Raw genomic sequence first — 111,810 nt, 5'->3', positions numbered from 1 at the left:
TACGTCCTGGCGTCGTCGTGCCCGAGGTCGGTGACGAGCCGGCGCAGGTCGGCCATCGCGAGCCGGGTGGAGCCGACGTTGACCCCGCGTAACAGGGCGACGTACCGGGTCATGGCTTCTCCTCGGGTGCGCGGTCGACCCGCTCAGCGTAGGTCGGTCGGCCTCGACCCGCCGGGACCTACCAGGCCCGTTTCGTAGGCGACGATGACCAGTTGCGCCCGGTCGCGCGCCGCCAGCTTCGTCAGCAACCGCCCGACGTGCGTCTTGACCGTCGCCGGGCTGAGACTGAGGTGCGCGGCCAACTCCGCGTTGGACAGACCGCGGGCGATCAGCGCGAGCACCTCCCGTTCCCGATCGGTCACCCCGTCAAGGTGTCGGGGCAGCGGACGGGCCGGCTCCGGCCGGCGGGCGAACTCGTCGATCAGCCGGCGGGTCACCGTCGGCGCGAGCAGCCCCTCGCCGGCGGCGACCACCCGGATCCCGGCCAGCAGGTCCGCTGGCGGGGTGTCCTTGAGCAGGAACCCGCTGGCTCCGGCGCGCAGCGCCCCGTAGACGTACTCGTCCAGGTCGAACGTCGTCAGGATGATGACCCGGGTGCCGGCTGTCGCCGGGTCGACGCAGATTCGCCGGGTCGCCTCGATGCCGTCCATCTCCGGCATCCGTACGTCCATCAGCACCACATCCGGCCGGTGTTGTGCGGTCAACGCGACGGCCTCCACGCCGGTGCCCGCCTCGCCGACAGTGGTGAAGTCCGGAGTCAGATCGACCAGCAGTCGGAAGCTGCCGCGCAGCAGCGCCTGGTCGTCGGCGATCAGCACCCGGATCACGCGGCCATCCGGTAGGGCAGGTTGGCCGTCACCGCGAAGCCGCCGTCGGAGCGTGGTCCGGCGTGGAACTCCCCACCGTGCAACGCCACCCGTTCCCGCATGCCGATCAGCCCGTGCCCCTCCCCGGCGTTCGACACGGGGCGCCGGCCGTCGTCGGTCACCTCCACCCGCACCTCCCTGGGCGTGACGGTCACTGTTGCCCGGCAGGTGGCCGGCGCCGCGTGCTTCACCACGTTGGTCACCGCCTCCTGCACGATGCGATACACCGCGAGGCCCACCGACTCGGGCACCACGCCTTCCGGTTCCTCCCGCCGTACGTCGAGCTGAACGTCGACGCCGCCGATCGCCGCCTGCCGGGCGAGGACGGGCAACTCGTCCACCCCGGGCGTCGGGGCGTACAGGGTGCCCTCGCGCAGCACGCCGAGCACCCGGCGGACGTCGGTGAGCGCGTTCCGGCCGGTCTCCTCGATCACCCGCAGCGCGGCCCCGGCCTCACGCGGGTCCGCCTCGGCGACGTGGTTGGCGACGGCCGCCTTCACCACGATGAGACTCAACGTGTGCGCCACCACGTCGTGCAGCTCCCGGGCCACCCGCAGCCGCTCCTCGGTGGCGGCCTGGCGGATCAGGTGCTCGCCCTGGCGGGCGGCCAGGGCGCGGCGCTCCCGGATCAGCCAGCCGATCAGCCAGGCTGGCGCGATCATGACGGCGGCGTAGACGACCGCACCGGTCCGCGACCAGAGGTCACCTGCGGTCAGCACCAGGGCGACGCTCACCAGAGCGAGACAACCGGCGGCGCAGAGGATCGACCGGCGCGTGGCCGTCGACATGGCCACCGTGTAGAAGGACAGGCCGATGGCGAACGCCGGTGCGGCGGCGGCGAAGTTGGGGATCACCCCGGTGATCAGGGCCACGGTGGTGCTGCCGCTGATCACGACGGCGACTGTGATCGGCCACCGTCGCCGGACGGCCAACGGCAGCCCGAGAGCCATCCCGACGAGCACGGATACCCAGAGCGGCTCGCGTACGCCACCGTGCAGCGGCGACTCCAGCGCCGCGTACGGGCAGAGCAGCCCGCCGACCGCCACGGCCAACAGGGCATCCACGGTGTACAGATCAACCGGCCGCAGCCGCCGGGACAGCAGGAGAGCGGTCACCCGGTAGACGGTATCGGCCCACCACGGCGACCGCGTCCACCTGCGGGCCGTCATCCTCGGGAACGACGTCGGGTCGTCCACCGAGCCGTGGGTCCACCCGGAGGAGGGCCGGAAAGTGTCCGCGCTGGCACGACGCGCGGCACCTGCCGCAGCGGACACCGTGGCGGTCATGACCACACACACGGTGACCCTGACGGGGCTGCGCGCGGTGTACGGCACCGGGACCCGGCGGGTGACGGCGCTCGACGGCGTGACCACCAGCTTCGCGAGCGGCACGTTCACGGCGGTGATGGGCCCCTCAGGCTCAGGAAAGTCCACCCTGCTGCACTGCGCGGCGGGGCTGGACCGCCCGACCGAGGGGCTCGTCACGATCGACGGCACGCCCCTGAACGACCTCGGCGAGGACGCGCTGACCCGGCTGCGGCGCGACCGGATCGGTTTCGTGTTCCAGGCGTTCAACCTGGTGTCCACGCTGACCGCCGCGCAGAACGTCGAGCTGCCGATGCGCCTGGCCGGCCGCCGTCCACCGGCCCGGGACATCGCCGCCGCGCTCGACGCCGGGGGACTGGCCGACCGGGCCGGGCACCGGCCGAGTGAACTGTCCGGCGGTGAACAGCAGCGCGTCGCCGTGGCCCGCGCGTTGATCACCCGACCGGCGGTGGTCTTCGCCGACGAACCGACCGGGGCCCTGGACAGCGCGGCGTCCCGGCAGGTGCTCCAGCTGCTGCGCGCGCTCGTCGACGACCACGGGCAGACCGTCGTGATGGTGACCCACGACCCCGCCGCCGCCGCGTACGCCGATCGGGTTCTTCTGCTCGCCGACGGCCGCGTCGTCGACGAGCTGACCGGTGAGATCACCGCCGCCGCCGTCGCCGCGCGAATCGCCGAGCGGGAGACAGATCCGGTCGGTCCCTCCCGCCACGCGATGGAGACGGTCGCGGAGCCGTCATGCTGAACATCCGGCGGTCGGCCAGCGCGTTCGTGGCCGTCGCCATCGGGGTCGCGCTGGTCGCGGCGGCCACCCTGCTGCTCGCCTCCGGGCGCCCGCAGGTGCCGGACCGGCTGACGCAGGCGGCGGTGGTGGTGCAGAGCCCTGAGGCGGGTGCGCCGGCTGACTCGTTCGTGCCGAGCCGGCCCTGGTCGGCCAGCGTGGCGGCGGAACTCACCAGCAGGCTGGCCGGTCTGCCGGGCGTCGCGGCGGCGATGCCGGACCGGACCTTCTACGCCCAGCCGCTCGTCAACGGCCGCCCCGCGACCACCGATGCCCAGCGGGAGGACGCCCACCAGGGGCACGGCTGGTCCAGCACCCGGCTGGGCGGACTGCGCCGCACGGCCGGTGAGCCGCCCCGGAAGCCCGGCGAGGTGGTCGTCGACCGTGCGCTCGGGCTGCGTACCGGCGCGCCGGTCACCCTTCTCACGGCGGCGGGCCCGGAGCCGTACACCGTCAGTGGTCTGGTCGACGCGCCCGGCGTCTACGTCGCGGACGAGGTCGCCGCCGCGCTCGCGCCCGGCGTCCGGGCCATCGGGCTGGTGCTCGCGCCGGGCGCCGACCCGGAGCGGCTCGCCGTGGCGGCTCGCGGTGTCGTCGGCGGCGACGGACGGGTGCTGACCGGCGACGCGCGTGGCGCGCTGGAGCCTCGCAATGACGCCCGTACCCGCTGGATCGGCATGCAGGTGCTCACCGCCACGGCAGCCCTCGCCGGCTTCGTCACAGTGTTCGTAGTGGCCTCCACCTTCGCGTTCACCATCGCGCAGCGCCGCCGCGAGCTGGGCCTGCTGCGCGCCGTCGGCGCCACCCCACGCCAGGTCCGCCGCATGGTGTACGCCGAGGCGCTCGCCGTCGGCGCCGGCGCCGGGCTCGTCGGCCTACTGGTCGGCGCGGCGCTCGCTCCGGCGTTGGGTGGACTGCTGGTCGACGTCGGCTTCGAGCCGGCGACCTTCCAGGTCCGCTACGAACACTGGCCGGTCGCGGTCTCGCTCGCCGCCGGGCCGGTGATCGCGCTGCTGGCCGTCTGGTCGGCGTCGCGCCGAGCGGCGAGGGTGCGCCCCTTGGAGGCGTTGCGCGAGGCGGCGGTGGAACAGCGGCCGATCGGGCGGCTGCGCACCGCCACCGGCGCGCTGCTCGTCGCGGCGGGCGCCGCGCTCAGCCTCGGGACGGCGACCGCCGACGAAGCCCGGGACGCGGCGACGTACGCCCTCTACGCGGTGATGGCCCTGGTGGCCGGCGCCACCGTGCTCGCCCCGGCGGTGGTCGGGCCGGTGGTGCGGCTGCTGCGGTCTCCGGTGCGACGGCCGGGCGGCGCGATCGGGATGCTGGTCCGGGGCGGCGCGTTGACCGCGACCCGGCGGACCGCGTCCACAGCCGCGCCAGTGCTGCTCACGGTCGCGTTCGCGGTGCTGGTGTCCGGGATGGTGCGGACCACCACCGCCGCGTATGCGGCAGGTCGGACGGACAACGTGAACGCCGGCTGGGTCGTCGTGCCCGACCGGGCTCCCGGGCTGTCGGACCGGGCCGTCGCCGCGACCGGCGGCACCGCCCTCCTGCCGACCACCGTCTTCCGCACCGACCCCGGAACATCGCCGGAGAACCGGCCACTGACCGCGCTCGGCGTGGACCCGGTGGGCTTCGCCGCCGCGAACCGGGCACTCACCGTCGTCGCCGGCTCGCTCGACGACCTGCGCGGTGACGACACGGTGGTGGTCACCGCCTCGGCGAATCTGCTGCCGTCCGAGCCGTACGCCCTGGTCTTCGCCGACGGGGCGTTGCTGTCGCTGCGCATCGTCGCCGTGGTCAGCGACGACTCACTCCCCGGCGACCTGCTTGTGCCCCGGGCCGTGGTGCGAGCCCACGACCCGTCGGCGCTGACCTCCACGGTGTACGTCCGGGACCGGATAGATCCTCCCGCCGGCGCTCGGGTCATCGACGTCGCCACCTGGGCGGCCGAGGCAGACGCCGCCGAGGACCGCCTCGTCTGGCTGTTCACGCTGCTGCTGATCGGGGTGTCCGCCGGCTACGGGGCCATCGCGGTGGCAAACACGCTGCTGCTGGCCCCCGCCGGCCGGGCCGCCGACCTGCGGCTGATCCGGCTGGCCGGGGCGACCCGACGGCAGGTCCTCTGGTTGGTCACGGCCGAGTCCGCCCTGGTGGTGCTGATCGGCGCGGCGCTCGGCGGGAGCGTGGCGTTCGCCGGTCTGCTGAGCATCCGCGCCGGCCTCGCCGAGCAGGTCGGCGCGCCGGTGGACCTCGTCGTGCCGTGGTCGGTGGTCGGCGGCGTCGTGGGCCTCTGCCTACTGCTCGCGGTGATGGCGAGTGTGTTGCCGACGTGGCGGCTACTGCGCCACCGTCCCGCCCGGTCGCCGGTGGGCACCCTCGCCGGATGACCCGTCCCGTCCCGAGGGCCGCCGCGGTGGGCGCCGGGCCGCTACCGTTCACCGATGCGATCTGCGCGCCCGGTCGGGCTGCTCCTCTCCGCCGCCGCCGTGCTGCTCTGGGCGATCGGCATGACGGTGCTGCAACCGCTCACCGAACCGATCGGCCCCTGGTCGGAGCGGCTGCCGGGCAACAACGCCTACTGGGCGCGGGACGTGCGGTTCACGGCGATCGTCGCGGTCGTCCTCGGGCTGGTGCTGGCCGGCCGCGGGCGCCTGCGGTGGGCCGGGCCTGCGGTGCTGCTCGGTGGCCTCTGGGTCGCCGCCGACGTGACGATCGACCGGGCCGACCCGACCGGTACGGGGCCGACGGTGCTGCTCGCCGCCGGCGGCAGCGCGGTGCTCGGCGCGGCGGCGGCGGTCCTGCGGTGGCGGGAGCGCAGCGCACCCGGCGCGGGTACGGACCGGTGGGCGCTGACCGGCGCGGCCTGCGTGGCCGGGGTGCTGACGATGGTGGCCACCGGCATCGAGTCACCGACCGACCGGGAGCCCGAGCTGAACCCGGCGGCCTTCGCCACCGGCGTGCTGCTGGTCACCCTGACCATCGGCGCCGCACTGGCGGCGGCCCCGGCCCGGACCCGGGCCCGCTGCGTGCTGGCGGCCGGGCTCGGCGTGGCGGCCGTGGCCGGCGTCGGACTGATCCGGACGATCCCGCCCGGCCCGCGGGCCCTGCCGGAGCTGGCCCTCGGGGCGGTGCTGCTCACCGGGGTCACCCTGCTGGCGTGGGACTGGCCGGGTGGGCGGCCAGCGTGGCGGCGTCACGCGGTGGCCGCCGCCCTCGCCGCGCTCGTGGGCCCGACGGTGTTGCTGCTGGTCGTGGCCATCGTCATGATCGTGCTGCTGCCGATCGGCGCGATGTTCACGGCGCTGGCCGGCAACAGCCCGATCAACGCGGCCGACTCCGACGTGCTGTACTCGCTGATCGGGCTGCTCGCCGGGCTCGGGATGGGGCTGCTGCTGGCCTGGCCGCCCGCACTCGGCTACCGCCGCTGAACTCACTCCACGACCGGCAGCACGACCTCGTTGCGGCGCAGGAACCAGGGCTTCCACGGCGGGTCGAACCGGGCGTACCGGATGGCGCCGGTCGGTTGCAGCCCGGCCGCGGTGACCGACCGGCCGAGCATGGTGGCCCGCTGGCCGAACGCCTTCTCCGTCCACCGCCCGGAGAAGCGCATCGCCGCCGCGAGCTGCGCCGGGACCGCCCGGATCCGCACCCGGGGGTCCACCGGCTCGGGCAGGGTGGCGGCGGTGAAGCCGGCCGGCATGACGAACTGGACCAGATACGTGTCCGGCTGCTCGCCCTCCTCCTGGACCACCGGCGTGGTCATCGCGATCTTCTCCGTGCCGGTGGCCTCCTGCATGACCGGCGTGGTCATCCCGATCGGGTGCCGGGCCCGATTGGCACCCCCGATGTAGGCGGCCAGCGGCCGGAACGCCTCCATCGGGGCCCGGGTGAACGACGCCTGGATCTGCATCTCGGCCACCAGGTGGGCCGGGTACCGGCGCAGCTCGAAGCCGGGGTGTCGGGACACCACCCGGTACGGCTGCTGCTCGGTCATCACGCGCTCCCAGGATCTCCTGGGACAGACGCTACCGCCCGTCCGACCCCTGCTCGGCCGAAGTCGGCTCCTCCGCCCCGGGGGTGACCGCCCGCCCGGTCAGCCGCCAGTACTGCCGCTTGCGCTCGTCGCGCAGCACCACTCCGATCCGGCCCAGCTCCCGGCGCAGTTCCCGGGCGTCGTCGCGCCGATCCCGCTGGATCGCCCGTTCGCGGGCCCGCAGCAGGGCGTCCGCGCCGGCGGGCAGCCCGGGCAGGTCGGGCACCCAGAGCCGGTACGCCGACCGCTGCGGATCGCCGTCCGCCCACCCCCAGCCGTGCGTGCGGAACGCCGCGGCCAGGCGGGGGCCCGGCAGGTCGGTCGACTCCCGGACCAGCTCCGCGCGGTCCGCGTCGAGCAGCACCAAATCTCCGCTGTCGACGAAGACCACCCGGGTCTCGGCCCGCGTGACGTGCCGGTCCTCGCCGGCGCGGCGTAGCCGGACCCGCGCCGCGTCGACGGTGACGACCAGCCGTTCGGCGGTGCCCACCCCGGCGATGACCAGACCGGCCAGCGCGCCCACCGCTGCCGTGCCGACGATCGCCTGCTGCTCGGGCAGCCGGTCCAGCAGGTTGAACAGCCACTGCACGGGTGCCCAGGGCAGCCCGGCGACCCAGCCCGCCGCCAGCGCGAGCAGGCCGCCGGCGCCCGCGCCGAGCAGCGGGAAGCCGCCCCACAGCACGACCAGCTCGACCGGCCCGCCGGTGACGACGGTGCGCGGGCCGTAATCCTCACCGGCCATGCTCAGGACACCTCGCGGCGCAGCGTCCGGAACAGGCCGGCGGCCAGCGGGACGACCATCCAGACCAGCAGGGACACCGCTATCCGGCCCCACTGTTCGCCGGTGATGGCGTCGCTGCTGAACAGCGGTTCCATGGTCCGGCTGGTGTCCAGCCAGCCGGCCGGGCCGCGCAGGGGTCGCACCAGCTCGCCAAGCACACCCCAGAGGGTGGGCAGCAGCAGGTAACCGACGATGGCCAGCGGCGGGTTGAGCAGCAGCAGACCGAAGGCGGCACCCATCAGCACGCCGGTGACCTGGAAGATCGCCGCGTTCAGGAGCAGCGACGCGTCGATCTGCCAGGTGCCGGCGCCGCCGGTGGCGGACGCCACCAGCGTTCCGGCGGCGGCGACGGCCAGGCTGGCCAGCACCGAGGCGAGCGCGGCCAGCGCCACCGCGATCAGCTTCGCGGCCACGACCCGCTCCCGGCGGGGCACCAGGGCGTACGTGGTGAGTGCCGTCCGCTGGGACCACTCGCTGGTGATCGACAGGATGCCGAGCACCGGCAGGAGCACCCCGATCGGCAGCAGCGAGGGCGTGAAGAAGTTGACGAAGGTCTGCTCGGCGTCCTTGGCGTAGATCAGTTGGAGGGTGGCGATCGCGGCGGCGACCAGCCCGATGGTGATCAGCAGCCAGCGGCCGGCCCGGGTGTCGACGAGCTTGCGCAGCTCCACGGCGGTGAGCCGGAGCATCGACGGGCGGTGCGCCGGAGCGTGCTGCCGGGGCGTGACGGTGTTGGCGGCGGGCGCGGTGGTGGTGCTCATCGGACGGCCTCCTTGGTGGATTCGCCGGCGGTCAGGGTGAGGAAGAGCTGTTCCAGGCCACCGCCGCCGGCGGGGCGCAGCTCGGCGAGCGCGACGCCGGCGTCCGCGGCGGCCTGGCCGACCGCCTCGGCGTCGGCCTGCACCAGCAGCCCGTCGGCGCCGTCGGCGGCGGTCAGGCCGGCCGCGTCCAGCGCCCGGCGCAGCGCCGCGCCGTCGCGGGCCCGGACCAGCGTGCCGCCGCCGGTGAGCAGCTCGTCCTTGGTGCCCTGGGCCACGATCCGGCCGCCCCCGATAACCACCAGCCGGTCCGCGACCGCCTCCACCTCGCGCAGCAGGTGGGAGGAGAGCAGCACGGTGCCGCCCCGGTCGGCGAAGTCGCGCAGCAGGCCGCGCATCCAGAAGATCCCCTCCGGGTCCAGGCCGTTCGCCGGCTCGTCGAGGATCAACACCCGAGGGTCGCCGAGCAGCGCCTGTGCCAGGCCGAGCCGCTGGCGCATGCCCAACGAGTACGCCCGTACCCGACGCTTGGCGGCCACCGCGTTCAACCCGACCAGGTCGAGCTTCGCGGCGACCTCCCGCCGGTCCAACCCCATGGTGTACGCGGACAGCGTCAGCGCCTCGCGGCCGGTCCGCCCGGCGTGCTGGGCGGAGGCGTCCAGCAGCACCCCGACCTCCCGCCCCGGGTTGGGCAGCTCCCGGTAGGGGCGCCCGGAGACGGTGGCGCGGCCGGCGGTCGGTGCGGTGAGCCCGCAGATCATCCGCATGGTGGTGGACTTGCCGGCGCCGTTCGGGCCGAGGAAGCCGGTGACCGTGCCCGGCTCGCACTGGAACGACACGTCGTCCACCGCCGGGTGCGGCCCGTATCGCTTGGTGAGGTTCTCCACAGTGATCATGTCGTCGAGACTGCCCGCGCCGCCCGGCCATCCGCTGCGGCCACCGGTCGGCGCCGCACCGACCTTGGTCGACTCGAGGGTCTCGACTTTGGTAGCTGGTCGCGGCGGCGATCGGCTGCCTAGCATGGCCTCGTGACCAGCCTCGCCGTGCCGGAACACCCCTGGCTGCTGCCCGGGGCGCTGGCCGACGCGGCCAACCCGGACGCGGCGACCCGCCGGCCCCGCCGCACCACCCGGGACTGGGCGGTCGACACCCTGGCCTTCCTGTTCTCCCTGCTCTGGGTGCTGTTCGTCACCGCGGATGCCCTGTCGCCCGACCCGGCCGTCACGCCCCCGCTGCCGCACGACTGGATGATCGGCGCGGACGCGCTGCTCGGGCTGGCCTGCTGCGGGCTGCTCTGGCTGCGCCGGCGGTGGCCGCTCGGGCTGTTGGTGGCCACGACACCGCTGACGCTGTTCTCGATGGCCTCGGCCATCCCGTTGGTGATCCTCTACTTCACCGTCGTGGTGCACCGGCGCACCGCCGTCGCGGTGGCGATGACCGGCGTGGGACTGGTCACCAACATGGTCTTCAGTTGGCTGCGCCCGGACCCGGGCATGCCGTACTGGGCCACCGCGACGTGGGGCGTGGTGATCAGTTTCGCCGTGCTGGCCTGGGGGATGTTCGTACGGGCCCGGCGGCAGTTGATCGTGTCGCTGCGGGATCGGGCCGAGCGGGCCGAGGCGGAGCAGCAGCTGCGGGTCGCCCAGGCCCGGCACCTGGAGCGCACCCGGATCGCCCGGGAGATGCACGACGTGCTGGCCCACCGGATCTCGCTGCTCAGCCTGCACGCGGGTGCGCTGGAGTTCCGCCCGGACGCGCCCCCGGACGAGGTGGCCCGGGCGGCCGGGGTGATCCGGGGCAGCGCACATGCGGCCCTCCAGGACCTGCGCGAGGTGATCGGAGTGCTCCGGGCCGAGGGCGATGGCGATGCCCCGGAGCCCCCGCAGCCCACCCTCGCCGACCTGCCCGCCCTGATCGCCGAGTCGCGGGCGGCCGGGGTGCGGGTGAACGTCACCGACAGCGTCGGCGCGGCAAAGGACGTGCCGGTGGCGCTGGGGCGGGCCGCGTACCGGATCGTGCAGGAGGGGCTGACCAACGCCCGCAAGCACGCGGCCGGCGCGGCCGTCAGCGTGGATCTTGCCGGGGGGCCGGGCCCTGGGCTGACCGTGGCGATCAGCAACCGGTGGCCGGTGGGCACCCCGACCGGGGCGCAGCTACCGGGCGCCGGCACCGGCCTGGTCGGCATCACCGAGCGGGTCACCCTGGCCGGCGGCCGGTTGGCGTACGGCCGGGACGACGGGGGCGATTTCCGGTTGGCCGCCTGGCTGCCGTGGCCGGCGTGACCGGGCTGGCCGGCGAGACCGGGGCCGGTGCGGGCGCCACCCCGGTGCGGGTGCTGATCGTGGACGACGACGCCCTGGTCCGGGCCGGGCTCTCGATGATCCTCGGCGGCCTGCCGGACCTGACCGTGGTCGGCGAGGCGGCCGACGGCGGCGAGGTGCCGGCCGCGGTCGCCGCGTTCGCCCCGGACGTGGTGCTGATGGACATCCGGATGCCACGGGTGGACGGGCTGACCGCCACCGAGGCGTTGCGCGCCCAGCCGCACCCACCGGAGGTGCTGGTGCTGACCACCTTCGACGCCGACGAGCAGGTGCTGCGGGCGTTGCGCGCCGGGGCGGCCGGTTTCCTGCTCAAGGACACCCCGCCGGCGGACATCGTGCACGCGGTGCGTCGCGTGGCGGCCGGCGAGGCGACGCTCTCCCCGACGGTGACCCGGACGCTGATCGCCCACGTGACCGCCGCCGCGCCAGGCCTGGCCGGTCCCGACCCGCGCCGGGAGCGGGCGTTGCGGCTGCTCAGCGGGCTCAGCGAGCGGGAGCGGCAGGTGGCGGTCGCGCTGGGCCGGGGCTGCACCAACGCGGAGATCGCGGGGGAGTTGTTCATGAGCGTGGCGACGGTGAAGGCGTACGTCTCCCGGCTGCTGACCCGGCTCGACCTCAACAACCGGGTCCAGGTGGCCCTGCTGGTGCACGACGCCGGCCTGGTCTGAGCGAACCCCGTTAGGGGCACCGATTAGGGGCAAAGGGATTGAACTTTCGTCCGGTGTCGGCCGTACCACTGGCCGAGGATGTCGATGCGGCTGGTCCGCCGTATCGCTGCCGAGCTGCGGGAGGCCTGCCGTGCGAGTTGGTGAGCAGTCGACGGATCCCATCGATCAGGTACTGGGGGAGGTGCCGCTGCCGGCACCGCTGACCCCCGAGGATGTCCGGCTCGCGGTCCGGGCGGTGGTGGTGCACACCGCAGAGGAGTGGCCCACCGGGCCACTGTGCCGTAACGACGGCGCCTCCTACCCCTGCCGGTTGCACCGCTGGGGGCGGCGGGTGCTCGAGACACACGGGCTCAACGAGCGACAGATCGAGGCGTTGATCCGGCACGGCAACCCCTTCGTGCACGTGCCCTTCCCGTTCACCGCGACCGGGCCGTCCTCCGCCCGTCCCGCCGGCTACTCGGCCCAGGCCGCGCGTACCAACGGGCTGACGGCGCGACACCCGGCCGCGCGGGTCGTCCCACCCGGGGTACGACCCACCGCTCCCGGCCGGCCGGTGACTCCCCCCGTCACCGCGCCGCGCTGGCCCCGGGCGAGCTGAAGCGGCGCTACCCCTCGCCCGCCAGACCCGGGGCGACACGATGCCGGCCCGACGCGGAGGTTCCCCACCCGCGCCGGGCCGGCGTCGTGCTGTCCGAGCCTCAGTCGTTGCCGGCCCCGATCCCGCAGTCCGGCGCGGACCAGCTCGTCGTGTTCGAGCTGTTGTCGCTGTTGTTCTCCCGCCGCGAGTCGACGTGCACGTGGTCGTCGTGGTCGGGGTAGCCCGGCCCGTAGAGACCGCTGAAGCCGTTGTTGCGCGCGCCGCGGGCGACCTGGCACAGCGACGACGTCCGCGAGGTGACGTCGGCCGCGTTGCCGTACAGGTGCTGGCTGTCCGAGGCGCCGCCGACCTGGTTGTTGCAGCTCCGGCTGCGGAAGCCGCCCGAGACGTAGAGCGGCTTGTCGCCGAGGCCCTTGCGCAGCGCCTCCAGCTTCCACATGGTGCGCAGCGCGTTCTGCTTGGTCTGGCTCGCCGACAGCGGACCGCCGCTCCACCCGCTCCCGCCGCACCCGTTGTCCAGTTCGTTGTAGCTGAAGTGCGCGGGCGTGCAGTCGTTGTCCTGGAGCTGGTACAGCTTGGCGTAGGTCTGCGGCCCGGCGATCCCGTCGGCGCGCAGCCCGTACGCCTGTTGGAACCGCTTGACCGCCGCGGCGGTCTTCGGTCCGTAGATGCCGTCGTTCTCGACGATGTCCCGGGACCCGGCCCAACCGGCCACCCGGATCTGCAACTGGCGGACGTCGCTGCCCGAGCGGCCCTGGGACAGCGTGCGGTCCCAGGTGTAGCAGCCGTCGGCGTGCGCCGCGGGCGCGGCGACCACCGAGGCGATCGCGGCCCCGGGCAGCGCCAGGGCGAATGCGACGGCAGCTCGCTTCAAGGTGTTTACGCGCACAGAAGTCCTCCCGATAGGAGAGCGAATGGGGTGGCTTCAGGACATCGACCGAGACGTCCCGTGATTTCCACCCTCGCACTGATCAGTGCGGTTGGCGGCAATTAATGAGAATTGTCCTCACGATTGGCCTTGCCTGGGTATCGGCTGGGAATTCGACTGATTTGCGAAACAGCCATTCACTCCCGATCACCCCGCCAAAGGGCAACCACACCGAACGTCGCAATCAATCGCACCGAGGGTGATGTTCCTCGGCCATTGGCGGCCGGTAACGTCAGCCTCGGGCGGCGGACTGGCGGAGGTGCACGTGGCACGCGGTGGCGTCTTCTGTGTCGAGGGCCAGTGGCACCGAGACCTCAACGAGCGGGGTTCCGTGCTGCCCACCCTCGAGTTGCTGGAACGGCTCGGCAAGATCCGGTTCATCCACAAGGACGCGGCCACCCGCGACGAGCTCTTCTACTTCCTGGACCGCTGGCTGCTCAAGCAGTACGCCGACCACCGGGTCGCCTTCTTCGCCATGCACGGTGAGCCGAGCCGACTCTGCCTCACCGACTGGCAGTCCGTGGAGTTGAACGAGGTGGCCGAGTTGATGGCCGGCCGCTGCGAGGGGCGCCGGCTCTATTTCGGCAGTTGCTCGGTGCTGCGCGCCTCGGACGCGGTGCTGCGCGAGTTCCTCGAAGTCACCGGAGCCGCCCTGATCTGCGGTTTCACCCGGGAAGTCGACTGGGTCGAATCGGCCGCTTTCGAAACCGTGCTGCTCGACGTGCTGGCCAACGGTCAGCGGCACAATGCCGCCGAACTGCGGATGGGCTCGGCGCACTGGGCGCCGCTCGCCTCGTACCTCGGTTTCCGGGTGATCTACGCGAACGGCCGGGCCTGGCGTCCGGCCGGTCGGCCCCGGGTGCCGGCCCAGGCGGCGCACCGCGCGGCCCGGCCCAGCTGACCCGCCGTCGCCGCGTCGCGATCGCCCTGGTAGGAACGGATGATGGCGCCCAGCATCGCGAAGAACACCCGGGTCGACCGGGACACCCTGCTCGACTTCCTCCGGCCGCGACACCGCGTCGTGCTGATGACCACCCGGGCGGACGGCCGCCCGCAGTCCTCCCCGGTCTCCGCGGGCGTGGACGGCCAGGGCCGGCTGGTCGTCTCCACCTACCCGGAGCGGGCTAAGGTCACCAACATCCGCCGCGACCCGCGGGTCTCGGCCTGCGTGCTGTCCGACGACTGGAACGGGCCCTGGGTGCAGCTCGACGGCACCGCCGAGGTGCTGGACCTGCCGGAGGCGCTGGAGCCGCTGGTCGAGTACTTCCGCAGCATTTCCGGCGAGCACCCGGACTGGAACGACTACCGGGCGGCGATGGTGCGCCAGGGCAAGTCGCTGATCCGGGTCACCATCGACTCCTGGGGCCCGATCGCCACCGGCGGCTTCCCGGCCCGGCTCGCCGACTGACGGTTGGCGGGTGGTGTTCAGTACGCGGCGGTGAAGCGGGCGTTCTGGTGCCGCGGCTGCTCGATCTCGTCGACGATCGCCACCGCCAGGTCCTCGTATGTCAGCACCGAACGGCCCTGGTCGTCGGTGACCGGCTGGTCGGTGCCGGTGCGGTAGTGCCCGGTGCGCTCGCCGGGGTGGAACTCCAGCGGGGGCGGCGAGACGTACGTCCAGCTCACCCCATCGGCGGCGGTGCGGTAGTAGTCGAGGGCGTCGGCTTGGCCCAGCGCCGAGTCCCGATACTGCGCCGGGAAGTCCGGCTCGTCCACGATGCGGGTGCCACGTGGGGTGAGCAGGGTCGACCCGCCGCCCAGGTGGATGATCCGCGGCGCCGCCGGCATCCCGCGCAGCGTTGTCACCAGGTTCTCCGCCGCGTTCCGCCACAGCTCGCGTTCGCCGCCGCCGATGGCCACGACCAGCGCGTCCACGTCCGGTGCCAGCTCCCGCACGCTCCGCTCGCTGGTCGCGTCGCCGGTGACCGTCCGCACCCCGGCCGGCAGGTACGAGGTGGCCTCCGGGCGGCGGACGGCGGCGATCACCCGGTGCCCCCGGTCGACCGCCTCGGCGGTGATCCGCGACCCGGCGGTGCCGCCCGCGCCAAACACGACGATGGTGCTCACGATCGCCTCCCACCCGAACCTGGACCCGTCTTCAGGCTAGGGAGCGGCTGCCCGGGAGGTGCCGTAACGACGAACCCGGCCGTACGTTCGGGTGACTCGAAGGCTCGCATAGATCGAATACGGTGAGTCGCGCAAGATCCATTGAACCCAACGGGGGAGTCATGAAGCATCTCTCTGCCCGACGTCGGCTGCTCTCCTGGGCGGCGCCGGTCACGCTCGCGCTCACCGCTCTCGGACCCGCGTTCCCGGCGCACGCCGCCGCAGCCGGCACCCCGACTCCGGCCGTCGTCGGCCCGGTCGACAAGGACCTCAACGGCGACGGCGTACCCGACCTGGTGACCGTCGGCGGCACCGCCGGCCTTGGCTCCGGTGTCTGGACGGCGCGGGGCCGGGTCAACGCGACCACCGGCGCGGGCACCGGCCGCGTGAAGGTCCCGGCCGTGAACATCGGGGTGTACGGCAACGGGGTTTACGGCACAGACAACCCGCCGTCGGAGTTCGACGGCGCCCAGGTGATCACCGGCCGCTTTTTCGGCACTGCGAACCAGGACTTCCTCGCCTACTACCCGAGTGGCATCAACACCGGGGGCGGCAGCTTCATCGCGGGCGTCGGCGACGGCACGATGGTCAATCCCTATGGTGGCGGCGGCCAGGTGAGCCTCATGTCCGAATTCCTTGCCGACGAGTACGGTAACTTCCCGATCCAGCTCGTCAACGGGTACACGGCAGACGACGTGGACACCGCCATCCCGGACCTGATCGGCATCGTGGGCGACGAGACCAACGGATACCGCGTCAACTACTACCCGAACATCGGGGCACCCGGCCTCTACTTCCCCCGTCTGCCGCTCAACAACGCCACCCCGACCGGCGGCAGCGACTGGCAGAACTGGACCCTGGCCAGCACCGAGCTGGCGTCGGGGGCGGCGCTGGTGTTGCGTAACGCCACCAGCGGTGACCTCTACCTCTGGCAGGGCGTCACGATGACCGACAACGGCGACGGGACCGGCACGCTCGCCTACACCCAGTACCGGCTCGCCTCCGGCTGGAACACCGGCGTCGCGATCAGCGGCCTCACCGCCGCCGACTTGAACGCCGACGGCGTGGCCGACCTGTGGGCCGTGTTCCCGGACGGGACCGTGCGCGCGTACCTGATCTTGAAGCTGTCCGCGACCGGTACGGCGAAGGTGCGCGCGATCCAGGCGCAGCAGCTCGGCTGAGCCACGGTACCGGGGGCCCGTCGTGGCAGACGGGCCCCCGGTACCGGTCAGTCGACCAGGGCGGCGTAGACGAGCTGGCGCAGCTGGGAGCGCAGCGGGTACGTGCTCGACGGCATCAACTGGGTGAAGAGAAGCGCGGTGATCTCCTCGGCCGGGTCCACCCAGAACGCGGTGCTGGCCACCCCACCCCAGTAGTACTCGCCGACGCTGCTCGGCACCCGGCTGGGAATCGGGTCGTCGACGACCGCGAAGCCGAGGCCGAAGCCGATCCCGTCCAGGGTGGTCTCGGCGAAGCCGCCGGTGGACAGGGTGCCCAGGTCCTGACCCTCTGGCAGGTGGTTGCGGGTCATGAAGCGCACCGTGCGCGGCCCGAGCAGGCGTACCCCGTCCAGCTCGCCGCCGCGCAGCAGCAGCTGTGTGAAGCGGTGGTAGTCGGCGGCGCTGGAGATCAGGCCGCCGCCACCGGAGAACAGGGCGGGCTTGCGGTAGGCCAGCGAGCCGAGGCTGTCGTAGCGGACCGCCCGGCCGCTGCGCGGCTCGGGGACGTAGAGCGCGGCCAGGCGTTCGGCCTCGTCGCCCTCGACCCACCATCGGCTGTCGGTCATGCCCAGCGGGCCGAAGATCCGGTCGGCGAAGAACGCGTCGAGGCTCTGCCCGGACACCACCTCGACCAGTCGGCCGAGCACGTCGGTGGCGACCGAGTAGCCCCAGGCGGTGCCCGGCTGGAACAGCAGCGGCAGCTCGCCGAAGGCCGCGCAGGCGCCGGCCAGGTCGACGTCCGCCGGCGGGTACAGGTCGTAGCCGGCCGCCCGGTAGAGCCCGTCGACCACGGAGGTCTGCATGAAGCCGTACGTCAGACCGGCGGTGTGGGTGAGCAGGTGCCAGACCCGGATCGGCTCGATCGCCGGCACGGTGTACGGCTTGAGCGTCGACCCCTTCGAGTAGACCCGCAGGTCGGCGAACTCCGGCAGCCAGCGGCTGATCTCGTCGGTCAGCTCGAAGCGGCCCTCCTCCCACAGCATCATCGCCGCGACCGAGGTGACCGGCTTGGTCATCGAGTAGATCCGCCAGAGCGTGTCGGCCTCGACCGGAGCGCCCGACTCCCGGTCCCGCAGGCCGTACGTCGAGGAGTGCGCCACCTCGCCGCGGCGGGTGACCACCACCTGCCAGCCGGCCAGCCGGCCGTCGTCGACGTACCGGCCGAAGTGCTCGTCGATCCGGGCCAGCCGTGCCGGGTCGAAGCCGATCTGATCCGGGTCCTTGCTCCGCGCCACACTCACGCCGCCGAACCTACTAGCCGGTACGCCGGTACCGGAAGGGGCTGCCACCGACCGACCGGCCGGCTGTCGGCGGTCGGCACTAGCCTGGCCGAATGCCGGAGCTGACCGAGGACGTGACCTTCCGCCACGAGGACTGGTACGGCGAGGAGCTGACCGACCGGCACTTCGTGGGCTGCGAGTTCTTCCACGTGGATCTGACCGAGGCGGTGAGTCGCGGCGCGGTGTTCACCGGCTGCACGTTCGGCAACGTGCTGTTCAACGCCTCCCGGCACGTCGACTCCGCCTTCACCCGCTGCGTCTTCAAGCGGTGCAACTTCTTCGAGGTCGAGTTCACCGGCTGCAAGCTGGTCGGCAGCACCTTCGCCCAGTGCGACCTGCGCCCGTTGACGGTGGCCGGCGGCGACTGGTCGTTCGTCGCGCTGCCCGGCGCGGACCTGCGCGGCGTCCGTCTGACCGACGTGCGGATGCGCGAGGTCGACTTGACCGGCGCCAACCTCACCGGCGCCACCGTGACCGGCGTCGACCTCTCCGGCGCGCAGCTGCACAGCTCCCGGCTCGGCGACGCCGACCTGCGCGGCAGCGACCTGACCGCGCTGGACCCGACGGTCGTCGAGCGGGCCGGTGCCATCGTCGACGCCGAGCAGGCCGTGGTCATCGCGCAGGCGCTCGGCTTCCGGATCAGCTGACGCGAGGGCGGTCAGGATCGACCGGAGTCCCGGCCGGCTGCCCGATACCGTCCGGTTCCGGACTGGACACGCCCGCCCGTCCGGATCTAGCGTGTCGTCCACGCCGGATGCGAGCGCAAAACGGCCCACAGTGGACGGTGCGATCCGCGACGCTGGATGGCGGCCGGGCGGTGGAGGTGGAGGGGTCGGTGGCGGACGAAGACCGCACGCGGGCGGATTCGGGGGCCGGTGACGAGCCGTCCGACCGACCAGCGAGGCACCGGCCGCGCGCCGGCATCACCGGGCATGCCCGCAGCACACTGCGCCGACTCACCAGTGACCGGAAGCGGCGGCGCTGGGCGGTGCAGGGGCTCGCCGTGCTCGTCTGCCTGGTGGGGCTCGTCTTGTACCTCGGCACCCGGTCCGGCCCGGAGTCCGGCGACGATCAGGCGGGCCGCCCGGGCGGCGTGCCCGCCGGGGCCACCCGCCCCACCGGCTTCCCGGGCGCGGAGGGTCGCACCCTCGAGGCCGGGCCGGCGACGCCCAATCTGCGTCCTCGGCAGCGTCCGCCCTCGCCCGACCCGACGCCGTCGGTCAGCGCGCCGGCCCCGCCGCCGCCGTCCCCGTCAGCGCCGGTGCTGTCGGTGAGCCGGGCGGAGGTGCCCGCCGAGGTCGACCTCACCGCCGTGGGCACCCGGGACTGGATGCACTGGGGCCTGCACGGCGGCAAGTCGACGGTCCGTAAGCGCGCCGGCTCCGGAGAGATCATCGACGGGGGTGGCGCCGGCACCCGGGTCGGCTGGAACGGCAACCAGGAGGTTGTCAGCTGGCGGGACGGCACGTCGGAGCGTTCGGTGAGCGGCAGCCCGAACGGCGTCTACACCTGCGGCGCCGGCAACGGGTTCAGCCTCGCCGTCGCCGGCAGCGGCGAGCCGCGTGTCGTCCAGCTCTACGCCGGGACCTGGATGGCCCGGGGCCGGCTGGAGGCCCGGCTGTCCACCGGCGGCCCGGTCAGCACCGCGCGGCTGGAGGACCCGTACACCAGCCAGAGCGCCCAGTTCACCATCCGGTTCAAGCTGCCGAAGGGCGCCCGGCTGCTGCTGACCTGGACCGTCGAGAAGGCCTTCACCGAGCACTGCGGCAACGTCGGCCTCCAGGCCGTGGCGGTGCGCTGACCGGCGGCTGTCGCCACGGTGTTCGGGCTGCCCGCCACGGATGGCGGCAGTAGCCTGGGCGCGAGGGCCACCGATCCGTGAGGAGTGCCGATGACGTCCAGCGAGCAGGTGGTGGACAGCCCCAGTGGCTGGGTCGCCGAGCACATCCAGCGGTACGTCGAGACCGGCGGCGCCGAGGGGCACGAGTGGCGGCCCGGGGTCTACACGCTCCTGCTTACCACCCGGGGCCGGCACAGCGGCAAGCGGCGCCGCACCGCCCTGATCTACGGGCGGGACGGCGACGACCACCTGGTGGTCGGCTCGCAGGGCGGCGCCCCGAAGCACCCGGCCTGGGTCCTCAACCTGCTGGCCGAGTCGCAGGTCGAGGTGCAGGTCGGCCCGGAGACGTTCACCGCGCGGGCTCGCATCGCGACGCCCGAGGAGAAGCCGCGGATGTGGGCCACGATGACCGCCATCTGGCCGGCGTACGACGACTACCAGGCCCGGACCGACCGGGAGATCCCGGTGGTGGTGCTGGAACGGTTCTGACCTGGCGTCCGTCATGCCGCGCCGGACGGCGGGACAGGTTGTCCGTCGCACTCGGTTGATGGCGACGTAACTTTCTGCCGTCTCCGTCCCACCATCCAGTGTGGAGGCACCGCAGATGAGCAGCACTACCGCCCACCGTTTCCGTCCGGCCGTTTCGTCCGGTGCCGGTGAAGCCCCGGGGGAGGTGCTCCGCGACATCCCCCTGCCGCCATACGTGACGGGGGAGGACACCCAGTTCGCGGTGCGGGCGGTGGTGGTGCACGCGCCCCGCCGGTGGTCCGGCGGCATGGTCTGCCGTAACGACGCCAGCCCGCACCCGTGCCGGCTGCACCGCTGGGGCACCCGGGTGCTGGCGCTGCGCGGGCTGCGGGCCGCCGAGATCGCCGCGCTCATCGAGCGGGGTGACCCGACCGCGGTGGTTCCCCCACCGGACCGCCCGGCCTGATCCGGCCGGGGGCGCGGTGCGCCCCCCGGCCGTCGGTCAGCAGGTGATCGGCTTGACCCAGGAGCATTCCACGCCCTCCGGGGTCCGTGGCGTCTCCGGCACCGCCGGCGGTGCAATCCGTGCCGTGGCCGCGCCGTCCTCGCGGTAACCGGCCAACGCCACGGCGATCTGGTCCTCCAGCGGCTTCACGGACGCGGTGAGGTAGTTGTTCAGCAGGATGGAGAACGCCAGCAGCCGGCCGTCGGCGCTGGTGACATAGCCGGACAACCCGGAGACCCCGGTCAGGCTGCCGGTCTTGGCGTGCACGTTGCCCGCCGCCGGGGTGCCGGCCATCCGGCTGCGCAGCGTGCCGCCGACGAACCGGTCGGGTTGCCCGGCGATCGGCAGGGCCGCGTACCAGGTGGCGAACCAGGGTTCGGCCCGGACGGCGGCCAGCAGGTCGACGAACTCCGTGGCCGGAACGAGGTTGCGCCGGGACAGCCCGGAGCCGTCGCGCTGGCGCAGCGTGCCGGTGTCCATCCCGGTGTCGGCGACGTACTCGCTGATCGCGGTCAGCCCGGCCGACCAGGTGCCGGAGCCGGAGAGTACCCGGCCGATCTCCTTGGTCAACACCTCGGCGTGCCCGTTGTTGGAGAGCTTGAGGAACGGCGTCATCAGCTCACCCAGACTCATCGAGTCGTGCCGGGCCACCGGGTGCGCGGCCTCGGGGGTGGGCTGACCGAGCACGGTTCGACCGAGCACGCGGACGCCGTGCCGGTGCAGTGCCGCCCGGAACACGTCGGCCGCGTAGCCGGTGGGCTCCCAGACCGTCACCCAGTCGCTGGCCGGCTCGTCGCCGACCGCGATCTGCCCGCTCACCACGATGGTGTTGCCGCCGTGCTCGCGTTCGATCGAGATCGAGGTCTCACCACCGGCGACCGTCTCGGCGCGGTTGTCGATCCGGACGTACCCGGTGGGTGGGGTGGTGTTGACGACCGGCGGGGCGCCGGCCCGGTCAGCCGGGGCGGCGTGCACGATCACGGTGCCCGCGTCGTAGTCGGTGTCCGGCGCGACGGTCAGCGCGGAGACCTGGGCGGCGTAGTAGTAGGGCTCGTCGTCCCAGGTCCAGTCGGGGCCGAGCCGGGTGCGGTCGTACCGGGTGTCGTCGGCGATCAGGTTGCCGGTCACCACCCGGACACCGTCGGCCGCGACCTGTGCGGCGAGCGCGTCGTAGTCGGCCGCGAGCATGGTCGGGTCGCCGCCGCCCCGCAGGTAGAGGTTGCCCGAGAGCAGCCCGCCTCGGCGCTTGCCCGTGGTGCGTACGTCGGTGCCGAAGCGGTGCCCCGGGCCGAGCAGCTCCAGGGCGGCCGTGGAGGTCAGCAGCTTGGTGTTGGAGGCCGGGATCAGCCGCCGGTCCCCGTTGCGGTCGTAGAGGGTCTGCCCCGTGCCGGTGTCGACCACGACCACCGACGCCTGCGCGCCGGTCAGCCGCTGGTCGGCGAGGATCGTGTCGATGGCCGCGCGCAGGCGGGTCGTCGCGGGGGTGGGCGACTCGGCGGTGGCGACGGGCGCGCCGGCGGTGGCCGCGGTGGCGACCAGCGCGACCAGCGCGAGGAGCCGGGGAAAGAGACGGCGATGCATGCGCTGATGCTGCCACGAAGGTATTCGCCGGAGAAGGGTCTCGGGCGAAGGATATTGCCAAACCCCGTTACGTCGGTCGGCCGACCGACCTGTCGTGCCCGCCCCAGTAGTGTCGTTGCGCCCCCATGACCAGCGGTGCCACCAGCGCGGCGAGGGCCCCGCCGAGCAGCGGGAAGACGATGAACAGCCAGAGCTGCCGCAGTGCCACTCCGCCCTCGAAGACGGCCGGGCCGAAGGCGCGGGCCGGGTTGACGGCGGCGCCGTCCAGCGTCACGCCGACCAGCTGGGTCACGGCCAGGGCCAGCCCGATCGCCACGCCGGCGGTGCCCGGATTCTCGCTGCGACTGGTGACCACCAGGACGACCAGCACGAAGAGGAAGGTCAGCACGATCTCCAGCACGGCCGCGCCGCCCCGGTTGATGTTCGCGCCGTACCCGTTCGAGCCCAGCGCCCCGGTCTGGTCCACCACGTCGCCCCAGCGGGTCAGCGCCCAGAGCAGGAAGCCGGCCACGGTCGCGCCGGCGAACTGCGCGATCCAGTAGGCCACGGCACCGATCACCGAGATCTTCCCGGAGAGCAGCACACCGAGCGTCACCGCCGGGTTGACGTGGCTGCCGGAGAGCGGGCCGATCGTGTAGACCAGAGCCAGCATGACGAACCCGAAGGCCAGGGCGACGACCACCACCCCGCCCTGGACGCGCGCCGCGACGGCGCTGCCCACCCCGAAGAAGACCAGCAGAAACGTGCCGAGGAATTCGGCGGCCGCACGACGGGCATCTTCCATTTCGTCAGCGTAAGGACAATTCGGGCGACCCGGTGCTCGAATCATGGTCTGTGATCGGTGCGACGGCCAGGGCGGGCAGAGCCGCGCCGCGTTCGGCGTTGTACCTCGGGTGGACACCCATTCCGTCGACGTCGTGGTGATCGGGGCCGGCCAGGCCGGCCTGAGCGCCGGCTACCACCTGCGCCGCACCGGCTTCGCCCCGGGCAGCGGCTTCGTCATCCTCGACGGTGACGACGGCCCCGGCGGAGCCTGGCAGCACCGCTGGCCGACCCTGCTGCTGGACCGGGTGCACGGCATTCACGACCTGCCCGGGCGGTCCTTCCCGCCCGGCGACCCGCAGCGACCGGCGGCCGAGCAGGTCAGCGCCTACTTCGCGGGGTACGAGCGAGCCTTCGAACTGCCGGTCCGGCGGCCGGTGCGGGTCCGCGCGGTGCACTCCCGTCCGGACGGCCGGCTGGACGTACAAACCGACGGCGACCGGTGGACCACCCGCGCCCTGATCAACGCGACCGGCACCTGGACCCGGCCGTTCTGGCCGTACTACCCGGGTCGGTCCTCCTTCCGCGGCCGGCAACTGCACACCGCCGACTACCGGGGCCCGGACGAGTTCACCGGCCGCCGGGTGGTGGTGGTCGGCGGCGGCACCTCCGCGGTGCAGCTGCTCGCCGAGGTCTCCACCGTCGCGGCCGCCACCACCTGGGTGACCCGCCGGCCACCCCTGTTCCGCGACGAGGAGTTCGACACCGAGCTGGGCCGGGCCGCGGTGGCCCGGGTGGACGCGGCGGTACGGGCCGGGCGCCCACCGGGCAGCGTGGTGGGCGTGACCGGGCTGCCGGTCACCCCGGAGATACGACGGCTGCGCGAGCGAGGCGTCCTCGACCGGCTACCCGTCTTCGACCGGATCACGCCCGACGGGGTGGCCTGGGCGGACGGACGGTTCGTGCCAGCGGACATGATTCTCTGGTGCACCGGCTTTCGCGCCGCGCTCGACCACCTGGCCCCGCTGGGGCTGCGCGGGCCGGGCGGCGGTATCACGATGGACGGCACCCGCGTGGTCGCCGACGAGCGGATCCACCTGATCGGGTACGGCCCGTCGGCGAGCACGATCGGAGCGAACCGGGCCGGCCGCGCGGCGGTCAACGAGATCCGTGCGTTGCTCGCCCCGGCCCACGCTCTCGACTGATCCGCCTCTATTTGACGGATCGCCCGGCAGCGGGCAACGTAGGCGGTGACGGGGCCCGTCAGCTGCCCCGACGATGCGACGGCGACGACCGTTCGCCCCTCCTGTCGCCTCCCACGTGTGCTCGTACGCGGACCGATTGTCCGGTCTGTGCGGTAACCGACCGCGAGCCGAGAATCCACGAGGAGTTCCGCCAATGCTCACCATGACCGACAATGCCGTGCTCGTCATCCGTGACCTCGCCAACCAACAGGACGTCGGCGAGGACGGTGGGGTGCGTATCGCCGCCGACGCCGACGCCGGATCGCTCACCGTGGAACTGGTGCCCGAGCCGGTGCAGGGCGACCACGTGGTCGACAACCAGGGCGCCCGGATCTTCCTCGACGAGGACGCCGTCGAACTGCTCGGCGACGCCTCGGTGGACGCCACCGTCGACGACGAGGGCATCATCCAGTTCGGGTTCACCGAGAAGGCGTAGCAGGGCTCAGCCGGCACGGCGGGTCTCACCGCCGCGCGACTGCCGCGGCGACCGCCCCCGCTGCGGCGGTTCCGGCCCGGGATGCCACCCCGGGTCGGCGTCGGCGCGTGGATGCAGCAGCGCCGTCAGCACGTGCGCCAGGTGGTGCGACGTGCTCCAGGCCGCCCAGTTGGCGGCCGAGCCGGCGCCGGCGCCCCTGCGGGCCCGGCGCAGCAGCTCATGGTCACCCCAGGAGAAGGCCGCGCCGGTGCGCGGCCAGTGCGGCGCCGAGACCAACGTGCGGCACAGGTCAGCGAACCGGTCGTCGCCCCGCCCGCCCCGCCGGGACCAGCGGTAAACCCACCAACCGCCGTCGGCCGTGTATCGCACGGTGGGCAACCGGTCACCCGGTTCACCGGTGCCGGGTACGGCCGGGCCGACGCCGTAGTCGCCGTAGTCGACCCCGGCGTCGGCCAGCCGCTGCCAGAGCAGCCAATCCCAGCGGTCCAGCCGGACCGGCTCGTCGGTGGGCAGCCGGGACAGCGTCGGCGGCATCCCGCCGGCCGCCACCGTCACCGACCGCCAGGCGTGCCGACGGGCCCAGTCCAGCAGCCGGCGTACCCGCGGCTCGGCCAGCCGCACGTCCGCCGGGCAGCACACGTCGCCCGCGTCCACCAGCAGGTCGCACTCCTCCGGCGCCAGGCCGGTGAACCGCCAGATCCGCTCGACGGCGGCGGTGTCCTCGTCCGGCCCGGCCCGGTCCTGACCGGCCCGCAGCCGGACCAGCGCCCGCCGGGCGTACGCCCGGGCCGCCGTGCCGTGCGCGACCAGCCGCCGGTCGCTCTCCACGAGCCCGACCACGGGCACCAGCGGTACGCCCCAACGGGCCAGCTCCACGTCCGGCGCGTCGGGCAGGGTACTGACGTCGACGGCTGGCAGCAGCCCGACCGGCAGCCGGCGCAGAACGTCCATCGTGGTGCGGTCGACCGCGCCGACCTCCAGGATCGGGGCGAGCAGCGGGGCGGCCGCCGGGTCGAGATGGCTCAAGGCGTCCAGCTCGCCGCGACGGCTGGCGAGGATGGGGCGGTAGACCGGTTCCGCCGCCCGGCCCCCGTGGGCGGGCACCATACTTCAATCTAGCCAGGTATAGGCATATGTCCCAGCTCGTCGAGCCGGAATTCGGCTGTCCGGCTGTCGGCTCGGCGACTACGCTCGCCCGATGCTCGCGCCAGCTCACCGCTACCGGTCCGACGACGAGGACAGCGCCCGCTGGGCCGGCTTCCCGTTCCGGGACGGCGACATCGTGATCAGCACCCGATCCAAGAGTGGCACCACCTGGATGCAGATGATCTGCGCGCTGCTGGTGCTGGGCACCCCGGAGCTGCCGGCGCCGCTGACCGAGCTGTCACCGTGGCTGGACTGGCTGGTCGAGCCGCAGGACGCGGTGTACCGCCGGTTGGCCGCCCAGCCCCATCGGCGGTTCATCAAGACGCACACGCCGCTGGACGGTCTGCCGCTCGACCCCCGGGTGCACTACGTGGTGGTGGCCCGGCACCCGCTGGACATGGCGGTCTCCCTGTACCACCAGGCCGGCAACCTGAACCGGGTGCGGCTCAGCCAGCTGACCGGCCAGCCCGTCCCGGCGGGGCCGCCGCGAGCACGGACGCCGGTGGGGCAGTGGCTGTCGAGCTGGGTCGACCGGGAGGCGGACCCGCGCGCCGAGCTGGACTCGCTGCCCGGGGTGCTCCTGCACCTGAGCGACGCCTGGTCGCGCCGGCAGGAGCCGAACGTCGAGCTGGTGCACTACGACGACCTGCGGGCCGACCTGGGCGGCCAGATGCGCCGGCTCGCCGCCCGGTGGGGCCTCGCGGTGTCACCCGAGCGCTGGCCCGACCTGGTCGAGGCGGCGACCTTCGGCCGGATGCGGGAGCGCGCCGACCGGCTCGCACCGGACACGCTCGGTGTGCTGCGCGACCGCCGGGCCTTCTTCCGTCATGGCGGATCGGGACAGGGACGGGACCTGTTGGACGCGCCCGCGCTGGCCCGCTACCGGGCGCGAACGGCGGCGCTCGCGCCACCCGACCTGCTCACCTGGCTGCACCACGACGTCTGACCGGCCGGCGTGGCACGACGGAAGGGGTGCGCAGACGAGCGCACGGCGCCGCTTCGACCGTGGTCGGAACGTCGCCGCGCTCTGGCCGTCTCCCACCACCGCAGCCGTTCGGCGGTACGCCGGCAGGGACCTGGCTCGACCGGCCGCCCGCGCCGGTCAGACATGTCGATCCCCGGCCGGCGTGGATCCAAACCTGCCAACCGTGGGGAATTCCACCATCAGCGAGTCCCGGCGTGACGCGGCGCCGAACGGGGTATGAGCCCGACATGGAGCATTTCACGATCGCGACCGTCGCCGAGAAGAGCCCGGACTTCCGACGGGTGCTCTGGACCGGGCAGCACACCCAGCTGGTCATCATGACCATCCCGCCGGGCGGGGAGATCGGCGAGGAGGTGCACGAGGAGATCGACCAGATCCTGACCTTCGTCAGCGGCACCGGCGAGGCGCGGGTCGCCGGCGAGAAGCGGGAGGTCGTCGTCGGCGACCTGGTCGTGGTGCCGGCCGGCACCAGGCACAACTTCGTCAACACCGGGCCCAACCCGTTGGTGCTCTACACCGTCTACGGCCCGCCGGAGCACACCTGATTACGAAAGGCCAAGGTACCATGCCGCCGTGATTCGATGGTGTCTCTACCTGCGGCTCTCGGTGTCTGATGACGCCTCCACGTCGATCGCCCGGCAACGGGCCGACCTTGAGGCGCGGGCGGCCCGCGAGGGCGGCGAGGTCGTCGCCGTGCTCGTCGACGACGGACTCAGCGGCGGCCGACGGCGGGCGAGGGCCGAGCAGGCGCTCGCCATGCTCGCCGACGGGTCGGCCGACGTGCTCGCCGTGTGGGATCTCGCGCGGTGGACGCGGCAGGGCCTCGCGGGTCTGCCCGACCTGCTGCGCGTGCTCGACGAGCGGCCGGCGGCGCGGTTCATCGCAGACCGAGACAACCTCGACTCAGCCTCGCCGACCTGGGATCTGCACGTCGGGCTGCTCGCAGGCATCGCGAAAGCTGAGCGGGCGAACACTCAACGCCGCGTGACGTCGTCCATCGCTGCGCTCAGGCGCGCCGGGCGATGGGCGGGCGGTGTCGTGCCGTGGTGCTACCGGCCCGCGCCGAATCCGAACGGACCGGGCCGCGTGCTCGTCGTCGACCAGGCCGAGAAGGCGCTCGCGGTCGAGGTCGCCGACCGAATCCTCGCGGGCGAGTCCTACTGGCGACTCGCGCGTGAGTTGAACGCCCGGAGCGTGCCCGCGCCGCGCTCTGAGCGACGCCGTAACGCGCAGGCAGGGCGCGAGGGTGGCGACGTTGGGCAATGGACGGCGTCGGGCCTTAAAAACGTGCTCACGTCCGACACGCTGCTCGGTCGGCAGACGCACAAGGGCCGGCTGCTCGTCGGCGATGACGGCCTGCCGTTGCCTGTGTGGCCGGCGGCGCTCGACGCCGACCGATGGCACCGCCTGCGGGCGACGCTCAAACCTCGTGAGGCTCGGCCGCAGCGGCGGCGAGCGGCGCGGCTGCTTTCCGGTCTCGCGGCCTGCGGCGAGTGCGGCTCGCCTCTCTACGTCAAGGCGCACGCCTCGTCGCGGGGCGGCGCTCTCTACGAATGTGCCTCGCACTGGCGAGGGCGGGCCGACTGTCCCGGCGTGCGCATCGCGGCGGGCAGTCTTGAGGAATACGTCGCCGGGCGCGTGCTCGACCTCGTCGGCGACTGGCCGTTGACCCGCGCCGAGGAAGTCGTCGCCGACCAGGGCGGCGCAACTCTCGCCGAGGTCGAGCGGGCGATCAGAGCGACAACGGCCGACCTCGCCGAGGATGGGGCCGACGAGGCCGAGCTGCTCGGGCGACTCGCAGCGCTTAAGGCACGGCGCGCCGAGGTACGGGCACTGCCCGAGGTGCGCGAGGTGCGAGAGGTGCCGACGGGCCTTACCTACGGGCAGGCATTCAAGGCGGCCGAGGGCAACCTCGACGGGCAACGCGACCTGCTCGGCGGAATCATCCTCGGCGTGCGCGTGCACAAGGCGACCGGCAACAACGGCAAGTTTGACCCGCGCCGAGTCGAGATCGACGGCCCCGAGGGCGTCTTCGCCGACGAGGCGGCAGTGACTCGGCGTGACATATAGACAGGTCTGCGGGCGGGAGCTGCTTGCGCACGCACTCTGAGCGGGGCGTTTTCCGTCACGGCGTGCGACGGGCTACGCGATGACGAACGACCGCCAATCGAAGTGTGCGCGGCCGTCGTGCACGTAGGCGAGGTCGCGAGGGCAGACGCGCCGGGAGATACGGGCCTCATACCAGACGTCGCCCAGGCGGCGGCCGTGGTCGCTCGCGGTCGACCGGAGATAGACGCGCTCGGCGGTCACCAGCTCGACGCGCACGCGCACGGGCCGGCGCTCGGCGTCGAGCCAGTAGGCGAGGTCGCCTGCGGTGAGTTTTCGCACGTCGGAGACGCTACGCGCGACGATCTTGCGCCGAGCGGACGAGCGGGGATCGGTCGCGAGCGCCGAACGGGACGAGCAGGCCGCGCAGGCGTGTAAACGCGCGATACGGCCTGCCCCTTGCGTGTGTCGCCTTACGCGTCGGGCGACGTCCGGGGCGGGCGCGCCCAGGCGAAGCGGGTCGCGGCCGAGTGCTCGCAGACGCGCGAGTGCACATGCGGCGGCACGTAGTCGGCCTCGGCGTCCGGGAGCGGCTCGCCGGGGTCGATCTTCCACATGCCGGCGGCGTCGAGACGCCCTGCGGCGGCGAACCACGCGACGTCGAGACGCGGCGCGGTGTCGGGCCGCGAGTACGCCCGAGGCGGCTCGTCGGGGGCGATCACGACGAGCGGTGCGCCGTGTAGGGCCTCGCCGATCGCGACGGCCCAGGACGGATACAGGCGGTCGAGGAATGCTCGCCACGCGGCGACGGTGGCGAACTCGGCGTGCGGGTCGACGACCGCCGAGGCGGCCTGCCGCGTGTAGGTCGCAGCCTCGGCCCCGCGCTCGACGCGTAGCCGGCGGTGCGCCTCGGCGCGGGCCTTGCGCGTGTCGACGTCGGCGGCCTGCGGGCGTCGCCTGCGGGCGGCGAGAGCGGCGGCGAGATCACTCATCGGTGGCGACCTCCCAGCCGAGTCGCAGGCGCGCGGCGGGCGTGAGGCCCAGACCCTCAAGCAGGCGGCCGACCGCCGAGTGATCGGCCGTCGAGGCGCGGCCCGCGTAGACGCGGGAGAGGGATTTCACGAGGGCGGCGACCGATACGAGGTCGGCGTCTGTCCACTGAGTTGACTCGCCCGAGCGCCAGAGATGCTGCCAGGTTGCCTGCTCGTCGGCGTCGAAGCACGCGCCCGGCGGCGGCGGGGGCGGGTCGAGGTCGTTCGCGGCGGGCAGGGTCACGGCCGGGCGGGCGTTGCCTGCGTCGCCTGGGCGATGGGCGCGGGAGAAGCGGCGCGACGGGTCTCGCGATGGTCCAGGCACGGCGGTCAATCCTAACTGTGTGTGACGAAGAGGGCCGAACAATCGGGCCGGTTGCCGGTTGACTGGACAGACGCCTCCCCAGCGGTCCGGCGACCTGCGGGTCGAGGGGGTAACCCCCCAGGGTCGAGTTGTTGACGGTCACGCAGAGTGAGCCGCGGCCTCACTGGGCGAGGTCGAGGCCCAGGTCGAGGGCGCGGCGAGAGGGCGAGCGGGTCGCGATGACCTGCTCGCCCTCGGTCGACGTGCGATCAGAGCGCCGCGAGCTGCTCGGTCCGTTCCTGCCGCACGCGGGCAAGCGACGCGTCGACGTGCGCGGCGATGACACGGTCGACGGCGACGGCGAAGCTCAGAGCCTCGGCCGGCGGCGAGTACAGCAGGCCGGACGCGTTGAGCACCTGCCGCGCAGGCATGTGGATGCCGTTCGCCGGGGACTTGCCCGGCTCGGCCGGATGCGCCGCGTTCCAAGCGTCGCGGCGTGCGAAGAACGCGTCGGCGCGGGCGCTGGCCTCGTCGCGGTCCAGCTCATGCACCGGGATGGAGCCCTCGACGACGCCGTTGACCCACCCCGACTCACGCAGCAGCTCGTGATACTCGCGCATCTCAGCGTCGGTGTGAGCGTGGGCCGCGTCGTCGTAATAGCGGTCGATACTCGCCTTGTCGTCGCCGACCTCAGCGTCGATGACGCGGTAACGGGCGAAGGCGGAAACGGCGTCGCCGCCCTCGATGACGGCGGTAGCGAACTCGGCCCACGCGGCATCGCGTCGGCCCTGCACGCGGGCCGGGAAGCCCTCGCGGCGCTCCTGCCACCAGGCAGCGACGGCGGCGGCGTGTCGAGCGGCCTCGGCCTCGGCCTTCTCCTGCTCGGCGGTCTCGAGGTCGGCGGCGACGCGGGCGGCCTCGTCGGCTGCGGCGCGAGCCTGGGCGGCGGTGATGGTCTTAGGCGGCATTGGGGTCTCCTTCAGGGGCGGTCATGGCCTGCGCGGGCGGCGAGGCCGAGGTGAGGTCAACCGGGGCGGGCGCGGCCGGCGCGGGGTGGCCGTTGTGGTCGACGCGCAGGGCGAGCAGCTCGCGGGTTTTCGCCGCGATGGCGTCCCGGGTAGCAGGATCAGGCATTGATGGGTGCCCCCTTCGGGTGGCGGATCAGTCGGCACGTGAAGCGCACGCCGCGCCAGCCATCGACGCTGCGCCGGAAATGGACGCGAAACGCCTCGGCGAGGTGGTCGCGCAGCGGGAGCAGGGCGGCCTCGAGGGCGTCGTCGTCGAGGGCGGCGGCGGCATGGTCTGCCGGCAGCACGGCGCGGATGTTGCGCAGGAATGCGTCGCGGGGCCGGCGGTAGTTGCCCTCGCCCTCGGCGCAGAGCGTGGCTACGGCGACGGCGAGCGTGTGGTCGGGGGCGGGGGCGGGCGAGGTCATCGCGTGGCCTCTTTCGGTCGAGCGGGCAGGGGCGGGGCGGGTTTAAACCGGGGCCGAGGGCGTGTGTGCGCGGAGGTCGCACGGGCACGCCCTCGGCCACGGGAGCACGGCCCGAGGGCGTGCTCTGGTCCCTCTCTGGTGACCGCCCAGCCCCAGAGAGGGAGCACACGCGAGAGGCCCGCAGCGGTGAGCTGAGGGCCTCTCACGGGTTGAGCAGCAGGCGTTATCCGGCCCGACGCGAGCGGGCACGGTCGAGCGGCAGCACCATCGCCCCCGACGTCGACGACCAGGCGGCCGACGAGGTCTTACGGGTGCGCTTCGCGAGGTACGCGTCGAGGTGCGGGCGCAACTCGTCGTAGGCGAGTTTCGCGACGCGGTCGAGTACGGCCTCGGCGAATGCTTCGGCCTGCTGCTCGGTCATGCTCATGCTGCGATTACCTCCGGTGAGTCGTGACGGGCAATGAGGTCGAGGGTCTGCCCGCGTCGGTCGGCCCATACCTGCGCGGCGACGCGGTCGAGCAACTCGTCGACGGCGGCGGCCGGCGCGGGCACGGTCCAGCAGCGGACGCCGCGAACCTTGCGCGGGTCGCCGAGCTGCTCGCGGGCGAGGGCGAAGAACGCGTGCTTTCCGAGGCGCTCTGCGGCGGGCGTCGCGGCGACGTAGCCGGCCCAGACCTGCGGCACCTCGTGCCGACCGGGCGAAAGCGCAGCGACGAACTCGCGAGCGGCGGCGTCGGCCTGCTCGACGGCGGCAGCCTTCGCAGCGTGGCGGGCGGCGATCGTGTCGGCCCGCTTCGCGTTCGCCTCGGCGGCACGCATCGTGGCGGGCCACATCACCTCGACGTCGTCGGGCTCGCCCTCGTCTTCCATCGCGCAGAGCACGTTGTCGACGATGTGCCCGACCCACTTTGCGACCTTGCGGCGCGGTCGGCCCGAGCAGCCGAACGCGGCGATGGCGCGAGCATCGGCCACGGCCTGAGCGAGCAGGCGCGACGCGGCCGGCGGGTCGGGCAGTGCGGCGAGCAGGTCGCAGACCAGTGCGAAGAACTCGGCGCGGCTGATCGGGTCGGCGTAGTGCGGTTCGTCAATGCGGCGCCGCGCGATCCGGGCCTGCCCGAGGTCGTCATCTTCGGCGAGGAAGAACGCGGGAAGGATCAGCGGCTCGACGAGGTACGTCGAGACGGCGTTAGCGTCGAGCTGCGCGGTCTCGCGACCGCCGAGCAGGTAGGAATAGCCCTCGTCGACGTACGGCCGTCGCGCGTAAAACTCGCGGGCGAGCGGCACAAGCTGCTCGGCGAGGTCGGCGACGGCCCGGCTTGGTGGTCGTGGTTCGTCGGCGGTCATGCGCGGCCCTCGTCGCCCAGGTCGGCGACGACCGCGCGCAGGCAGTGCAGCTCTTCGCGGCGACGCTTGTAGTGCGCCATAACGCGGTGGCTGCTCGTGCAGTAACGGCGTCGAGGGTTGGCGTCGTCGGGAATCGGCGTCTCGCAGTATCCGCAGCGGTGCACGGCGGCACCTCCTTGTGTGTTCGCTATCAGTGATTGGGCCGAAGAAAGGCGGGGCTGCTCAACTCGGGCTCGTCGGCAGAGCCGTACCGACGAGCCCGAGGAGCAAGGGCGAGAAAACTCTCCCCTCACTGTTCAGCAATACGGCCACACGGCCGGCGGCCTCAGTAATTCGGCCCGAAATCGTGTAGCGCCTCGGGGTGATTCGCCGCGATCCACTGCGCGGCCGAGTCGTTATCGCGGCGACCGGCAGTGCGCTTGCAGTAGCCGTCGGGCACGAATCCGTGCGCGGCCAGGCTGAAGACTGCAATGCCTTCGCCGTGCACCTCTGCGGCGAGGTCGTCGACATCGTGCGCCCAGTCGTCGACGGCGTGCCGCACCTCGACGCGCGGGCGGGCAGCGCGGCGGGCGACCGCCTCGCGCACGTGCTCGGGCACCTCGACGGGCGGACGGGCGTCACGCTCGCGATAGCGGCGCATGTCTTCGGTCTTCTGCGCACGACGGCACGCGGGATGAAAGCTCGGGCGGCGGCCTCGGCCTGAATAGGTGAGAGGCTCGCCGCAGAATGGGCAGGGCTCGGGCAGCAGAGTTTGCATGGCGGTCTCGATTCGGGGCGGCGGGCGCATCGCGCCCTTCACGACGGTGGTGCACCGCTCAGAGCGTTTCGGGCAGGCGCGCGGCCGGCGGGGCGGCGACGCCCAGGGCGAGGCCGAGGGGGCAGTTTTGACGAAATTACGTTCGGACCGTCACCTATATAGGTGTTGAAGAGAGAGAGAGAAGAAGAACTACAACACCTATATAGGGAGCGGTTGCAGCGTAATTTCGTCAAAAGTGCCCCCTGCTGCTCGGCCCTCGCCCGCGCCGCTCTCGGCGTCGCCCGCCCGCGCCCAGGTCGACGAGGTCGACGTCGAGCAGCTCGCCCGGCGTCGCCCGCAGACGCAAAAGAGCGCCTCGCACGGGCGACCCTTGCGGGCTGCTCGCGCGAGGCGCTCTTCGGTCATGCTCGGCCGCCCGCCGTCGCGGGCGTGGGTCTTGGTGGCTCCGAGTCGTCGGTCATCTCGGCGGGCTCCCTTGTTAGGCGGTCTCACAGGACAAGTCGGCCCAGCGGCCCCGAGGTGTTCACGCTGCGGCCGAGGAATCTTGCGAGCTGCTCGCCCAGGCGGCGAGGTCGTCGCGGGCGTAGAGATCGTGCGTGCCGCGCCTGCCGGTCGGCGTCGGCACGGCCCCGCGTCGCCGCTGCAAACGCTTCTGCGTCGCGGCGAGAGTCCACGGCAAGATGCCCTCGTCGATCGCCTCGCGCAGCGTCATGTCCGCGCTTTCGCGCGACGGGCTTGATAGGGCCTGAGCAGGCATGTCCGCGCAGACGCGGGGGTGAGCGTGGACATCGGCGGCGGTGGCGAGCGCCCGCGCCTCGGCGGTGGTCAAGTACGCGACCTGCGTCTCGGTCGCCTGCCCGCCGATCACAAGCTGCCACCGGCCGAGGTGCCGCGACGGTCTCGGCATCGCGGCCTCGGGCGTGAGCATCTTCCACGCGTTGACCGTGTAGCGGGCCAGCAGGCGGCAACCGAAATTCTCGCGGGCCTCGGGGCCGCCGATCGCCCGCGCCGTGAGCATCTGGGCGACCGCGAGCACGTTGACTTTCGCGCTGCGGCCCATGAATAAAAGATCGCCGAGGGCGGCGATAGCGGGCGACCGCTTCGGCTCGCCCTTGCCGCGCGCCTCGGCCCAGAAATTCGCGAGCTGCCCGATTGTCGCGTTCAGCTCCTCGCAGATGACGAGCACGCGCTCGCCGCAATCCCAATCGTCGGCCTCATGCATCGCCAGCGTGTTCCGCTCGTCGGCGAGCACGGCCAGGCGCACGAGGGCGGCGTGCATCTGCTCGGCCCGCGAGCAGTAGTCGACCCGGTCGAGGCCGAGCGCCCAGCGGTGCGACCCCTTGCGGTCGAGGATGACGACGCGCCCGCCTCGGGCGAGTACCTGCACGGCGAGCAGCTCGGCGAGCACGCTCTTTCCCGCGCCCGTTCCGGCCGACACGGCGATGTGAGGCGAGTCGTCGCGCAGGCTGATCGTGACGGGCTTGTCGCCCGCGCCCAGGCCGAGGAAAAACTCGTACTCGGCCAAGCGCGGGAGATGCGCGAGCACCTCGGCGAGACCGACGCGGGCCGGCGGACGCTTACGCACTGTCCACGTAGCAGTTACCCGCGGCCCGACCTGCTGCCAGGATTCGACGAGGTCAGAGACCGGAATCTTGCTCGCGATGATCGCGGCGACGAGTTGCCGTTGCTCCTTCGTGAGATACGGCGTCTCAGCGGTCAACTCGATACGCGGCCCGAGCACCTCGCCGGGGCGGCGGAACACGTCGAGGCGCGACGTCGCCGGGCGGGCGGCACGCTGCACTGCCCACGCGGCCCGCTGGGCACGCTCAGGCAGCCATCGCACGACCGGCTCAACGTGCTCGCCGTACCAGGCGCGTACGGCCGTCTCAGCCGGACTGAGCGGCTTTGCGAGGCGGGGCGTCAAGTTGCCGAGCGTCGCGTCGACGTGCAAGCGGACGCCGGTCTGTAGGCCGAGGGCGGGCGCGAGGGCGGCGAGCGTCGGCGTCACGTACTCGCGGTTGAATCGACGCGTAGTGATGCGGCGCCGCAATCGGTACGCGGCCACGGCGGCGGCGGTGCCGACGGCCGCGCCGGTCTGCTCGGGCTGGACGGCGGCGAGCACGGCGGCGACCGGCGCGCCCAGGCGCACGGCCTGCCGTTGCCAACCCGCCCAGCGGCCCGCGCCACGCGCCCGGTACGGGTAGCCCTCGCGACCGCTGAGCGGGCGACCGGCGACGTACCGATAGACCACACGCGGCACGGTGTGCTTGCGGCGTAGCCGGCGGATAGTGCGCTCCAACTCGGTCATGCGGTCACCTCGTCGGCGTCGCCGTGCATGAGGTGCGCGAGGGCGGCAGCCATACCGAGCACGGCGACCGGCAGACAGGCGACCGCCGTAGTGATCCACCAGGGAGCAGCCGAGATGCCGGCGGCGACGAGCAGGTGGTAGGCCACTTGCCCGGCCGCGCCGACGACGAGCGACCCGATACCGGACCACTTCGCGAACCTGCGAGCACGGGCCGGCGCGGTGCCCGACAGCCACGCTCGCAGCGAATAGGCCGCGTACACCTCAACGCCAATCGGCAGCGTGATCGCGGTGTTGATGCTGAATCCGTCGGCAATGCCCGGCAACGGGTGCACGACGCCAAACCCGGTGAGTCCGCCCAGGCCAACCCAGCCGGCCCAGATCGCCACGAACGCAGGCAGGCCGATCAACGCGAGAGGCCACACGGAAACCCGCCGGGCGCGGCGCGGCGTGGCCGAGGTGCTCGGGTGTCCGTCGGCGGCGACCTGCGGCGACGCCTCGACGGGCGGGGCGACCGGGGCCGGCGCGGGCACGGGCGGCGAGACCTGCTCGACCTCGGCGGGCACCTGGGCGGGTACGGGCGAGACCTGGGCGGGTACGGCGACGGACCCGGCAGACCCGACGGCGGGCACCTGGGCGTGCCCGGCAGACCCGGCGGGCGCGGGCGAGACCGGGGCGGGCACGTCGGCGGACTCGGCGAACTCCCACGGGTCCGGGACGACCTCGGCCTCGGCGGCCTCGGCGATCAGGGCCTCACGTAGGGCGGTCGCCTTCGGCGCGCCGACGCGCAGGGCCGACATGATCCGGTTACGCGAGGGGATCTCGCCGACCTGCTCGGCGAGGTCACGGGCGGCGGGCATGAGGTCGGCGAGCGGGCGGGCGGCAACGGGGGCGGTCATCGGATCTCCTTGGCGAGGGCGCGAACAGCGGCGGGGTTGAGGTCGTCACGACCGGCGGCACGGATGGCAGGGCCGACCTCGTCGGCGTGGCGGTCGACCAGGCGACGGGCGACGGCGAACGGCAGCAACATCACGGCCGGACCGCCGATCAGCACGGCGGCGAGCGCGTAAACGGCGGTCGGCGTCATCGGGTCACCTCGGCGAGCACGGCGGCGACGTCGGTGCGGGTCAGCTCGGCGCGGCGCGCCCAGGTCGACAACAGGGCGCGGGCCGTACGGCGGTCGAGGCGACCGAACGGGGCGAGGGCGGTCACAGCCGCACGGGCGAGGGCGCTCACGCGGCACCGCCCAGCGCCTCGGACCGGCAGCACCGACAGTTGTGCGCCAACTCGCCGAGGTGACGGGCGCAGCGCTCGGTGTCGCGGCTCGGCGGCAAAGCGGCCCCGCGACGCTCGGCGTACGGGTACGGCCTCGCCGAGGTGTTGGGGTTTTTGGGTTTGGGGAGAAATCGACGCCAGTCTCGCGCGCCAGCGCGGTGGTTCTTCTTGGATTGATCTTCGGATGAACTTCGGGCGACATCCTGCGTGTCACCCTCGCGGGCCGTGGTGTCACCCTCGCGGCGCGTGGTGTCACCCTCGCCGATGACGAGGCGGTAGACGCGGGTCGCGATGTTCGCGGCCTTGCGGATGACGAGGCGACCGACCTCGACGAGGCGGCGCAGCGCCCGTTGCACGGTCCGCTCAGAGCAGCCGACGTAGTCGGCGACGGTGGCGATGCTCGGCCACGCCTCGCCCTCGGCGTTGGCGTGCGCCACGATCGCGATCAGCACGAGTCGCTCGGTCGGCTTGAGGTCGTGCGACGCACGCAGGGCGTCCTTGACGGCGGCAGCGCCGCCCGCGTAACGGATGGAGTCGGACATGAGTGGGGCCTCCTCGGTCGAGGCTCCTGCGGCGTGTAACTAGATGCTGTGCGGGCCGCCGGAGCACGCCGACCAGGCCGTGCACCGGACCAAGGAGGAGGCGGACGCGGCCGAGGAGGCCGGCGAGGACGAGCCACCCACCGCGTGACGCGGCCGACGGCGGTCTGATCCGGGCCGATCGGGGTACCCGCGACGGGTGGAGCAGCAGCCGGCGATATCCGACTACGGATTCCTGTCCGACTCCCGCTCCGGCGCGCTGGTGAGCAAGCACGGGTCGATCGACTGGTGGTGTCCGCCCCGATTCGACGGCGCCTCCGTGTTCGGGCGGTTGCTCGACCCGCGCGCCGGGCACTTCCGGTTGGCGCCGGTGGGCGTGGGCGGGCAGGGATACCGGGTGGAGCGCTCGTACCGGCCGGACACGCTGGTGTTGCGCACGGTGCACCACACCCCTAACGGCAGCGTGGCGGTCACCGACGCGCTCGCCGCCGAGTTCGGCGCCCGTGCGCACGAACTCGGCCAGAACTCACCCGCCGTGCTGATCCGGGTGGTCGAGGGGCTGTCGGGGCGCGTCCGGATGGCGTTGGACTTCGCACCCCGTCCGGAGTACGGCCTGCTCACCCCGTACCTGCACGAGCAGCCGGACGGCACGGTCGTGGCCGGGGCGGGCCCGGTGACACTGTTGCTGCGCTCCGCGGAGCTGCCGCTACGGGCCGGCCGGGACCGGGTGACCCACGAGTTCGAGGTCTCCGCCGGCCAGGTGATCGGGGTGGACGTGGCGTACGGCGCCACGTACGGCGACCCGCCGGTCCGGCTGGACCCGGTGGCCGCGCTCGCCGACACGGTACGGGCGTGGGAGGCGTACCGGGACCCGCACCAGTATCCGGGCCGGTACCCCGAGCTGGTCCGGCCCAGCGCGACCGTGCTGACCGGTCTCACGTACTCCCGCAGTGGCGCGATCACCGCCGCGCTGACCACGTCCCTGCCGGAGCAGATCGGCGGTGACCGCAACTACGACTACCGCTTCGCCTGGCTGCGCGACTTCTCGATGACCATGCGGGCGCTCTGGGTGGCGGCCTGCCCCCACGAGGCGTCCCGCCTGTTCGCCTGGGTGTCCCGCTCGATCGGCCGGATCGGCGATGAGCCGGTGCCGGTGCTGTTCGGGCTGGAGGGGGAGCGTGACCTCACCGAGCACGACTGCCCGCAGCTGGCCGGCTACGCCGGCAGCCGGCCGGTCCGGATCGGCAACGACGCCTGGCGGCAGCGACAGCTGGACGTGCCGGGGGAGGTGATGTCGGCGGTCTGGCGGCTGCGCGACTACCTGGGCGGGACGTTCGACGGGGAGCTGCGGGAGATGGTGCTCGGGCTGACCGAGCAGGTGGCGAGCACCTGGCATCTGCCGGACCGGGGCATGTGGGAGGCCCGCGACGGGGACCAGCACTACCTCTCCTCGAAGGTGCTCTGCTGGATGACCATGGACCGGGCGGTGCGGCTCGCCGACCGGCTGGGCGAGCGGGCCGCCCCGGACCGCTGGGCCAGGATCCGCGACGAGATCCGCGACGAGGTGCTCCGGCGGGGCTGGAACGAGCGGATCGGCGCGTTCACCGGCGCGTTCGGCTCGGCCGAGCTGGACGCATCGGCGCTCTTCCTGCCGGTGGTGCACTTCCTGCCGGCCACTGATCGGCGGATGCGCTCCACCATCGAGGTGGTGGAGCGGGAGCTGGGCACCGACGACGGTTTGGTACGCCGCTGGTCGACCGACCCGGCCGGCTTCGTGCTCTGCTCGTTCTGGCTGGTGGAGTGCCTGATGCTGGCGGGCGAGCGGCGCCGGGCCGAGGAGCTGTTCGAGCGGGTGGTCGGGCAGGCCAACGACGTGGGCCTGTTCAGCGAGCAGATCGACCTGGTCACCGGTGCGCAGCTCGGCAACACCCCGCAGGCGCTGTCGCACATCGGCCTGATCAACGCGGCCTGGCGGCTGACCGATCCGTACAGCTTCTGACCGGTCGACCGCCCCGCCTTCCGGTGAATCCTGCAACAGACCTGCAAGCGCAAGGCATTGACGTTGATGCGTACGCGGTCCTAGCCTCGAAGATGCGGGAAAGCCCTTTCCCACGGCTTTGATCCCGCTTCACCCCGCTCCGGACACCGGGCATCCGACGGGGCGCACCGATCCCAGGTCATGGCGTCACGCCGTGCCGGCACGTCCCCGTACGGACGGCCGCGGGATCGCCACCACACTCGTCAAGGAGGACAGCTGTGCAGAAGAGACGACTCCCCGGCCGACGACCACTGCTGCTCGCGGTGGGCGCCGGCGCGACCGTGGCCGCCCTCGCGGCCGGCATGACCTCGGCCTTCGCGGCCACCGTCTTCACCGACGACTTCAACGACGGCAACACCACCGGGTGGTCCAAGTCCGGCGGCACCTGGACCGTCGACGGCTCGGGCGTGCTCAACCAGTCCAACGCCGGCAGCTCGCTGGCCCGGCAGTTCGCCGGCCAGACCAGCTGGACCGACTACTCGGTGCAGGCCCGGGTCCGGCCGGCCAGCTTCGGCTCGTCCAGCGCCCTGGTCGGGCTCGCGGCCCGGTCCAGCAGCAGCACCAAGATGTACCGGCTGGCCCTGCTCGGCTCCGGACGGGCCGAACTCCAGGCCGTCAACGGCAGCGCCATCACCTCGATCGGCTCCGCGTCGCTGGGCGTCGGCACCGGCAACTGGTACACCCTGCGCATCGAGGCCAGCGGCAGCACCATCCGCGGCTTCGTCAACGGCACCCAGATCGCCGCCGGCAGCAACAGCCTGGTCGGCGCCGGCCGGATCGGCCTGGTCACCGCGTACGCCAGCGGCGGCTTCGACGACGTGATCGTGGACGCGTCCGGCGGTGGCACCCCGCCCCCGACGACCCCGCCGCCCACCACGCCGGGCCCGACCAACCCGCCGCCCGCGGGCTGGCCGACGCCCACCGGGAACCAGAAGGTGGACGCGACGATCCCGGTCTCGGGCACCTTCGACGGCGGGCTCAGGCGCTACTACGGCATCGGCGACGGCGGCCAGAGCGAGAGCCAGGACCCGATGTTCGAGCTGGCCGCCGGTGCCACCCTGCGCAACGTCATCATCGGCGCGCCCGCCGGTGACGGCGTGCACTGCGAGGGCAACTGCACCCTGATCAACGTCTGGTGGGAGGACGTGGGCGAGGACGCGGCCACCTTCCGCGGTGGCACCACGTACACGGTCGACGGCGGCGGCGCCCGCTCGGCCAGCGACAAGGTCTTCCAGCACAACGGCTCCGGCACCGTCACCATCAGGAACTTCCGGGTGGAGAACGCCGGCAAGCTCTACCGGGCCTGCGGCAACTGCTCCACCTCGTACCAGCGGCACGTGGTGATCGACAACGTGATCGTCCGCGACACCGACGCGATCGCCGGCATCAACACCAACTGGGGCGACACCGCCCGGTTCAGCCGGATCACCATCGTCGGCGACCCGGACCGGGACACCTCGATCTGCGTCAAGTACCGGGGCGTGCCGAAGGGCAGCGAGCCCGTCCAGATCGGGGAGGGCGCCGACGGCGTCAACTGCCTCTACGCACCGTCCGACATCACCTACCAGTAGGCCGGCACCGCGGCACCCCGCGGACCGCACGGTCCGCGGGGGCGCCCGCCGGCTCAGGCCAGCACGGGTACGCCGGAGACGTCGACGGTCTCCGGATACTTCAGCCCGGCGCCGGTGTTGAGCACCACCACCCGCTCACCGGCCCGGATCCAACCGCCCGCGCGCAACTGTCGTGCCGCGGTTAGGCAGGCGGCCCCCTCCGGGCAGAGCAGCAGCCCCTCCCGGGTGGCGAAGGCCCGCAGGTCGGCCAGGATGTCCGCGTCGTCGACGGCGACGGCCGTGCCGGCGGAGTCCCGCAGCGCCGCCAGGATCAGCTCGTCTCCGAGCGGCGCCGGCACGGTGATGCCGAACGCGACGGTGTGGGCGCCGGCCCACGGCCGGGCCCGATCCTCGCCGGCGGCGAAGGCCCGCACGATCGGCGCGCAGCCGGTCGACTGCACCGCCACCAGCCGGGGCAGCTTGTCGCCGATCCAGCCCAGCTCGCGCAGCTCGTGCAACGCCTTGTGGATGCCGATCAGCCCGACACCGCCGCCCGTCGGGTAGATGATCACGTCGGGCGTCTGCCAGCCGAGCTGCTCGACGATCTCGTACCCCATCGTCTTCTTGCCCTCCAGCCGGTAGGGCTCGCGCAGCGTGCCGGCGTCGAAGATCGCCCCGGCGGACTCCGCGACCAACTCGGCCACCCGCCGGCCCGCGTCGCTGATCAGCCCGTCGATCAGGCGCAGGTCGGCGCCGGCCGCCACGCACTCACGCCGGCAGATGCTCGGCGCCGCCAACGGCATGACGATGGTGGCTCCCATCCCGGCCCGCGCCGCGTACGTCGCCCAGGCCGAGCCGGCGTTGCCGTTGGTGGGCATGGCGATTTGCTCGACGCCCAGCTCGCGGGCCCGGCTCACGCCGACCGCGGCGCCGCGCGCCTTGAACGAGCCGGTCGGGATCAGCCCCTCGTCCTTGACCATCAGGTCCTCGATGCCGATCTCGGCTCCGTACGCCGGGGCGCGCAGCAGTGGCGTCCAACCCTCGCCGAGCGTGGTGACGTGTCGAGGGTCGGCGACCGGCAGCAGCTCCCGGTAGCGCCACAGGTCGGCCGGGCGCAGCGGGAAGCGCTCCGGGGTGACCGCCTTCGCCACCGCCGCGAGGTCGTAGCGGGCCAGCAGCGGGGAGCCGCACTCGCACAGGTTCTGCAACTGGCCGGCGGCGTACTCCCGGCCGCAGCGCGGGCAGTCCAGGTGGGTCAGGTACACGTCGCTCCTCGCCGTCAGACCGCGTCGATGCTGAGCCAGCGCCCGCTGCGCTTCCCCGGCTCGTAGACCGAGTCCAGCCGCTTGGCGACCACGCCGGGCAGGCCCTGCTCACGCCCGGTGCGCAGGGCCTCGTCGCCGGCGCCGGGGAACCACGGCGGAGTCTGCCAGTGCGTACCGGTCAGCGCCAGCCCGTCGAGCAGTTCCCGGCGTTGCGCGTACGGCAGGTCCACGCTGCTCACGCCCTCCAGCCAGAGCAGGTCGACCAGGAGGTACTGGGCCCCCGCCGGGACCCTGCCGCCGCTGGACGCGCCTGCCGGGCGCACCCGGCCGGCGCCGTCGATGCGCACCAGCACACCGTCCAGCACCGCCTCGGTCGGGGCCAGCGCCTCGGCCAGCGCGCGCAGCCACGGGTATCCGCCGGTGATCTCCTCGTCGGTCTCCGAGAGCAGGCGCAGCCGCCCGCCGGAGACGTACGCCATCGCCCGAACCCCGTCCCAGCGCAGCTCGTAGCCCCACCCGGCGACGTCCCGGGGGAGCCCGGCGGCGGGCGTGGCGTGCATCGGGCGGACCAGCTCGGGCATCGGCGTCCAGCCGGGCGGGGCCGGGTCGGTACGCCGGACCATCCAGTCCCGGCCGCCGGTGGCGAAGAGCACGTACCGCCCGGCGGTCCGCTCCCCGGCGAGGGTCACGATCACCTCGTCGTCGCGCCACTTCTCCGAGCGGTAGGTGCCGCGGTCGTGGATGACCATCCGGCCGCCGCCGTACTCGCCGGCGGGGATCTCGCCGTGGAAGTCGAGGTACTCCATCGGGTGGTCCTCGGTGTGCACGGCGAGGTGGTTGTGGCCGGGGTCGCGGGGCAGGCCGCGCGGCACCGCCCAGGACGCCAGCACCCCCTCGTGCTCCAGGCGCAGGTCCCAGTGCAGGCTGCGGGCGTGGTGCTGCTGGATGACGAAGCGGGCGGCGCCGTCGCCGGGGCCGGCCGCCGTCGGGCTCCGCGCCGGCACCGGCTCGGGTGTGCGGGCCGCGTCCCGCCGGCGCCGGTACTCCTCCAGCCGGTCCGTCACACCCGCATTCTCCGGCAAACCGGACCGTCCCGCTGGACACCTGAGTGTCCGGTTCGCTCGCCGGCCGGGCGTCGGGCGGGTAGAACGGTCCATATGGACAACACGGACCAGCCCACCGTCCTGCTCCCCGGTGACGTGCGGATGCCCCTGCTCGGGTTCGGCACCTGGAAGGCCACCGGCCAGGCCGGTTACGACGCGGTGCTGGCCGCGCTCGACACCGGCTACCGGCACATCGACACCGCCACCCTGTACGGCAACGAGCGGGAGGTCGGCCGGGCGGTCCAGGAGAGCGGGATGCGCCGCGAGGACATCTTCATCACCACCAAGGTCCCGCCGGACCGGGTGGGCCGGGAGCGGGAGACGCTGGAGGCCAGTCTGGAGGCGCTCGGCGTCGACCAGGTGGATCTCTGGTTGATCCACTGGCCGCCGTCCGCCACCGACAGCATCCCGATGTGGCGGGAGTTGCTGGCCGCCCGGGACGAGAACCTGGCCCGGGCGGTGGGGGTCAGCAACTACAGCACGGCGGAGATGGACGAGCTGATCCAGTCGACCGAGGAGAATCCGGCGGTCAACCAGATCCGGTGGGGCCCGATGCTGTACGACCGGCAGCGGCACGCCGAGCACCGGGACCGGGGAGTGGTGCTGGAGGGGTACAGCGCGTTCAAGACCACCGACCTGAGCAATCCGGTACTCACCGGGATCGCCGGCGCGCACGGCGTCTCGCCGGCGCAGGTGGTGCTGCGCTGGCACATCGACCACGAGATCGTGGTGATCCCGAAGTCGGTGACCCCGGAGCGGATCAGCGCCAACTTCGACGTCTTCCACTTCTCGCTGACGGCGGAGGAGATGCGCGAGATCGACGCGCTCGGCAACGCCTGATTCTGCCAAATTCCTTCAGTGAACGGCGCGTGTGTGAAGGGTATCGACATCGACGCTCATGACGGTATAGCGTGCCCGTCATCACGTTCGTCGATGCGTTCGAACCCGCCGTCGCTGGAGGATCGCCATGGCCCGGTCACCATCCATCCGTCTGCGCCGCCGAGGGATGCTCGCCATCCCCGCCCTGGTGGCCGCCGCGCTGACCACCGTCGTCCGGCCCGCCCCGGCGAGCGCCGCGCCGAAGGCCGAGTGCCTGGCCGACCTGCTCGGGGGCTCCTGATGGCCACCGTTCCCTGGCTGGTCGACGTGCTGCGCGCCGCCGGGGTCCAGGTCGTCGTCGAGGGGGACTGGCTCAACCGGATGCGGCCCGGCTCCTTCGACCCGATCGGGGTGCTCTGGCACCACACGGCCTCGACCTCCAGCGCCAGCAACCCGCACCCGGCGCTCGGCATCTGCATCAACGGCCGGCCGGACCTGGCCGGCCCGCTCTGCCAGGCGCTGGTCGACTACAACGGGGTGTTCCACGTCATCTCGGCCGGCCGGTGCAACCATGCCGGGGTCAGCGGTGGCAGCGGACCGATCCCGTCGGGAGACGGCAACACGCTCATGATCGGGTGGGAGATCGACTACAACGGCGTCAACCAGGAGATGACCGCCGCGCAGTACAACGCGTCGATCGCCGCCACCGCCGCGGTGCTCACCCGGCTGGGCAGGGACAGCAGCTACGCCCGAGGGCACCGGGAGACCAGCACCAGCGGCAAGATCGACCCGTCCTTCATCGACCTGAACGTGATGCGGGCCGACGTGGCCGCCAGGATGGCCGGCGGCGGCACCGCGTGGTCCTCCACCGTGGACAACACCACCGCCGGCCGCTTCACCGCCAGCGCCAACTGGGGTGTGTCCTCGTACTCCGGCCAGCGGTACGGCGCCGACTACCGGTACGCGGATCCGGTCGCGGCCAGCGACGTCGCGTGGTACCGGTTCGCCGTCCCGGCCACCGCCAGTTACCGCGTCGAGGCCTGGTGGCCCGCGAACGCCGGCTACAACAGCGCCGCGCCGTACATCGTCGCCACCACCAACGGCAACCAGACGGTCCGCGTCGACCAGCGGATCACCGGCGGGCAGTGGCGTGTCCTCGGCACGTTCACCCTGCCGGCCGGTGACGCCAACCGGGTGGGCGTGAGCCGGTGGAGCAACGGCACCGGCCTGGTCATCGCCGACGCCGTCCGCCTTACCCGGGTCTGACCCGCACTGCCAGATCGACTCGATTTCCAAGAAGTCGGGGTATCCCAGGTGCGAGGACGCCCCGACTTCAAGGAACCCGAGTGGACATCACCGGTGGGCGTGACCGGATGGCCACGCCCCACCGTTGGCCGGTCAGGTGCGGGCGCAGGTCGCCCCGTTAAGCGAGAAGCTCGTCGGTGACGAGTACGCCCCGCTCAACGTCCCCTGGTACCCGAAGCTCGCGGTACCCCCGGGTGGAACGGAACCGTTGTGGCCGACGTTCCGGGCGGTCACCGCGGACCCGCTCTGGCTCACCGTGGCGTTCCAGGCGTTGGTGACCTGTTGCCCGCTGGGCAGGTTGTAGGTCAGCGTCCAGCCGTTCAGCGCGCTGGACCCGGTGTTGGTGATCTGCACGTCGGCGGTGAAGCCGTTGTTCCACGAGTTCGGCGTGTACTTCACCGCGCAACCCGCGCCACCCGGCGGCGGCGTGGTCGGGGGCGGCGTGGTGGGCGGTGGCGTGGTGGGCGGTGGGGTGGTGGGCGGCGTGCCGCCACCGTTGACGGCGGCCGAGAACGAGGTCGCCGCGAGGCCGACGCCGCCCTGCCAGGGCTCGAAGCCGGCCTGGATGCTGGTCAGGTACCAGCTGTTGGTGATCGCACCCCGGTTGCGGACGTCGTTGATGAAGTCCAGCACGCTGAAGTTCAGGCTGGAGATCGCCGACGGCGCGACGTACGAGATGACGTTGTTGGAACCGTTGCTGCCCCGCCAGACCTCCCAGGTCCGGCCGGCCAGGGTGGCCGTGCCGACCGGTGAGCCGATGGGCTGGATCGAGCCCTGCCGGTTGAGCCAGATCATGATCTCCATCTGGTTCACCCCGTCCCGCCTGGGCGACGGGTCCAGCCAGATGTCGTACGAGGCGTTGTAGGTGGCGCCACTGACGTACCGGTAGTTGATGCTGCTGGTGGCGCTGCTGATCTGGCTCACCTGGATCGGCAGGTTCGTGCCGGGGGAGCAGTTGGTGTAGTGGCAACCGAAGAACACCGAGGGGTACGCCGTCGGGGCGCCGTTGGTGGGGCTGCTGCCGTTGAGGGTGGTGATTTCGAAGCCGGTGCTGGTGACATTGATGCACTGCTGGGCGGTGGTGCCCCAGCGGTTGTTCTGCACCACGTACCGGCTCTGGATCACGGTGGAGCCGTACTGCTCGCAGATCTGTGTGTCGGCGGAGGCGTTGCCGCCGAGTGCCACGGCGACGATCGAGCCGCCGAGCAGCAGGCCGGCTGCGACCAGGGCCCGAAGTGGACGTTTCATGACGCTCCTTGACTGCGGCGCGTGCCGGGCGCCGGGTCGGGGCGAAGACGGGAGCGCTCCCACGCTCAATGACACATTTACATGCCTGAAACTCTGGCGCAACCGTACGCGTCAAACTGGTGAAATGTGAGGATTGCCACGCCCGCGCCGCACGGCCGTCGGCGGACATCCAGCTAACCGGTGCGGGCCGCCCAACGATCGGCTTCGGGCGGGCCGATCGGGCCCTGGTGTGCGTCGATAGCGCCGAGTAGCGTGTTGCCTCCAACGCGTGCCGTATCCCCTCCGGAGGCGTACACCACCATGGGTGGCTCCCCCCTGCGCATCCTCGTCGTCGGCGCGGGCATTGCCGGCCTGGCCGTGGCCCGGGCGCTGCGCCTGGTGGGCTTCCGGCCGGACGTCACGGACAAGCTGCCACCGGGGGAGTCCACCGACACGGGCCTCTACCTGCCGGGCAACGCCGCCCGCGCGCTGCACCGGCTGGGCCTGCACGACCCGGTCCGCCCGCTCGGGCAGGTGATCCACCGCCAGCGCTTCTTCGACGCCGCCGGCGTGCCGCTCTGCGAGGTCGACCTCGACACTCTCTGGGCCGGCGTCGGCGAGTGCCGGGCGCTGCCCCGGGCGGATCTGCACCGGGTGCTGCTCAGCGGAGCCGGCGGCGCGGTCCGCCACGGCGCCGAGGTCCGCACCCTGGATCTGCTCCCGGGCGGGGTCGGGGTCTCCTTCACCGACGGCACCAGCACCGAGTACGACCTGGTCATCGGTGCCGACGGGCCGCGATCCTCGGTCCGCACCCTGGCCTCCCTCGGCGGGCCGCCCCGCCCGGTCGGGCAGGTGGTCTACCGGGCCGTGCTCCGCGATGGCCCTCCGGTCACCGAGTGGACCGCCCTGCTCGGTCAGCGCTGCGGGTTATTGATGGTGCCGATCGGTGCCGGTCGGCTGCACTGCTACGCCGACGAGGCGGGCACCGAGCCGCCCACCGACCCGCTGGCCCGGCTGCGCGAACTCTTCGCCGACTACCGCGGCCCGGTGCCTGAGGTGCTGGCGGCGCTCGACCGGGTGCACGTCGCGATCACCGACGAGGTGGAGCTGGGCCGCTGGCACCGGGGGCGGGTGCTGCTGGTCGGCGACGCCGCGCACGCCACCGCGCCGACCCTGTCCCAGGGCGCGGCGATGGCGCTGGAGGACGCCGTGGTGCTGGCCGAGTCGCTGCGCGCCGCCGGCAGCGTGGAGGCGGCGCTGGTGGCGTACGAGAGCCGCCGCCGCCCGCGTACCCGATGGGTGCGGGACCGGACCCGGGACCGCAACCGGACCCGGGACGTGCCGCCGGCGCTGCGCGACCCGCTGCTGCGTGGACGCGGCGGCCGGATCTTCGGGGAGCACTACCGGCTGCTGGTCGGCCCGCTGTAGATCGTGTCCCGCCACCCCACGCGGCGCTGCGACCTGCCGGGGACTATCCTCCTTGCGGATGACGGCCCGCAGATAACCAGCGTGTGCCGAGCGGGACAAACGAGAACCGGAGGCCACTCGTGACCACCGTCGCACCCAAGCCGGTCGTGACCCGGCCCTGGCCGGTCCGGGAGCCGGTCAAGGGGTCGGCCATCGCGCGGCTGCTGCGTACCACGGACGCGAAGCAGATCGGGATCATGTACATGGTCACCGCGTTCGCGTTCTTCATGATCGGCGGCCTGATGGCCCTGATCATGCGGGCTGAGCTGGCCCAACCCGGGCTGCAGTTCCTGTCGCCCGAGCAGTACAACCAGCTCTTCACGATGCACGGCACGATCATGCTGCTGTTCTTCGCGACGCCGATCGTGTTCGCCTTCGCGAACTACATCGTGCCGATCCAGATCGGCGCACCCGACGTCTCCTTCCCGCGGCTGAACAGTTTCGCCTTCTGGCTGTTCCTCTTCGGCGGGTCGATCGCGATCGCCGGCTTCATGACCCCCGGCGGCGCCGCCGACTTCGGCTGGACCGCCTACACCCCGTTGAGCACCGCGGAGCACTCGCCGGGCGTCGGCGGGAACATGTGGGTGGTGGGCCTGGCCGTCTCCGGCCTGGGCACCATCCTCGGCGCGGTGAACATGATCACCACGATCCTGACTCTCCGCGCGCCGGGCATGACCATGTTCCGGATGCCGATCTTCACGTGGAACATCCTGGTCACCAGCCTGCTGGTGATCCTGGTCTTCCCGCTGCTGGCCGCCGCGCTCTTCGCGCTCGCCGCCGACCGAATCATCGGGGCCCACGTGTACGACCCGGCGACCGGTGGGCCGATGCTCTGGCAGCACCTGTTCTGGTTCTTCGGGCACCCCGAGGTGTACATCATCGCGTTGCCGTTCTTCGGCATCATCTCGGAGATCATTCCGGTCTTCTCCCGCAAGCCGATCTTCGGCTACAAGGGTCTGGTGGCCGCGACCATCTCGATTGCCGCGCTCTCCATGAGCGTCTGGGCGCACCACATGTTCGCCACGGGTCAGGTGCTGCTGCCGTTCTTCAGCTTCCTGAGCTACCTGATCGCCGTGCCCACCGGTATGAAGTTCTTCAACTGGATCGGCACCATGTGGCGAGGCCAGATCAGCTTCGAGACGCCCATGCTCTGGGCGGTGGGCTTCCTGGTGACCTTCCTCTTCGGCGGTCTCACCGGCGTGCTGCTGGCCAGCCCGCCGGTCGACTTCCACGTGTCGGACTCGTACTTCGTGGTGGCGCACTTCCACTACGTGCTCTTCGGCACCATCGTGTTCGCCGTCTTCGGTGGCATCTACTTCTGGTTCCCGAAGATGTTCGGCCGGATGCTCGACGAGCGCCTGGGCAAGGTGCACTTCTGGCTCACCATGATCGGCTTCCACACCACGTTCCTGGTGCAGCACTGGCTGGGCAACGAGGGCATGCCCCGCCGGTACGCCGACTACCTGCCCAGCGACGGCTTCACCACGCTGAACGTGATCTCCACCATCGGCGCGTTCATCACCGGTATCTCCACGCTGCCGTTCATCTACAACTGCTGGAAGTCGTACAAGACCGGCCCGGTGGTCGAGGTGAACGACCCCTGGGGTTATGGCAACTCGCTGGAGTGGGCGACGAGCAGCCCGCCGCCGCTGCGCAACTTCGACCGGATGCCCCGGATCCGCTCCGAGCGGCCGGCGTTCGACGCGAAGTTCCCGGAGCTGGCCGCCGGCGGCCAGAGCCTGGCCGGCCCGCCGGAGGGTGGCTCTAAGCCGCTCACCAGCGAGTCGGACGGCGGTGCCAGCTACCGCGAGGACACCGCCAGCGACATCGACCGGAACTGACACTCAGCTCCGTAGCTGTACGACGGGCGCCGCCACCGGGACCACCGGAAGCGGCGCCCGTCGCCATTCCCGCCTCGCCTCGGCTCGGCCCGGCGCTTCTCGGCTCGGCCCGTCACGGCTGGGGCCGGCTCGTCACCGCCCGCGCCGGCCCGCCGCCTGACGGGTTCCCCGGGCCACCTGTACCTGTTGAGCCTTATACCTCTGAGGTATATCGATGACTCACAGGTATAACCCTTCTCCGGCACAGGCCCGCCGGGCAGCGGCACGGGCGGCACGGCAAACCGGTTCCCGCCCGAGCCCGGGGGACTTCCCACCCGAGCCGGTGAGGTTCGTTCGCCAGCCAGGCAGGGGAGGTTCGTTCGCGGCCAGGCCGCGACGTGCCGGCTTCAGCGGGCCGCGGCGGGGGTGAGGTCGGTCTCGACGGGCGGGGGTGGGGTGGCCGCGTCCGCGTTGCGGCGGCGACGCAGCTCGATCGGAAGCACCACCAGGGTCACCAGCGCACCGAGCGCGCCGGTCACCACGAAACCCCAGAGCGGGGCGCTGGCGTCGATCACCGCACCGGCGAGCGGCGCGCCGACGGCGATGCCCACGGTGACCGCGGATCCGTGCAGGCCCATCGCCTCACCGCGCACCTCTGCCGGTGCCAGCCGGCTGACCGCGTCGGAGGAGGCCGCGATGGTCGGCGCGCAGAGCGCCCCGGCCGGGATCAGCGCCAGGCAGAGTAGCCACCAGTGCGCGCCGCCCAGCCCGACCGGGATGGTGCAGAGGCCGAGCGCCGCGGTCAGCGCCAGCGGGGAGAGTGAGCGGTGCACGGCACCGTAGGCGAAGCCACCGAACAACGAGGCGACCGCCCAGCCGGCCAGCACCGCGCCGGTCCAGCCGGCCTCACCGCTCTCCCGCAGCACGGCGACCACCGCCACGTCGGTCCCGCCGAGCACGAGGGTCGCGGCGGCGCTGACCGCCAGGACGGCGAGCAGCCGGGGGGTCAGCCACTCCCGGCGGGGCACCCTGCGCCGCGGGCCGGTGGGCTCGGCGACGCCGCGGATCGGTGGATTGAGCAGCCACAGGGCGATCCCGGCGGCAACGATGCCGGCGCCGACCAGGTAGAGGGTGGTCCGTGCGGAGATCGCGGTGACCAGGGCCACCGCCAACGCCGGGCCGACCATGAAGGACAGCTCCACCGACATCGAGTCCAGCGCGTACGCCGGGCGGCGCCGATCCTCCGGAACCAGCGCCGCGATGGACTGCCGGACCACCGAGAAGATCGGCAGGGCGAGCGAGCCGGCGACGAAGGCGGCAGGCAGCAGCAGCGGGTACGGCAGCGACGGCGCGGTGGCCCAGAACACCGCCTCGGCGATCCCGGTGAGCACCAGGACCGGGCGCAGGCCACGCCGGTCCACCAGCCGACCGAGCAACGGGCCGCCGATCGCCGCGCCCACCGTGATGGCCGCGCCGACCAGGCCGGCCGCCCCATAGCCCCGATCGAGGTCGAGCACCACGTGGAAGGTCAACGTCACCCCGGTCGCGGTGAGCGGGATCCGGGCGAGGACGGCTACCAGCAGCAGCGACCGCAGGCCGGGCAGAGCGAGCGCTTCCCGGTAAGGCTTCATGTTCACGTGGGTCCGTACCTCCGGCGACATCTTCGACCGGCGGCGGGCCGATGACCAACCAATTACCGCCTCATGCGGCCCTGATCACAGGCTGACCGTGCAGGGTCACCCCCGCGCCGTCCATCGCCCGCAGCGCCACGTCGGTGGTGTCCGGAGCGACCGCCGCCGTCAGCTCCAGCAGCACGGTGGTGGCGAAGCCCTCCCGGGCGGCGTCCAGCGCGGTCGCCCGGACGCAGTGGTCGGTGGCGATGCCGACCAGGTCGACCCGGTCCACGTCGTGCCGGCGCAGCCAGTCGGCCAGGCACTCGCCGTCGTCGGCGTGCCCATCGAACCCGGAGTACGCCGCCGCGTGCTCACCCTTGTGGAAGATCGCCTCGACCCGCTCGGTGTCCAGGTCGGGGTGGAACTCCGAGCCGCTGGTGCCGACCACGCAGTGCCGGGGCCAGGACTCCACGAAATCCGGCGGATCGCCGAAGTGCGCACCCGGGTCGATGTGGTAGTCCTTGGTGGCGACCACGTGCGCCCACCGGTCCGGCTCGGTGGCGAGCAGCCGGGAGATGCCGGCGGCCACCCCCGCGCCGCCAGCGACGGCCAGCGAGCCGCCCTCGCAGAAGTCGTTCTGCACGTCCACGATGATCAGCGCATTGCGCACCGGGCGCTCCTCTCGTCACGGCCGCGCCCGTGTGGCGGGCCCCGGGTGATCTCAGTCGGCGGGTACGACGGTGACCGGCACGGCCGGGTCGCCGGCGGAGAGCTTCAGCCCCTCCCACGGGATGGAGATCAGGCACTCCCGCAGGTGTTCCCGCGACTCGTCGAGGGTGGGCAACTCCACCGGTTCGCCGTCGACCACGTACGAGCGCTGGAGCATCCGGTCGTTGGGCTGTCGGTCCGGCACGCCCTGCGGGCAGATGACCTCCTCGGTGGCGGTGCCGGTCGGCTTGTGCCGGCGGACCGCGACCTTCCGGCCGCCGATGGTCGCCTTGTGCTCGGAGCGCTTCACCACCGGCCGCCCCTCGACCTCGACGAGCTTGTAGACCAGCCCGGCGGTGGGAGCCCCGGAGCCGGTGACCACGGCCGTGCCAGCGCCGTACATGTCCACCGGCTCGGCGGCCAGCGACGCGATCGCGTGCTCGTCCAGGTCGCCAGAGACGATGATTTTGGTCTCGGTGGCGCCCAGCGAGTCCAGCAGTTCCCGGGACTGCTGGGCGATCACCGCGAGGTCGCCCGAGTCGATTCGCACCGCCCGCAGTGCCGGCCCGGCCACCGCTATCGCGTTGCGGATGCCCTGGCTGATGTCGTACGTGTCGACGAGCAGCGTCGTGTTGTTGCCCAGCGTGGCCACCTGCGAGGCGAATGCGGCCCGCTCGTCGTCATGGAGCAGGGTGAACGCGTGTGCCGCAGTGCCCGCCGTGGGGATGCCGTAGTGCGCACCGGCGGCAAGGTTGGAGGTGAACCGGAAACCGGCCAGGTACGCGGCCCGCGCCGCGGCCACCGCGGCCCCCTCGTGCGCCCGGCGCGCTCCCATCTCGATCAGCGTCCGGCCGCGTGCCGCGGTCACCATCCGGGCCGCCGCCGCCGCCACCGCGCTGTCGTGGTTGAGCACCGAGAGCGCCAGCGTCTCCAGCACCACGCACTCGGCGAAGCCGCCGGAGACGGTGAGGATCGGCGAACCGGGGAAGAAGAGCTCACCCTCGGCGTACCCGTCGACGTCGCCAGTGAAGCGGTAGTCGGCGAGCCAGGCCGCCGCCGCGTCGTCGACCACCCCGGTCCGACGCAGGAAGTCGATCTCCGCCGGGTCGAACCGGAAGTCGCGGATCAGCTCGATCAGCCGGGCCGTGCCGGCGACCACGCCGTACCGGCGCCCGGTCGGTAGCCGGCGGCTGAACACCTCGAAGACGCAACGGCGGTCGGCGGTGCCGTCCTTGAGGGCTGCGCTGACCATGGTCAGCTCGTAGTGGTCGGTCAGCAGCGAGGGGCGGAGGGTGCTCACCGCCCCAGCCTAAGGTTCAGCTCGCGGCGCCGCCCTCGTGGCCCGGGATCGACCGGAGGGCCGCCCACAGCTCGGCCCTGCCGGTCACACCGAGCTTGGTGTAGATCCGCTGGAGGTGGTTCTCCACCGTTCGTGCGGAGAGGTAGAGCCGCTCGGCGATGGCTCGGCTGGTCGCGCCGTGCGCGGCGAGCCGGGCCACCTGCCACTCCCGCTCGGTCAGCACCGGCGCCCCGGCGTGCAGCGCCGGCGTACGGATCAGGTCGCAGCGGCTGAGCAACCCGGCGAGACGCTCCCGGGCGTCGCCGGCCGCCGCCGAGTGCTGCCGGCGCAGCCGGTGCAGGGCCTGGGCGGTGGCCTCGGCGGCGTACACGTGCAGCTCCAGCGCGACGTAGTCGTCGGCGACCGCGAGCAGATCCGTGGCGGCGTCGGTCACCGCGGCCCGGGCGTGCCGGGCCAGCAGCGGCGGGAGCACGCCGTCGACCTGCTCAGAGAGCTCGGCGAGGCGCTGCGCGACGGTGCGCCGGCCGCCGTCGGAGCAGGTCGGCCCGACCGGCGCGCCGGCCTGATCCAGCCGGACCAGATCGTGCAGGACGTGCACCTCGTGCCCGGCGAAGCCGTCCGAGCGCAGCCGGTCCACCAGGTCGTTGAGCTGTTTGATCGCGCCGGGCAGATCGCCCGACGCGGCGAGCACCGCGCCGCGGGCCTGCTCCAGCCACGGGTAGAGCACCGCCATGCCCGGTGCCTGGGTGCGGTCCGCCTCGGCCATCGCCTCGGTGGCCTGCGCCGCGTCGCCGCGCAGCGCCGCCGCCTGCGCCCGTTCGGCCTGGGCCAGACCGGCGTAGACCCGACTGGTGGCCAGCACCGCGCAGGCGCCCAGCGACGTCCGCATCGCCCCGTCGCTCTGCCCGCGCATGCGGGCGGCGTACGCCTGCAGGATGGCCAGGTATCCGGTGCCGAGCCGGAAGTCCCCCGCACCCGCGAGGTCGGCGAACTCGTCGGCCACGATCGCGTCGATTCCGACCAGGTCACCGGTGAGCATGAGCCGGGTGCCGCGGGCCAACTCCAGGGCCAGTTGCAGGTACGGCATGTCGGTACGCCAGCTGGCCGCGGCGGAGTGCACCTGGGCGATCGCCGTACCGCTGCGGCTCAGCTGGCCCTGCGCGGCCTGGACGTATGCGATGGTGCTGCGGGCCAGCTCGCGGGCGGCCACGCTGGCCGCCGGCCGGTCCAGCACCCGCTGGCTGAGCCGTACGGCGGTGGTCGTGTCCAGCCGGTGCAGTCGCATGATCGCCTCGAAGGCGTGCACCCGGGCCCGGTCGGCGGAATCGCTGAGCTGCTCGACACGGGACGCGATCTCCTCCACCGTGGACTCCCGGCTCAGCCCCCAGTAGCTGACCATTCCCCGCACGGTCAGCCATCGGCAGAGTCGCCGCTCGTCGCTGGGATCGGGGCTCACCGCGTCCAGGACCTCGATGGCCTCCTCCGGCCGGTCGGCGAACATCAGGATGGTGGCCAGCAGCTCCGCCGCGTCCGACCCGCCGTCGGCGTCCAGCGCGGCGCGGGCCAGCCGGGTCGCCAGCGGCACATCGTAGCGGGTGAACGCCTGCACCGCGGCGTCCACCAGCAGGGCCGGGTCCTGCGCGGTGCCCGAGTCGAGCCGCCACACCGCCACCCGCAACAGGTCGTCGCGGCGGCGCTTGCCGACCCGCTCGAGCAGCTCCGCGAGGCTCGCCTGGAGCCGTCGGGTGCGACTGACCGGGCAGCGGCGGCGCATCACCTCGCCGTAGAGCGGGTGGGCCAGCCGGACGTTGGTCCGCCGGTCGTGCTGCACCACGCTGATCAGCCCACGTTCCTCGGCGATCTCCACGTCGGCCGGGTTGGCGGCCTGGTTGAGCAGGTGCAGGCCCAGGGGCTCGCCGAAGGCGACCAGCTCGACGACCGCGCGCACGCCATCGGTGAGCTGCCCGACCCGGGTGTCGATCAGGTCGGTCAGATTGGGCGCCAGCTCCAGCCGGCCGGTCCACTTCCAGATGCCGTAGGTGCGCTTGAGCTCCGCGCTGCCGTTGGCGGCGTGCACCAGCTCGCGCAGCAGTAGCGGGTTGCCGGCCGACAGCCGGCCGAGCCGGTCGGCGGAGCCGGCGTCGACCGGACCGTCCAGGATCGCCGCCAGCAGCCCGGCGGTCTCCGCCGGTGGCATCGGGGTCAGCTCGACGTGCTCGACCAGGTCGTCGGTCCAGAGTGCGCGGATCGGCAGCGGGATCTGCTCGCCGTCGCGCAGGGTGCCGACCACGGTGGCGTTCTCCGCGCGGGCGACCAGGTGCACCAGCGCCGCGGAGGGCGGGTCGAGCAGGTGCGCGTCGTCGATGGCGAGCACGATCCGCCGGCCGGCGGCCTGCTGTTGCAGCACGCCCAGCGCCCAGCGCAGGATGCCGGCGGGCGAGAGGCCCTGGGGCTGCTCGGCGGGGAGGACCTGCACCAGCCCGCCGAACGGCAGCGCGGCCGTGGTGGCGCTGGCCGCGATGGACCAGATCGCGTACCGGTCGGTGGGCAGCGTTCTCACGCCCTCGCGCAGCAGCCGGCTCTTGCCGATGCCCGCGCTGCCGCTGAAGAAGAGCCCTCGGCCGGCCTGCCCGGTCACTGTCGCCAGCAGGCGGTTGAGCTCGGCGGTTCGGCCGACGAACTGCCATCGACTCATCCCGGCAGCATATCCATCGAGACCTGTCTGCGCCGGCACCGTCACGCACCGAAGTTGAGTAATCTCGCGATTACCGGTGAGTATTCGAAGTGTTCCGCCCGGTCATCGGGCCGCCCGTAGTCTTCCGGCATCCGGGTACCGTTACCGGTATTTCCACGCGACCGGACGCCCGGTCGCCTGCAATGGGAGGCCACCCGATGAAGCAGGGCCCTCTCCCCTCGGTCGACTCGCCGGGCGACATGGCCGGCCCAGCTGACCTGCCGCGCTGCGGCCCGCTACCCACCCGGATCGGGGTGACCGGCCCCGCTCCGGACGAGCCGCTCGGCGTGGTCGCCGTCGGCCCCGCCGGCGCCGAGCGTCGCGGCGTGTTCGCCACCCTGCTCGGGCTCGACCCGGTCATGCTCACCGTGCCGGCGGGCAGTTGGCTGGTGGTGCGACACGCCAAGGCGCCCACCCGGGCGGCGTACGTGCCGGGCTACCGCCAACCGCACTCCTACGGCGCGGACCGGGACGCCGCCGGCCCGGCGCTGGCCCGCCCGCCCCGGCGGGTCGAGCTGAGCGTGCCCGAGCCGCTGCTGCGGCACTTCACCCTGGTCGACACGCCGGACACCGGCACGCTCGGCGTCGCCGGCGGCCGGGTGCTGCTCGACGCGGTCGGCCGGGCCGGCGCGCTGCTCTTCGTGATTGCGGCCGATCAGGCGTTCACCGCCGCGGAGCTGAACCTGCTCGCCGAGGTGGCCCCGGCCGCGGTGAAGGTCGTCTTCGCGGTCACCCCCGGCGCGGCGGGCTGGGCCCCGCTGCCCGACGGCGCGGCGACGACGGAGGACGCGGGGGCGTCCGTCCCGCCGGCACACGGCGTGCCGGGGAAGGTGGACTCGGTCGCGGTGACCGTGGCGGCGCACCGCGCGGCGCTGCTGGCCGCAGTGCCCTCGCTGGCCAGCGCGCGGTGGTTCCCGGTCGACGACGCCGAGTCCGCCGCCGACCTGCGCCGGGCGCTGGTGGGTTGGGCGGCGCACGAGGGGTTGCAGCGGGCCAGTGCGGATCCGCCGGTGCTGCCCGGCCAGCACGACCGGGTGTCGGTGGTGTCCGACCCGGGGGACTGGTCCGAGCAGCTCGACCGGCAGACCCGCTCCTGCGCACAGCGGATCCGCCAGCACCTCGCGCTGGAGTTGGCGAACGCCCACCTGCGGGTGGTTCAGGAGATCGTCTTCGGGGTCGGCTGCGCCGGCCTGCCGGAGTTGCTGGACCGGGAGATGGCGGCGTTGTCGCTGTTGGCCACCGCGCAGTGCGACCACGCGGTGCGGGGCATCGTGGCGGACGCCGCGGCCCGGGTGCTCGGCGCGCCACCGGCCGAGGGTGTGCGCCGCCGGATCGCCACCGCCGTGCAGTACGGCCTGACCGATCACCGGCCCGGCCGCGACCTGGACAAGGTGCTGCTGATCACCAGCACGGCCGGCGTGGCCTCGCTGACCGGTCCGGAGGCGATCGACGCGCTCGACGGCTATCCGCGGGCGTCCCGCGACGAGGTGCTCCCGCCGGTCGCGGTGGCGCTGTCCGGTGGATGCTGGCAGCAGTGGCGTACACCCGGCAATGACGACCACAACGCCGCCCGGGCGTGGTCCCAGCGGGCGTTGCGGGAGGTCGAGCTGGGGCTGTCCCGGGAGATCTCCCGACGGTTCGAGGTGATCCGCCTCTCGCTGGGCGCGGTGCTCTCCGATGCAGTCGATCACGGCATCCTGCTCGCCTGACGGCGGGGCTGCGCCCTGCTCCGGCCTCGTGCGAGACCTCGCGTCCAACAGCGTTCAGGGCGAGGCCGGGGACGCCGGGTTGGGTGATCCTCGCCGGGCCGGCGTTCCGGTTCCTCGGTTCCGGGAAACCGGTGGCACGATGGGGGGCATGGCGGCTCCGCAGGTTGCACCGGTCGAGACGCCGGCCACTCACGAGGTGCCGGCGTCCGAGCGGCAGTGGGTGACGATCGTGTGGGACGACCCGGTCAACCTGATGACGTACGTGACCTGGGTCTTCCAGAAGCTTTTCGGCTACAGCCGGGAGAGGGCCGAGCAGCTGATGCTGGACGTGCACCACAAGGGCCGCGCCGTGGTCTCCACCGGCGCCCGGGAGCGGATGGAGCACGACGCGTCGCAGTTGCACGCGTACGGGTTGTGGGCGACGGTGGACCGCTCGTGAGCGCGAGGAGTGAGCCGGTTCTGCGAGCCCCGCAGTCGCGAACAGGGGGGGCATCGTGAGCATGTTCCGCCGCCAGGCCGGCCGTTACGTCGCCACCTTCGCCGTCGACGAGGTGCGGGTGCTGCGCAAGGTCGCCTCCGAGGTGGTCGGTCTGCTCACCGACGGCTTCGACCACACTGACCCGGTCGTCGGCCGGCTCTTCCCGGCGGCCTACCCCGAGGACGCGGCCGGCTCCGCCGAGTTCCGCCGCTACACCGAGGGCGACCTGAAGACCGCGAAGATCGATCAGGCGGGGGCCATCCTGGCCGCGCTGCCCGATGAGGCGGGCGGTGAGGTGCGGCTGGACGCCGAGGCGGCCGAGGCGTGGCTGCGCGCGTTGAACGACGCCCGGCTGGCGATGGGCGTCCGGCTGGAGATCAAGGACGGGACGGACCTGGGTGAGGAGCTGGACGACGCGGTCGCCGAGGACCCGGCCTCCAGCCGGGTGTTCCAGCTGTCGGTCTACGCGTACCTCGGATATCTACAGGAGTCGCTGCTCAACGCCTTGATCGATTAGGCGTGACCGGCACCACTTCAGGCCGGTACCCGGCAGGCGTTAGGCTGGTGCACGTGCTGAGCATCGACCGGTCGATCATCGACGCGATCGTCGCCCACGCGCGCCGGGACCACCCAGACGAGGCGTGCGGCGTGGTCGCCGGTCCCCTCGGCAGCGACACACCGACCCGGCACATCCCGATGGACAACGCCGCGCGGTCGATGACGTTCTACGAGTTCGACTCGATGGAGCAGCTGCGGGTGTGGCGGGAGATGGACGACCGGGACGAGGAGCCCGTTGTCATCTACCACTCGCACACCGCCACCGAGGCGTACCCCTCGCGCACCGACGTCTCCTTCGCGGGCGAGCCGGGCGCGCACTACCTGCTCGTCTCGACTCGCGAGCCCGACTCCGAGGAGATCCGGTCGTTCCGGATCGTCGACGGCGTGGTGACCGAGGAGCCGGTTCGGATCGTGGCGGCTGGGGTCGACCCGCACGCCGTCCAGTCCTACATGTTCGGGCAGAGCCCGGCGACGGTCGACTACGAGTGTTCCGGCCGCTGACCCGTCAGCGTCCGCACCCGTTCCGTCCCGTCACCCCTGGCACACCCGAATGAGGAGCACGACATCATGGCCATCGAGGTTCGCATCCCCACCATCCTGCGCAGCTACACCGGCGGCGCCAAGGTCGTCGAAGGTTCCGGCGACACCCTGAGCGACCTGCTCGCCGACCTGGATTCCCGGCACGCCGGGCTGCGGGGCCGGCTGGTCACCGAGGCTGGCACGCTGCACCGTTTCGTCAACGTCTACGTCAACGACGAGGACGTCCGTTTCCTCGGCGCGCTGGACGCCAAGCTCTCCGACGGCGACAGCATCACCATCCTGCCGGCCGTGGCCGGCGGCGCGTTCGGCTTCGCGGCGGCAGCGGCGATCAGCCAGCACAGTGCCGCCGTGGCCAGCCAGCAGAGCGCGACGGCGGCAGCCCGCGACAGCCGTCGCGGTGCCGTCGCCGCCCGCTGAGGGCGGCCGCCATGGCGCGGTACGACAGCCTGCTCGACGCCTGCGGGGGCACGCCGCTGGTCGGCCTGCCCCGGCTCTCCCCGACGGTGCCCGAGGGCGCCCCGCCGGTGCGGCTCTGGGCCAAGCTGGAGGACCGGAACCCGACCGGCAGCATCAAGGACCGGGCGGCGCTGTTCATGGTCCGCGCCGCGGAGGAGGCCGGCCGGCTCCGGACGGGTGACACCATCCTGGAACCGACTAGCGGCAACACCGGCATCTCGCTGGCCATGGTGGCCAAGCTGCGCGGCTACCGGCTGGTCTGCGTGATGCCCGAGAACGTCTCCACCGAGCGGGTCCAACTGCTCCGGATGTACGGCGCTGAGATCATCTTCTCGCCGGCGGCGGGTGGCTCCAATCAGGCCGTCGCCACCGCCAAGCAGATCGCCGCCGAGCATCCCGACTGGGTGATGCTCTACCAGTACGGCAATGAGGCCAACGCCCGGGCGCACTACGAGACGACCGGCCCGGAGCTGCTGCACGACCTGCCCACCATCACGCACTTCGTGGCCGGCCTGGGCACCACCGGCACGCTGATGGGCACCGGGCGCTACCTGCGGGAGAAGGTCGACGGCATCCAGGTCGTGGCCGCCGAGCCGCGCTACGGCGAGGTGGTCTACGGCCTGCGCAACATCGACGAGGGGTACGTGCCGGAGCTGTACGACGCCTCGGTGCTCTCCCGGCGCTTCTCGGTCGGCACGCGGGACGCGGTGCTGCGTACCCGGCAGCTCGTCGACGTGGAGGGCATCTTCGCCGGCTTCTCCACCGGCGCGATCCTGCACGCCGCCCTCGCGGTGGCGCATGAGGCGGTCCGCGACGGCCGCCGCGCCGACGTGGCCTTCGTGGTCTGCGACGGCGGCTGGAAGTACCTGTCGACCGGAGCGTACGGCGGCACGCTGGCCGACGCCGAGGACGCCCTGGAGGGGCAGCTCTGGGCGTGACCGATCTGGTCTCCGCGTACGGGCCGTCGATGCGCACGTCGACGGCCCGTACGCTGCCCGCCGCGCCGTGAGCAGGTGTCACGTTCGTGACAAGTTCCATTGGATGATTCTTGCGGCCGCGTACCCCAGCGTAGGCTGCGCAGCGTGGCGTACGCGTCGGTAGAGATCATGGCCGGGACGACGGCCGGCTCAGGTGCTACTGACAGTGACAGCGAGAAAACTTGATGCGACTGACCGTCCTGGGTTGCGCCGGTAGCTTCCCCGGCCCCGAGTCGCCGTGTTCGGCCTACCTCGTCGAGGCCGACGGCTTCCGGCTACTGGTCGACTTCGGCCCTGGTTCGCTGTCCAGCCTCCAGCGGTACGCGGGGCTGCACGCCCCGGACGCGATCCTCCTGACCCACCTGCACTGCGACCACATCCTCGACGCCGTGTCGTACGTGGTGGTCCGCCGGTACGCCCCGGACGGTCCCTACCCGGCGCTGCCGGTGTACGCGCCCTCCGGCGCACCGGACCGGCTCAGCGCCGCCTACGGCGACGACGGCTCCGTGGAGGACGTCTACCAGTTCTACGCCCTCCAACCGGGCACCTTCCCGATCGGCCCGTTCACGGTCACCGTCGACCGGGTCAACCACCCCGTCGAGACGTACGGCGTGCGGCTGGAGCACGGCGGTCGGTCGCTCTGCTACTCCTCGGACACCGCGCCCTGCGACGCGCTGCTGCGGCTGGCCCAGAACGCCGACGTCCTCCTCTGCGAGGCCAGCTACCTCGACGGCGTGGACAACCCACCGGACCTGCACCTCACCGGCCGGGAAGCCGGTGAGGCGGCGACCAAGGCCGTGGTCGGCCGGTTGCTGCTCACCCACCTGGTGGCCGCCTGGGGCAGCGAGGCGCACACGCTGGAGTCGGCCGCCGCCGCGTACACCGGGCCGCTCGAGGTGGTCCGGGCCGGCGCCAGCTACGACGTCTGACCCACCTCGCCCCGGCCGCACGTGGTGGTCGATGGGACCAGCGCGCTGCCCGAGGTGCAGGGGCGCCGCCGTCGGTGGTGTCCGGTCGGGGCACCCCGGGGCAGGTGCGGCGCCGCACCGCATAGGGTGCAGGCATGGCGCGACCTGACGGGCGAGGGCCCGATGAACTTCGACCGGTGACCCTGACCCGAGGCTGGAGCACACATCCGGAGGGCTCGGTGCTCGTCGAGTTCGGCGGCACCCGGGTGCTCTGCACGGCGAGCGTCACCGAGGGCGTGCCCCGCTGGCGCAAGGGCTCCGGGCTCGGCTGGGTGACCGCCGAGTACGCGATGCTGCCCCGGGCCACCAACACCCGCTCCGACCGGGAGAGCGTCAAGGGTCGGGTCGGTGGCCGGACCCACGAGATCTCCCGGCTGATCGGCCGCAGCCTGCGCGCCTGCATCGACCTGAAGGCGCTCGGCGAGAACTCTGTGGTGCTCGACTGCGACGTGCTCCAGGCCGACGGCGGCACCCGGACCGCCGCGATCACCGGGGCGTACGTGGCGCTGCACGACGCGGTGGACTGGCTGGCCGCCCGCAAGGCGTTGGCCGGGAAGCCGGAGAACGTGATGCACCGTTCGGTGGCCGCGGTCAGCGTGGGGATCATCGCCGGCGAGGCGCGGCTCGACCTCTGCTACGAGGAGGACGTGGCCGCCGAGGTGGACATGAACGTGGTCTGCACGGGCGCGGGCGATTTCGTCGAGGTGCAGGGCACCGGTGAGGCGGGCGTGTTCGCCCGGGAGCAGCTCGACACCCTGCTCGACCTGGCCGTCGCCGGTTGCGCCGACCTGGCCGAGGCCCAGCGGAAGGCTCTCTCATGAACAAGGTCCTGCTCGCCACCCGCAATCGCAAGAAGCTGGTCGAACTCCAGCGGATCCTGGACGGCGCGCTCGGCGCGCACCGGATCGCCCTCCTCGGGCTGGACGACGTCGAGCAGTACCCGGAACTGCCGGAGACCGGTCTGACCTTCGGCGAGAACGCGCTGATCAAGGCGCGGGAGGGCTGCCGGCGTACCGGGTTGCCGACCATCGCCGACGACTCCGGGATCGCGGTGGACGCGCTCAACGGGATGCCGGGGGTGTTCAGCGCCCGCTGGTCCGGGCAGCACGGTGACGACCACGCCAACCTTCAGCTGGTGCTGGATCAGATCGCTGACGTGCCCGACGAGCAGCGGGCCGCCTCGTTCGTCTGCACGGTGGCGCTGGTGCTGCCCGGTGGCAAGGAGCACCTCGTCGACGGCCGGCAGTCCGGGCAGGTGCTGCGCGCTCCGCGCGGTGATGGTGGATTCGGCTACGACCCGATCTTCCTGGGCGATGGACAGGAACGGACCAACGCCGAGCTGACCCCGACCGAGAAGGACGCGGTCAGCCATCGCGGCAAGGCGCTGCGCGAGCTGGCCAAGCTGATCGCCAAGGTGCTGCCGCCCACCGCGGCCTGAGACCGGGACAGTCCGGTCGGCAGCCCGGGGTGGCCAGGTGATCGGACGATGGCATGTACTGAATCCGGAAGTCCGGGCATCCGGATCGGCAGGTGGTCGGGGAGACGGGATGGCGTGGGCCGGTAGGCGCGGCGTGCTGGCGGCACTGATGGGTCTTGCCCTGCTGGCCGCCAGCGGTGGTCTCCTGGCCTTCTCGACCAAGACGCCGGAGGGTGAGGCGGCCGGCGCGTGGGTCGTGGAGCCCATCCCGCCGGCGCCACCGCTGACCGAGTCGCGCGACGCCCGCAGCGGTTTCGTCCACCCTGGCGTGCTGGTGCGCAGCGAGCAGTTGAACTTCGTGAGCCGCAAGGTCAGGGCTGGTGAGGAGCCCTGGCGTTCGGCATGGCTCGCCATGCAGCGCAGCCAGTACGCCGAGCTGTCCTGGCGCCCCCGACCGGTGTCCACCGTGGACTGCGGCTTCTACTCCCAGCCGGACAGCGGATGCACCGCCGAGGCCGAGGACGCGGTGGCCGCGTACACCCAGGCGTTGATGTGGTCCTTCACGCGTGACCGCAGGTACGCGGAGAAGGCCATCGACATCCTGGACGCGTGGTCGGGCGTTCTCAAGGAGCACACCAACGCCAACGCGCCGCTGCAGGCGGGGTGGGCCGGGGCGACGTTCGCGCGAGCCGCGGAACTGATCAAGCACACCTACACCGGCTGGCCCCCCGATTGGTTGGCCCGTACGGAGCGGATGCTCCGCACTGTCTACCTACCGACGGTCCTCGCCGGGACGAACGGCTCCAGGGCGGGGAACTGGGAACTGATCATGCTCGACGCGGCGGTGGGCATCTCGGTCTTCCTCGACGATCGCGCCTCGTTCCTCAAGGCCGTCGAGAAGTGGCGGCTGCGGCTGCGGGCGTACGTCTATCTCAGTGGCGACGGCCCCCTGCCCTACGCGCCACCCGGCGACGTCTTCACGAAGACGCAGCTCATCGACTATTGGGGTGGGCAGAACCCGCTCGTCGACGGGCTCGCCCAGGAGACCTGCCGCGACTTTCTGCACACCGGGTGGGGCCTCGCAGCGGCGGCGCATGTCGCCGAGACGGCGTGGATCCAGGGGCGGGACCTGTACGCCGAGGCGCGCGAGCGGCTCACTCGTGCGCTGGAGTTCCACACCGGCTTCGAGCTGGGCAGGCCGGCGCCGCCGTGGCTGTGCGGGGGTCGGCTCGTCACCGGGTTGGCGCCGTCACCCGAGATCGCCTTCAACCACTACGCCACCAGGATGGGGCTCGACCTGCCGAACACCAGGCGCGTGGTGGAGGCCGACCGGCCCGCGGGGCCGGCCGCCTACTTCTTCGCCTGGGAGACGCTGACCCACGCCGGCAACCCCAACTGACCGCACGTCGGCTCCCGCCACCGCGGCCAGCTCTGACCGCTGGACCCCTGTCGACGCGCCCTGGCCTGCGCGCAACGGCCGGCAGCACCCCGTGGCCGGTCGCAACCAGGGGCGTCTAGGCTACGCAGCTGCGAGCCACATCCCGGGCGGCGGCCGCCGTGCCGGCCCAGCCCGATCCAAAGGACCAGGACGAATGGTCGAGTTGGCCCCCTCCACCAGTTCGCCGGAGGTGACCGCAGCGGGTGAGGCGCGCGCGGAAGCACGCCCTTCAGCTCCCCTGACGGATCGACTCGCACGCTGGTCGGTGCCGGTCGTACCGGCCCTCGCCGCGTTCCTCATCGCGCTCTACGGCCTTGAGCGCCGGCAGCTCTGGCGCGACGAGATCGCCACGTGGGCGGCGTCGACGAAGTCAATGGGGGCGCTGCGGGGCCTGGCGGAGGTGACCGACGCGGTCATCGCGCCCTACTACATCCTGATGCACGGCTGGATCGCGGTGTTCGGCGAATCGGAGGCGTCCCTGCGGATGCCGTCCATCATCGCGGTGGCGCTCGCCGCCGCGATGACCGCGGTCATCGGCCGCAAGCTGTTCGACCCGACGACCGGTCTGTTCGCCGGTCTGCTCGTCGCCGTGCTGCCGACCGTCTCCCGGTACGCGCAGGAAGCGCGCCCCTACGCTCTCGCCGCCGCCGCGGTGGCGCTGGCGACCCTGCTGATGCTGCGTGCGGCGGAGCGGCCGACGTGGCTGCGGTGGCTCGCGTACGCCGTGGTGGTGGCCGTGGCCGGGTTGCTGCACATGGTCGCGCTGCTGCTGTTGCCGGCGCACATGGTGTACGTCCTGAGCCTTCGTCAGAAGAGGGTGATCCTGCGCTGGTTCCTGGCGGCGGTCGCGGCTGTCATCCCCGTGCTTCCCCTCGCCTGGATCGGGTCCGAGCAGGCCAAGCAGGTGTCGTGGATTCCGGAGGCCACCTGGGACAGCACCAACAACGAGATCGTGCGGGTGACGGGCAGTGTCACGGTCAGCGCGCTGATCATCGGGCTGGCCCTCCTCGGCGCCGTGACGCTGGGGCGTCGTGGCGCTCTGCTCGGCACGTGGGCGGTCGCGCCGTTCTATGTACTGCTGCTCATCTCACCGGTGGCGGCGCTGCTCATCCATCGGTACGTGCTGTTCACCCTGCCGGCGTGGTGCCTGCTGGCCGTCGCGACCGTGACCCGGCACGCCCAACCGGCGCCCGGTACGGCGACGTCGTCCTGGCGGCGGGCCGTCCTGCCCGCGCTGCTGGTCGTGCTCTGCGCGGCCTTCGCGCTGCCGATGCACGCGACGAACCGCGAAAACGTCGTGCCGGGCGAGCCCGACCTGCGGGGCGCGGTGGCGGTCCTCGCGGCGGAGGCCAACGCTGGCGACGCGGTCGGGATCCATGCCGGATACCCCAGTCGACTGCAGGACGGTGTGAACTACTACCTTCGCCGGGCCGACGGGCCGGAGCTGAACACGGTCTTCACCGCTTGGCCCGGCGGCGTCGCGACGTACGGGCGGACCTGCCGGAACGGCGACTGTCTCCGCATGGCCGAGCGGCTGTGGCTGGTCAGCGGGTCGACCGAGGCCGACCAGCGCACCGGCATGAATCCGTCGCTGAGCCAGCAGCTCGCCGGGTTCGAGCAGGTCCGGGTGGTCCGGCTCACCGGGGTCACCGTGTCACTGTGGCAAGCCACGGGACGGGCCTGAGCAGGAAGTTCCGACGCACCGTGACCGATGTCCACTGTGTCCGGCGACCGCTCGTACGGAGCTGACGCGCACCGCCTGCGCACCGACGGTCCCCGGATGGAGTACGGGCGTTCCGGCCGTATACCCTCGCCGTCGCCGCTAGTGCATGGCGGTGTGGCGGGTACACGCCACCCCACCCCTACCGCAGTGGTGAGGCACAGTGAGCGACTCGAAGCCGACGTCTCGTGGGCTGCTGCGGCCGGAGATCCAAGCACTGCGGGCCCTTGCCGTGCTCCTGGTGCTGCTGTTTCATTTCTGGCCGCACCGGATCCCGGGCGGATACGTCGGCGTCGACGTCTTCTTCGCGATCAGCGGCTTCCTCATCACGGCGCACCTCGTGCGCGAGGTGCGGCAATCCGGCTCGGTTCGCCTCCGGGCCTTCTGGGCCCGCCGGATCCGGCGCCTGTTGCCGGCTTCCCTGCTCGTCCTCGTCGCCACCGCGGCGGCCGTCTTCATCTGGGTGCCACAGCTCTACTGGCCGCAGATACTCCGCGAGATCGCGGCGGCGACCATCTACGTCGAGAACTGGCAACTGGCGCACGACGCCGTGGACTACCTCGCCGCGGAAAATGTCCGGTCGCCGGTGCAGCACTACTGGTCACTCTCGGTGGAGGAACAGTTCTACCTGGTCTGGCCCCTGTTGATCGTGCTCGCGGTGGTGATCGCCGGCCGGCTCCGGCGGACGGACCCGATGGGCGCGATCCGGGTCACGCTCGCCCTGATCGTCGCAACCTCCTTCGCCTACTCCGTCTACGAGACGTCCGCGAACAGTGCCGCCGCCTACTTCGTCACGCCCACCCGGGCGTGGGAGTTCGGGGCCGGCGCGATGCTCGCGGCCCTGCCGGGGCTCGGCCGGTCGGCCGGGGAGCGTACCCGGGCGGCGGTCTCCTGGCTGGGCCTGCTCCTGATCGGCGTCGCCGCTTTCGTACTCCATTCCGGGACCCCCTTCCCGGGCTACGCCGCGGCGCTGCCGGTCGTCGGCACGCTCGCCGCCATCTGGGCCGGTGCTCCCGGTCCACGCTGGTCTCCTCTCGGGCCGATGGCCTGGGCGCCGGTGCAGAAGTTCGGCGACTGGTCGTACTCCGTCTACCTATGGCACTGGCCGCCCATCGTGATCTTCCAGCTGGCGACCGGTGACCGGATGACCTGGCCGGTGAAGCTCGTCGTCATCGCGGGTGTGGTGGTGTTGGCCGCGCTGACCAAGCGCCTCGTCGAGGACCCGGTGCGGTTCGGCGTGTTCACCCGCGGGCGCCGGTTGTGGCCGCAGTACGCGGCCGCGGCGATGTCGATGGCACTGGTCCTGTCCGTCGTCGTCGCCGGAAACCGCCTGCTCGAACAGGGCAGCCAGGCGAACACCTCGCGTCTCGAGCAGTTGTTGGCGGCGGGCACGCCGTGCCTCGGGGCGGGTGCCAGGATCGAGCCGCAACGCTGCGAGGACGGCGCACTCGGCCGGGAGCTGTTCCCCGAGATGTCGATGCTCACCAAGGACACGGGCTCCGCGTACCGGTGCTACGACCAGGAGCCGGGCGCCACGCTCACGTCGTGTCGCATCGGATCGCGACGGCCCGACGCGACCCGGGTCGCACTCGTCGGGGACTCGCACGCGGCGATGCTCATTCCGGCGATCGAGGGTCAGCTCGACGCTCGGAACTGGGCGGTCGACACCTACGTCGCCCGCGGGTGCATCTGGGCGAAGGTGGACGCCGCAGACCAGTCCGACCCGTGCTACGCGCGACGGCAGGCGATGGCTCAGCGACTTGGTGAGGGCCCGAAGTACGACCTCGTCATCGTCAGCGGGAGGCGGAACGCGAGTGCCGACCCCCGGGCGGCGGGCGGCCAGATCCGCAAATACGTCGAGGCGTGGCGTCCGGTGCTGGAGCGGGGAACCAGGATCGTCGTGGTGGTGGACAATCCGGGGCTCGGCTCGGCCAACCTGAGCTGTCTCGTCGACGACGCGGCGAACGGAGGGGATCCGAGGCGATGCGCCGTCGACCGGCAGGCGGCGCTCGGCACCCGGGACGCCCTCGAGGAGGCCGCGAAGCGGACCGACGGAAAGGTGCGGACGGTCGATCTCACCGACCTGTTCTGCACCGCGACCCAGTGTCCGCTGGTGATCGGCAACGTCATCGTCTACCGCGACGCGCACCACATGACGGCGACCTACGCGCGCACCCTGGGGTCCCACCTCGTCGAGCGCGTCGCGGCACGCCTCGCAATGTAACGCCGAGCCCGCGACCCACAGGCATGGAAGTTCACCGCGAGATGCAGCCGAACAGTCCATTGCGGTCACCTCGACTTCTCGCTCCGGCGGCGTGGTCGCAGAAAGTGGGCGAAAGAGGGGAAATCGCACTCGGTGCCGTGGCGGTCGCCGGTCGGTTCGCCGTCGACCCGGGCAACCTCTATCGGTTATGACGCTCGCGTATAGTGCCCCGAGGGATGGCGCTGAGAGGATCATGAAATGGACATAATGCCTCGAAAGGCGGCGGCTGCCCCGACTGAGGGCAGTGGCCGGCGCCTCGGGCGTTATCCGTTGGCCACAGCCCAGATCATGGCCGCACTCGCCATGGTAATGATCGGCGTGAAATCATTCTTCGACATCTTCGGCGAAAAGGTCGCGGCCGACACCGTTGACGCCGGCATGGTGGCGACGGTGATTGGCGCCCTCTTCATGGCGGGGTCCTTTGTCGCCATCGTCGTGGCGATGAAGCGTTTCCCGACGGATCTGGCGCCCTCCATCGTCGCGCTGCTGGTTCTCGGCCTGTTCTCCATCATCGGCCTGCTGGCGATATTCGCGCGGGAGGACTTCCTCCAGATCTTCACCACGGCCGACGTGGTCGCGCTCTTCGGTCCGGACGTCGCGCCGAAGAGCGGGGTCATCACGCAGGGCGCCCAGCTCGCGGTCGGGTTCGCGCCGATCATGCTGTTGGCGGTCATGTTCCGCAAGCCGGACTGGTTCTCCGTCGAACGGCTGCGGTGGGTGCTGCTGCTCGTGGTCCTCGGCGCCGTCGCGCATTCCGTGATCGCCTGGCTGCAGGTCGTCGGCGTCGTCCCGTACACCTACTTCTTCAACCTGATGAGCGGCAAGGTCGGGCGGGCGTCGGGGGGTTACTTCCATCCGGCGTCCCTCGGCCGGCTCCTGATCTTCGCGGTGTTCATCCTCTACGCCGCCGGTGACCGGCTACGGGTCAGTCCGGTGGCCCGCTACGCCGCCGTCGCGCTCCTGGCCGCCACCGCGGTCGTCAGCACACACCGGATCACCATCCTCTGTGTGGCGTTGGTGATCGTCGCGTTCGAGCTGCGCCGGCTCCCGGAGCTCCTCCGGCAGATTTCCAACCTGCCGTTCCGCACCGCCGTCTGGGGAGCGGTCGTCCTCGTCGTCCTCGTGGTCCTGGCGGCGATCCGTTGGGGAGCCTATCTGTTGGATCGCGCGCTCTTTCTCGTCACGCAGATCGGCTCACTCAATCCGACGAACGACGAGTTCCTGCACGGTCGCGGGCAGATCTGGTTCCGCGTAGCGGAAGTGTGGCAGGACGCGCCGTGGGACGTCTGGCTCATCGGGCTGGGCTACGAACCCTGGAACACCCACGCCGATCCGTTGCGCGTCTTCGTGGTGTGGGGATTGCTCGGGCTCATTCTCATGACGATTATCTTCGTCAACCTGTGGCGGGTGACGAAGCGGGCCATCGCGGTCGAGGCGAGGTGGATGCTGACCATCCTCTACGTCCTGACGGTCATCTCCGCTCTGACGCAGAAGCCGACCTCCTACTCGTACTTCATGTGGTTGTTCTTCCTCTCTCTCATTCTTCTTGTCAGATTCTTCCCCCTTTCGAGCACGCCGGCCGGCGCGCCAACCGATGCTGGTGGTGATCACAAATGAGCTCCCCCCTGTTCATTTCGTGGAAGCGTTATCAGCGTCGATCCGACGTGCTGGCGGAGGCGCTGGGCGCCGAGGTGGCGTGGCGCCCGTCCAAGGCGACGCCGAAGATCCTTCGCCCCTTCGACTACGTCGCCCACACGTGGAACGATCTCCAACTGGTCCGCTCGCGTCGGCCATCGTTCGTGGTCGCGCAGGCGCAGCCCCACCTGTCCGCGCTGGCCCCCTACCTCAGCCGGGTTCCGTACATCGTCGACGCGCACAACGGGCAGTTCCAGTCGCGGTGGCGCCGGGTTCCCAGCACCGCGTCGATCCTGCGGGGGGCGCAACTGGTTCTGACCCACACCGAAGAGGCCGACGCTATCGCCCGTGCGGAGTTCCCGGGCCTGCGTACGCTCGTCGTGCACGATCCGCTTCGGGAGATCCCGCCGGCGGCACCACGTGGCTGGGTGTTCGTCGTGGCCACCGTCGCTCCGGACGAGCCGATGGACGTCCTCATCGACGCGATCGAGGCGATGCCGGACGTCACCTTCGCGACCACCGCGCCACTGCACCGGTTGCCGCCGCCGCTTCGTGAGCGCGCGGAGCGCCTACCCAACTTCACCACCCTGGGCTTCCTCGACCTCCCCGACTACGAGGCGGCCGTCGCCGCCTCGCGCGCGGTTGTCGTGCTGACCGACCGGGACGCCACGCAGCCCAGTGGCGCGTGCGAGGCGCTGAGCGCGGGTCGGCCGTTGGTCCTGTCTCGCACCCGGACCACCGAGGCTCTGTTCGGGAGCTTCGCCACGCTCGTCGCCAACCAGAGCGATGCCCTGGTCGCCGGCGTCCGCGAGGCCATCGACGAGGACCCGGCCGCGGCCGGGCGGATCACGGCGGCTCGCGAGGCGTGGATGGGTCGCACGGAGGCCGAGTTGGAGATGTTGCGATCGCACGTGCCGGCCGGAGCGGCCGCGTGATGGTCGGACGATGACCGGAGTCGAGGTGCGGACCGGCCCGCCGGCAGGCAGCCGGTCCGGCAGCGGCATGGCGCGCCGCCTCCGCCAGTTGGGCCTGCTCGGGATCAGCCAGGCCGGCGTCACCGTGCTCGCGTTCCTCACCCAGGTGTTGCTCGCCCGTAGCCTGCCCAAGGCGGACTTCGGCGCCTTCATGTCGGTGATGTCCCTGGTCACGCTGGCCGGGCCGCTGGCCATCTTCGGGGTCGCCGAGTTCTGGCTGCAACGGTTCGGACGCGAGGGGTCTCGGGCGTTCCGTTGGGTACGGCCGTCCATCGCGCTGGTCGCGGTCACGTCCGGCCTGCTGGTCGTCGCGCTCGTCGGGTGGGGGCTGCTCGACCGGCATGATCCCGACACCGGTGACCTTCGGATCGGGCTCGCCCCGATCATCCTGTCGCTTGTCGCGATGGCGCTGTCCGGGTCGGCCCTCCAGTTGCAGGGCGCCTACGGGCGACTCGCGGCGCTGCAACTGGCGCCGCAGGTCGGTCGACTCCTCGTGGCCGTTCTGACCCTGTCCTTCGGGCTGTCGGCGCTCATGGTGGCACTGGGCTACGCGCTCGTGGCTGCCGTCACGGTGGCCATGAGTGTCCTGATGATCACGCCGTTCTGGTACGGGCGGGCGACGCTGGAGGGCCACCTTCCGGTGCGCCGTCGCCCGGCGCGTCCACCCCGGGCTCGCCACCTCGTCGCCGCCACGTGGCTGTTCCTGCTGGGCAGCCTGTTCTACCAGCTCGGCATGCAACTGGGCATCGTCGTCTCCGCCGAGTTTCTGAGCTCGGAGTCCGCCGCGGTGCTCGCCGTGCCCATGACGCTGTTGACCGCGATCTACCTGCTGCCGCGCATCGTCTACCAGCAGTACTTCCTGGCGAAGCTGCACCGGTGGTCCCGCTCCAACCGCAACGCGGTCCTCATCGCGTACCGCGCCGGCACGGTCGGGATGATCGGTCTCGGTCTGCTCCTCGGCGCCGTCGTCGCGCTGGTCGGCCGGTACGCCATTCCCCTGATCTTCGGCGCGGAGTACCGGACCTCCGTCCCGGTGATGGCCATCCTCGCGCTGGCGATCCCCCTGCGCTTCGGCGCTGCCAGTGTCGAGTCGCTGCTGATGAGCGGCGGCCTGGTGCGGCAGAAGGTGCTGTATCAGGGGCTGGGCTCGCTCGCCTACCTGGCCGCGCTGGCCACCGCGATCCCGCTGTTCGGTGTGGCCGGCGCCGCATGGGCGACGGTGCTGTCCGAGGCGATCGTTCTCGTCCTGTTCTGGTCCCGAGCGAAGCGCGACGTCGTGGCGGGCGCCGAACTACCCTCCTGGGCGGAGATCCGACGGACGGTCATCAGGAGCTGAGCCCGCTTCGACGGGTGACCTGGCAGGCCCCGACGCCGGTCATCGGGGCCGCCGATGGTCAGGCCAGCGGACCGACCTCGCGTTCGATGGCGGTACGCAGGTCGCGGTCGGACACCGTACGGCGGGCCGCCTCCATCGCCGGGGCGAGGAAGATGTCCGGGCCGGGCTCGCCGGCGAACGCCTGGACCGCCTCCACCGCGGCCCGGCCGGCCGGCGACGGCACCAGCGGGGCGCGCAGCTGAAGGCCGCGTACCGCCGCCAGCAGCTCGACCGCGAGCACGCTGGACAGGTTGTCCAGCACGGTGCGCAGCTTCTTGGCCGCCGCCCAGCCCATCGAGACGTGGTCCTCCTGCATCCCACTGGTGGGCAGGGAATCCACCGAGGCCGGCGCGGCCAGTCGGCGGTTCTCCGCGACGATCCCGGCCGCCGTGTACTGGGCGATCATCAGACCGGAGTTGACCCCGGCGTCGGGGGAGAGGAACGCCGGCAGCTCCCGGGACCGGGTGACGTCCAGCAGCCGGTCCACCCGCCGCTCGGCGATCGCGCCCACCTCGGCGGCGGCGATGGCCAGGAAGTCGGCGGCGAAGCCGAGCGGAGCCCCGTGGAAGTTACCGGTCGACTCGACCCGGCCGTCCGGCAGCACCACCGGGTTGTCCACCACGGAGATCAGCTCGCGGGCCGCCACCGTCCGCGCGAACTCCAGCGTGTCCCGGGCCGCCCCGGCCACCTGCGGCGCGCAGCGCATCGAGTACGCGTCCTGCACGGCGTGCGCCAGGTCGTCCCGGTGCGAGTCCATCACCCGGGAGTCCTGGAGCAGCCGGTGGATGTTCGCCGCCGAGGCCGCCTGCCCGGGGTGCGGACGGATGGCGTGCAGCTCGGGTAGGAAGGGCCGCTCGGAGCCGAGCATCGCCTCGATGCCCAGCGCGGCGGTGACGTCGGCCATGGTGAACAGGTGCGCGGCGTCGTGGATGGCCATCAACAGCATGCCGAGCATGCCGTCGGTGCCGTTGATCAGTGCCAGCCCCTCCTTGGCGGCCAGCTCGATCGGCTTGAGCCCGGCGGCGGTCAGCACGTCGGCCGCGTCCTGCCGCTCGCCGGTCGGCCCGAGCACCCAGCCCTCGCCGAGCAGCACGAGCGCGCAGTGCGCCAGCGGCGCCAGGTCGCCGGAGGCCCCCAGCGAGCCGTGCTCCGGCACCCAGGGGGTGATGTCGTGGTTGAGAAGGTCGAGCAGCGCCTCGGCGACCAGCGGGCGGACCCCGGAGTGGCCGAGCGCGAGCGAGCGGACCCGCAGCAGCATCATCGCCCGGACCACCTCGCGCGGCATCGGCGCGCCCACCCCGGCGGCGTGCGAGCGGATCAGCGCGTGCTGGAGCTCGGCCCGGCGCTCCGGGGCGACGAACGTGTTGGCGAGCGCCCCGAATCCCGTCGAGACCCCGTAGACGGGGCGGCCGGACGACTCGATGCCGTCCACGATGGCCCGGCTGGTCGCCATGGCGTCGATGGTGGCCGGGTCGAGGACGACCTTGGCGGTGCCGCGGGCCACCGCGAGCACGTCGGCGGGGGAGACCCCGGTGGGCTGAATGGTCACGGTCGTCATTGCGGCACTCCGTTGAGCAGGACCTGGCGGATCAGTGGAACACCGGGCCGGTAGGCCAGGTGCAGGTACGACGGCGCGTCCAGGACGACCAGGTCGGCCCGGGCGCCGGGGGTGAGCACGCCGATGTCGTCGCGGCGCAGCGCCCGCGCGCCGCCCAGCGTCGCGGCCCGGACCGCCTCCGCCGGGGTCATCCGCATCTCGCGGACCGCCAGCGCCACACAGAACGGCATCGACGAGGTGTACGACGAGCCGGGGTTGCAGTCGGTGGCGAGCGCGACGGTGATGCCGGCGTCGAGCAGGCGGCGGGCGTCCGGGTACGGCGAGCGGGTGGAGAACTCGGCGCCGGGCAGCAGGGTCGCCACCGTGCGGGTCCCCGACCCGTCGGTGTGGGCGGTGCCGGCCAGTGCGGCCACGTCGGCATCGCTGAGGTGGGTGCAGTGGTCGACGCTCGCCGCGTCCAGCTCCACGCCGAGCAGCACCCCGGGGCCGGGGCCGAGCTGGTTGGCGTGCAACCGCACGCCCAGCCCGGCGGCCTGCCCGCAGGCCAGGATGGCCCGGGCGTGGTCGACGTCGAAGGCGCCCCGCTCGCAGAACACGTCGATCCACTTGGCGTGCGGCGCGGCGGCGGCCAGCATCGGCCCGCAGACCAGGCCGACGTAGTCGTCGGGGCGGTCGGCGTACTCGGCGGGCACCACGTGCGCGCCGAGGAAGGTGGTCTCGGCGCTGGCCTCGGCGGCGATCCGCAGCGAGCGGGCCTCGTCGGCGACGGTCAGCCCGTACCCGCTCTTGATTTCCATGGTGGTGGTGCCCTGCCGCAGCGCCTCCCCGCGCAGCCGGCGCACGGTGGCGCGCAGCTCGTCGTCGGAAGCCGCCCGGGTCGCGCCGACCGTGGTCCGGATGCCGCCCCCGGTGTACGGCTGGCCGGCCATCCGGGCGGCGAACTCGGCGGCGCGGTCCCCGGCGAAGACCAGGTGTGCGTGGCTGTCCACGAATCCGGGCAGCACGGCGGCCCCGTCGGCGTCGACCCGCCGGTCGGCGGCCGGCGCGTACGCCGCCGGCCCGACCCAGGCCACCCGACCCTCCTCGACGAGCACGGCCGCGTTGCGGCGGATGCCCAGCGGGCCCTCGCCAGCGCCGTTGGTGACCAGCTCCCCGATGTTGTCCACCAGCAGGCTGCTCATGTGGGAGTCACCGCCTCGATCGAGGCCGACAGTTCAGCCGGCACGTCCACAGTCAGGTGCCGGCCCTCGGCCACCACCACCCGCCCGTCCACGACGACCTGTACGACGTCCGTGGCCCCGGCGGCGAAGAACGCGCCCACCGGCGGCACCCCGGCGGTGCGGGCGCTGTCCAGCCGTACCGTGACCAGGTCGGCCCGGGCGCCGACGGCGATCCGCCCGGCGTCGGCCCAGCCCAGTGCGGCGTGCCCGGCGGAGGTGGCGGCGATCAGCAGCTCGGCCGGGGTGAAGTGGCCGCGGCGTCGGGTGCGCAGCCGCTCGTCCAACTCCACCGCCCGGGCCTCCTCGAAGAGGTCGATCACCGCCTGGCTGTCGCTGCCCAGGCTCAACCGGATCCCCGCCTCGGCCATCCGCCGGGCCGGGCCGATCCCGTCGGCGAGGTCCCGTTCGGTGGTCGGGCACAGGCACACCCCGGTCCTGCTCTCCCCGAGCAGCGCCAGGTCACCGCTGGTCGGGTGGGTGGCGTGCACGGCCGTGGTGTCCGGCCCGAGCACGCCGTGCTCGGCGAGCAGCGCGGTCGGCGTACGCCCGTGCACGGCCCGGCACTCGTCGTTCTCGGCGGGCTGCTCGGAGAGGTGCACGTGCAGCGGCGCCCGCCGGTCCCGCGCCCAGTCGGCCACCGTGCCGAGCTGGTCGGCGGGGACCGCCCGTACCGAGTGCACGGCCGCGCCGACCCGGGAGTGCCCGTCCGTCGGCTGGAACGCCGTCACCCGCTCGGCCCACCGGGCCGCGTCGCCGTCGCCGAAGCGTCGCTGCGGCCCGGCCAGGGCCCGGCCGTCCACGCCGGCGGTCAGGTAGCAGGTGTCCAGCAGGGTGAGCCGGATCCCGGCGTGCGCGGCGGCCTCGACCAGCGCCTCGCCCATCGCGTTCGGGTCGTCGTAGGCGCCGCCGTCGGGCCGGTGGTGCAGGTAGTGGAACTCACCGACGCAGGTGATCCCCGCGAGGGCCATCTCGGCGTAGACCGCCCGGGCCAGGGCGAGGTAGGTGTCCGGGTCCAGGCGGTCCGCGACGGCGTACATCCGGTCCCGCCAGCTCCAGAAGTCGCCCCGGCCACCGTGGGTACGCCCGCGCAGCGCCCGGTGGAACGCGTGCGAGTGCACGTTGGCCAGGCCGGGCAGGGTCAACCCGGGCAGCGGCTTGGCGTCGGCGAACACCTCGACCCCGGCGGGCGGTCGGCTGCCCGCGGTCAGCGGCGTCACGGCGGTGATCCGCTCACCGTCGGTCTCGATCAGCACGTCCGGCGTGGGCTCGGCGTACTCGGGCAGCCAGGCGTACTCGGCGAGCCAGCGGGTCACCGGCATGTCAGCTCCTCCAGGACCCGGGCCAGCGCCCGTACGCCGGCGGCGCAGTCGACGTCGGTGGCCGCCTCGGCGGGGGAGTGCGACACCCCGGTCGGGTTGCGCACGAAGAGCATCGCGGTGGGCAGGTGCGCGGCCAGCACCCCGGCGTCGTGCCCGGCGCCGGTGGGCAGCACCGGTGCCGTGAGCAGCGTGGCCAGCCGGCCGGCCAGCCCGCCATCGAAGGCGACCAGCGGGGTCGTCGACTCCTCGGTCACCGTCACCGCCGTACCGTCGCGGCGGGCCCGCTCGGCGAGCTTGCCCCGTACCGCGTCGACCAGCCCGGTCAGCGTCTCCGGGTCGGCGGCCCGGGCGTCCAGCCAGCCGGTCACCTTCGACGGGATGGCGTTGGTGGCGTTCGGTTCGACGGCGACCCGGCCCACGGTGGCGTGCGCGCCGCGCAGCCGGGCCTCCTTGTTGGCCGCCAGCACGGTGAACGCGTAGGTGAGCATCGGGTCGCGGCGGTCGGCCATCCGGGTCGTACCGGCGTGGTTGCCCTCGCCGACCACGTCGAAGCGCCACCGGCCGTGCGGCCAGATCGCGCTGGCCACACCGACCGGAGCATCCGTCTCGTCCAGCGCGCGGCCCTGCTCGACGTGCAGCTCCACGAAGGCGCCGAACCGGCCCAGCAGGTCCGGGCGGGCGCCCGCCGGCTGGTCGCCGAGCGCCTCGGCGAAGCTCACCCCGGCCGCGTCGCGCAGCCCGGCCGCGCGTTCCGCCGGCAGCGCCCCGGTGAGCAGCCGCGACCCCAGGCACGGTACGCCGAAGCGCGCACCCTCCTCCTCGACGAACGCGGCCAGCACCAGCGGGCGGCCCGGGGTGACGCCGGCGGCCCGCAGCTCGTCCACGGCGAGGAACGCGCTGACGATGCCGAGCGGCCCGTCGTACGCCCCGCCGTGCGGCACCGAGTCGAAGTGGCTGCCGGTCAGCACCGCGTCCCCGGCCTCCGGGTCACCCCAGTGGGCGAACAGGTTGCCGTTGCCGTCCTCGGTGACCGGCAGGCCGCGCCGGTCGGCCTGGGACCGGAACCAGCTGCGCAGCTCCAGCTCGGGCTTGGTCAACGCGTAGCGCAGGTAGCCGCCGCTGCCGGCGTCCCGCCCGACCGGCGCGATCTCGTCCCACAGCTCCCGAAACCTGTTGGCAAGGGGCCCTTCTAGAACAGAATCCGATAACAAGGGGCCCTTCCTCACTGCTCGGTCATCGGGGTGCGGACGCCGGTACGCGTGGCGACCTCGCGGGCGATGTCGTAGCCGGCGTCGACGTGGCGAATGACGCCCATCGCCGGGTCGTTGGTGAGCACCCGCTCGATCTTCTGCCCGGCCAGCGCGGTGCCGTCGGCCACGCAGACCTGCCCGGCGTGGATCGACCGGCCGATGCCCACCCCGCCGCCGTGGTGGATGGACACCCAGGAGGCGCCGCTGGCCGTGTTGACCAGCGCGTTGAGCAGCGGCCAGTCGGCGATCGCGTCGGAGCCGTCGGCCATCGCCTCGGTCTCCCGGTACGGGCTGGCCACGCTGCCGGCGTCCAGGTGGTCCCGGCCGATGACGAGCGGGGCGGAGAGTTCGCCGGAGGCGACCATCTCGTTGAACCGCACGCCAGCCTTGTCCCGTTCGCCGTACCCGAGCCAGCAGATCCGCGCGGGCAGGCCCTGGAAGGCGACCCGCTCGCCCGCCAGCCGGATCCACCGGGCCAGCGACTCGTTCTCCGGGAACAACTCCAGGATGGCCCGGTCGGTGGCGGCGATGTCGGCCGGGTCGCCGGAGAGCGCCGCCCACCGGAACGGGCCCTTGCCCTCGGAGAACAGCGGCCGGATGTACGCCGGCACGAAGCCGGGAAAGTCGAACGCGCGCTGGTAGCCGGCGAGCTGCGCCTCGCCCCGGATCGAGTTGCCGTAGTCGAAGACCTCCGCGCCAGCGTCGAGGAAGCCGACCATCGCCTCGACGTGCCGCGCCATGGACGCCCGGGCCCGGTCGGTGAACTCGGCCGGCTTCGCCGCCGCGTACTCTCGGGCGTCGGCCAGCTCCACCCCCACCGGCAGGTACGACAGCGGGTCGTGCGCGCTGGTCTGGTCGGTCACGATGTCGATCTCGACGCCGCGGCTGAGCAGCTCCGGGAAGACCTCGGCCGCGTTGCCGACCACGCCGACGGAGAGCGCGCGCCGGTCCCGCTTCGCGGCCAGCACCCGCCGGACCGCGTCGTCCAGCGAGTCGGCCACCTCGTCCAGGTAGCGGTCGTGCACGCGCCGGTCGAGGCGGGTCTGGTCCACGTCCACGATCAGGCAGACGCCGCCGTTCATGGTGACCGCGAGCGGCTGCGCGCCGCCCATCCCGCCGCAGCCGGCGGTCAGCGTCAGCGTGCCCGCGAGGGTGTCCCCGAACCGCTTCGCGGCCACCGCGGCGAACGTCTCGTAGGTGCCCTGGAGGATGCCCTGGGTGCCGATGTAGATCCACGAGCCGGCGGTCATCTGCCCGTACATCGTCAGACCGAGCTGCTCCAGCCGGCGGAACTCCGGCCAGGTCGCCCAGTCGCCGACCAGGTTGGAGTTGGCCAGCAGCACGCGGGGTGCCCACTCGTGGGTGCGCAGCACGCCGACCGGGCGGCCGGACTGCACCAGCATCGTCTCGTCCTCGCGCAGGTCGGTCAGCGTGCGGACCAACGCGTGGTACGACGGCCAGTCCCGCGCCGCCTTGCCGGTGCCGCCGTAGACGACCAGGTCGTCGGGGCGTTCGGCCACCTCGGGGTCGAGGTTGTTCATGAGCATCCGCAGGGCGGCCTCCTGCGGCCAACCGCGGGCGGTGAGCTCGCTGCCCCGTGCGGCACGGACGTGCTGGGTCATCTCGGGTCTCCTCCGGTCATCATCCGAGGAACAACTGACGGCGGGCCGCGGAGGCTTCGAACGCCTCCAGCCGGCGCTGGGTGTCGGCCGGCGCGGCGTCGCAGATCGCCTGCAACAGCACCATGGCCAGGGTCATCGGGGCGGTGTGCAGGTCGAAGACGAGCTGGGCGCCGACCGCGGCGGGCAGCACCACGTCGGCGTGCTCGGTGGCCGGGCTGACCGGCGAGTCGGTGATCGCCACCACGGTCAACCCGGCGGCCCGCGCGTCGCGCAGCGCGTCCAGGGTCTCCCGGGGGTAGCGGGGCAGCACGAAGGCCAGGACCGCCGAGGCGCCAGCCTCGGCGGCCTGCTCCAGGCGGTCGGCGAGCAGGCTGCCGCCGTCGTCGAGCACCCGGACGTCCGGGTGCACCTTGGCGGCGAAGTAGGCGAAGTACGCGGCCAGCGGCGCGGCGGCGCGTAGGCCGATCACCGGCAGTGGGCGACTGGCGGCGAGCAGCCGACCGGTCTCGGCGATCCGGTCCCGGTCGGCGAGCTGACCGGCGAGGCGGTCGAGGTTGCCCATCTCGGCGCGTACGGCCTGCTGGAGTTCGTTGCCGGCGTCCGCCGGTCCGCCGGGCGCGGCGGTGGTGAGGTCGCGCAACCGGCGGCGCAGCGCGGGGTAGCCGTCGTGGCCGAGCGCGACGGCGAACCGGGTGACCGACGGCTGGCTGACCCCGGCCAGCTCTGCCACCTCGGCCGCGGACAGGTACGCCACGGCGGGGGCGTGCTGCACCAGGCAGTGCGCGATCCGACGCTGGGTCGGGGTGAGCCGCACCCCCTGGAACAGGTCGAGCACCCGCTCGGTGGGCGCGGCGACAGCTCCTTCATTCACGCCGTGACTCTATGCATGAAAACTTTCAGAGGGCAACCGTTCCTCGCCGCACGTTCCACCCACCGGTCGGTGGACCGACCGGTGGACGACCGGGCGAGCGTCTCCTCTGTAGGATCCGCACGGCGGTCGAGCAGAGGAGTGCGCATGCAGTCGGTTGGCCCGTACCGGTTCACCCACATGCTGGGCACCTGCCCAGTGGGAAAGGCCTGGGCTGCCATCGACGAACAGGGCCGGTTCGTGACCGTAGCGGTGCTGGACGCCGTGGCCGCGAGCACGCCGGGGTGGCGCGAGGCCTTCGCCGGGACTGCCAACGCCATGTCGCAGAGGCCGGGCGGCCAGGCCTTCGCGTACGCCGACTTCTTCTCCGCCGAGCCGTGGGCGGCCTACCCGGCGGAGGCCGGCCAGGGCGCCGAGAAGTTGTTCCGTGCTCTGGGGCAGGAGTACCACCCGGTGCCGACGGACAAGGGCAGCTCGACCGAGGAGGGCGGCTCGACGGAGCCGGTCACCGGGGTGCCGCGGCAGGTCTCCGGGCCGCCGCAGTCGGTGTCCGGCCCTCCGCAGCAGTTCTCCGCGCCGCCGCAGCCCGTGTCCGGCGCCCCGCAGCCCGTCTCCGGTGCCCCGCTGCCGACGTCCGGAGCACCGTTCGCGCCGTGGGCGCTGCACGCCGGCGGGCTGCCGACCGTGCCGCCCGCGCCGATCCCACCGCCCGCCGCCGACGCGCCCCAGTCGCCCGCGCCGGTGTCCGCCGCTCCGGCGGATCCGCCGCCGTACGATCCATTCGGCGCCCCGGTCCGGCGCATCAAGCCGTCGGAGCCGCCGCCGCGCCGTACCGGGCTCTGGGCGGGGCTGGCCGCGCTCGTGCTGGTGGCGGCTGTGGGCAGTGGCGTGGCCATCTGGGCGATCGCCGGCAAGGACCAGCCCGATCCGTACACTCCGCCGACGGCGATCGTCACGGCGTCCCCGGGTGACGCCGCGGCCGAGCCGGGGCTGAAGCCGTGGGCACAGGCCACTCTGTACAGCCCGGAGGAGCGCGCCCTCGCGGTCGCCGCGCCGTCGCTGGTCTTCATCGAGGCGGTCTTCACCGGGTACGTCCGGGACACCAGGACGAACGCCCTGGTGCACCCCCAGCCCGTCTCCTTCATCCGTCGGTGCAGTGGCTTCGTGGTGACTCCTGACGGCCACGCCGTCACCAACGGGTCCTGCGTCAAGCCGACCGAGGAGCACGCCCGCTGGCTCGCCGTCGACGCGCTGGCCAGGTTGCTCGTGCAGGAGAAGAAGCTCTCCGCCCCGCAGATCTCCACCTACATCGCGGCCAACCTCGGCAAGGTGCGGTTCACCGGTGTGGAACCGGGCACCGAGCCGACCAGTGCGGTGTACGGCCAGCTCAACACCGGCACGGGCAACGTGACGAAGGAGCCGGCCATCCCGGCCGAGGTCGTCCGGAGCCTGCCCGAGGACAGCGGCAACACCGCACTGATCAAGCTCGCCCAGGGCGGCCTGCCCGCGGTGGAACTCAACCCGTCCGCCAGCCTCGCGGAGGACGCCTCGGTACGCATCCTCGCCTTCACGACCACCGATGTCGTCTTCCGCAACGCCACCTACCGTCCCCAGTCGAAGCTGGTGACGATCACCGGTACGAGCCAGCGCGGACCCGTCTCGATCTACCTCGTCAACGAGGACCTCGGCACGGTGTCACACGGGGGTATCGCCCTCGATCCCGCGGGCCGGGTCGCCGGGCTGATCTACCAGGATCAGGCGCGACCGGACCGTGCCAACCGGGCGGTGCTGCCGGCGTCGACGATCGCCACGCTGCTGACCGAGGCCGGCATCGGCAACGCGCTCGGTGACTCCGACAAGCTTTACCGCAGCGGGCTGGACGCGTACTTCGGCGGCGACTCGTCGGGCGCCGTCACGCAGCTTGAGAAGGCCGCGGCGGCGTCACCCGCCAACGTGCTCGCGCAGGCCTACCGGCAGAACGCCGCCGAGCGCCAGCGATTGGAGAACGCGTCGCGGGCGCAGTCGGATGCCCTCGTCTTCGTGCTGGTCGGGTTCGCGGCCGTGTTGCTCATCGCCCTTGTCGTCCTGGTCGTGATGCTCGTCCGTCGTCGCGGCCGCTGAGTGGCCGGTGACGGGACAAATTCGCCGGATCGGACACATGGGAATAAGTGCTGATGATCCGTCTCAGTGATCGCCCTCATTGGTCATTCACCAGCCCACGAAAATTCATGCCCACCCAAAGATCAGATGTTCGGTTGACTCGATTCCCACCGAACGGCCCCGTGGTTCGCCGGCCCCAGCGGGGCGTTCAGCCCGTGTGGATCTGAGCGGTGGCCAGGTAAATCCCTTGTAGGGACAGCGATTTCGATCGACATCCGGCCGCCTGACAGGTGATGGTGTGGCGGTGCGGCGATGGTTATACTCCGTCTTGTTGCGCGATGGATCTTCATTGTCGTCGATCGAGGGAAGTCCTGCGAACGCGTCGCTGAAATCGCTGCGAATGGTGGCTTTTCATGGGGGTGGCGAAGATGGGCGGGTCGGATCGTTGTGTCTTGTGGACCGGCGGGGCTGGCGTGCTGGGCGGCCCAGGTAGCACGGGCGGGCTGCGAAACGGCCGCCGTCCGTGACTAACCACCCCGCATACTCTCCCCCTTCCGCGCGTGACTCCGCTGGCAGCACCCTCCCCTCCGAGCACGGGCCCCCGCAGCCGATGATCGACGGGCCCACGGTGCCCTCGATGCCGGCCGTCGGCGCCTCGACCCTCCCGCTGACGCGGGCAGCAGACCAAGTGACCCCAGCGATCTCCGTCTGCATCGCTGTCCGGGACCGGCCCGAGCTCCTGGTGAAGTCCATCCAGAGTGTGCTCGCCGGCAGCTTCGACGATTTCGAGCTCATCGTGGTCGACGACGGTTCGGCCGTACCCGTTCGGGACGGGTTGGCCGAGGCGGGCCTGCTTGCCGACCGGCGGATCCGCCTCGTCCAGCAAAAGCCGACGGGGATCAGCGCCGCGCGCAACGCTGCCCTACGCATCGCCCGCGGCCGGTTCGTCACCGTGCTCGACTCGGACGACGAGTTGGCCCCCGACGGTCTGGCCCGGATGCAGGATTTCCTTGCTCAAACGGGTGCGCGCTGGGTCTACACCGACTATGAGGAGATCGTCGGCGGTTCGGCGAAGGTGATCAGGCTCCCCTCGTACCCGGATGCGCGTCGGATGCTCCGGTCCGTGCTGACTCGGCCCCGGCTGCCCTTCAAGCACTCCGGCATGACCATCGACCGTGAGTTGCTGCTACAGCTCGGCGGGTACGACGAGCAGATGTCCATCAAGGTGGATGTCGAGTTGGTCCTGCGTGCCCTCAGTAACGGGGTCCACCTGCAGCGACTCGACGAGCCGATCGTTCGATTCCATCGGCACAGCGGCAGCATCAGCCGGCGGCGCATCGCCGGTCTCGTCGCCTGGCGCAAGATGATCAAGATGTACAGCCGTCCACGTGTTCCGGGGCTGGCCCTCGTTGTCGTGGCGGTGCGTGCGGTGAGTGAGATCGGCAAATGGTTGGTCACGGCCGCCGGGCGGTGATCCGCCCCGGCACGGGACGGCGTCGTCGAACGCATGGAACGGCTCCGTGGTTACCGCCTCGACGCCGAGCGATCGGCACCGCGAGAAGCCGGCTCATGACGCTCTGATCCCGGAGCTGTCGGCGTGGTGCGATTTCTCGAAGGACTGGTCGGACCACAACAGCAGCGCCCGAATCGCCACTAGGCAGGGCACCGCACCGACGCATAAGGTGCACGTCGCGATCTCCCGTCGGGGGCGATGTGGGAAAGGAAGGTCGTGTCCGCGCACACTCAGTTCCTCTCGGCTGTCACGCCACAGCAGACGCCGAGGTTCGACCCCGACCTGGGGGTCATCACGCCACCTTCCAACGGCATGGCCCGGTCGGTGTTCGCGCGTCCGGTCGCGCCACGGGCCAACTGGCGTCGGCGCTACGTGGCCTGGCTGGTCCTGCTCGATGCCCTCGTTGCCCTGGCCGCCAGCCGGACGGTCGTCGCCCTGCTGGACGAGGCCGACGCCGGCTTCTGGGACCAGCGGGTGCTGGGGAACATCAGCTCCTTCACCCTCGTGGCGAACATCGGCGTCCCCCTGGGTTGGCTGATCCTGCTCGTCGCCGCCGGGGCGTATGACCAGCGTGCACTCGGGCTAGGCACCGAGGAACTCAAGCGGGTGGCCCGGGCCAACCTCGCGATGGCCGCCACGGTCTCGTTCCTCGCACTCGGCTTCAAGAAGGACCTGTCCCGGGCGACGGTCGCCGCCATCATCATCTGCCTGCTGCTCTACACCCTGGTGGCTCGCTTCGCCGCCCGGGTGGTGCTGCGCCGGATCCGACGCAGCGGGCGGGCCTCGCAGAAGGTGCTGCTGGTCGGCCGGCTCTCCGACGCGCTCGCGCTGCACGAGGTGGTGACCCGCAACTACGGAGCCGGGCTGCACCCGGTCGCCATCCACCTGCCACACCACCCCCGGCCGGGCGAGCGGGTGAACGCTCCGGTGCCGGTCTACGTCGGCTGGGACCTGGTGCCATTGGTCCAGCAGCTCGGCGCGGACACCATCGCGGTCTGCGGCCCTGCCAGTCTGGAGTCGTACGAGCTTCGCAAGCTCGCCTGGCAGTTGGAGGGCACCGGCCTGAACCTGGTGGTGGTCCCCCAGGTCACCGACGTCACCGGCCCGCGCATCCACGTCCGGCCGATCGAGGGCCTCCCGCTGCTCAACGTGGACGAACCCACCATCTCCGGCCTGTCGCTGCTGGTCAAGACCGTGCTCGACCGGGTCACCGCGCTGGTCGGTCTGGTGCTGCTGAGCCCGGTGCTGCTCGCCATCGCACTGGCCATCAGGTTCACCGACCCGGGGCCGGTGATGTTCCGGCAGACCCGGATCGGCCACGAGGGCCGCGCGTTCAAGGTCTGGAAGTTCCGGACCATGTACACCGACGCGGAGGAGCGGCTGGCCGCCCTGCAGCATCGGAACGAGAGCGACGGCCTGCTGTTCAAGATGAAGGACGACCCGCGGGTCACCCCGATCGGCCGGCACCTGCGGGCGCTCTCCCTGGACGAGCTGCCCCAGCTGATCAACGTGTTGCGCGGGCAGATGTCTCTGGTCGGCCCGCGCCCGCTGCCCACCGAGGACGACGACTACCGCGGTGACGTGCGCCGGCGGTTGCTGGTGCGCCCGGGCATCACCGGCCTCTGGCAGATCTCCGGCCGCTCGGACCTGACCTGGGACGACGCGGTCCGGCTGGACCTGCACTACGTGGACAACTGGTCGCTGGTGTACGACCTCGCCATTTTGTGGAAGACGGCCAGCGTCGTGCTGGCCCGGCGGGGCGCGTACTGATCCCGAATCCGTGGAACGCCGACGGGCGGTGGCCTCCTGGCCACCGCCCGTCGCTGTTCGTGGTGCCGCCTCCGCGGTCCGGGGACGGCGCCCTGCCGGGCGAGAGAACCTATGGCTTCTTCGCGCCGGCGATGATGTCCGGGACAGCGTCCCGGCGCACCGCGTCGTAGAACGACTTGACCCGGTTCGTGTCGGCCAGGACGACGCTCTCCGAACCGATCCGGCCGGTGCCCTTGGTGGGGCTGGTGACGAAGGTCAGGTTGCTGCCGCGGACGCCGCGCATCTGGTTCGCCGTCTCCAGCAGGGACAGCTCCTTGTCCACCGAGACCGAGCTCGAGGTGGCCTTGAGGAACGAGTTCAGCTTGCCGGGGTTGGTTAGGAGGCCACCGGAGGAGGCCTTGTCGATGATCGCCTTGATCACCTGCTGCTGGTGCCGGATCCGGGCGAAGTCACCGTCGGCGAACTGCTTGCGCTGGCGCGAGTAGTCGAGCGCCGCCTCGCCGTCCATCCGCTGCATGCCCTTGCTGAAGGTGCGGAACGGCGCGTGGATCGAGGTGAACTGCTTCTCCGAGTTGACCTCGATGCCGCCCAGCGCGTCGATGATCTCCTTGAACCCGGCGAAGTCGACCACCGCGACGTGGTCCACCCGTACCGCGGTGAACTTCTCCACGGTCTGCACCATCAGCGGAATCCCGCCCCAGGCGTACGCGGCATTGATCTTGGCGTCCCGACCGCCGTTGTTGCCGTTCGCGGATCGGGGCACCGACACCCAGGTATCCCGGGGAATCGAGATCAGCTGAGCGCTGGACCGGTCCTTCGGCAGGTGGGCGAGGATGATCGTGTCGGTCCGCGAGCCGGAGGTCTTCTCCGGGTCGCGCGAGTCGCTGCCCAGGATCATGATGTTCATCGCGCCCTCGACCGTCGCCTGCGGGCGACCCTCCTCCGGCACGCCGTCGAACGCGTCCACGCGATCGATGCCCCCCTCGACGGAGCGCAGGTAGAGGCCACCGGCGATGACCGCTCCACCCCCCACCAGCGTCACCACCAGAAGGCTGATCAGGAGAATCCGCCGCCAGCGGCGTCGTTGGGGTGGCTGCGGGCCGACCGGCTCGCCGTCGTCCACCCGCTGTGGCTGGCCCGCAGTCCCGGTCGAGTAGTACGCGCCGGGTTGCGCGGTCTCATTGTGACGTGGCATGGCGCGATGCTACTCACCCGGCCTGCGGCCCGAGTACCCTCGTCCGGTCGGCGCCGCCCGCCGTCGGGTTGAACTGTCGACCGAACTCAATGGCAACTTCCTCTGCCGCACGGCGCGTCGGCCTGATAAGAAGCTCCGGTGGACGCAACGAAGCTCCGACGGGCGATCGCCCGTACCCGGCTCGCGCCCGTCGCAGCCTTCCCGAAACGGCTCGCGCGGGTCGCCCGGCACGACGCCAAGGTGCTGCGCACCTCGGCCCGCTGGCTGGTCACCTCCCGGGAGCACCACAACTACACCTACGAGCTCACCAAGCTCAGCCGCCACCACCTGGCCTGGTTCGTCAGTGTGGCCTGCGACCGCCCGGTCAAGCAGGTCCGCGGCTGGTTCGACGAGATCGAGTCCGACCAGCCGCTGCGGCAGCACATCGAGCGGGCCACCGCGGGCTCCGCCCGGCGAGGGCTGGCCGACAAACAGGTCCGCTACGCCCGCCGAATCGGCTGGTACGCGATGGTCCGAGCCACCCGCCCGGCGCACGTGGTGGAGACCGGTGTGGACAAGGGCCTGGGCAGCTGTGTGCTGGCCGCGGCACTGCTGCGCAACGCGCAGGAGGGCCACCCGGGCCGGGTCACCTCGCTGGACATCAACCCCGAGGCCGGCTACCTGGCCCACGCCGCTCCCTGGTCCGAGGTGGTCGACCTGGTGATCGGCGACTCGATCGCCTCGATCGATGCTCTGGACCGCCCGGTCAACCTGTTCCTGCACGACAGCGACCACAGCCGGGCACACGAGAAGCGCGAGTTCGACGCGGTGGAGTCGAAGCTCGCCCCCGGCGCGATCCTGCTCACCGACAACGTCACCAGCACCAACGTGCTCGCCGAACACGCCGAGCGCACCGGCCGGCGGTTCCTCGCCTACCGGGAGAGCCCCGCCAACCACTGGTACCCCGGGGACGGCATCGGCGTGGCATGGTAGCCGGGTGCGGCTGACCTCGATCCACACGTACCCCGTCAAGGGTTGCCACCGGCTCGACCACGACGACGCCCTGGTGCATCCGTGGGGCCTGGCGGGCGACCGGCGCTGGATGGTGGTGGACGCCGACGGCGTCGGCGTCACCCAGCGGGAGACCACCCGGCTGGTCGACCTGCGCGCCACGGTTCATCCCGGCGGCCTCTCGCTGCGCGCCGGCGGGCAACCCGACCTCGACGTGCCCGAGCCGGCCGGCGGAGACCCGGTCGCCGTGCGCACCTTCCGCAGCCGGAAGATCCCGGTCCCCGCGCTACCCGCCGGGCCGGTGGCCGACGCCTGGCTCGGCGCGCTGCTCGGCCGGCCGGTCCGACTGGTCTGGCTGGCCCGGCCGACCCGACACCTTGCCGCCGGAGATCGCGAACACGACACCGGTGCCCAGGTCAGCTTCGCGGACGCCTACCCACTGCTGCTCGCGAACGCCGCCTCCCTCGACGCGCTCAACGACTGGCTCGCCGAGGCCGGGGAGGAGCCGGTGCCGATGGCCCGGTTCCGGCCCAACCTGGTGGTCGACGGAGCCCCTGCGTGGGCCGAGGACGACTGGGCCGGCCGGTCGCTGCGCATCGGCGACCTGCGGTTCCGTGCCGCCGGGCCGTGTGACCGCTGCGTGGTGACCACGACCGACCAGGAGACCGGGGTACGCACGAAGGAGCCGCTGCGCACCCTCGGCCGGTACCGCAACGTCCAACAGAAACTCCTCTTCGGGCTGCACCTGGTGCCCGTCGACAGTGGACCGATGATCGTCGGCGCCCCGGTCGTCATCGACGCCTGACCGGATGCCGACCGCCCCGGGTTGGCGGTGGCGAGTCTGACCGCAGGTCTGTTGCGGGAGCGCAGCGATCACCGTCCGTCGACACTGTCTTAGCTTTCGCTTAGCCGGCTTGTCCGGCCGACGACGGTTCGGGCAGCATCGCGGCGTGACGGACGGAAGCGCTCCCGGCGGCGTCGACATCGACATCGACATCGACCTCGACCGGGTTCCGGACGACCGGCCCACGCCCTCGTCCGGCCCCATCCCCTGGCTGGTCGCCACCGCCGTCACCGTCCTCGCGGCGGTGCTCGGGCTCACCCTTGCGCTGCGCTCCGGCTCCGCCCCCGCCTGCGCCGCCGGCCGTGCGCTCGCCGCGCCGCCCACCGGCACCGCCACGCACAGCGGCAAGGCGACCTTCTACGACTCGAACGGTGCCGGCGGCAACTGCTCGAACCCGGCAGCCCCGGCCAACCGGCTCTACGTCGCGCTCGGACCGACGGAGTACGCCGCCGGCGCCGCCTGCGGCGGGTTCCTCGACGTGACCGGCCCGAAGGGCAGCGTCCGCGTCCTGATCATGGATCAGTGCCCGGAGTGCGAACCCGGGCACCTCGACCTGTCCCGCGAGGCGTTCGCCCGGATCGCCGACCCGGTCCAGGGCCTCGTTCCGGTCACCTACCGCGCGGTGGTCAACCCGCCACTACCCGGCCCGCTCACCTTCCGGATCAAGGAGGGCGCGTCGCAGTTCTGGTTCGCCGTCCGGGTGGGCAACCACGGCAACCCGCTGCGCGCCGTGGAGGTCCGGCAGCGTGACAGCGGCCCGTGGCAGTCAGCCACACGGCAGGACTACAACTACTGGTTGATCGCCTCCGGCGCCGGCGCCGGCCCGTTCACGATCCGGGTGAGCGACGTGTACGGGAACCGGGCGACCGTCGCCGGCATCCGGATGGCGCCCGGCCAGGTCCAGACCAGCACAGTCCGCATGTACGGGCGCGGCGCGGCGCCCGCCAACTCCCGTCCGCCCGCGTCGGCCCGGCCGTCCGCCAACCGACCAGCGGGTACGCCGACGCCCGCCCGCCGCCCGGCCGAGGTGGCGAAGGCGAGCACGCCGGCCACCGCGGTGGCCGACCCGCCGACCACCCGACCGGCCGGGGCCTCGGCCCGCTGGTGCGCGAGCTGACCGCTCAGTCGGCCGGCCTTAGGTCGAGCCACATCAGGATTTCGTCCCGGTCGTCACCGGGCGCCACCCGCAGCGCACCCGGCAGGCGACCGATCTCCCGGTACCCCAGGCGGCGGTAGAACCCGTCCAGCCCCAGCCCGTCCCGCACAGTCACGTGCAGCGCCTCGTAACCCAACTCCCGCCCCAGCCGGGTGGCCTCGCGCATCAGCGCCGAGCCGTAGCCGGCGCCCTGGGTGTCCGGGTGGATCATCACGCGCTTTAGCACGCACCAGTGCGCCTTGAGAGGGAACCGGTTGTCGCAGAAGATCAGCACGGCCACCAGCCGGTCGCCGGCGTACCCGACCAGCAGCCGGTCCGGTCCGTCGGCGATGCCGGCGAACGTCGGGTCGGCGGTGGCGCGGACGTCGGCCGCGGTGACCGGGGGCACGAAGCCGACCGCGCCGCCGGCATTGGTGACGTCCACCCAGAGGGCGACGATCTCGGCGCGCAGCTGCGGGGTGAGGTCGGGATCGAGGACGAAGCGCAGACTCACGCCCGCCATCCTGACCCCGCGACCAGGGTGTCGGCCCGTGATCGTGACATGCACGACAGGGGCCTCTGATCGAGCTGAGGTGCTTCGTCTCGCGACGAAGACGTGGGGCCGACGGGATTCGAACCCGCACTGGTACGGACCTAAACCGTATGCCTCCTGCCGTTGGGCTACGGCCCCTTGATGCTGTACTCCACCAGCGTCCATGGCCATTCTTGTCGACGAGGCAGGCGTCTGCCTATCCGGAAGCCGGTTGGAGTGACAGCGTCAGGATCGTAGACCACCTCGGGCTCGACGTGAGCGGGTCGTCGCTGGCCGGCGTAAGTGGATGTCTGGCTGTGACAATTGGGGCACAGTAGCCGGAGGTTCTGCGGCTGGTTGTCGAGGAAGTCCCCGTTGATGTGATCGACGTGCAGGGTCAGCTTGCCCCCTTGCCACGTCGATCCAACGCCGCAGACCTCACAGCTCTCGGGCAGACCGATCGTCGCCAGGGCGCGTTTGAGGCGGACGCCCGGGATCCGGCGCGAGCCCTCGGGCAGCACCACGAGCAGATCTTCGGGCGACATCCGCCGCCAACGCACGCCCCGATTGTGGACGCTGCCGGTGAAGTGGGACGTGTCGACGCCGAAGCGCTTGAGCTGCCGACTGATGTGCGCGTGGGAGCCGCCGCTGACTCGGATGCCGAGCAGCCGCATCACCTCGGTGATGTTGCGAGCGGCGGCGGCCGCCGCGGCCAAAGCCTCGGGCGTGTACTTGTATCTGACCACCCACAGATGGTGACGGCCCGGTGCGACAGTCTCAGTCCAGGCCGAGGTCGCGGCGGAGCTTGGCGACGTGCCCGGTGGCCTTGACGTTGTAGAGCGCCCGCTCGATCTTGCCGTCGGCGTCGATGACGAACGTCGAGCGGATCACGCCGGTCACGGTCTTTCCGTACATCTGCTTCTCGCCGTAGGCGCCGTACGCGGTGAGCACCGCCTTGTCCGCGTCGGACACCAGCGCGAAGGTGATCGCGTCGCGGTCGCGGAACTTCGCCAGCTTCTCCGGCTTGTCCGGGGAGATGCCGACCACCTCGTAGCCGGCGGCCTGGAGGGAGGCGAGCGAGTCGCGGAAGTCGCAGGCCTGCTTGGTGCAGCCGGGGGTCATCGCGGCCGGGTAGGCGTAGAGGACGACCTTGCGGCCTCGCAGGTCGGCCAGGGCGAGTTGGTCACCGTTGTCGGTGGGGAGGGTGAACTCGGGTGCGGGGTCACCGGGGGAGAGACGGTCGGGCGCGGTCATGGCCCGACGATACCGCCGGGCTCGCCGGTGCCGCCGCAGGCGACGCGCCGAGCATTCGCGGCCGACGGTCGGTGACCCCAGTCCGAAATGGTGATCAAGGACATGCCTTGTTGCCAAGGTATGGCAACAACGAGGTTTGGGAAATAGGCTGACCCCGCCGGCCCGAACGGGTCCGCTGACGCGTGGGAGGTCGCGTGGAAACCCTGGCGATGCACATCTCGAACGGGATCATCGATGGTCCCGTCGCAGCGGTCTTCGCGGCGCTCGCCCTGGCCGCGCTCACCGGCTGCGTCCTGCGCGGCCGGCGCGACCTGGATGACCGCCTGGCCCCGATGGCCGGCCTGGTGGCCGCGTTCATCTTCGCCGTCCAGATGCTCAACTTTCCGATCTTCACGGCCGGGGTGAGTGGCCACCTGCTCGGTGGTGCGCTCGCCGCGATGCTGGTCGGCCCGTGGGTCGGCGCGCTCTGTGTGTCGGTGGTGCTGGTCGTGCAGGCGCTGATCTTCGGTGACGGGGGCGTGGCGATGCTCGGGCTCAACATCACCAACATGGCGCTGCTCGGCACCGCCGCGGCGTACGTGTTGATCGCGGTGCTGCTGCGGGTGCTGCCCCGCACGCCCGCCGGCCTGGCGGTCACCGGGTTCGTCGCCGCGATGCTCAGCGTGGTGGTCGCATCCCAGGGCTTCGTCCTGCAGTACTGGCTCGGCGGCACCACCGACCTGGGCGGCAACCTGGCCGGCCTGGCCGGCACGATGGCCGGCGCTCACTTGCTGATCGGCATCGGCGAGGGTCTGATCACCGCCACCACCGTGGTCACCGTGGCGAAGGTGCGCCCCGATCTCGTCTACGCGCTGCGCGGGCTGCGTCCCGCGACCGTACCCACCGTTCCGGCCGTCGGAGGTGTCCGATGAAGAACCGCTCGTCGGCCTTCCTGGCCGGTGGCCTCCTGGTCGCCCTGCTGCTGGCGGGGGTGGTGAGCAACTACGCCTCGTCCCACCCGGACGGGCTGGACTCGTCGCTGCTGAAGGGGTGCACCGTCGACGCCGATGACAACATCGTCGGCGGCAACTGCCCGGCCCAGCAGGCCCGGGATCACGAGTTGGGGGACAGCCCGCTCGCCGACTACGGGGTGCGCGGCGTGGAGAACAGCTTCCTCTCCACCGGCCTCTCCGGGGTGCTCGGCGTGCTGGTCACCTTCGCGATCGGCGCCGGAGGTTTCTGGCTGCTGCGCCGCCGTGGCGGCACGGCGACCCAGGGCGACACGGCGACGCCCGCCGAGGGCGCGACGCCGGCCGAGGGTGACGCGGCCACGTCCCGCGCCGGCGCGGCCGGCTGAGCAAGGGGAGTACGCGGATGGGTGCCGGTCACGGGCACGTGCTGTACCGGGAGTCCGACTCGCCGGTGCACCGGCTCCCACCCGAGGTCAAGATCGTGGCGATGGTGGTCTTCACGGTCGCCGTGGTGGCCACCCCGCGCGCCGCGTTCTGGGCCTTCGGCGCGTACGCCCTGCTGGTGGCGGCGGTGGCGGCGCTGGCCCGGGTGGGGCCGCGGTGGCTGCTCAGCCGGGCGCTGATCGAGCTGCCGTTCGTGCTGTTCGCCGTCGCGCTGCCGTTCCTCGGTGCCGGCGAGCGGGTCGACGTGCTGGGCCTGCGGCTGTCCGAGGACGGGTTGCACGGCGCGTGGAACATCGTGGCCAAGGGCACCCTGGGCGTTCTCGCCTCGCTGCTGCTCGCCGCGACCACCACCACCCGGGAGCTGATCGTCGGGCTGGACCGGCTGCACTGCCCGCAGGTGCTCACCCAGATCGCCACGTTCATGCTGCGCTACCTCGACGTGCTGGTCGGCGAGGCGCGGCGGATGCGGGTGGCCCGGATCTCCCGGGGTGACGATCCGCGCTTCCTGTGGCAGTTGCGGGGCTTCGCCGCCGGGATCGGGGCGCTGTTCCTGCGGGCCTTCGAACGCGGCGAGCGGGTCTACCTGGCGATGCTGTCCCGGGGCTATTCCGGGCGGATGCCCGAGGTGTGGCAGGGCGACGGTGCGGCGACCGCCGGTCAGTGGCTGGTCGCGGCGACCGTGCCGGTGGTTGCGGCCTCCATCGCCGCCACCGCCGTCGTGCTGACATGATCGGTGTCGTGCAGACCGCTGTCTCGCTGGACGTACGTGGCGTTCGGTACGCGTACCCGGATGGGCATGTCGCCCTGCACGGGGTGGACCTGACCGTGCCGCGTGGGGAACGGGTGGCGCTGCTCGGGCCCAATGGCGCCGGTAAGACCACGCTGGTGCTGCACCTCAACGGCATCCTCACTCCGACCGAGGGCAGTGTGAGCGTCGGCGGGCTGACCGTGACGCCGGACCGGGCCACCCTGTCCGAGGTGCGCCGCCGGGTGGGCATCGTCTTTCAGGACCCGGACGACCAGCTCTTCCTGCCCACCGTGGCGGAGGACGTGGCGTTCGGGCCGGCGAACCTGGGCCTGCGCGGGGCGGAGCTGGCCGCCCGGGTGGACGAGGCGCTGGCCGCGGTGGGGATGAGTGAGCACCGGGACCGGGCGCCGCAGCACCTCTCCTTCGGGCAGCGCCGCCGGGTGGCGGTGGCCACCGTGCTCGCCATGCACCCGGAGATCCTGGTGCTGGACGAGCCGTCGTCGAACCTGGACCCGGCGGCGCGGCGCGAGTTGGCCGAGATCCTGCGCGAGCTGCCGGTGACGCTGCTGATGGTGACGCACGACCTGCCGTACGCGGCGGAGTTGTGCCAGCGCTCGGTGATCCTGGACGGTGGCCGGATCGTCGCCGACGCCCCCACGCTGGACCTGCTGGCCGACTCGACGCTCCTGGCCCGCCACCGCCTGGAACTGCCGTACGGCTTCGCTCCGCGCCCCTGACCGGCGGCGGGTCAGGTCCGGGCGGCGGCGGCGGCGGTTCGGGAGGCGGCGTGCAGGCGCAGGACGCCGGCGGTGGTCGCGCCGGCGCCGATGATCAGCACCAGCGCCACCATGACCCGGGCGACCTCGGCCGGCCAGGGCACCGGCGCGACGGACCGGGCGAACACCGCGGCGTTGGCCACCCCGGCGAAGAGTGCCAGGCAGGCCCCGGCCAGCGCCACCGCGAAGTCGGCGGCCGGGCGGCGGGCCAGCGCGTAGCATCCGGCGGCGATCGCGCCGAGACCGGTGAGCAGCGACCAGACCTGCCCGGACAGCAGCCCGACCAGGACCCCGCCCACGCCCTGGGCGCCGGCGTCCAGCTCCCGGCCCACCGGGTAGAGCACGGCGACGGCGCCGCCGGCGATCAGCAGCACGCCCAGGGTGGACAGCGCCCGGGCGCCGGCCGGCGCGGCGGCGGCGAGCAGGCCGAGCGCGCCCACCGCGAGCAGCCCGACGATGGTCACCGCCCACCAGGTGTACGCGTCCGGCGGCGGCAGCCAGTCCAGCGTGCCGCGGATCTGCGCCGGGTCGCCGCCGTCGCGCAGCGGGATCGTCCAGTCCCGGACCCGGTGCTCGCGGTCCGGCGCGGCGCGTACCGCGTCCGGCGGTTGCGACTCCCGCCACAGCGCGCGCTGGTCGTGCCAGCGCACCGTGGTTCCTTCGGCGACCCGCTGCCAGGAGGGGGTGGCCGCCGGGTCCGCCTCGGCGGGCAGCGTGGTGTCCCCGGCGATGGTGCGGTTCAGGTACGTGGCGGGGGAGCGGGTGTTCTCGAAGACCCCGTCCGGGCCGATCCGCAGGTACGGCTCACCGGAGTAGCCGATCACCTCGATCGGGCGGCCGGTGCGGTTGGTCAGCTCCAGCCGGGCGCCCGCCTCGACCACCCGTACCTCCAGCCCGGGCCGGGCCGGGGCGACGCCGGTGGTCCGGGTGCGGTAGTCGGTGGCGTCCGGGGCGTCGGCGCCGTGCGCGGCGGCGGGTGCCGCGGTGAGCAGGGTGGCCGCGCAGGCGGCGGTGGCGACCAGGCCGGCGCGGGCCAGCAGGGTACGGATCACTTGCCGGCCGCCGCCACGGCCGCGGTGAGACCCTGCGGGCTGCGGTCGGCGAGCGGCTGACCGTTGACCAGGATGGTCGGCGTGCCGGTGACGTCGCCCCGGCTGGCCTCGTCGGTGACGTGCTCGGTCCACGTCCGGTACGTGTTGTCCTTGACGCAGCCACCGAACGAGCCCCGGTCGAGGCCCACGCCCGCGCCGATGTCGATCAACTCGTCGTCGGTGAGCCCGGCGCTGCCTTCCGGCGGTTGCCTGTCGAAGAGCGCCTCGGCGTACTCGCGGAACTTGCCGCCAACCGCGGCGCAGCCGGAGGCGGCCGAGGAGCGGGTGGAGTACTCGGTGGTGGAGAAGCGGTTGAGGTACGCCACCGGGTGGTAGACGACCTTCGCCTTGTTCTCGGTCACCAACTGCTCCAGGGTCGCCCCGCTGGTCTGCTCGAACTGTTTGCAGGCCGGGCAGAGGAAGTCCTCGTAGACGTCGACGGTCACCGGCCCGCCACCGGTGACGATGCCGGTGCCGTCCGCGTTGGCGCCGGGCGGGGTGGTGAAGTCGTCCGAGCGCTGGCTGGACCAGACGCCCCAGCCGATCAGGCCGGCGATGACCAGCACGGCGACCGCGGCGGCGGAGACCCAGACGGTGCGGCGGCGCCGCCGTTCGCGGGCCAGCTGCTGGCGGACAACCCGGGCCGCGTCCCGCTGCCCCTTGCGACTACTCATCCTCGTCCTCCACGGCGGGTTCACCGGACAGCCACCCGTCCACCGAAACGGGCGTACGTGGCCAGATCAGCAGAAAGCCGGCTAGCACCAAGAATCCCAGGTCGCGCAGGATCTCCGGGAGATAACTGGGTGCCTGCCCCTCGGCGAGCTGCCCGCCGCTGCCGAAGCAGCCGCAGTCGATGGCCAGGCCACGCGCCCAGGCCGAGGCGATCCCGGCGATGAAGACCACCAGCAGCGCGGCCGAGACACCGGCGGTGAGCCGGGTGGCCAGACCGAGCAGCAGCAGCACACCCAGCGCCAGCTCGACGAAGGGCAACGCGGCGCCGACCGCGGTCGCCACGTCGTACGGCAGCACCTGGTAGGCGTTCACGGCCCGGCCGGAGGCGGCCAGGTCGCCGACCTTCGACGCGCCGGCGATCAGCCAGACGGCGGCGAGGCCGAGTCGGGCCGCGATGCCGAGCCAGGGCCGGGCGGTGGCCCAGCGACCGACGTGGCCGGAAGGTGCTGTCACGGTCATTGGTCGTCCCGTCTCCGCCGGAAGTTCCCGGCTCAGCCGGTCAGGGCGTCGCCGACCGCCTCGACCAGGTCGTCGCGGGCCCGGGCGACCCGGGATCGGATCGTGCCCACCGGCACCCCCTCCACGGCGGCGGCCTCGGCGTACGACAGGCCGAGCAGCTGCGTGAGCACGAACGCGGCCCGCCGCTCGGCGCTCAACCGGCCGACCAGGTCGGCGGCGCCGAGCTGCCCGGCCGGGTCCGGGTGCGGGCGGTCGGTGTACGCGTTCGCGGCCAGCCGCTCGTCGAGCCGACGTCGGCGGATCACCGTACGCAGGTGATCGGCGCAGGTCCGCCGGGCGATGCCGAGCAGCCAGGTACGGGCGCTGGAGCGACCCTCGAACGCGGGCAGCGCCCGGAACGCCCGCAGGTACGTCTCCTGCGTCAGGTCGTCGGCGCTGTCCGGGTCCACCAGGGCGGCGACGAAGCGCCAGACCTCGACCTGGGTCAGCCGGACGAACGCGGCCTGGGCGGTCGGGTCGCCGCCGCGCGCGGTCAACGCCCACTCGGTGGCCGGATCCCGGGCGCCGCCATCGGCCGGGTCGGCCGGACCGGCGGCACCGGTGTCACGCGGGACGGGGATCACGACAAACCAGGTTACGCGGCGCCGGGCGCGACAGCAGAGCCCTTCGGCCCCTGGATGTTCTGCGCCACGTCGGGAACTTTTCCCCGCCCTGGGCCGACTACCCCGTCATGACTTGCGACCACGTACGCGCGGCGCTGTCGGCGCGCCTGGACGGGGAGGACCCGCAGGCGTCCCCGGCGGTGCTGGACGCCCACACCGCGACCTGCGCCGGCTGCCGCGCCTGGCTGGCCCGCGCCGAGCAGGTGACCCGGCTGGTCCGGGTGCAGCCGGTGGAGGTGCCCGACCTCACCGCGGCGGTGCTGGCCGCGGTCGCCGCCGATTCCGCCCACCGTAGTCCGGCCGCCGTCCGGCGGGCCCGCCGACAGGTGCTGCGGATCGCGGTGGCGGTGGCCGCGGTGGCGCAGTTGGCCATCGCGCTGCCGATCCTCCTCGCCGGGCTGGGCGTGTCGGTGGACCCGCACACCAGTCGGGAGATGGCCTCGTTCGACGTTGCCCTGGCGGTGGGTTTCGCGTTGGCCGCCTGGCGGCCCGAGAGGGCCCGGGCCTTTTTGCCGGTGGCCCTGGTGCTGGCGGTCTGCCTGGCCGGCACCAGCGTGGTGGACATCGCCAACTCGACCACCGCGCTGATGCACGAGGTCGGCCACCTTGCCGCCGTGGTGCAGGCAGGGTTGCTGTGGGCGCTGGTTCGTACCGGCGGGGATGACCGGCCGCTCACGCCGGTGCTGGCGGCAGGGCGCGGGTGAATGACTCACCGGACTCGGGTCGCCGAGATCCACTCCCGTCGGCGAGCATGGCCAGCATGACTGTCGCCCCCCGCCGCTGGCTCGCCCGGTTGGCCGCCACCGCCGGCCTTCTGGTCACCGTCGTCCTCCTCCTGATCGCCCCGGCCACTCCCGCCAGCGCACACGCCGTGCTGCAGAGCAGCAGCCCGGCCGCCTCGTCGGTGGTGCCGAGCGCGCCGGCCGAGGTGGTCCTCACGTTCAGCGAGTCGGTACGCAAGGTTCCCGGCAAGATCCGCGTGATCGCGCCGGACGGCTCCCGCGCCGACCGGGGTGAGCCGAGCTTCGACGGCGCCGCCGTGTCCATCCCGGTCGATCCGGCCGGCGAGCGCGGCACCTACCTGGTCAGCTTCCGGGTGATCTCCGCGGACAGCCACCCGGTGTCCGGCGCGTTCACCTACTCGGTCGGCGCACCCTCGACACCGCCGGTCGACTCCGGCGACGACAGCCGGGCCAACCCGGTGGTCGGCAACGCGGTGAAGGTGGCCCGTTTCCTCGGGTACGCCGGCCTGGTGCTGCTGGTCGGGCCGGCGCTGGTCCTCGCCGCGCTGTGGCCACGCCGGCTGTCGCGCAGGGGACCGGCGCGGCTGGCCTGGACCGGCCTCGGTCTGGTGGCCGTCGCCACCCTCGCCGACCTGTGGCTGCAGGTGCCCTACACCGCCGGCGGCGGCCTCTTCGAGGTGACCGGCGAGGGGTTCGGCAGCGTGTTCGGCAGCGCCTTCGGCGCCGCCCACCTGGTCCGGCTCGGCCTGCTGGCGGCCGCGGCGTTCCTGCTCCGGCCGCTGCTGGCCAGACCGTCCGGGCGCACCGACGCGATCATCCTGGCCGTGCTCGGCGGGGCGGCCCTGCTGACCTGGCCGTTGGCCGGGCACCCGGCGGCGTCCCCGGCCCCGGCGGTCTCCGTGGTGGTCGACGCCGTCCACCTGGGCAGCATGGCCGTCTGGCTGGGCGGCCTGTTGATGCTCGCGGGCTTCCTGCTGCGCCAGGCCGACGAGCGGGAGTTGGGCGCGATCCTGCCGATCTGGTCCCGCTGGGCGGCGCTGGCCGTCTCGGCGTTGCTGTTGGCCGGCACCGTCCAGGCGCTGATCGAGGTGGCCACCTTCGACGCCCTGCTCAACACCACGTACGGGCGACTGCTGCTGGCCAAGGTCGGGCTGTTCGCGCTGGTGATCGCCGTGGCCGCGTACTCCCGGCAGTTGGTGCGCCGGCGCACCGCGGCGCAGCGGCCCGTGCCGGTGCGCCGGGCGGTCCTGGTGGAGTTGGCAGTCACCGTGGTGGTGCTGGGCCTGTCCGCGACCCTGGTGCAGACCACGCCCGCCCGGACCGCCGTGGCCGAGCCGTCCGGCACGCAGGCCGGTCTCTTCTCCACCACCCTGTCCAGCCCGCTCTTCTCCCTCCAGGTCGAGCTGGACCCGGCCCAGCGGGGCAACAACTCGATGCACCTGTACGCGTACACCAAGGACAACCAGCCGCAGCCGGTGGCGGAGTGGCGGGCGACCGCCGCGCTGCCCTCGGCCGGGATCGAGCCGATCGAGGTCCCGTTGCTGCCGCTGACGGACAACCACGCCTACGGGGACGTCAGCCTGCCGGCGGCCGGCGACTGGCAATTGAAGATCACCGTTCGCACGTCCGACATCGACCAGGCCACGGTGACCGCCACCGTGCCCATCCGTTAGAGAGGCTCCCGAAACCCATGACCCGTCTCCGGCGTACCGCAACCGCCGCCACCGCCCTGGCGTTCACCGCCGTCGCGACCGCCGTGCTCGGCTTCGCCGGGCCGGCCTCCGCCCACGTCACGGTGAATCCGAAGGAGGCGACCCAGGGCGGTTACGCCCGGGTGGCGTTCCGCGTGCCCAACGAGAGCGACACCGCGTCGACCGCCAAGGTGGAGGTCGTGCTGCCGGAGAACGCCCCGGTCGGCTCGGTGTCGACGATGCCGGTGCCGGGCTGGACGGTGGCCGTGGAGAAGCGCAAGGTCGACCCGCCGATCGAGGTGCACGGCACCCCGATCACCGAGGCGGTCGCCAAGCTCACCTGGACGGCCACGGGTGACGCGGGTGTGAAGCCGGGCCAGTTCCAGGAGTTCCCGGTCTCGATGGGGCCGCTCCCGCAGGTCGACTCGATGGTCTTCAAGACCCTGCAGACCTACTCGGACGGCAATGTGTCGCGCTGGATCGACGAGCCCGCGGCGGGCGGCGAGGAGCCGGAGAACCCGGCGCCGGTGCTCACCCTGGCCGCCGCCGCGCCCTCGGGGTCGGCCGCGCCCGCCACGTCCGCCAACGCGGCCGGCGCGCCGGCCGACGATGACGACGACGAGGGCGAGGGCACCGCGGTCGGCCTCGGCATCGCCGGTCTGGTCGCCGGCATCGCCGGTCTGGTGCTGGGCGGGCTGGCGTTCGCCCGGACCCGTCGGGAGCCGGCCGCCAGGTCCTGACCCCACCGCACACCCGCTGGCCCGCCGGGATTCCGGCGGGCCAGCGTGCTTTCCGGGAACGGGACCGACCGTGCTGCGGATATCCCCTGATCAGACGGTGTACGTCGGTAAGGTCGGCCGGGTATCTGGCTACGGAGGGGGACGGTGCGAATGCGTTTCGTGCGGGGGATCGCCGGAGTGCTGCTGTTGGTGATCGGGATTCCGGTGCTGTTCGCCGGTGGCGCGCTCTGGCTCGTGACCCGGCACGCCGACCCCGGTGGGACCTTCGCCGCCCGGTTCGAGACGGTCCGCACGCCCGGCCACGCGGTGGTCGTCACCGACCTCGACCGGTTGCTGCGCCAGGAGGCGCCGTTCGCGCGTACCGCGCAGACCCGGCTGCGGGTGGACGCCCGCACGCCGGGCGGCCCGGCCTTCGTGGGGCTGGCGCCCACCGCCGAGGTACGCCGCTGGCTGGAGCCGGTGCCGCACGCCACGGTCCGGCGGGTGGCGCTCGCGCGGGGTCCGCTGCCCGTCCGGCTCGACCCGGCCGGCCCGGCCACCGACGCCCCGACCGCCGGGCCGGTCACCCCGCTCGGTCGCCCGTTCTGGGTACGCGAGGGGATCGGCTCGCTGGAGTGGAGTGCGGACGACCTGGCCGGTGAGCCGATGAGCCTGGTGGTGATGCGGCCCAACGGCGCCGGCGACCTGGCCCTGGATCTGCGCGCCGAGTTGCGGGCCGGCTGGACCACCCCGGCCACCTGGGGGCTGCTGTCGGTCGGGGTGCTGCTCGTGGTCGGAGCGGCGGTGCTCCTGCTGCGCCCGCCACGCCCGCGCGAGGTGGTCTTCGTGGTCGAGCCGGACCAGGTGCCGGTGCTCGCCGGCCGGCTCGGGGTCAGCTCGTTGAGTGGACTGGGTGCCCCGTCCGTCGGGGACGCCCCAGTGGCACGGTCCCTGCCGGCCGGGCGGCAACTCACCCCGGTCGGTTCCGGGCCCGGTGAGCGGCCGAGGTCGGCGATCGGCGCCGAACCGGCCCGGCCGAGCACCCTCGCCGACCTGGAGGCGCCGGCCCGACTGCCCCGTCCACCGGAGGTGGCGTTGAGTCTGGCCTGGCCGCCGGCCGCTCCGGGGCCGACGGCCCAGCCGGTGACGGTGGACGAAACGGCGAGTGGCCCTCCGCGCTGCCGACGCGGAGGGCCACCCTCACCGGGGGATCGGTGCTACCCGAGCGACGCTTGAGGTAGATGAGACCAGGTTAGCGCCGATGGTCGCTACTGGGGAGATCTGTCCATTTGGTGCGACTTTTCCACTCGGCGACCCGCCCGCACCGGCAGCGTCACCAGCAGCAGCAGGCTGAGGAGCACGTAGACGTTCTGCACGACGAAGTCCACCGGGTCATGGGTGCGGACCGGTTCCGTACCCCAGTCCTGGAACGTCACCACCCCGTAGATGATCACAGCGGCGGTGCCCAGCGCGAGTGCGACCAACCACCGACGTCGGCGTACCTCGTCCGGGCGGTCGGCACTCAACGCCGCGTCCGCGAGCAGCACCACCGCCGGCACGAACCAGTAGATGTGGTGGGTCCAGGTGATCGGGCTGACCAGGGCGCCGACCAGGCCGGTCAACGTCAGCCCCGTCAACCGATCACCGGCCCGAGCCGCGCGGGCGGCCCGCCACAGCCCGTAACCGGCGATCACGGCGACCACCAGCAGCCAGAGCAGCCGGTCCGGCTTCTCTGGTGCGGTGAACCTGCTGAGTAGGCCGAACAGCGACTGGTTGCCGACATAGTCGGTGCGGCCGACCCGGTCGTTGTCCCACAGCTCCTGCGTCCAGAAGCGCCACGAGTCGCCGGGTGCGACCGCCGCCGCCAGCAGGGTCGCTGCCGCCGCGGTCGCGCTCGCCACCACCGCGGCCCGCCACCGGCGGGTGGCCAGCAGGTACACGATGAAGATGCCCGGGAAGAGCTTGAGCGCCGTCGCCAGCCCGATGCCGACCCCGGCCCAGCGCCGCGCCTGCGGCACCGCGAACAGCAGGTCGGCCAGGATCAGCACGACCAGCAGCATGTTGATCTGCCCGAAGGTGATCGTCTCGCGGGTGCTCTCCACCGCCAGCACCAGCAGCACGGCGACGGTCAGGGTGAACGTCCGGGGCAGGTTGTGCCGGGCGATCACCGGCAGCACCAGCCACCGCGTGGTCACCACCACGGCCAGCACGGTGAGCACCGTGAAGATCGCCACGGTGACGCCGAGCCGGATCAGCCCGAACGGCCAGAGCAGCAGCGCGCTGAACGGCGGGTAGGTGAAATACAGCTCACCCTGCACCCGATCCGGCTGGACGTAGTCGTAGAGCGGGTTTCCCGCCGTCCACCAGTCCATCGCGGACATGTAAATCTTCAGGTCGAAGAAGTTGTGCACCAGACCGGGCAGGTAGAGCGCCGGCAGCACGGCGATCAGCGCCACCACCGCGACCAGGCGACGAACCGTACGGCCGCCGGGGTCGTCGTCAGTGACGGCGGGCGGTACGACGGATTCGGCTGGCACTCCGAAACCCTAGCGGGCTGCTCCGTCGAGAGCGCGCAGCCGCGGGTCGTGGGCGGCGCGTAGGCTGTCCCGGTGGCTGATCTCCTCGTCTGGATCGACTGTGAGATGACCGGTTTGGACCTCGGCAGGGACAAGCTGATCGAGGTTGCGGCACTGGTCACCGATCCTGACCTCAACGTGCTGGGTGATGGCGTCGACGTGGTGATCCACGCCGATGAGGCCGCGCTGGACGCGATGCCGGAGATCGTCCGGACGATGCATGCCAAGTCCGGCCTCACCGAGGAGGTGCGCCGCTCGCCGGTGACACTGGCCGAGGCCGAGGACCGGGTGCTGGAGTACGTCAGCAGCTTCGTCAAGGATCCGCGTACCGCGCCGCTCTGCGGCAACTCGATCGCCACCGACCGCGGCTTCATCGCCCGGGACATGCCCCGCCTCGACGCGCACCTGCACTACCGCTTGATCGACGTGTCGTCGATCAAGGAGCTGTGCCGCCGCTGGTACCCCCGCGTGTACTTCGGCCAGCCGCAGAAGGGCCTGGCGCACCGCGCGCTGGCCGACATCCGGGAGAGCATCCGGGAGTTGGAGTACTACCGGCGGACCATCTTCGTGCCGCTGCCCGGCCCGGACGTGGAGACCGCCAAGGGAATCGCCGCCGACCTCTGACCCGCGGTGAAGCCCGGGGGAGCCGGGAACCCGCTGGACGGGGTCGACGGCGGTGTGGCTATTATTGGTCCGCACCCCGCCCGGGGCGATTCACCGGGCGACGGCGGCATGGTGGCTGTAGCTCAGTTGGCAGAGCACCGGGTTGTGGTCCCGGTTGTCGTGGGTTCAATTCCCATCAGTCACCCAGCAGTGGATCTCAGGCCCCCTCCGACGAGGGGGCCTGAGCCGTTTGTGGGACTGCAGATCAAAGGGTCATGCGTGGATCGGCCCACATACGAAAGCCCCCTCCGTCGCGGGAGGGGGCTTTCGTATGTGGGGCTGTTCAGGCGGTCGGTGTGGGCGTCGGGGTGCCGGCTTCCGGGGTCGGCGAGGTGTCCGGGTCGGCGGGCGGCTCGTACGGCAGCGCGCTGCCCTTGACGTACTCGTCCCAGCTCATGTTCCAGTCGGTCCAGCCGTTGCCGTCCTGAAGCTTCCGCTCGGTGCCCTTGACGGTGATCGGGTCGCCGATCTGGGTGTTCTTGAACAGCCAGTCGCCGTTGGCCATGGACACGTTCACGCAGCCGTGTGAGACGTTCACGCTGCCCTGCTGGCCCTCGGACCAGGGTGCGGCGTGGATGAACTCCCCGCCCCAGGTGAGCCGCTGCGCGAAATCAATCTTGGTGCGGTAGCCCTCCTCGGGGCCCAACTCCTCCATGGTGTCGAAGACCGTCTTGCGCAGCTTCTCGATGACCACCATGGTGCCGCTGGACGACGGGGTGCTTTTCTTGCCCAGGCTGACCGGGATGGTCTTCACCACGGAGCCGTTCCGGGTCACCGTCATCCGCTTGGTCTTGTTGTCCACCGTCATGATCAGCGACGCGCCGATCTTGACGTCGACGGTGAGGTCGGCGCGGCCGTACCAGCCGTCACCCAGTGGCAGGCCGCCGGCCTGCACCCGGTAGGAGACCTTGCTGTTGGCCTTCCAGAACACCTTCGGCCGGTACCGGATCTCGGTGGGGCTGACCCAGTGCCAGATGCCCTCCTGGGCCGGCGTCGAGGTCACCGTCATCCGGCGCTGCACGTCGTCGCGGTAGTCCTCTCCGATGGCCCGGCTGAACTTCACGATCAGCGGCATCCCGACCCCGACGACCTGGTTGTCGCCGAGGAAGCTGCTCACCCGCACCTGCTTGCCCGGCTTGGCCATGGTCGTGAAGGTGTTGGTCGCGGTGGCCGGACGGCCGTCGTCACCGGTGGCGGTGACCGTGGCGGTGTAGCTCGTGCCGTACTCCAGTGCCCCTGCCGGCAGCCACGTCTTGCCGTCGGCGGCGAGGGTGCCCTCGACCGCCTTGCCGGCCGCGTCCTTGAGCTCGACGGCGGTCTCGACGGCGTCCGTCGTGGTGAAGGTGATGCCGGTGGACGCTGGCACGTCCTTGGCGTCGGTCGCCGGCTCGCTGATGGTCGCCGCCGCCTTCGGCGCCGGACTCTCGCTGCCGCCCTGCCACGAGGACGGCTTGCCGCCGTCACTATCCGTGCAGGCGGAGGTGAAGGCCAGTGCTACGGCAAGAAGCCCCGCCGCGAATACGCGGCGTCGCCCACCGGGCCGGATCAGCTGGTCGTGGCTAGCTCGCATGATTCCCTCACAGTCGTGGTCCCTGACCCATCGTCCTACTGACGCACCAGGACTGGTCCCGGTTGCCGAGGGTGAACCGGAACACGCCGACGATGATGCCGGAATTTTGTTAGAATCCGGCGATTCGTGAGCCGGGCTCGTCTCCGTGCCGGGACTGAGGGGTCGCCGCGGGCGCCGTCGCGCCGCGGGCAGTGCAAAGAGTACGCGCCGGCCCGTACGGTCGCACGGGCCGGCGTGGGTCGCCGGACGGCTCAGAGCGCGGGGCCGGACCCTCCCTTGGGCACCGGCAGGGCGCTGCCCTTGACGAACTCCGACCAGCTCAGGCTCCACGCCGTCCAGCCGTTGCCGGCGGCGAGCCTGCGTTCGGTCCCCTTCACCGTGATCGGGTCACCGATCCGGGTCTTGCTGAACAGCCACCGGGCGTTCGCCATCGACACGTTGACGCAGCCGTGCGAGACGTTCTGCCGACCCTGCACGTGCTCGGACCAGGGTGCGGCGTGGATGTACTCGCCACCCCAGGTGAGCCGCTGAGCGAAGTCGATCTCGGTGACGTAGCGGTTGGCCGGGTCCGGGTCGTCGCGGGTGTCGAAGGTCGTGGACTCCTTCTTCTCCATCACCACCATCGTGCCGCTGGAGGAAGGGGTGCTCCTCTTGCCCAGGCTCACCGGCACGGTGCGGACCAGCGCGCCGTTCTCGTACACCGACATCTTCTTGGTCGCGTTGTCGACCTTCATCACGAACGAACGGCCGATCTTGGCGGTGGCCTTGCGATCGACGTCGCCGTAGCGGCCGTTGCTCAGCGGCACGCCGGCCAGCGCGATCCGTACGGTGATGGTGGTACCCGGCTGCCAGTACTCCGGCGCCCGGTAGTAGGCCTGCGTGCCGTTGTCGACCCAGTGCCACGCCCCGGGCTGCGGCGGGTCGGTGCGGACGAACATCCGCTTCTGCACCGCCGCCCGGTCCTTCTTCGGGATGCCCGGGTGAAACTCGGTGACCACCGGCATGGCCACCCCGTAGCTCTTGTCGTCGAAGAGGTAGAGGCCGGACCCGATGGTCGACTTCGGCTTGGCCATCGTGGTGAAGCTGCTGGTGCCCTGGCTGCTCGTCCCGTCGGCCCCGGTCGCCGTCACCGTGGCGGTGTACTTGGTGCCGTACTTCAGCGGGGCGGACGGCACCCAGGCGGAGCCGTCGGTGCGCAGCTTGCCCGCGACCGTGCCGCCGCCCGCGGCGGTCAGGGTAATCGTGGACACCTTCGCGCCGTCCGGGAGCTTCGCGCTGATCTCCGTACTCACCGGCTTGTTCTTCGTGCCATCGCCCGGGCTCAGCGCGAGCGCGGGCCCGCTCGGCGCGGCCGGCGCCGTCGGCTCCGCCGTACCGGACTCGGCGCCGGCGCTCGCGCTCGGCCCGGTCCCGCCGACGAATTCCGGGTTCTTCTGCTCGTCGCCGCATCCGGTCAGTGCCAGCGACGCCACCAGGGTCAGAGCGCCCACCACCGCCCCGGCTCGCGTGAACCGTGCCATCCCCACCTCTGTTCTCGCGTACCTGGCGGACATCGTGCCGTATCACGACGTCGGCGCACGCCCCCGTCACGGACGCCCTGGACGGTTTGACCTTTTTTGCCCGGTAAGCTCGACCGAAGGGGGGACCCGGGTAACCGGATTGGAGCCCGGCTCGGCGGGGTGCTAATGTTCTCTCCGTTGCCGACGAGCGCCGCTAGCTCAACTGGCAGAGCAGCGGACTCTTAATCCGCGGGTTCGGGGTTCGAGTCCCTGGCGGCGCACCAGCAATAATCTGGGCATTCACCCTCACGGGTGGGTGCCCAGATGTCGTTTCGGGGTGAGTGACAGCAACGGCGACAGCGAGCAGCAGAGGCAACTTGACATCAACCGTTGACATCAACGGTGGCGGCCGAGGCCGGACCAGAGCCGACGGATGTCGCCTCGGGCTCGAACCCCGCAGACGTGAGCGGACGCTACGACTCTCGGGGAAAGCGCCTTGTCAGCGAGTGTCCGTGGCCAAGCGTCGGGCCGTCTCTGGCCCGTCTGCGGCTGAAGCCTCAAGCTTCCGCGCCGGTCGGCCGGACTGCGACCGCCCGGGCGAGTCGCCACCGCGTCGCGCCGTAGCCGAGCAGGAAGGCGATCGCGGCCCCGCCCAGGCTCGGAATCAGGGTCGCGGCGAGGGCCGGTCGGTTCGGAGCAGTCAGGGCGCCGAAGAACGGGTCAGCGGTCACGTACAGCGACCCGCAGATTGGGATGACGACGGCCACCGTAACCGCCCACCAGCGGTAGAGTAGCGCGGCCAGGCCGATCCCAACGATCGCGAACAGCGGGACACCGGCCGCCGCACGAAGCACCACCGGCCACACCGACTCCTCGGCCAAGATCTGCACCGGCAAGAAGATGTCCTTCGAGGCCAGCTCGCGCCGAACCCAGTGGTCGGCGACCACTCTGGACGCCAGTGGCAGCACGGCGGCGAGGTCGGCCACGGCGAGGAGCAGACCGAACAGCGCGGCCGCGCCCGCCTTCGCCATCAGGTACCGGCCGGGACGGGGCGGCGGGGGGAGCCGGGCCGGCGACGATTCCAGGGCCGGCAGGGAGAGCCGGGCCGGGCGGCCGGTCAGTCGTGGATCACGCAGTACCAGGAACGCCCCGGCCGCCAGCGCGGCCAGTTGAGCCCAGCCGAGGCCCGAGGTGTGGATCGCCTTGACGTCGAAGTGGTACGCGTCAAGCTGTTCTTCTAGGGTCTGCGGGTCGTAGTAGACGTAGAACATGTAGGCGTCGTCGTTGAACGAAAAACCGGTCAGGCCGGCGAGCGCGACCAGGGGCGGCAGGAGCCACAGCGCTCGACTGCGGGCCAACCCGCGCAACTCCTGACGCAACAGATCGCTCATCGGCGTCAATCTACCCGTTGCCCGATTTGGCTCGCGGACGGCGCCGGGCGGGGCCAGATCCTGCTTACGTCTGCCTTTGGCGGCCAGGCAGCGAACAGATCCGCTGTCTCACCGGTCGGTTGCCGTCCGGGTGATCGCCCGTGGGGGCTTGCTCCGCGGGTTCGGGGTTCGAGTCCCTGGCGGCGCACCAGCAATAATCTGGGCATTCACCCGCACGGGTGGGTGCCCAGATGTCGTTTCGGGTGAGCGGCGGCAGTGGTGTCACTCGTACGCGCCACTTCACCTCCGAGGACACGGGCGGTTGGTGCGCCCCACACGACGTCCTGGGGCTGGCCTGTTCACCGTAGCCAGCGGACGCGCTCTTCGACTCCGCCGATCGCTCCCCGCCACACACCGCTGAACCGCCCGGCCTGGAGGGACGCGAGTTGGCGACGGGCACCCCAGCCGGCGACCGGCCTGTCGACGATACGAAACAGGTCGTCGAGGTAGTCCAGGGGCGAACCCACGGCCAGCTGCTTCAGCACATCGCCGAGCTCGAACGCCTCCGAGACCTCTCGAATGAGGTCACGGTTGGCGATGAACAATGTCGGGACCCACTGCGCCGGCGGAAACCTCAGGCTGTGGGAGATGAGGTCGAAGTCGAAGGTGTGTTCATCGTCAGGCTCCGTCGCAGTGCTGCCCATACCGTCCAGGAAGCTGTCCCATCCCGCGATGGTGGCCAATTCATGGGCTTCGGTCCTGGCCACATACTTACGCATGGACTCCGCGGATCTGAACAGGAGCAGGCGACTCTGGGCGCCGAGGAATGTCGCCTCCGTCTGCTGGTCGTCGAGGTGCGCGCGAAGCGTGTAGCCCCGCTCGCCGGATCGAAGTGCGATGGCGATCGGGTGAATGGTTGAACGCGGGTTCGTTGGCGTGTCGAGCTGGGTCGCCGCTTCGAATCTCGGATGCGTCCACTGTGCTCTGGGGTTCTCGCGCTCCCGGGTCTCGCGTTCCCGGGCCTGACGTTCGCGGGCTTCGCGTTCGCGCTTCTGGCGTTCGCGGTCCTGGCGTTCGCGGGTGTCGCGTTCGCGGTGCTGGCGTTCCCCGGTCTGGCGCTCGCGGTCCTGACGGACGCGGGTGTGGACTGCTGTCAGATGCTTGTACGCCGCGTTGATCCGCTGCATTTGGCGGGTGACTTCTTCCCGGACCTGTGCGGGGCTCGACTGGTGCCTGTCCGGATGCCAGATCTGGGCGAGAACGAGGTAGCGCTCCCGAATTTCTGTGACCGACGATTCGCGTGTCACGCCGAGAAGCGCGTACGGATCCTGGCCGTCAGGGAACATGATATCCACCGGATCGTATGAACACTCGAGGCGCGTGCCCGGTGATCTTAACAGCAATTGTCGATACATACCCCCCCCCTTGCCCCGCCCCGCCGTTGCGGGTGCCCACTCGTGGGCCGGTCGTACGGCGCGGCGCTGTTGAGCCGGCGGCATGTCGTACCGGACGGCCATGCGGGGACGGGCCGGGCAGCGGCCGAGCTGGTGCCGACCTCAGGCACTGAGGTGTCGGCGGATGTCTCGAGCGAGGGCTGCCTGCGCCCTGTCGTCGATCGCGAGGACGCCATTCTCGGCCATGAGGGCGTGGAACTGCTGCTGGTGGTAGGGCACGCCCGGGGGCAGCGGCGCGAGGTGCCAGTGAAGGTGCGCGTTGCCCTGTTGGCTGCCGAGGCTCAGGGAGTACATCCGCTCCGTGGGCAGTGTCGCGGCGAGCGCCGTGGCGACTGCGTACACGATGCCCTGGAAGCGGAGGAAGTCCTGCTGTGGCATGTCCCGTACCCAGCTCTCGATGTGCTGCCTCGGTGCGACGAGGCAGTATCCGAGCAACGTCGGGTCGCGAGCGAGGAAGGCGATGATGGTGTCGTCCTCGTAGACGACGTGGTGCCGATAGTCGGGATGGCCCGCCACGAGGGCACAGACAAAGCAGGGGCCTTCGCGGACGCGACGCTCGTACCGATCAACGTCAAATGCTGTCTTTACCGGCTGGCCCTCCACCTGGGCAGCCTAAGATCCGACGCCAGGTACCAGGAAGGCGTCGTACCAGGAAGGCTTCGCAGACCACCGGACCGCCCTGTGCGTCGGATAGGTTCGCGCGGTGGGTAGACGGCGCGCGTGCCCGCGAACCAGGAGCCGACCGCCGACGTCGACCCGGCGCCGCACGGGCGGTCGCGGGCTGGCCGGACGTTCGCTCGCCTGCGGGAGCGGGGGCAGCACGTGGTACGCGCCCGCGTCTGGCGGCTACGCCTGTTCGGACTGCTCGCCCTGCAGGCCGGCATCGCGGCGGCGATCGCCTGGTTCGTGGCGTACCGGTTCCTGGGCAATTCGAGCCCGCTCTTCGCGCCGACCACCGCGGTCGGCATCGTGGCCGCCGCGATGGGAACACGCCTGCGGCGCACGATTGAGCTGCTCGCCGGGGTGATCCTCGGGCTTGCCGTCGGTGACACGCTCATGCGCGTAAGTCGTTTTGAGTCAAGCTTTGGTCGGTGCCTCGTCCGTCGTCTGTCCCTGCATAGCCGTAATGGGGTTGGTCCCAGCAGCGTGTAATCGGGTTGGTGAGACGACGGGCGGGGCTGCCCATGATGAGCGTCGAGGTAACCGTGGTTCCTCAATGCCGCGTGGGGCTCGCCCCGACCCAGCTCGACAGGCCGCCTGCTGATCTCAGGCGGCCATAGGCATCACCGCGGGTTGTGTGGTGCCGTGGGTTGCGATGACCGGACTCCAGCGTTTGCCGGTGGTGATGACGGCGTGCAGTTGCCG

109 protein-coding genes, 3 tRNA genes and 3 pseudogenes (1 of these 115 only partly in view) are annotated in these 111,810 nt (G+C 72.1%); 59 read left to right on the top strand and 56 right to left on the bottom strand.

What is annotated here, in order from left to right; translation table 11 throughout:
* The 3 genes in view from ACWD5O_RS16235 to ACWD5O_RS16225 are tightly spaced (at most 30 nt apart) and all read right to left on the bottom strand, a layout consistent with a single transcriptional unit that may run on beyond the window.
* Positions 1-113 carry the 5' end (the start) of a DUF1697 domain-containing protein gene (locus ACWD5O_RS16235; RefSeq protein ID WP_450085783.1) on the bottom strand. 427 nt of this gene lie to the left of the window's left edge, so only the first 113 of its 540 coding nucleotides appear in the window; it begins with the start codon at positions 111-113; its stop codon lies off the left edge, out of view.
* A gap of 30 nt (positions 114-143) precedes the next feature.
* The gene (locus ACWD5O_RS16230) at positions 144-827 is read right to left on the bottom strand and encodes a response regulator (protein ID WP_450085782.1); all 684 of its coding nucleotides are present in this window, start codon (positions 825-827) and stop codon (positions 144-146) included.
* The gene (locus ACWD5O_RS16225; RefSeq protein WP_450085781.1) at positions 824-1,981 is read right to left on the bottom strand and encodes a sensor histidine kinase; all 1,158 of its coding nucleotides are present in this window, start codon (positions 1,979-1,981) and stop codon (positions 824-826) included. Before ACWD5O_RS16225 ends, ACWD5O_RS16230 begins: the two co-directional genes overlap by 4 nt.
* A gap of 169 nt (positions 1,982-2,150) precedes the next feature.
* On the opposite strand from ACWD5O_RS16225, the gene ACWD5O_RS16220 reads away from it, so the two are divergent.
* The 3 genes from ACWD5O_RS16220 to ACWD5O_RS16210 are packed head-to-tail and all read left to right on the top strand — an operon-like array spanning position 2,151 to position 6,403.
* Positions 2,151-2,936, top strand: a complete 786-nt coding sequence (locus tag ACWD5O_RS16220; protein WP_450085780.1) for an ABC transporter ATP-binding protein — start codon at positions 2,151-2,153, stop codon at positions 2,934-2,936.
* A complete protein-coding gene (locus tag ACWD5O_RS16215; protein ID WP_450085779.1) occupies positions 2,930-5,362 on the top strand; it encodes an ABC transporter permease in 2,433 nt (810 codons plus the stop codon). The genes ACWD5O_RS16220 and ACWD5O_RS16215 overlap by 7 nt, the downstream gene beginning before the upstream one ends.
* Before the next feature lie 54 nt (positions 5,363-5,416).
* Positions 5,417-6,403 (top strand): hypothetical protein, encoded by a 987-nt coding sequence (locus ACWD5O_RS16210; RefSeq protein ID WP_450085778.1) that lies wholly within the window; start codon positions 5,417-5,419, stop codon positions 6,401-6,403.
* A 2-nt stretch (positions 6,404-6,405) separates the two neighbouring features.
* Here the strand turns inward: ACWD5O_RS16210 and ACWD5O_RS16205 are convergent, their stop codons facing one another.
* Genes ACWD5O_RS16205 through ACWD5O_RS16190 form a run of 4 tightly spaced genes read right to left on the bottom strand, consistent with a single transcriptional unit; the run spans position 6,406 to position 9,443 of the window.
* Entirely contained in the window at positions 6,406-6,969 is a 564-nt protein-coding gene (locus tag ACWD5O_RS16205) for an SOUL family heme-binding protein (RefSeq protein WP_450085777.1), read from the bottom strand.
* A 31-nt stretch (positions 6,970-7,000) separates the two neighbouring features.
* Positions 7,001-7,750: a YqeB family protein gene (locus ACWD5O_RS16200; RefSeq protein ID WP_450085776.1), complete on the bottom strand. Its 750-nt coding sequence runs from the start codon at positions 7,748-7,750 to the stop codon at positions 7,001-7,003.
* 2 nt (positions 7,751-7,752) lie between these two features.
* Positions 7,753-8,550 (bottom strand): ABC transporter permease, encoded by a 798-nt coding sequence (locus ACWD5O_RS16195; protein WP_450085775.1) that lies wholly within the window; start codon positions 8,548-8,550, stop codon positions 7,753-7,755.
* A complete protein-coding gene (locus ACWD5O_RS16190) occupies positions 8,547-9,443 on the bottom strand; it encodes an ABC transporter ATP-binding protein (RefSeq protein ID WP_450085774.1) in 897 nt (298 codons plus the stop codon). The genes ACWD5O_RS16195 and ACWD5O_RS16190 overlap by 4 nt, the downstream gene beginning before the upstream one ends.
* 132 nt (positions 9,444-9,575) lie before the next feature.
* Between ACWD5O_RS16190 and ACWD5O_RS16185 the strand changes: the two genes are divergently transcribed.
* The 3 genes from ACWD5O_RS16185 to ACWD5O_RS16175 all read left to right on the top strand — a co-directional run bounded on the left by ACWD5O_RS16185 (position 9,576) and on the right by ACWD5O_RS16175 (position 12,134).
* A complete protein-coding gene (locus ACWD5O_RS16185; RefSeq protein WP_450085773.1) occupies positions 9,576-10,829 on the top strand; it encodes a sensor histidine kinase in 1,254 nt (417 codons plus the stop codon).
* The gene (locus tag ACWD5O_RS16180; RefSeq protein ID WP_450085829.1) at positions 10,808-11,536 is read left to right on the top strand and encodes a response regulator; all 729 of its coding nucleotides are present in this window, start codon (positions 10,808-10,810) and stop codon (positions 11,534-11,536) included. The genes ACWD5O_RS16185 and ACWD5O_RS16180 overlap by 22 nt, the downstream gene beginning before the upstream one ends.
* Before the next feature lie 130 nt (positions 11,537-11,666).
* Entirely contained in the window at positions 11,667-12,134 is a 468-nt protein-coding gene (locus tag ACWD5O_RS16175; RefSeq protein WP_354967920.1) for a hypothetical protein, read from the top strand.
* 100 nt (positions 12,135-12,234) lie between these two features.
* On the opposite strand, the gene ACWD5O_RS16170 is transcribed toward ACWD5O_RS16175, so the two are convergent.
* Positions 12,235-13,023, bottom strand: a complete 789-nt coding sequence (locus ACWD5O_RS16170) for a D-Ala-D-Ala carboxypeptidase family metallohydrolase (RefSeq protein WP_450004590.1) — start codon at positions 13,021-13,023, stop codon at positions 12,235-12,237.
* Positions 13,024-13,327: 304 nt separating this feature from the next.
* Between ACWD5O_RS16170 and ACWD5O_RS16165 the strand changes: the two genes are divergently transcribed.
* Together ACWD5O_RS16165 and ACWD5O_RS16160 are read left to right on the top strand one after the other, a co-directional pair.
* Complete coding sequence (locus ACWD5O_RS16165; RefSeq protein WP_354967922.1) at positions 13,328-13,963, top strand: DUF6642 family protein; 636 nt, start codon at positions 13,328-13,330, stop codon at positions 13,961-13,963.
* A gap of 42 nt (positions 13,964-14,005) precedes the next feature.
* Positions 14,006-14,470 carry a PPOX class F420-dependent oxidoreductase gene (locus ACWD5O_RS16160; protein WP_354967923.1) on the top strand — a complete coding sequence of 155 codons (465 nt, stop codon included), beginning with the start codon at positions 14,006-14,008 and terminating at the stop codon, positions 14,468-14,470.
* A gap of 17 nt (positions 14,471-14,487) precedes the next feature.
* Here ACWD5O_RS16160 and ACWD5O_RS16155 read toward each other — a convergent pair whose 3' ends face one another.
* Positions 14,488-15,129 (bottom strand): NAD(P)-dependent oxidoreductase, encoded by a 642-nt coding sequence (locus tag ACWD5O_RS16155; protein ID WP_387326751.1) that lies wholly within the window; start codon positions 15,127-15,129, stop codon positions 14,488-14,490.
* 161 nt (positions 15,130-15,290) lie between these two features.
* Between ACWD5O_RS16155 and ACWD5O_RS16150 the strand changes: the two genes are divergently transcribed.
* The gene (locus ACWD5O_RS16150; RefSeq protein ID WP_450085772.1) at positions 15,291-16,349 is read left to right on the top strand and encodes a hypothetical protein; all 1,059 of its coding nucleotides are present in this window, start codon (positions 15,291-15,293) and stop codon (positions 16,347-16,349) included.
* A 47-nt stretch (positions 16,350-16,396) separates the two neighbouring features.
* On the opposite strand, the gene ACWD5O_RS16145 is transcribed toward ACWD5O_RS16150, so the two are convergent.
* Entirely contained in the window at positions 16,397-17,629 is a 1,233-nt protein-coding gene (locus tag ACWD5O_RS16145; RefSeq protein ID WP_354967926.1) for a serine hydrolase domain-containing protein, read from the bottom strand.
* Positions 17,630-17,721: 92 nt separating this feature from the next.
* On the opposite strand from ACWD5O_RS16145, the gene ACWD5O_RS16140 reads away from it, so the two are divergent.
* The 4 genes from ACWD5O_RS16140 to ACWD5O_RS16125 all read left to right on the top strand — a co-directional run bounded on the left by ACWD5O_RS16140 (position 17,722) and on the right by ACWD5O_RS16125 (position 20,442).
* A complete protein-coding gene (locus tag ACWD5O_RS16140; RefSeq protein ID WP_450085771.1) occupies positions 17,722-18,315 on the top strand; it encodes a pentapeptide repeat-containing protein in 594 nt (197 codons plus the stop codon).
* Between the two features lie 188 nt (positions 18,316-18,503).
* The gene (locus ACWD5O_RS16135) at positions 18,504-19,469 is read left to right on the top strand and encodes a hypothetical protein (RefSeq protein WP_450085770.1); all 966 of its coding nucleotides are present in this window, start codon (positions 18,504-18,506) and stop codon (positions 19,467-19,469) included.
* Positions 19,470-19,559: 90 nt separating this feature from the next.
* On the top strand, positions 19,560-19,997 hold the full coding sequence (locus tag ACWD5O_RS16130; protein WP_450085769.1) for a nitroreductase family deazaflavin-dependent oxidoreductase: 438 nt from the start codon (positions 19,560-19,562) through the stop codon (positions 19,995-19,997).
* 115 nt (positions 19,998-20,112) lie between these two features.
* Positions 20,113-20,442, top strand: a complete 330-nt coding sequence (locus tag ACWD5O_RS16125) for a hypothetical protein (RefSeq protein ID WP_450085768.1) — start codon at positions 20,113-20,115, stop codon at positions 20,440-20,442.
* A gap of 36 nt (positions 20,443-20,478) precedes the next feature.
* On the opposite strand, the gene dacB is transcribed toward ACWD5O_RS16125, so the two are convergent.
* Positions 20,479-22,062: a D-alanyl-D-alanine carboxypeptidase/D-alanyl-D-alanine endopeptidase gene (gene dacB, locus ACWD5O_RS16120; protein ID WP_450004585.1), complete on the bottom strand. Its 1,584-nt coding sequence runs from the start codon at positions 22,060-22,062 to the stop codon at positions 20,479-20,481.
* 67 nt (positions 22,063-22,129) lie between these two features.
* Entirely contained in the window at positions 22,130-22,846 is a 717-nt protein-coding gene (locus tag ACWD5O_RS16115) for an MIP/aquaporin family protein (RefSeq protein WP_354967932.1), read from the bottom strand.
* A gap of 109 nt (positions 22,847-22,955) precedes the next feature.
* Here ACWD5O_RS16115 and ACWD5O_RS16110 point away from each other — a divergent pair, with 109 nt between their 5' ends.
* Both ACWD5O_RS16110 and ACWD5O_RS16105 read left to right on the top strand, forming a co-directional pair.
* Positions 22,956-24,029 carry an NAD(P)-binding domain-containing protein gene (locus tag ACWD5O_RS16110; protein ID WP_450004584.1) on the top strand — a complete coding sequence of 358 codons (1,074 nt, stop codon included), beginning with the start codon at positions 22,956-22,958 and terminating at the stop codon, positions 24,027-24,029.
* A 193-nt stretch (positions 24,030-24,222) separates the two neighbouring features.
* The gene (locus tag ACWD5O_RS16105) at positions 24,223-24,504 is read left to right on the top strand and encodes an adhesin (protein WP_354967934.1); all 282 of its coding nucleotides are present in this window, start codon (positions 24,223-24,225) and stop codon (positions 24,502-24,504) included.
* 6 nt (positions 24,505-24,510) lie between these two features.
* Here the strand turns inward: ACWD5O_RS16105 and ACWD5O_RS16100 are convergent, their stop codons facing one another.
* Positions 24,511-25,611 carry a beta family protein gene (locus ACWD5O_RS16100; protein ID WP_450085767.1) on the bottom strand — a complete coding sequence of 367 codons (1,101 nt, stop codon included), beginning with the start codon at positions 25,609-25,611 and terminating at the stop codon, positions 24,511-24,513.
* A 91-nt stretch (positions 25,612-25,702) separates the two neighbouring features.
* Here ACWD5O_RS16100 and ACWD5O_RS16095 point away from each other — a divergent pair, with 91 nt between their 5' ends.
* The 3 genes and pseudogenes from ACWD5O_RS16095 to ACWD5O_RS16085 all read left to right on the top strand — a co-directional run bounded on the left by ACWD5O_RS16095 (position 25,703) and on the right by ACWD5O_RS16085 (position 28,705).
* Positions 25,703-26,596: a sulfotransferase domain-containing protein gene (locus tag ACWD5O_RS16095; RefSeq protein WP_450085766.1), complete on the top strand. Its 894-nt coding sequence runs from the start codon at positions 25,703-25,705 to the stop codon at positions 26,594-26,596.
* Between the two features lie 266 nt (positions 26,597-26,862).
* Positions 26,863-27,174 (top strand): annotated as a pseudogene (locus ACWD5O_RS16090) (cupin domain-containing protein); the annotation flags it as partial.
* 34 nt (positions 27,175-27,208) lie between these two features.
* Positions 27,209-28,705: a recombinase family protein gene (locus ACWD5O_RS16085; RefSeq protein ID WP_450085765.1), complete on the top strand. Its 1,497-nt coding sequence runs from the start codon at positions 27,209-27,211 to the stop codon at positions 28,703-28,705.
* 72 nt (positions 28,706-28,777) lie between these two features.
* Here the strand turns inward: ACWD5O_RS16085 and ACWD5O_RS16080 are convergent, their stop codons facing one another.
* From ACWD5O_RS16080 to ACWD5O_RS16010, 15 genes are all read right to left on the bottom strand, one after another.
* A complete protein-coding gene (locus ACWD5O_RS16080; protein ID WP_450085764.1) occupies positions 28,778-29,023 on the bottom strand; it encodes a hypothetical protein in 246 nt (81 codons plus the stop codon).
* Positions 29,024-29,154: 131 nt separating this feature from the next.
* Positions 29,155-29,673 carry a hypothetical protein gene (locus tag ACWD5O_RS16075; RefSeq protein ID WP_450085763.1) on the bottom strand — a complete coding sequence of 173 codons (519 nt, stop codon included), beginning with the start codon at positions 29,671-29,673 and terminating at the stop codon, positions 29,155-29,157.
* Positions 29,666-30,037, bottom strand: a complete 372-nt coding sequence (locus tag ACWD5O_RS16070) for a phage terminase small subunit (protein ID WP_450085762.1) — start codon at positions 30,035-30,037, stop codon at positions 29,666-29,668. Before ACWD5O_RS16070 ends, ACWD5O_RS16075 begins: the two co-directional genes overlap by 8 nt.
* A 248-nt stretch (positions 30,038-30,285) precedes the next feature.
* Positions 30,286-30,984 (bottom strand): hypothetical protein, encoded by a 699-nt coding sequence (locus ACWD5O_RS16065; protein WP_450085761.1) that lies wholly within the window; start codon positions 30,982-30,984, stop codon positions 30,286-30,288.
* Positions 30,974-31,150, bottom strand: a complete 177-nt coding sequence (locus ACWD5O_RS16060; protein ID WP_450085760.1) for a hypothetical protein — start codon at positions 31,148-31,150, stop codon at positions 30,974-30,976. Before ACWD5O_RS16060 ends, ACWD5O_RS16065 begins: the two co-directional genes overlap by 11 nt.
* Positions 31,143-31,451 carry a hypothetical protein gene (locus tag ACWD5O_RS16055; protein ID WP_450085759.1) on the bottom strand — a complete coding sequence of 103 codons (309 nt, stop codon included), beginning with the start codon at positions 31,449-31,451 and terminating at the stop codon, positions 31,143-31,145. Before ACWD5O_RS16055 ends, ACWD5O_RS16060 begins: the two co-directional genes overlap by 8 nt.
* Before the next feature lie 223 nt (positions 31,452-31,674).
* The gene (locus tag ACWD5O_RS16050; protein WP_450085758.1) at positions 31,675-31,878 is read right to left on the bottom strand and encodes a hypothetical protein; all 204 of its coding nucleotides are present in this window, start codon (positions 31,876-31,878) and stop codon (positions 31,675-31,677) included.
* Positions 31,875-32,795: a hypothetical protein gene (locus tag ACWD5O_RS16045; protein ID WP_450085757.1), complete on the bottom strand. Its 921-nt coding sequence runs from the start codon at positions 32,793-32,795 to the stop codon at positions 31,875-31,877. Before ACWD5O_RS16045 ends, ACWD5O_RS16050 begins: the two co-directional genes overlap by 4 nt.
* The gene (locus ACWD5O_RS16040) at positions 32,792-32,959 is read right to left on the bottom strand and encodes a hypothetical protein (protein ID WP_450085756.1); all 168 of its coding nucleotides are present in this window, start codon (positions 32,957-32,959) and stop codon (positions 32,792-32,794) included. The genes ACWD5O_RS16045 and ACWD5O_RS16040 overlap by 4 nt, the downstream gene beginning before the upstream one ends.
* A gap of 161 nt (positions 32,960-33,120) precedes the next feature.
* The gene (locus ACWD5O_RS16035; protein WP_450085755.1) at positions 33,121-33,552 is read right to left on the bottom strand and encodes a hypothetical protein; all 432 of its coding nucleotides are present in this window, start codon (positions 33,550-33,552) and stop codon (positions 33,121-33,123) included.
* Positions 33,553-34,075: 523 nt separating this feature from the next.
* Positions 34,076-35,860, bottom strand: coding sequence for a helicase HerA domain-containing protein (locus ACWD5O_RS16030; protein WP_450085754.1), 1,785 nt, complete (start codon positions 35,858-35,860; stop codon positions 34,076-34,078).
* Positions 35,857-36,756, bottom strand: a complete 900-nt coding sequence (locus tag ACWD5O_RS16025; protein ID WP_450085753.1) for an ABC transporter permease — start codon at positions 36,754-36,756, stop codon at positions 35,857-35,859. Before ACWD5O_RS16025 ends, ACWD5O_RS16030 begins: the two co-directional genes overlap by 4 nt.
* On the bottom strand, positions 36,753-36,944 hold the full coding sequence (locus tag ACWD5O_RS16020) for a hypothetical protein (protein ID WP_450085752.1): 192 nt from the start codon (positions 36,942-36,944) through the stop codon (positions 36,753-36,755). The genes ACWD5O_RS16025 and ACWD5O_RS16020 overlap by 4 nt, the downstream gene beginning before the upstream one ends.
* The gene (locus ACWD5O_RS16015) at positions 36,941-37,093 is read right to left on the bottom strand and encodes a hypothetical protein (RefSeq protein WP_450085751.1); all 153 of its coding nucleotides are present in this window, start codon (positions 37,091-37,093) and stop codon (positions 36,941-36,943) included. Before ACWD5O_RS16015 ends, ACWD5O_RS16020 begins: the two co-directional genes overlap by 4 nt.
* Positions 37,090-37,674 (bottom strand): helix-turn-helix domain-containing protein, encoded by a 585-nt coding sequence (locus ACWD5O_RS16010; protein WP_450085750.1) that lies wholly within the window; start codon positions 37,672-37,674, stop codon positions 37,090-37,092. The genes ACWD5O_RS16015 and ACWD5O_RS16010 overlap by 4 nt, the downstream gene beginning before the upstream one ends.
* Positions 37,675-37,726: 52 nt before the next feature.
* On the opposite strand from ACWD5O_RS16010, the pseudogene ACWD5O_RS16005 reads away from it, so the two are divergent.
* From ACWD5O_RS16005 to ACWD5O_RS15995, 3 genes and pseudogenes are all read left to right on the top strand, one after another.
* A pseudogene (locus tag ACWD5O_RS16005) lies at positions 37,727-37,822 on the top strand (cupin domain-containing protein); the annotation flags it as partial.
* Positions 37,823-37,870: 48 nt separating this feature from the next.
* Positions 37,871-39,670 (top strand): glycoside hydrolase family 15 protein, encoded by a 1,800-nt coding sequence (locus tag ACWD5O_RS16000; protein ID WP_450085749.1) that lies wholly within the window; start codon positions 37,871-37,873, stop codon positions 39,668-39,670.
* 257 nt (positions 39,671-39,927) lie between these two features.
* Positions 39,928-41,280: a pectate lyase gene (locus tag ACWD5O_RS15995; protein ID WP_450085748.1), complete on the top strand. Its 1,353-nt coding sequence runs from the start codon at positions 39,928-39,930 to the stop codon at positions 41,278-41,280.
* Between the two features lie 53 nt (positions 41,281-41,333).
* On the opposite strand, the gene ACWD5O_RS15990 is transcribed toward ACWD5O_RS15995, so the two are convergent.
* Entirely contained in the window at positions 41,334-42,524 is a 1,191-nt protein-coding gene (locus ACWD5O_RS15990; protein ID WP_450085747.1) for a threonine synthase, read from the bottom strand.
* A 14-nt stretch (positions 42,525-42,538) separates the two neighbouring features.
* Positions 42,539-43,588, bottom strand: a complete 1,050-nt coding sequence (locus tag ACWD5O_RS15985; protein WP_450004578.1) for a DNA polymerase ligase N-terminal domain-containing protein — start codon at positions 43,586-43,588, stop codon at positions 42,539-42,541.
* Between the two features lie 93 nt (positions 43,589-43,681).
* On the opposite strand from ACWD5O_RS15985, the gene ACWD5O_RS15980 reads away from it, so the two are divergent.
* From ACWD5O_RS15980 to ACWD5O_RS15970, 3 genes are all read left to right on the top strand, one after another.
* Complete coding sequence (locus tag ACWD5O_RS15980; protein WP_387326790.1) at positions 43,682-44,467, top strand: aldo/keto reductase; 786 nt, start codon at positions 43,682-43,684, stop codon at positions 44,465-44,467.
* 127 nt (positions 44,468-44,594) lie between these two features.
* Positions 44,595-44,747 (top strand): hypothetical protein, encoded by a 153-nt coding sequence (locus tag ACWD5O_RS15975; RefSeq protein ID WP_449936506.1) that lies wholly within the window; start codon positions 44,595-44,597, stop codon positions 44,745-44,747.
* Positions 44,747-45,712, top strand: a complete 966-nt coding sequence (locus ACWD5O_RS15970; RefSeq protein ID WP_450085746.1) for a golvesin C-terminal-like domain-containing protein — start codon at positions 44,747-44,749, stop codon at positions 45,710-45,712. Before ACWD5O_RS15975 ends, ACWD5O_RS15970 begins: the two co-directional genes overlap by 1 nt.
* Before the next feature lie 132 nt (positions 45,713-45,844).
* Here the strand turns inward: ACWD5O_RS15970 and ACWD5O_RS15965 are convergent, their stop codons facing one another.
* Entirely contained in the window at positions 45,845-46,999 is a 1,155-nt protein-coding gene (locus ACWD5O_RS15965) for a GH12 family glycosyl hydrolase domain-containing protein (RefSeq protein WP_450085745.1), read from the bottom strand.
* Between the two features lie 300 nt (positions 47,000-47,299).
* Between ACWD5O_RS15965 and ACWD5O_RS15960 the strand changes: the two genes are divergently transcribed.
* Together ACWD5O_RS15960 and ctaD are read left to right on the top strand one after the other, a co-directional pair.
* Complete coding sequence (locus ACWD5O_RS15960) at positions 47,300-48,406, top strand: FAD-dependent monooxygenase (protein ID WP_450085744.1); 1,107 nt, start codon at positions 47,300-47,302, stop codon at positions 48,404-48,406.
* 119 nt (positions 48,407-48,525) lie between these two features.
* Positions 48,526-50,286 (top strand): aa3-type cytochrome oxidase subunit I, encoded by a 1,761-nt coding sequence (ctaD, locus tag ACWD5O_RS15955; RefSeq protein ID WP_387326803.1) that lies wholly within the window; start codon positions 48,526-48,528, stop codon positions 50,284-50,286.
* 386 nt (positions 50,287-50,672) lie between these two features.
* Here the strand turns inward: ctaD and ACWD5O_RS15950 are convergent, their stop codons facing one another.
* Genes ACWD5O_RS15950 through ACWD5O_RS15935 form a run of 4 tightly spaced genes read right to left on the bottom strand, consistent with a single transcriptional unit; the run spans position 50,673 to position 56,581 of the window.
* Positions 50,673-51,926, bottom strand: coding sequence for an MFS transporter (locus ACWD5O_RS15950; protein ID WP_354967948.1), 1,254 nt, complete (start codon positions 51,924-51,926; stop codon positions 50,673-50,675).
* Between the two features lie 40 nt (positions 51,927-51,966).
* Entirely contained in the window at positions 51,967-52,548 is a 582-nt protein-coding gene (locus ACWD5O_RS15945; RefSeq protein WP_450085743.1) for an isochorismatase family protein, read from the bottom strand.
* A 51-nt stretch (positions 52,549-52,599) separates the two neighbouring features.
* Complete coding sequence (locus tag ACWD5O_RS15940) at positions 52,600-53,886, bottom strand: nicotinate phosphoribosyltransferase (protein ID WP_450085742.1); 1,287 nt, start codon at positions 53,884-53,886, stop codon at positions 52,600-52,602.
* A gap of 16 nt (positions 53,887-53,902) precedes the next feature.
* Entirely contained in the window at positions 53,903-56,581 is a 2,679-nt protein-coding gene (locus ACWD5O_RS15935) for a LuxR C-terminal-related transcriptional regulator (protein WP_450085741.1), read from the bottom strand.
* Positions 56,582-56,778: 197 nt separating this feature from the next.
* Here ACWD5O_RS15935 and ACWD5O_RS15930 point away from each other — a divergent pair, with 197 nt between their 5' ends.
* The 15 genes from ACWD5O_RS15930 (at position 56,779) to ACWD5O_RS15860 (ending at position 73,089) form a co-directional block, all read left to right on the top strand.
* Positions 56,779-58,329, top strand: a complete 1,551-nt coding sequence (locus ACWD5O_RS15930) for a hypothetical protein (RefSeq protein WP_450085740.1) — start codon at positions 56,779-56,781, stop codon at positions 58,327-58,329.
* A gap of 148 nt (positions 58,330-58,477) precedes the next feature.
* A complete protein-coding gene (gene clpS / locus ACWD5O_RS15925; protein ID WP_354967953.1) occupies positions 58,478-58,768 on the top strand; it encodes an ATP-dependent Clp protease adapter ClpS in 291 nt (96 codons plus the stop codon).
* A 61-nt stretch (positions 58,769-58,829) separates the two neighbouring features.
* Positions 58,830-59,324, top strand: a complete 495-nt coding sequence (locus tag ACWD5O_RS15920) for a DUF2017 domain-containing protein (protein ID WP_354967993.1) — start codon at positions 58,830-58,832, stop codon at positions 59,322-59,324.
* A 53-nt stretch (positions 59,325-59,377) separates the two neighbouring features.
* Positions 59,378-59,866, top strand: a complete 489-nt coding sequence (locus tag ACWD5O_RS15915; protein ID WP_354967954.1) for a M67 family metallopeptidase — start codon at positions 59,378-59,380, stop codon at positions 59,864-59,866.
* A 66-nt stretch (positions 59,867-59,932) separates the two neighbouring features.
* Positions 59,933-60,322 carry a MoaD/ThiS family protein gene (locus tag ACWD5O_RS15910; protein WP_354967955.1) on the top strand — a complete coding sequence of 130 codons (390 nt, stop codon included), beginning with the start codon at positions 59,933-59,935 and terminating at the stop codon, positions 60,320-60,322.
* Between the two features lie 11 nt (positions 60,323-60,333).
* A complete protein-coding gene (locus ACWD5O_RS15905; RefSeq protein WP_089017454.1) occupies positions 60,334-61,299 on the top strand; it encodes a PLP-dependent cysteine synthase family protein in 966 nt (321 codons plus the stop codon).
* A gap of 224 nt (positions 61,300-61,523) precedes the next feature.
* Positions 61,524-62,267 carry an MBL fold metallo-hydrolase gene (locus ACWD5O_RS15900; RefSeq protein ID WP_354967956.1) on the top strand — a complete coding sequence of 248 codons (744 nt, stop codon included), beginning with the start codon at positions 61,524-61,526 and terminating at the stop codon, positions 62,265-62,267.
* 134 nt (positions 62,268-62,401) lie between these two features.
* Positions 62,402-63,127 carry a ribonuclease PH gene (gene rph / locus ACWD5O_RS15895; RefSeq protein ID WP_449936480.1) on the top strand — a complete coding sequence of 242 codons (726 nt, stop codon included), beginning with the start codon at positions 62,402-62,404 and terminating at the stop codon, positions 63,125-63,127.
* Complete coding sequence (gene rdgB / locus ACWD5O_RS15890) at positions 63,124-63,744, top strand: RdgB/HAM1 family non-canonical purine NTP pyrophosphatase (RefSeq protein ID WP_449936477.1); 621 nt, start codon at positions 63,124-63,126, stop codon at positions 63,742-63,744. Before rph ends, rdgB begins: the two co-directional genes overlap by 4 nt.
* Before the next feature lie 109 nt (positions 63,745-63,853).
* Complete coding sequence (locus ACWD5O_RS15885; protein ID WP_387326826.1) at positions 63,854-65,122, top strand: alginate lyase family protein; 1,269 nt, start codon at positions 63,854-63,856, stop codon at positions 65,120-65,122.
* Between the two features lie 304 nt (positions 65,123-65,426).
* Positions 65,427-66,845, top strand: a complete 1,419-nt coding sequence (locus tag ACWD5O_RS15880) for a glycosyltransferase family 39 protein (RefSeq protein ID WP_450085739.1) — start codon at positions 65,427-65,429, stop codon at positions 66,843-66,845.
* Positions 66,846-67,044: 199 nt separating this feature from the next.
* The gene (locus ACWD5O_RS15875; protein WP_450085738.1) at positions 67,045-69,105 is read left to right on the top strand and encodes an acyltransferase family protein; all 2,061 of its coding nucleotides are present in this window, start codon (positions 67,045-67,047) and stop codon (positions 69,103-69,105) included.
* A 327-nt stretch (positions 69,106-69,432) separates the two neighbouring features.
* On the top strand, positions 69,433-70,761 hold the full coding sequence (locus tag ACWD5O_RS15870; RefSeq protein WP_450085737.1) for a hypothetical protein: 1,329 nt from the start codon (positions 69,433-69,435) through the stop codon (positions 70,759-70,761).
* Entirely contained in the window at positions 70,758-71,714 is a 957-nt protein-coding gene (locus tag ACWD5O_RS15865; protein ID WP_450085736.1) for a hypothetical protein, read from the top strand. Before ACWD5O_RS15870 ends, ACWD5O_RS15865 begins: the two co-directional genes overlap by 4 nt.
* 10 nt (positions 71,715-71,724) lie before the next feature.
* Positions 71,725-73,089, top strand: coding sequence for a lipopolysaccharide biosynthesis protein (locus ACWD5O_RS15860; protein WP_450085735.1), 1,365 nt, complete (start codon positions 71,725-71,727; stop codon positions 73,087-73,089).
* Between the two features lie 58 nt (positions 73,090-73,147).
* Here the strand turns inward: ACWD5O_RS15860 and hutH are convergent, their stop codons facing one another.
* From hutH to ACWD5O_RS15830, 6 genes are read right to left on the bottom strand one after another with little or no spacing between them, the layout of a single operon-like run.
* Positions 73,148-74,686, bottom strand: coding sequence for a histidine ammonia-lyase (gene hutH, locus ACWD5O_RS15855; protein WP_354967965.1), 1,539 nt, complete (start codon positions 74,684-74,686; stop codon positions 73,148-73,150).
* On the bottom strand, positions 74,683-75,867 hold the full coding sequence (gene hutI, locus ACWD5O_RS15850) for an imidazolonepropionase (protein ID WP_354967966.1): 1,185 nt from the start codon (positions 75,865-75,867) through the stop codon (positions 74,683-74,685). The genes hutH and hutI overlap by 4 nt, the downstream gene beginning before the upstream one ends.
* Complete coding sequence (locus ACWD5O_RS15845; RefSeq protein ID WP_354967994.1) at positions 75,864-77,219, bottom strand: formimidoylglutamate deiminase; 1,356 nt, start codon at positions 77,217-77,219, stop codon at positions 75,864-75,866. The genes hutI and ACWD5O_RS15845 overlap by 4 nt, the downstream gene beginning before the upstream one ends.
* Positions 77,216-78,436 (bottom strand): allantoate amidohydrolase, encoded by a 1,221-nt coding sequence (locus tag ACWD5O_RS15840; protein ID WP_450085734.1) that lies wholly within the window; start codon positions 78,434-78,436, stop codon positions 77,216-77,218. The genes ACWD5O_RS15845 and ACWD5O_RS15840 overlap by 4 nt, the downstream gene beginning before the upstream one ends.
* Positions 78,437-78,447: 11 nt before the next feature.
* Positions 78,448-80,097, bottom strand: coding sequence for a urocanate hydratase (hutU, locus tag ACWD5O_RS15835; RefSeq protein WP_450085733.1), 1,650 nt, complete (start codon positions 80,095-80,097; stop codon positions 78,448-78,450).
* Between the two features lie 19 nt (positions 80,098-80,116).
* Positions 80,117-80,968: a MurR/RpiR family transcriptional regulator gene (locus ACWD5O_RS15830; protein WP_450085732.1), complete on the bottom strand. Its 852-nt coding sequence runs from the start codon at positions 80,966-80,968 to the stop codon at positions 80,117-80,119.
* 144 nt (positions 80,969-81,112) lie between these two features.
* On the opposite strand from ACWD5O_RS15830, the gene ACWD5O_RS15825 reads away from it, so the two are divergent.
* The 3 genes from ACWD5O_RS15825 (at position 81,113) to ACWD5O_RS15815 (ending at position 86,348) form a co-directional block, all read left to right on the top strand.
* A complete protein-coding gene (locus tag ACWD5O_RS15825) occupies positions 81,113-83,086 on the top strand; it encodes a hypothetical protein (RefSeq protein ID WP_354967970.1) in 1,974 nt (657 codons plus the stop codon).
* Between the two features lie 667 nt (positions 83,087-83,753).
* Positions 83,754-84,539, top strand: coding sequence for a glycosyltransferase family 2 protein (locus ACWD5O_RS15820; protein WP_354967971.1), 786 nt, complete (start codon positions 83,754-83,756; stop codon positions 84,537-84,539).
* A gap of 351 nt (positions 84,540-84,890) precedes the next feature.
* A complete protein-coding gene (locus ACWD5O_RS15815) occupies positions 84,891-86,348 on the top strand; it encodes a sugar transferase (RefSeq protein ID WP_354967995.1) in 1,458 nt (485 codons plus the stop codon).
* 109 nt (positions 86,349-86,457) lie between these two features.
* On the opposite strand, the gene ACWD5O_RS15810 is transcribed toward ACWD5O_RS15815, so the two are convergent.
* The gene (locus tag ACWD5O_RS15810; RefSeq protein ID WP_354967972.1) at positions 86,458-87,543 is read right to left on the bottom strand and encodes an LCP family protein; all 1,086 of its coding nucleotides are present in this window, start codon (positions 87,541-87,543) and stop codon (positions 86,458-86,460) included.
* A gap of 138 nt (positions 87,544-87,681) precedes the next feature.
* Between ACWD5O_RS15810 and ACWD5O_RS15805 the strand changes: the two genes are divergently transcribed.
* The 3 genes from ACWD5O_RS15805 to ACWD5O_RS15795 all read left to right on the top strand — a co-directional run bounded on the left by ACWD5O_RS15805 (position 87,682) and on the right by ACWD5O_RS15795 (position 90,494).
* Entirely contained in the window at positions 87,682-88,515 is an 834-nt protein-coding gene (locus ACWD5O_RS15805; RefSeq protein ID WP_450085731.1) for an O-methyltransferase, read from the top strand.
* A gap of 4 nt (positions 88,516-88,519) precedes the next feature.
* On the top strand, positions 88,520-89,338 hold the full coding sequence (locus ACWD5O_RS15800; RefSeq protein ID WP_449936452.1) for an MOSC domain-containing protein: 819 nt from the start codon (positions 88,520-88,522) through the stop codon (positions 89,336-89,338).
* Between the two features lie 145 nt (positions 89,339-89,483).
* Positions 89,484-90,494: an expansin EXLX1 family cellulose-binding protein gene (locus ACWD5O_RS15795; protein ID WP_450085730.1), complete on the top strand. Its 1,011-nt coding sequence runs from the start codon at positions 89,484-89,486 to the stop codon at positions 90,492-90,494.
* A 4-nt stretch (positions 90,495-90,498) separates the two neighbouring features.
* On the opposite strand, the gene ACWD5O_RS15790 is transcribed toward ACWD5O_RS15795, so the two are convergent.
* From ACWD5O_RS15790 to bcp, 4 genes are all read right to left on the bottom strand, one after another.
* Entirely contained in the window at positions 90,499-91,035 is a 537-nt protein-coding gene (locus ACWD5O_RS15790) for a GNAT family N-acetyltransferase (protein ID WP_354967976.1), read from the bottom strand.
* A gap of 94 nt (positions 91,036-91,129) precedes the next feature.
* Positions 91,130-91,203, bottom strand: a tRNA-Leu gene (locus ACWD5O_RS15785).
* Positions 91,194-91,790, bottom strand: coding sequence for an HNH endonuclease signature motif containing protein (locus ACWD5O_RS15780; protein WP_354967977.1), 597 nt, complete (start codon positions 91,788-91,790; stop codon positions 91,194-91,196). Before ACWD5O_RS15780 ends, ACWD5O_RS15785 begins: the two co-directional genes overlap by 10 nt.
* A gap of 31 nt (positions 91,791-91,821) precedes the next feature.
* Positions 91,822-92,298: a thioredoxin-dependent thiol peroxidase gene (gene bcp, locus ACWD5O_RS15775; protein WP_354967978.1), complete on the bottom strand. Its 477-nt coding sequence runs from the start codon at positions 92,296-92,298 to the stop codon at positions 91,822-91,824.
* Positions 92,299-92,492: 194 nt separating this feature from the next.
* Here bcp and ACWD5O_RS15770 point away from each other — a divergent pair, with 194 nt between their 5' ends.
* Genes ACWD5O_RS15770 through ACWD5O_RS15755 form a run of 4 tightly spaced genes read left to right on the top strand, consistent with a single transcriptional unit; the run spans position 92,493 to position 95,177 of the window.
* Positions 92,493-93,209: an energy-coupling factor ABC transporter permease gene (locus ACWD5O_RS15770; RefSeq protein WP_354967979.1), complete on the top strand. Its 717-nt coding sequence runs from the start codon at positions 92,493-92,495 to the stop codon at positions 93,207-93,209.
* Positions 93,206-93,634 (top strand): PDGLE domain-containing protein, encoded by a 429-nt coding sequence (locus ACWD5O_RS15765; RefSeq protein WP_450085729.1) that lies wholly within the window; start codon positions 93,206-93,208, stop codon positions 93,632-93,634. The genes ACWD5O_RS15770 and ACWD5O_RS15765 overlap by 4 nt, the downstream gene beginning before the upstream one ends.
* A 17-nt stretch (positions 93,635-93,651) precedes the next feature.
* Positions 93,652-94,422, top strand: a complete 771-nt coding sequence (gene cbiQ, locus ACWD5O_RS15760) for a cobalt ECF transporter T component CbiQ (RefSeq protein ID WP_450085728.1) — start codon at positions 93,652-93,654, stop codon at positions 94,420-94,422.
* Positions 94,419-95,177: an energy-coupling factor ABC transporter ATP-binding protein gene (locus tag ACWD5O_RS15755; RefSeq protein ID WP_354967981.1), complete on the top strand. Its 759-nt coding sequence runs from the start codon at positions 94,419-94,421 to the stop codon at positions 95,175-95,177. The genes cbiQ and ACWD5O_RS15755 overlap by 4 nt, the downstream gene beginning before the upstream one ends.
* A gap of 11 nt (positions 95,178-95,188) precedes the next feature.
* Here the strand turns inward: ACWD5O_RS15755 and ACWD5O_RS15750 are convergent, their stop codons facing one another.
* The 4 genes from ACWD5O_RS15750 to ACWD5O_RS15735 are packed head-to-tail and all read right to left on the bottom strand — an operon-like array spanning position 95,189 to position 98,121.
* Positions 95,189-96,268 (bottom strand): hypothetical protein, encoded by a 1,080-nt coding sequence (locus ACWD5O_RS15750; protein ID WP_450085727.1) that lies wholly within the window; start codon positions 96,266-96,268, stop codon positions 95,189-95,191.
* Positions 96,265-96,981, bottom strand: a complete 717-nt coding sequence (locus ACWD5O_RS15745; protein WP_450085726.1) for a DsbA family protein — start codon at positions 96,979-96,981, stop codon at positions 96,265-96,267. The genes ACWD5O_RS15750 and ACWD5O_RS15745 overlap by 4 nt, the downstream gene beginning before the upstream one ends.
* Positions 96,974-97,498, bottom strand: a complete 525-nt coding sequence (locus tag ACWD5O_RS15740; RefSeq protein WP_449938376.1) for a MauE/DoxX family redox-associated membrane protein — start codon at positions 97,496-97,498, stop codon at positions 96,974-96,976. Before ACWD5O_RS15740 ends, ACWD5O_RS15745 begins: the two co-directional genes overlap by 8 nt.
* Before the next feature lie 32 nt (positions 97,499-97,530).
* Positions 97,531-98,121, bottom strand: a complete 591-nt coding sequence (locus ACWD5O_RS15735; protein ID WP_354967985.1) for a sigma-70 family RNA polymerase sigma factor — start codon at positions 98,119-98,121, stop codon at positions 97,531-97,533.
* A gap of 107 nt (positions 98,122-98,228) precedes the next feature.
* Between ACWD5O_RS15735 and ACWD5O_RS15730 the strand changes: the two genes are divergently transcribed.
* The 4 genes and pseudogenes from ACWD5O_RS15730 to ACWD5O_RS15715 all read left to right on the top strand — a co-directional run.
* On the top strand, positions 98,229-98,864 hold the full coding sequence (locus ACWD5O_RS15730; RefSeq protein WP_450085725.1) for a zf-HC2 domain-containing protein: 636 nt from the start codon (positions 98,229-98,231) through the stop codon (positions 98,862-98,864).
* 47 nt (positions 98,865-98,911) lie between these two features.
* Complete coding sequence (locus ACWD5O_RS15725; protein WP_450085724.1) at positions 98,912-100,576, top strand: copper resistance CopC/CopD family protein; 1,665 nt, start codon at positions 98,912-98,914, stop codon at positions 100,574-100,576.
* 17 nt (positions 100,577-100,593) lie between these two features.
* Entirely contained in the window at positions 100,594-101,334 is a 741-nt protein-coding gene (locus ACWD5O_RS15720) for a YcnI family copper-binding membrane protein (protein ID WP_450085723.1), read from the top strand.
* Positions 101,335-102,015: 681 nt separating this feature from the next.
* Positions 102,016-102,549, top strand: a pseudogene (locus ACWD5O_RS15715) (hypothetical protein); the annotation flags it as partial.
* A gap of 32 nt (positions 102,550-102,581) precedes the next feature.
* On the opposite strand, the gene ACWD5O_RS15710 reads toward ACWD5O_RS15715, so the two are convergent.
* Entirely contained in the window at positions 102,582-103,850 is a 1,269-nt protein-coding gene (locus ACWD5O_RS15710) for a glycosyltransferase 87 family protein (protein ID WP_387326873.1), read from the bottom strand.
* A 72-nt stretch (positions 103,851-103,922) separates the two neighbouring features.
* On the opposite strand from ACWD5O_RS15710, the gene orn reads away from it, so the two are divergent.
* Positions 103,923-104,513: an oligoribonuclease gene (orn, locus tag ACWD5O_RS15705; RefSeq protein WP_354967990.1), complete on the top strand. Its 591-nt coding sequence runs from the start codon at positions 103,923-103,925 to the stop codon at positions 104,511-104,513.
* Between the two features lie 111 nt (positions 104,514-104,624).
* Positions 104,625-104,697 (top strand) — tRNA-His (locus ACWD5O_RS15700).
* Between the two features lie 138 nt (positions 104,698-104,835).
* Here the strand turns inward: ACWD5O_RS15700 and ACWD5O_RS15695 are convergent.
* Both ACWD5O_RS15695 and ACWD5O_RS15690 read right to left on the bottom strand, forming a co-directional pair.
* On the bottom strand, positions 104,836-106,122 hold the full coding sequence (locus tag ACWD5O_RS15695; RefSeq protein WP_450085722.1) for an Ig-like domain-containing protein: 1,287 nt from the start codon (positions 106,120-106,122) through the stop codon (positions 104,836-104,838).
* A 251-nt stretch (positions 106,123-106,373) separates the two neighbouring features.
* A complete protein-coding gene (locus ACWD5O_RS15690; protein WP_450004546.1) occupies positions 106,374-107,642 on the bottom strand; it encodes an Ig-like domain-containing protein in 1,269 nt (422 codons plus the stop codon).
* 187 nt (positions 107,643-107,829) lie between these two features.
* Here ACWD5O_RS15690 and ACWD5O_RS15685 point away from each other — a divergent pair.
* Positions 107,830-107,905 (top strand) — tRNA-Lys (locus ACWD5O_RS15685).
* Between the two features lie 273 nt (positions 107,906-108,178).
* Here the strand turns inward: ACWD5O_RS15685 and ACWD5O_RS15680 are convergent.
* From ACWD5O_RS15680 to ACWD5O_RS15670, 3 genes are all read right to left on the bottom strand, one after another.
* Positions 108,179-109,012 carry a hypothetical protein gene (locus ACWD5O_RS15680; protein ID WP_450085721.1) on the bottom strand — a complete coding sequence of 278 codons (834 nt, stop codon included), beginning with the start codon at positions 109,010-109,012 and terminating at the stop codon, positions 108,179-108,181.
* A 338-nt stretch (positions 109,013-109,350) separates the two neighbouring features.
* Positions 109,351-110,406, bottom strand: coding sequence for a J domain-containing protein (locus tag ACWD5O_RS15675; RefSeq protein WP_450085720.1), 1,056 nt, complete (start codon positions 110,404-110,406; stop codon positions 109,351-109,353).
* Between the two features lie 141 nt (positions 110,407-110,547).
* The gene (locus tag ACWD5O_RS15670; protein ID WP_450085719.1) at positions 110,548-110,961 is read right to left on the bottom strand and encodes an HIT family protein; all 414 of its coding nucleotides are present in this window, start codon (positions 110,959-110,961) and stop codon (positions 110,548-110,550) included.
* A gap of 204 nt (positions 110,962-111,165) precedes the next feature.
* Between ACWD5O_RS15670 and ACWD5O_RS15665 the strand changes: the two genes are divergently transcribed.
* On the top strand, positions 111,166-111,597 hold the full coding sequence (locus ACWD5O_RS15665) for an FUSC family protein (protein WP_450085718.1): 432 nt from the start codon (positions 111,166-111,168) through the stop codon (positions 111,595-111,597).
* Positions 111,598-111,810: the final 213 nt, after the last annotated feature.

It is taken from the genome of Micromonospora sp. NPDC005161, assembly GCF_053599855.1.
Note: the sequence above shows the minus strand (reverse complement) of the source record. Positions and strands in the feature narration are given on the sequence as shown.

Coding starts and splice junctions, on each gene's coding strand:
- ACWD5O_RS15680 (WP_450085721.1), bottom strand. CDS start 109,012: ATGAGCGATCTGTTGCGTCAGGAGTTGCGCGGGTTGGCCCGCAGTCGA.
- ACWD5O_RS15885 (WP_387326826.1), top strand. CDS start 63,854: ATGGCGTGGGCCGGTAGGCGCGGCGTGCTGGCGGCACTGATGGGTCTT.
- ACWD5O_RS16200 (WP_450085776.1), bottom strand. CDS start 7,750: ATGGCCGGTGAGGATTACGGCCCGCGCACCGTCGTCACCGGCGGGCCG.
- ACWD5O_RS16205 (WP_450085777.1), bottom strand. CDS start 6,969: ATGACCGAGCAGCAGCCGTACCGGGTGGTGTCCCGACACCCCGGCTTC.
- ACWD5O_RS16095 (WP_450085766.1), top strand. CDS start 25,703: ATGCTCGCGCCAGCTCACCGCTACCGGTCCGACGACGAGGACAGCGCC.
- ACWD5O_RS16075 (WP_450085763.1), bottom strand. CDS start 29,673: ATGAGTGATCTCGCCGCCGCTCTCGCCGCCCGCAGGCGACGCCCGCAG.
- ACWD5O_RS15860 (WP_450085735.1), top strand. CDS start 71,725: ATGACCGGAGTCGAGGTGCGGACCGGCCCGCCGGCAGGCAGCCGGTCC.
- rdgB (WP_449936477.1), top strand. CDS start 63,124: ATGAACAAGGTCCTGCTCGCCACCCGCAATCGCAAGAAGCTGGTCGAA.
- ACWD5O_RS15920 (WP_354967993.1), top strand. CDS start 58,830: ATGTTCCGCCGCCAGGCCGGCCGTTACGTCGCCACCTTCGCCGTCGAC.
- cbiQ (WP_450085728.1), top strand. CDS start 93,652: ATGGGTGCCGGTCACGGGCACGTGCTGTACCGGGAGTCCGACTCGCCG.
- ACWD5O_RS16060 (WP_450085760.1), bottom strand. CDS start 31,150: ATGCCTGATCCTGCTACCCGGGACGCCATCGCGGCGAAAACCCGCGAG.
- dacB (WP_450004585.1), bottom strand. CDS start 22,062: ATGCATCGCCGTCTCTTTCCCCGGCTCCTCGCGCTGGTCGCGCTGGTC.
- ACWD5O_RS15740 (WP_449938376.1), bottom strand. CDS start 97,498: ATGACCGTGACAGCACCTTCCGGCCACGTCGGTCGCTGGGCCACCGCC.
- clpS (WP_354967953.1), top strand. CDS start 58,478: ATGGCGGCTCCGCAGGTTGCACCGGTCGAGACGCCGGCCACTCACGAG.
- ACWD5O_RS15790 (WP_354967976.1), bottom strand. CDS start 91,035: ATGGCGGGCGTGAGTCTGCGCTTCGTCCTCGATCCCGACCTCACCCCG.
- ACWD5O_RS16050 (WP_450085758.1), bottom strand. CDS start 31,878: ATGAGCATGACCGAGCAGCAGGCCGAAGCATTCGCCGAGGCCGTACTC.
- ACWD5O_RS16035 (WP_450085755.1), bottom strand. CDS start 33,552: ATGCAAACTCTGCTGCCCGAGCCCTGCCCATTCTGCGGCGAGCCTCTC.
- ACWD5O_RS15755 (WP_354967981.1), top strand. CDS start 94,419: ATGATCGGTGTCGTGCAGACCGCTGTCTCGCTGGACGTACGTGGCGTT.
- ACWD5O_RS15765 (WP_450085729.1), top strand. CDS start 93,206: ATGAAGAACCGCTCGTCGGCCTTCCTGGCCGGTGGCCTCCTGGTCGCC.
- ACWD5O_RS16130 (WP_450085769.1), top strand. CDS start 19,560: ATGACGTCCAGCGAGCAGGTGGTGGACAGCCCCAGTGGCTGGGTCGCC.
- hutU (WP_450085733.1), bottom strand. CDS start 80,097: ATGACCCAGCACGTCCGTGCCGCACGGGGCAGCGAGCTCACCGCCCGC.
- ACWD5O_RS16065 (WP_450085761.1), bottom strand. CDS start 30,984: ATGCCGCCTAAGACCATCACCGCCGCCCAGGCTCGCGCCGCAGCCGAC.
- ACWD5O_RS16105 (WP_354967934.1), top strand. CDS start 24,223: ATGCTCACCATGACCGACAATGCCGTGCTCGTCATCCGTGACCTCGCC.
- bcp (WP_354967978.1), bottom strand. CDS start 92,298: ATGACCGCGCCCGACCGTCTCTCCCCCGGTGACCCCGCACCCGAGTTC.
- ACWD5O_RS15695 (WP_450085722.1), bottom strand. CDS start 106,122: ATGCGAGCTAGCCACGACCAGCTGATCCGGCCCGGTGGGCGACGCCGC.
- ACWD5O_RS16140 (WP_450085771.1), top strand. CDS start 17,722: ATGCCGGAGCTGACCGAGGACGTGACCTTCCGCCACGAGGACTGGTAC.
- ACWD5O_RS15905 (WP_089017454.1), top strand. CDS start 60,334: ATGGCGCGGTACGACAGCCTGCTCGACGCCTGCGGGGGCACGCCGCTG.
- ACWD5O_RS15930 (WP_450085740.1), top strand. CDS start 56,779: ATGAAGCAGGGCCCTCTCCCCTCGGTCGACTCGCCGGGCGACATGGCC.
- ACWD5O_RS16025 (WP_450085753.1), bottom strand. CDS start 36,756: ATGACCGCCCCCGTTGCCGCCCGCCCGCTCGCCGACCTCATGCCCGCC.
- ACWD5O_RS16150 (WP_450085772.1), top strand. CDS start 15,291: ATGAAGCATCTCTCTGCCCGACGTCGGCTGCTCTCCTGGGCGGCGCCG.
- ACWD5O_RS15825 (WP_354967970.1), top strand. CDS start 81,113: ATGCAGTCGGTTGGCCCGTACCGGTTCACCCACATGCTGGGCACCTGC.
- ACWD5O_RS15950 (WP_354967948.1), bottom strand. CDS start 51,926: ATGTCGCCGGAGGTACGGACCCACGTGAACATGAAGCCTTACCGGGAA.
- ACWD5O_RS15870 (WP_450085737.1), top strand. CDS start 69,433: ATGGCCGCACTCGCCATGGTAATGATCGGCGTGAAATCATTCTTCGAC.
- ACWD5O_RS16055 (WP_450085759.1), bottom strand. CDS start 31,451: ATGACCTCGCCCGCCCCCGCCCCCGACCACACGCTCGCCGTCGCCGTA.
- ACWD5O_RS16115 (WP_354967932.1), bottom strand. CDS start 22,846: ATGGAAGATGCCCGTCGTGCGGCCGCCGAATTCCTCGGCACGTTTCTG.
- ACWD5O_RS15690 (WP_450004546.1), bottom strand. CDS start 107,642: ATGGCACGGTTCACGCGAGCCGGGGCGGTGGTGGGCGCTCTGACCCTG.
- ACWD5O_RS15935 (WP_450085741.1), bottom strand. CDS start 56,581: ATGAGTCGATGGCAGTTCGTCGGCCGAACCGCCGAGCTCAACCGCCTG.
- ACWD5O_RS15975 (WP_449936506.1), top strand. CDS start 44,595: ATGGCCCGGTCACCATCCATCCGTCTGCGCCGCCGAGGGATGCTCGCC.
- ACWD5O_RS16030 (WP_450085754.1), bottom strand. CDS start 35,860: ATGACCGAGTTGGAGCGCACTATCCGCCGGCTACGCCGCAAGCACACC.
- ACWD5O_RS15810 (WP_354967972.1), bottom strand. CDS start 87,543: ATGCCACGTCACAATGAGACCGCGCAACCCGGCGCGTACTACTCGACC.
- ACWD5O_RS16125 (WP_450085768.1), top strand. CDS start 20,113: ATGAGCAGCACTACCGCCCACCGTTTCCGTCCGGCCGTTTCGTCCGGT.
- hutI (WP_354967966.1), bottom strand. CDS start 75,867: ATGAGCAGCCTGCTGGTGGACAACATCGGGGAGCTGGTCACCAACGGC.
- ACWD5O_RS15815 (WP_354967995.1), top strand. CDS start 84,891: ATGGCCCGGTCGGTGTTCGCGCGTCCGGTCGCGCCACGGGCCAACTGG.
- ACWD5O_RS15980 (WP_387326790.1), top strand. CDS start 43,682: ATGGACAACACGGACCAGCCCACCGTCCTGCTCCCCGGTGACGTGCGG.
- ACWD5O_RS15730 (WP_450085725.1), top strand. CDS start 98,229: ATGACTTGCGACCACGTACGCGCGGCGCTGTCGGCGCGCCTGGACGGG.
- ACWD5O_RS16190 (WP_450085774.1), bottom strand. CDS start 9,443: ATGATCACTGTGGAGAACCTCACCAAGCGATACGGGCCGCACCCGGCG.
- ACWD5O_RS15900 (WP_354967956.1), top strand. CDS start 61,524: ATGCGACTGACCGTCCTGGGTTGCGCCGGTAGCTTCCCCGGCCCCGAG.
- ACWD5O_RS15865 (WP_450085736.1), top strand. CDS start 70,758: ATGAGCTCCCCCCTGTTCATTTCGTGGAAGCGTTATCAGCGTCGATCC.
- ACWD5O_RS15970 (WP_450085746.1), top strand. CDS start 44,747: ATGGCCACCGTTCCCTGGCTGGTCGACGTGCTGCGCGCCGCCGGGGTC.
- ACWD5O_RS15745 (WP_450085726.1), bottom strand. CDS start 96,981: ATGAGTAGTCGCAAGGGGCAGCGGGACGCGGCCCGGGTTGTCCGCCAG.
- ACWD5O_RS15675 (WP_450085720.1), bottom strand. CDS start 110,406: ATGTATCGACAATTGCTGTTAAGATCACCGGGCACGCGCCTCGAGTGT.
- ACWD5O_RS15720 (WP_450085723.1), top strand. CDS start 100,594: ATGACCCGTCTCCGGCGTACCGCAACCGCCGCCACCGCCCTGGCGTTC.
- ACWD5O_RS15910 (WP_354967955.1), top strand. CDS start 59,933: ATGGCCATCGAGGTTCGCATCCCCACCATCCTGCGCAGCTACACCGGC.
- ACWD5O_RS16010 (WP_450085750.1), bottom strand. CDS start 37,674: ATGTCCGACTCCATCCGTTACGCGGGCGGCGCTGCCGCCGTCAAGGAC.
- ACWD5O_RS16020 (WP_450085752.1), bottom strand. CDS start 36,944: ATGACGCCGACCGCCGTTTACGCGCTCGCCGCCGTGCTGATCGGCGGT.
- ACWD5O_RS16100 (WP_450085767.1), bottom strand. CDS start 25,611: ATGGTGCCCGCCCACGGGGGCCGGGCGGCGGAACCGGTCTACCGCCCC.
- ACWD5O_RS16195 (WP_450085775.1), bottom strand. CDS start 8,550: ATGAGCACCACCACCGCGCCCGCCGCCAACACCGTCACGCCCCGGCAG.
- ACWD5O_RS16215 (WP_450085779.1), top strand. CDS start 2,930: ATGCTGAACATCCGGCGGTCGGCCAGCGCGTTCGTGGCCGTCGCCATC.
- ACWD5O_RS16220 (WP_450085780.1), top strand. CDS start 2,151: ATGACCACACACACGGTGACCCTGACGGGGCTGCGCGCGGTGTACGGC.
- ACWD5O_RS16160 (WP_354967923.1), top strand. CDS start 14,006: ATGGCGCCCAGCATCGCGAAGAACACCCGGGTCGACCGGGACACCCTG.
- ACWD5O_RS15960 (WP_450085744.1), top strand. CDS start 47,300: ATGGGTGGCTCCCCCCTGCGCATCCTCGTCGTCGGCGCGGGCATTGCC.
- hutH (WP_354967965.1), bottom strand. CDS start 74,686: ATGACGACCGTGACCATTCAGCCCACCGGGGTCTCCCCCGCCGACGTG.
- ACWD5O_RS15725 (WP_450085724.1), top strand. CDS start 98,912: ATGGCCAGCATGACTGTCGCCCCCCGCCGCTGGCTCGCCCGGTTGGCC.
- ACWD5O_RS16045 (WP_450085757.1), bottom strand. CDS start 32,795: ATGACCGCCGACGAACCACGACCACCAAGCCGGGCCGTCGCCGACCTC.
- ACWD5O_RS15965 (WP_450085745.1), bottom strand. CDS start 46,999: ATGAAACGTCCACTTCGGGCCCTGGTCGCAGCCGGCCTGCTGCTCGGC.
- ACWD5O_RS16210 (WP_450085778.1), top strand. CDS start 5,417: ATGCGATCTGCGCGCCCGGTCGGGCTGCTCCTCTCCGCCGCCGCCGTG.
- rph (WP_449936480.1), top strand. CDS start 62,402: ATGGCGCGACCTGACGGGCGAGGGCCCGATGAACTTCGACCGGTGACC.